This window comes from Microbacterium paraoxydans, assembly GCF_020524545.1.
GTDB classification, from domain to species: Bacteria; Actinomycetota; Actinomycetes; order Actinomycetales; family Microbacteriaceae; genus Microbacterium; species Microbacterium paraoxydans_C.
On sequence record NZ_JAIVLG010000007.1, the window covers coordinates 1 to 112143 of the forward strand.

The window sequence follows — 112143 nt, forward strand, 5'->3', positions numbered from 1 at the left end:
CACACGACCCGACGACCCGAACATCTGGCGCGTCCGCTACGACACCATCGACAACGACGGAAAGATCACCCTCCGCCACCACGGACGACTCCTCCACCTCGGAATCGGCCGAGCCCACACCCGCACCGAGATCATCTGCCTCGTCCACAACGACGACGCCACCATCATCACTCTCGACACCGGCGAACTACTCGCCGAATACACCCTCAACCCCACCAAGAACTACCAACGCAAAAACGACTGAACCCCCGGAAACCGGGGGTTCAGTCGTTCACGATGTCCTGAGACATCACACTGTGCGCGAGGGGGGACTTGAACCCCCACGTCCTTACGGACACTGGCACCTGAAGCCAGCGCGTCTACCATTCCGCCACTCGCGCGAGTGTCTCGTTCCGAAGAACTCAACTTCCCGAGGATATCACGCGATTTCACCCCCTGTTGCACACCCCGCAAGGCGGATCGGCGGCGTTCCCCCAGGACACCTGGCTACGATGTCCCTACCGGTCGGCATGCCAGAGGAGCCCAGTGGGACTACTTGACAGCTTTGAGAAGGGTCTCGAGCGCGCAGTGAACAGCGCGTTCGCGAAGACCTTCCGCAGCGGCATTCAGCCCGTGGAGATCGCTTCAGCGCTGCGGCGCGAGGCCGATACGAAAGCGGCTGTCGTGAGCCGCGACCGCATCATCGCGCCCAACAGCTACGTCGTACGTCTGAGCGCCGACGATGCGGAGCGGATGCGCGGGCTCGGTGGCGCCCTCACCGATGAGCTGCTCGCGCTGCTGAACAAGCACGCCACCTCGCAGGGCTACAGCTTCGCCGGCCCGCTCTCGGTCACCCTCGAAGCCGACGAGAAGGTCGCCACGGGCACCGTGCGCGTGAACTCGGGCACGGTCGAGGGACGCGTCAGCTGGCAGGCCGTGGTCGACGTCGACGGTCGTCGGCATGCGATCACCCGTGCCCGGACGGTGATCGGTCGCGGCTCAGATGCCGACATCACCATCGCGGACGCCGGTTCGAGCCGCAAGCACGTCGAGATCCTGTGGGACGGCGAGCGCGCCATGATGCGCGACCTCGGCTCCACCAACGGCACGAAGGTCAACGGCCAGAAGCTGCGCGAGGCCGCCCTCCCCACCGACACCACCATCACGATCGGACGCACCGACCTGGTGTTCCGCATCGTCCCCGTGGCCGCCCCGTCGCGCCCTGCGCCTCGCGGTGACGACGCCACCCGAGCGTTCGGAGCCCTCGGTTGAGTGAACTGATCCTGCTTCTGCTTCGCATCGGGTTCCTGGTCCTGATGTGGTTCTTCGTGTTCGGGGTCGTGTACTCGCTCCGCGCGGATCTGTTCGGGGTGCGCGTGCGCAAGCTCCCGGCCGAGGCGACCGCCGGAGCATCCGCCCCTGCAGCGGCACCAGCGCCCGCCTCGAAGCCGGCCTCGTCTCGGCCCTCGACCGGACCTGCCACGGTGGCGACAGCCAAGCGCCTCGTAATCACGTCGGGCCCGAAGGCGGGGCTCGAACTGCCGCTGAGCGCCGACTCGCTCACCATCGGTCGTTCCAGCGAGTCCGCCCTCGTGATCCGTGACGACTACACGTCCAGCCACCACGCCCGCCTCATGCTCCGCGGCGACGCCTGGGCCATCCAGGACCTCGACTCCACCAACGGCACCTATGTCGCGGGCCAGCGCGTGTCCGGCTCCCCCGTCGCCCTCTCACTCGGCACCCCCATCAAGGTGGGCGCCACGACCTTCGAGCTGCGAGCCTGACGCCGGCATGGTCTTCGAAGGCTCGAGCGTCGCGATCTCCCACACCGGGAAGGTCCGCTCCAACAACCAGGACTCCGGATACTCCGGGGCGAACCTGTTCGTCGTCGCCGACGGGATGGGTGGCCACGCCGGCGGAGACGTCGCGTCGAGCATCGCGATCCAACGCCTCGAGCCCCTCGACCAGCCGTACGCGACGACGGAGGATGCGCAAGCGTCGCTCCAGGCCGCCGCGACCACCGCGGCGGGCGACCTCATCCGCGCTGCGAAGGACCGCCCGGAGCTGGCCGGGCTCGGCACGACCCTCAGCGCGATCATCATGGTCGACGAGTACGCGGTCATCGGGCACATCGGCGACTCCCGCATCTACCTGTACCGCGACGACGCCCTCACGCAGATCACCGCCGACCACACGTTCGTGCAGCGCCTCGTCGACTCCGGCCGCATCACCCCGGAAGAGGCCCGCTACCACCCGCGTCGCTCCGTCCTCATGCGGGTGCTCAGCGACATGGATTCCGACCCCGAGCTCGACATGTTCGTCATGCACACGCAGCCCGGTGACCGCTGGCTGCTCTGCTCCGACGGACTCTCCGGCGTGGTCGACGAACCTCACATCCTCAAGGCGATGCAGCTCGGCCTCGCGCCCGGTCGCACCGCAGACAACCTCCTCAAGCAGGCACTTGACGGGGGTGCCCCCGACAACGTCACGATCGTGCTGGTCGACGTGGGCGGGCAGCATCCGATCCACTCGGGCACGCCCACGATCGTCGGGTCGGCGTCGAACCCCGACGGCGTGTACGTGCCCCCGGTGCGCCCGCCGCGCAGCAACTGGCTGCACCCGGTGCGGCAGGCCGCGAACGAGCCCAGTCACTTCGAACCGGCACCGGAGTACCTCGAGGAGCTCATCGAGGAGGACCGTCGGCGCGCGAAGCGGCGACGCATCGGATGGATCGCCGCCGCGCTCCTGGTCGTCGCGATGCTGGCCTTCGCCGCGTTCGCGGCCTACAGCTGGACGCAGACGCGCTACTTCATCGGCGCCGACGAAGACAGTGTCGTGATCTTCCAGGGCGTGCAGCAGAACATCGGTCCGATCACCCTGTCGACACCGATCGAGGACACGAACATCCTCCTGGCCGACCTCCCGCCGTACCAACGCGCCTCGGTCGAGCGCACGATCACCGCCCGCTCCCTGTCCGACGCCATGGCGATCGTCGACCGCCTCCGCACGGGTGCCGAAGCGAACGTCATCCAGCAGACCCCTCTGCCCACCCCGATGCCGACACCGAGCGAGACGCCGGCCGGAGGTGACGGATGAGCACCGACGTCCAGGCGGACACCACCGTCATCAAGGCTCTCAAGCGCCTGCGCATGCCCCAGACGCAGCGCAATCGCGAGTTCTGGCTGCTGCTCTTCGCCTGCGCGATCAGCGGTGCCGCCCTGACCCTCGTGCAGCTGGGCGCCCTGGGCGCGATCGACCCGATGATCCTCGCGATCGGCGGTGGTCTCGCCGCCCTCGCCTTCGCCCTGCACATCGTGCTGCGCTTCGTCGCCTCCGACGCCGACCCGTTCGTGGTGCCGATCGCCACGCTGCTCACCGGCCTCGGCATCGCGATGATCTATCGCATCGACATCGCCTTCGGGAACACCGGCTGGAACGCGTACTCGACCAAGCAGCTCGCCTGGACGGCGATCTCGCTCGCCGGCGCGATCGCCGTCGTGATCCTGCTGCGCAACTACCGGATCCTGTTCCGGTACACGTACATCTTCGGCCTCGCCGGAATCGTCCTCCTCCTGCTGCCGTTCATCCCCGGACTGCGCATCGCCGATGCCAACGCGGCCGTCTGGGTCTCGCTCGGCGGCATCTTCGCCTTCCAGCCCGGCGAGCTCGCCAAGATCTGCCTCGCGATCTTCTTCGCCGGGTACCTGGTGCGCACGCGAGAGAGTCTGACCTCGGTCGGCAAGCGGGTCCTCGGCATCACCTGGCCCCGCATGCGGGAGCTCGGGCCGGTCCTGGTGGTCTGGATCATCTCGCTCGGCATCATCGTCTTCCAGCGCGACCTCGGCACCGGAACCCTGATCTTCGGCATGTTCGTCGCGATGCTCTACGTCGCGACCGGCAAGACGAGCTGGGTGCTCATCGGCCTCGGCCTGGTGGTCGCCGGTGTCGCCCTCGCCACGCAGATCCTCAGCTACGTGCAGGGCCGCTTCATCAACTGGCTGTTCCTCTTCGACGCCGGCCGCGTCGACCCGGACGGTGCCGGCTACCAGCCGATGCAGGGGCTGTTCGGCCTTGCGCGCGGCGGGCTCATCGGCACCGGGTGGGGTCAGGGACGCCCCGAGGTCACCCCGCTCGCCCACAGCGACTACATCATCACCAGTCTGGGTGAGGAGCTCGGCCTGATCGGGCTGTTTGCGATCCTCTGCCTGTATATGGTGTTCGTCAGTCGGGGTATGCGCATCGGCCTCGCCGGCCAGGACGACTTCGGCAAGCTGCTGGCCACCGGGTTGTCGTTCACGATCGCGCTGCAGGTGTTCATCATGGTGGGCGGCGTCACCCGGCTCATCCCGCTGACCGGTCTGACCACGCCGTTCCTCGCCGCCGGTGGATCCTCGCTCGTGGCCAACTGGCTCATCGTCGCGCTGTTGCTGCGCATCTCCGACGGCGTCCGCCGCCAGCCGAGGGTGGTGATCGGATGACGAAGGAACTCCGACGACTCAGCATCCTGATGCTGTTCATGTTCATCGCGCTGTTCGCCGCGACGAGTTGGATCCAGGTCGTGGAGGCCGACAGCCTCGCCCAGAACAGCAACAACAAGCGCACCCGGCTCGACAGCTACGAGATCCAGCGCGGCGCGATCATCGTCGACGGCGTCACCATCGCCAACTCGGTGCCCAGCGACGATCAGTACCAGTTCCAGCGGGTCTACACGGACGCGCCGATGTGGGAGCCGGTGACCGGGTACTTCAACGCAGCACTCGATTCGCGCACCGGCATCGAGCAGGCCATGAACGCCGACCTCTCCGGCACCGGCGCCAACGCTTTCCTCGGCGAGGTGGAGCGCATCCTCTCAGGTCAGCCCCAGCGCGGGTACAGCGTTGAGCTGTCGTTGGACTCCGCTGCGCAGAAGGCCGCCTTCGACGCGCTCGGCGATCTCCAGGGCGCCGTCGTCGCGATCGAGCCGAAGACCGGTCGGATCCTGGCGATGGTCTCGACCCCCGGGTTCGACACCAATCTCATGGCGACCCACGATGCGGACGCCGCGAACGCCACGTACGAACAGCTCAAGGCAGACCCCTCGAAGCCGTTGTCGAACCGGGCCATCGCCGGCGACCTCAATCCCCCCGGCTCCACGTTCAAGGTCGTCGTCGCCGCAGCGGCCTACGCCAGCGGCGACTGGACCCCGACGTCGACCCTCCCGAACCCCGCCTCCTACACGCTGCCGGGTTCGTCGAACCGGGTCTCCAACGCGTGGGGCGGAAAGTGCGGACCCGCCGCGACCGTCACGATCGCCGAGGCGATCCGACTCAGCTGCAACATCCCGATGGCCGAGCTCGCGGTCGAGCTCGGCGACGACAGGATCCGCGAGATGGCCGAGAAGCTCGGCTTCAACCGATCCTTCGAGACGCCGCTGGAGTCGACGCCGTCGAGCTACCCTCGCGCGCTCGACGATGCGCAGACCGCTCTGACCGGCTTCGGCCAGGGCAAGGTCACCGCGACGCCGCTCCAGATGGCGATGGTCTCGGCCGGTCTCGCCAACGACGGCGTCGTGATGAACCCTCGGATGGTGGATGCCGTCATCGGGAACGATCTGTCGGTCATCAAGGCGTTCGAGAACAGCGAGTTCGGCCGGGCGATGGAGGCCGATGTGGCGAACGACGTGACCGATGCGATGGTCGCGAGCGTCGCTACGGGCGCAGCCCAGGGTGCAAGAATAGACGGGATCGACGTGGCCGGTAAGACCGGCACCGCAGAGAACGGAAACAGGCCGCACACGTTGTGGTTCACCGGCTTCGCGCCGGCGGACGACCCCGCGGTCGCAGTAGCAGTCGTCGTCGAAGACGGCGGCGGACAGGGACAATCAGGAAGTGGCGACACCATCGCCGCTCCGATTGCGAAGAAGGTCATAGAGGCGGTGCTGGGCAGATGAGGCCGACGCAGGGTGTGTCGTTCGGTGGTCGCTACGAGCTGCAGTCGCGTATCGCGATCGGTGGCATGGGCGAGGTGTGGGAAGCGACGGATCACGTCATCGGACGTACCGTCGCCATCAAGATCCTCAAGGACGAGTACATGGGGGACCCCGGGTTCCTCGAGCGCTTCCGCGCCGAGGCCCGGCACGCCGCCCTCGTCAACCACGAGGGCATCGCCAGCGTCTTCGATTACGGCGAGGAGAACGGCAGCGCCTACCTCGTCATGGAGCTCGTGCCCGGCGAGGCCCTCTCGACCGTGCTCGAGCGCGACGGCGCGTTGAACGCCGACAAGACGCTCGACATCGTCGCCCAGACGGCATCCGCTCTGCAGGCAGCGCATGCGGCCGGCCTCGTCCACCGCGACATCAAGCCGGGAAATCTGCTCATCACGCCGGATGGCCGCGTGAAGATCACCGACTTCGGCATCGCGCGCATCGCCGATCAGGTGCCGCTCACCGCGACCGGTCAGGTCATGGGCACCGTGCAGTACCTGTCGCCCGAGCAGGCGTCGGGGCACCCGGCGTCTCCGGCGACCGACACCTACTCGCTCGGCATCGTCGCCTACGAGTGCCTGGCGGGCAAGCGACCGTTCACGGGCGAGTCGCAGGTGGCCATCGCGATGGCGCAGATCAACGAACAGCCTCCGCCGCTGCCCCCGACCGTGCCGATCCCGGTGCAGAACCTGGTCATGGCGATGATCGCCAAGAAGCCCAGCGACCGTCCGTCCTCGTCGGCGACGGTGGCGCGTGCTGCGCAGGCGCTGCGTCGCGGTGACCTGAACTCCGCGGCGATCGCCGTTCCCGCCATCGCTACCGGTGGCATCGCCGGTGACGATGACGCGACCCGGATGATGACGGCCTCCGGTGACGACGGCACCACCCGCATCCTCCCCACCACCGCTCAGCTCCCCACCGAGGAGGCCGCGGAGGAGGAGAAGAAGAAGCGCAGTCCCTGGACCTGGCCGCTGATCGCGCTGATCGCACTGCTGGTGATCGTCCTCGGCGGGACGGTGTGGGCGATGCTGGCGAATCAGCAGGGCGAGGCCGACCCCACCGGTTCACCGACGCAGAGCTCCACGCCGCCGACCACACCGACGGAGTCTCCGACGCCCGAGGTGACGCGCGTCAACGTGACCGCATTGAACCTCGTCGGCATGGACTGCGCGACGGCGACGTCGACGCTCACCGAGGCAGGATTCGACAGCGAGATCACCTGCCCGGAAGGCGACCCGGCTCCCACCGACGCCGAGGTCGGCAAGGTCTACGACGTCTCCCCCCGGGGGAACGTCGAGACCACGCAGGCGATCACGCTCACGATCTACGCCGGTCGCGCCGCTCTGCCGACCCCGACCGATGCTCCCACCATCACGGGCGACCCGATCGCCGGCAGCACCGTGACGATCGCCTGGGGCACCGGCTTCACCTGCCCCAGCGGCACGACCCTCTCGGGCTACGTCGTCTCCCTGCAGAACGGCACCTTCGTGTCGGGCGGGCCGAACTTCCAGCCCACGCAGCGGAACACCGAGGTGAAGGTCGCGGATGCCGCGGGTCAGCAGCTCATCGTCACGTACCAGGGGATGTGCTCCGGTGGCGACCAGCGCACGTCGGCCGCGTCGCCCCCGCTCTCGGTCCCGATCACCGCGGCACCCGACCCGGGCGACGGTGATGAGGGCGGCGATTCCGCCGAGTAGTCTGTAGTCCAGCTCAGCAACAGTCGTTTCCAGGGGGTAGTACGTGTCCACAGAGCCACAAGTCATCGCGGGACGGTACCGCGTCGACGAGCTCATCGGGCATGGCGGGATGGCCAAGGTCTACCGCGGGTACGACCTCACCCTCGGGCGTGAGGTCGCGATCAAGATCCTCGACCCCGAGCTGGCCCGCGACACCACGTTCCGTACGCGCTTCCGCCTGGAGGCGCAGGCGGCGTCGCGAATGTCCCACCCCTCGATCGTGCGCGTGTACGACGCGGGGGATCCCTCCGCGAACGACTCCTCCACCGACGAGCCCCCGTACATCGTGATGGAACTCGTCAAGGGCACGCTCCTCAAGGACATCATCGCCTCGGGCCCGGTCCCGGTCGAGGACGCGGTCCGCTACGTCGACGGCATCCTCGAGGCACTGGACTATTCGCATCGGGCCGGAGTGGTGCACCGCGACATCAAGCCGGGCAACGTGATGGTGACCGACAAGGGTCAGGTCAAGGTGATGGACTTCGGCATCGCCCGAGCCGTCTCCGACTCCTCGTCGACCGTCGCCGAGACCACCCAGATCATCGGGACCGCCGCCTACTTCTCGCCGGAGCAGGCCAAGGGCGAGCCCGTCGATGCGCGTGCCGACCTCTACTCGACCGGCGTCGTCCTGTACGAACTGCTCACTGGGCGGCAGCCCTTCCGCGGAGAGTCGCCGGTGGCCGTCGCCTACCAGCACGTCAGCGAGACGCCCGTCCCGCCGACGGAGGTGAACGAGGACGCCCCCGGCGCCCTGGACCCGATCGTGCTCCGTGCGCTCGCGAAAGACCCCTACCAGCGCTACCCGGATGCCGCGCACTTCCGCGCCGCCCTGGACGCCGCCGTCGCCGGCGACGCGCCGACCCGCAAGCAGCTCGGCGCGCTCACCAGCGAGCTGTACGGGCCCAGCCCGCGGCAGGCGCAGGAGACGGCCCGCTCCCTGCGCCAGCTCAGCTCCGACACCACGATGACCCGCACCCAGTCCGGCCCTCCGGTGGCGTGGATCTGGGCGGGGGTCGCCCTCCTCGCGGTGCTGCTGGCGTCGGTGCTCTTCTGGGTGGTCACGATCAGCATGCGACCGCCCGAGGTGCCCAGCACCGCGCGGATCATCCCGAACCTCGCGAACGTCTCCGCTGAGCGTGCGCAGGACGAGCTGGCGAAGCTCGACCTGACGTCGAAGATCGTGATCGAGTCGAGTTCCGAGATCAGCGAAGGCAACGTCATCCGCACCGATCCCGAAGCCGGCGTCTCCGTGGAGGAAGGCACCACCGTGACCCTCCACGTGTCGTCCGGTGTCGAGACCGTGACCGTGCCGAAGATCGAGGGCATGGGGTTGGACGACGCCACGAAGGCGCTTACGGCGGCGGGCCTCGAGCTCGGTACCGTGATCCAACGGAACGACAAGGCGCTGGCCGAGGGAACCGTCATCTCCGCCAGCGAGAAGGCCGAGACCGAGGTGGCTCCCGGCACGGTGGTGAACCTGGTCGTGGCGAGCGGCAAGGTCACGCTGACCGATGTCGTCGGGTGGACGGTCGACGCGGCCACCACGAACCTCACCGACCTCGGGCTCAATCCCGTGCCGGTGGAAGACGCGGAGTGTCCCGCCACCGACCCGACGACCGTGAGCTCGATGTCGGCGGCTCCGGGAGATGTCCCGGTCGGCTCCTCCGTGGAACTCCGCTACTGCAGCGGCAGCTGATCGGGCCGAGGCGTCGGCACGATGCCTCCCGTCACCGGGAGAGCGGGTGCAAGCGTTCCGATCGGGCGACGGCGTCCTTCGCACCGCACAGCTCCAACCAGTTCGCCAGAAGCCGGTAGCCGCCTTCCGTCAGCACGCTCTCCGGGTGGAACTGCACGCCGTACAGCGGCAGTTCGCGGTGCGCGAGTCCCATCACGGTGCCGTTCTCGGTCCACGCCGTCACGGTGACATCCGGTGGGAGTGCCGACGCCGCGAGGGTCAATGAGTGATAGCGACCGGCGGCGAACGGCGACGGGATGCCGGCGAACAACGCGGAGCCGTCGTGCGAGACGGCGGAGAGCATCCCGTGCATGAGCTCCGGCGCCTCACTGACCGCCGTGCCGAGCGCTTCACCGATCGTCTGGTGCCCCAGGCACACGCCGAGCGTCGGCACTCCGAGGCGCGCAGCGATGCGCACCGCCGCGATCGAGACCCCGGCGTCGGCCGGCGCTCCGGGGCCCGGTGAGAGGAGCAGGGCGTCGTGTGAGCGGAGCATCGCCTCGAGGGCATCGGGGTCGAGGGAATCGGACTCGACCATCAGGACCTCGGCCCCCAGCTCGTGCAGGTAACCGACGAGGGTGTGCACGAAGCTGTCGTGGTTGTCGACCACGAGCACTCGGGTCATTCGACGTCGACCTCGCCCGGGGCGATGATCGGGCTCACCCAGGGGAACACGTACCAGAACAGGCCGTACAGAACGGCGGCGATGACGACGACCAGGATGAGGACGCGCAGCCACCACGGGCCGGGCAGCAGGCGCCAGAGTGCGGCGTACATCAGTCTTCTCCCTCGTGAAAGTCCACGGTCACACCGACGGTGCGGCCGGAGGAGGAGGCGGGTCGGTCAGAGCCGTCGGAAGCCCCTCGGCGCGCGGCTGGAAGCTCTCGAACACGCCGTAGGCGACGATGCGCTCTGCGAGCGAGTACAGCGGGGAGCACGCGGTGAGAGTGATGTACTGCTCTCCGGTCTGCTGCTCGGGCATCTGCGGGACATCGGCGAGCACATCGGTCTGAGTCGGCTTGACGTACTCCAGCGTCCGGAAGCGGTAGGTGTACCAGCCGTCGGGCGTCTCCACGACGATCGCATCGTTCAGCTGGAGCTTGTCGAGCTGGTTGAAGGGCTTGCCCCACGTCGTCCGGTGCCCGGCCATCGAGAAGTTGCCGACCTCGCCCGGCATCTTGGAGTTGGTGTAGACCCCGATCCCCTTCTGGTCCAGAGTGCGCGCCCGCGACGTTCCGCCGTAGATCCCGAAGTTGTAGTCGGCACCGAATCGCGGGATGTGCATCTGACCGAACCACTCCGCATCGGCAGGAGCGGCCGGTACGGGCGGGACGAAGGTGGTCGTGCCGTCCTCCGCCTCGACCACCGGGGGCAGCTCGGGGGGCTCGGCCTGCGCGAGCTCCTGCGAGATCGCCGCGCCCTCCTCGTTCTTCTGGGCACTGATGATGATGTCGCCGATCCACATCTGCCAGGCGACGAACAGCAGCACGATCACACCGGCGGTCAGCAGCAGCTCGCCGAGAACACTCCCGAACGTCGCGCGAGAGCGTGGTCTCGCACGACGCGGGCGTCGCCCCCCAGGCACGACGGAAGCAGTCATGGCGCGATCATATCCGGGATCGCTGAACGGATGCCGATGACCGACGCGATACGAGCTCGGCAGCTCATGGGTGTCATGGGTACAATGACGGAATGGCACGTGACCGCAAGACCGAAGAACCCGCCGTCGAGCGCGCCGAAGGCGAGGCCGCTCCGAACGCCGTGTGGTTCAAGCCGGTGATGATCGGCTTCATGCTGCTCGGTCTCGCCTGGATCCTGGTCTTCTACATCTCGGGCATGCAGTTCCCGATCCCGGGCCTGGACAACTGGAACCTCGCGATCGGCCTCGGCATCGCGCTGATCGGCTTCCTGATGACCACGCGCTGGCGCTGACCTCCGACGCTTCCAGAAAGGCCCCTCGCTCAGCGAGGGGCCTTTCTCATGTCCGGAGCGAAAGTCGACCTGTGCCGCAAGGGGCGGGGTTGTTCCCGGAGCGAGCATCGGGAGGGACCCGCGAAGCGGGAGGGCACCCGCTCTGCGAGCGAAGGGAACAGCCCCGCCCCGACCCGACCCACAAGAGTCACCGCGAGCGAAAGTTATCCACAACCCCCTCCACAGCCTGGGGAGAATTACACCGGTGTTATTCACAGGGGTTAGCAACCCTGTTAACAACTCCGGATCAGGACAAAAGGATCAGCGGTGGCACGAAGGCCACGACGACGATCAACAGCACGACCAGCGCGGACAGCAGGATGATCTGCAGGGTCCGCTGCTCTCGACGCTTCGTCTTGACGTAGATCAGAGCGACCAGCGCTCCGACGATGGCGCCGCCGAGGTGCGCCTGCCAGGAGATTCCGCCGACGAAGAGACCGAAGGCGAAGTTGATTCCGAGGATGACGAGGATCCCCGTCACGTTGGCGCCGATGTGGCGGCCGATGATCAGCAGGGACGCCAGGAGTCCGAAGATCGCGCCGGACGCTCCGACGGTCCAGGAACCCGGCGCGAGGATGGCGACCATCACCGATCCCCCGAGGCCGCTGATCAGACACAGAGCGAGATAGCGGGTGCGTCCGAGCATCGGCTCGAGGCTCTGCCCCAGCATCCACAGCGCGAGCATGTTGAGCGCCAGATGGATGAAGCTCCCGTGCACGAGCAGCACGGTCAGAAGGCGCCAGGGCTCGAAGGGCACTGCGAAGAGATTCGGGTACAGGAACGGGGCGAAGAAGCCCAGTGCCTGGATGATCGGTTCCTTGAACCCGGGGATCAGCTCCACCAGTCCGATGAAGGAAGTGATGGCGAGCAGCGCGTAGGTGACGACGGGTCGTCCGCCGCGGGTCGCGGCCAGGGCGCCGCCGCGACCGCCGCGCCAGCGACGCGCGGCCTTCTTCTGCGCGGGCGTCCGATTCTTCCGCTCGGCGTTCATGCACTCCGGGCAGATGACCCCGACGGGTGCCTGCGTCTGGCACTCGGGGCAGATGGTGCGCATGCACCGCTGGCAGAGCACGAAGCTCTGCCGATCCGGATGGCGATAGCAGAAGTTGTCGCGATTGCTCGTGAACTCAGGCGTGGTCATCCGGATCGGCCGCAGCTGTCGTCAGGCCGCGACGATGTCGATCGACTGCAGCACGACCGGCTCCACCGGGCGATCGCCGGGGCCCGTCTGCACGGCGCCGATGGCGTCGACGACAGCCTTGGAGGCGTCGTCGGCGACCTCGCCAAAGATCGTGTGCTTGCCCTGCAGCCACGGCGTCGGGTCGGTGGTGATGAAGAACTGCGAGCCGTTCGTGCCCTCGGGCTTGCCGGTGATGGCGTTGCGGCGCAGGCCGGCGTTGGCCATCGCGAGGATGTAGGGCTCGTTGAAGTTGAGCTCCATGTTGATCTCGTCGTCGAAGTTGTAGCCGGGGCCTCCGACGCCCTGCCCGAGCGGGTCGCCGCCCTGGATCATGAAGTTCGGGATGATGCGGTGGAAGATGACGTCTTTGTAGAGGGGACCCTCGCCGGGCTTGCCCGTGGCGGGGTCGGTCCACTCCTGAGAGCCGTCGGCAAGGCCGACGAAGTTCTTGACCGTCTTGGGGGCGTGGTCGCCGAAGAGGTTGATGACGATGTCACCGTGGTTGGTGTGCAGGGTTGCGACGTGGGAAGCGTGAGCCATGTCCTCATTCTCGCAGAGCTTCCGGTGAGTTCGCCCGGTGTACCGCGGATCGGATGATGGCGCAAGGGTCCGGTGATTCCCGCCCGGCATCCAGCCTCTCGTGGCAAGATGGGGAACCCGTACTCCAATGGACAGGAGAGCATCGTGAGCCTCAGCCGCAAGCGGAAGAAGGAACTGCGTCGTCTGCAGAAAGACGCGAACCAGCTCTGGGAGAACCAGCAGGTGCTCGTCGGCCACGCCGCCGAGGTCGCACGCGAAGCCGGCCGTCAGCTCGGCAGCATCAATCGCGAGCAGGTCGTGCCTGTCCTCCAGGACACGTACAACCGCCGCGTCGCCCCGGTGGTCGACCGTGGCGTCAAGATGGGTCGGCACGTCGTCGACGACAAGGTCGTCCCGATCGTGGGTGGAGTCGTCGGATCGGCGCTCACCGCCTGGGACGTGGCAAACGCCAAGCGCTACGGCGTCACCCCTCCGGCGCCGCGCGGTGCCTTCGGCAAGAAGCAGAAGTCGGGACCCGGCCTCGGATCGGTCATCGCGATCGTGCTCGGTGCCGCTGCCGCCCTCGGTGTCCTCTACGCCGCCTGGCAGACGCTGCGTGCCGATGACGAGCTCTGGGTCGCGGACGACCCGCTCGCAGCCCCCGACGCGTGAACACCTCCGCTCCCGCCTCCGTCGCCTCCGGTGGCGGAGGCGGTCAGCATGCGCGGGTGCGTGACGCCGCGCGTGCACGCGGCCTCGACATCGAGATCCTCGAACGTCCGGCCGCCGGCAGCCTGTTCGAGGCGGCCGAGCTGCTCGGCATCCCTGCGTCCAGCATCGTGAAGACGCTCGTCGTGAAGCGTTCGGACGACACCTTCCTGTTCGCCCTCGTACCCGGGGGCCGTTCGATCTCCTGGCCGAAGCTGCGCGCGGTGGTCGGCGTCAACAAGCTGCGGCTCCCCGAGCCTGAACTCGCGCTCGCGGCCACCGGCTACGAGAGAGGCACCATCGTGCCGATCGGCAGCAGCACCGCCTGGCCGATCTACGCCGACGAGTCCATCGTCGGTCAGCGCGTCGCGATGGGCGCGGGTGCCCACGGATACAGCCTGTTCGTCGATGCGGACGACCTCATCGCCGCATACGGCGCGACCGTCGCCGACATCTCGGTCCCCGAGAAGCGCTGACCGTCAGACGAGGCCGGCCATGCGCATCGCGATGTCGACCAGCTTGACGCGCTGCAGCTCGGAGACGGCCTTCAGCGGAAACCACTCCGCCATGTCTGTGGAACCGTCGGTCTCGAAGCGGAGCTTGCCGCCGGTGACGGCGCCCCGATAGACGATGCGCAGGGTGTGCAGCGGCTCCGCAGCCTTCTGCACACGCCGGCCGGCCGGAATCACCCGGGAGTGGATCCCCAGGAGTTCGCCGACTTTGATGCTGTAGCCCGTCTCCTCGCGGAGTTCGCGGCGCACCGCATCCTCCGGTGACTCCCCGGGCTCGAGCCCGCCGCCGGGCATGGTCCACGCCACCCGCCGGCCCTCGGTCCAGCGCGCCAGCAGCAGACGGCCGTCGTCATCGGTGACGACCGCATACGCCGCGACACGCAGGTCCATGGGTCACACACTATCCGCCGGTGAAGGCGGTCGATGACCGCGTGTCAGAAGACGCGGACGCCCGCCAGGTACGTGGATCTCACCTGCGTCGCGGCGAGGTCTTCGGAGGACACTGTGACCGGGTCACGATCCACGACGATGAAGTCGGCGAACAGTCCGGGGGCGAGGACGCCCACCTCCCGCTCGCTGAAGAGCTGCCAGGCGGCGTTCGCGGTGTGCGCGAGGAGCGCCTGATCCCTGGTGATCGGCGAGCCGCCCGGCATCCGGTACCCGCCTCGAGTGGTGCGCGTCTCGGCCACCGCCATGTTGCGGAAGGGCTCGTTCGGGGTGACCCACCCGTCGTTGTGGAACGTCACGCGGTGTCCAGCCGCGGCGGCAGCCCCCGCATCCGCCCAGGCGCCCCCGTGCTCCGGGCCGAAGAGATCGTCGACGAGCGCCTCGCCCCAGTAGGTGATGTGGTCGACGAACAGGCTCACCGTGACTCCCAGCGATGCCGCGCGCTCGAACTGCGCCGGCGTCATGGCGCCGCAGTGCTCGAGCCGGAACCGGTGATCGGTGAGCCCGTGCCGCGCGATGATCTGCGCGTAGACGTCGAGCGTCGCATCGATCGCCCGGTCACCGTGCGCATGGCAGGCGAGCTGCCAGCCGGCGGCGGCATAGGGCTCCGCGATGGCCGACAGTTCCTCAGCGGTGTAGTTGGCTTTCCCGATGTGGTGCGGCTCGAGGCCGAGCGCACGGGTGGCCGGGGTGTCGAGGTACGGGAAGGATGTGGCGATGTTACCGACCCAGGGCGAGCCGTCCGACCACGTCTTCACTCCCGTCTGGCGGAAGAACGGATCGTCATCTCCTCGGGAGGAGGGGCTCCCACCGGGGCGGGACATCTCGTACCACCGCAGGCGCACCGGCATCGCGCCCTTCGCCCGCAGACCCTCGATGAGCGGATCGAGTCCGGGGTCCCACGACAGGTCGGACACGGTGGTGATGCCACGCGAAGCCAGATCGCGCAGGTGCGCCGGAAGGATGCGGGGGAGATGTTCCTGTGCCTTCGCAAGCATCGGAGCGACGACCATCTCGACGGCGCCCGCCTCGAAAGCGACGCCGGTGAGCTCCCCCTCGGCATCACGACCGAACGAGGCGCCGGCCGGATCGGGGGTGTTGCGATCGATGCCTGCGGCGAGCGCGGCAGCGGTGTTGAAGTAGACCGAGTGTCCGGAGTTGTGGATCACGACGAGGGGAACGTCGCCGGCGAGCTCGTCGAGGAAGCGGAGGTCGGGGTCGGGGAGGCCGCGCTGCAGCAGCGAGTCCCAGCCGTTCGCGAAGACGGCTTCCCCGTCGGCGTGCGCGACTGCCGTGCGCAGGGCAGCGAGCACGCCCTCAGCCTCCGGAACGACCACGGGCCGCAGGTCGACGACCAGGTCGGACAGCAGGATCGCGGCGAACCCGGGATGCCCGTGCGGTTCGATCAGGCCCGGCATGACCCATCCCTCGAGCGGGACCACCTCCGCATCGGGATGGGCGCGGCGAACCTCCTCTGCCGAGCCGAGGGCAACGATGGTGGCGTCGTCGACCGCCATGGCTTCGATCTGGATGTCGATGCTCGGCGCGAAGGGGCGGATGCGTCCGGTGAAGACTGTCGTCATGGCGTCAGTCTGGCAGTCGGTCGGGGTGCGGGCGAGGATCGATCAGAAATCGAGAAGCAGGTCCCTTTCCCTCATCCGTAGTGTGAAAGCAACACCGGCAGCACACCGAGAGGACCGAGGATGGCCGACAAAGAGAAGAACTTCAGCGCCGAAGAACGCGAGGCCATGCAGGCCGCTGCGAAAGAGGCCCGCACCCGGCGCTCCCGGGCGAAGAAGTCGCCGGAAGAGCTGCGGGCGGCCGGGGAGGCCGACATCACGGAGGCGATCGAGAAGCTCAACGCCGAGGACCAGGCTCTGGCGAAGAAGCTGCATGCGCTCGTCTCCGAGGTCGCCCCGGAGCTGGTTCCGCGCACGTACTACGGGATGCCCGCGTGGGGTCGCGACGGGAAGGTGCTCTGCTTCTTCCAGCCCGCGAGCAAGTTCAAGGTGCGCTACGGCACCTTCGGCTTCGAACCGATCTCCAACCTCGACGACGGCACGGTCTGGCCCACGGCCTACGCCGTGACCGCACTCACCGACGCCGACCTGGAGTTCCTCGCGGAGCGCATCCGCATCGCGATCAGCTGACCGTCGACCCGGCGGCGGTCGAGCAGTAGCGTGGATGTCGTGAGCACCCTCCCCTTCCCCGCCTCCGTCTATTCCGCCCGCCTCAGCCGCGCGGCCGCCCTCTCTGCCGACGCGGGGCTCGACGCCATCGTGGTCGGCCCCGGGCCGGATCTGCAGTACCTGGTGGGTGTGGAAGGCGACACGATCGAGCGGCTGACGGCGCTCGTGATCGTCCCCGGCGCGACGCCGACCGTCGTGGTGCCGCGGATGGAGCTTGCCAAGGTGCGCAGCACAGCGGTCGGCGAGCTGGGTCTCGCGGTCGCCGACTGGGTCGATGGGGAAGACCCCTACGCGCTGGTGACCGCCGCGGTGGGCGATGCCGCCCGCGTGGGCGTCTCCGATGCGCTGCCCGCACTGCACGTCATCCCCCTCGGCGATCGTCTCGGCGTGCCCCTCGAGCTCGCCACTCCGGTGCTCCGAGAGGGCCGGATGATCAAGGACGCCGAGGAGATCGCCGAGCTGCGTCGGGCCGGGGAAGCCATCGACGCGGTGCACCGCCGCGTGCACGAGTGGCTTCGGGCAGGACGCACCGAGCGCGAGGTGGCGGCCGACATCGCCGAGGCCATCGTCGCCGAGGGACACCGCACCGTCGAGTTCGTGATCGTCGGATCCGGTCCCAACGGCGCGGATCCGCATCACGAGGTCTCGGATCGGGTCATCGAAGAGGGCGACGTCGTCGTGGTCGACATCGGCGGTGCGGTCCCGAGCGGATACAACTCCGACAGCACGAGGACCTATGTCGTGGGGTCCCCCGACCCGACGGCTGCCGAACGGATCGCCGTGCTCGTGCGAGCGCAGCAAGCAGCGGTCGACGCCGTCCGTCCCGGTGCCACCGCGGCCGACGTGGATGCCGCCGCTCGGAGCGTGCTCACCGATGCCGGGGTGGGGGAGGCGTTCCTGCACCGCACCGGCCACGGCATCGGCGTCTCCGTACACGAGGAACCGTACATCGCTCCGGGCAACGACCTGGTGCTGCGCGAGGGTATGGCGTTCAGCATCGAACCCGGCATCTACTTCGCCGACGAGTGGGGTGCCCGTATCGAGGACATCGTCGTCGTCACGGCCGACGGCGGTCAGCGGCTCAACGTCGCGCCCCACGAATTGACTGCGGTCGGCCTCCGCTGACGTCGCGCTGACTGAGCGCGAGCACTCCCCGCGATACGATCGGCGCATGCGTCGCCGCCGCAGGGTCTCCTCCGCCACCGCCTCACCGGCGACCAGGGCGCGCTACGCGAAACGGCGCCAGAAGCGACTCGCCCGCGTCGACAACGACCTGACCGACGAGCAATGGCACGACCTGATGGACGCCTGGGGCGGCTGCGCCTACTGCGGGGGTGAAGGGGCGGCCCTGCAGCGCGACTGCATCCAGCCCGTGTCACGCGGCGGTCGCTACACACTCGAGAACGTCGTGCCGGCCTGCGCGTCCTGCAATGCCAGCAAGCACAACGACGAGGTCACCGGCTGGCTGCGACGCAAGAAGCTCGACGAGCGGACCTTCCTCGTCCGTCACGCGACCATCCTGCACGCGCTGCGACCCTCCCCGGACGGCTCCGCCCTTGCCTAGTCACTAGTCTCGACTCATGACGACGATCGCTCCCCTCACCGCCGCGGACCAGCCCGAATGGCTCGCTCTCTGGCGCGGGTATCTCGCCTTCTACGAGGCCGACCTCGACGAGACGGTCACCGCCTCCACCTTCGAGCGACTGGTCGACCCTGACGGCGGTATTCACGGGGCCATCGCCCGCGACGAGACGGGGGCGGCCGTGGGCATCGTGCACTGGTTGACGCATGCCGCCACGTGGACGACCACCGACTACTGCTACCTCGAAGACCTGTTCGTCGCGCCCGACGTCCGCGGCGGCGGTGTGGGGCGGGCACTGATCGCGCATGTGCGCGCATGGGCCGAGGAGCACGGCTCGGCGAAGGTCTACTGGCTGACCGCCGAGTCGAACGCCACCGCGCGTGGCCTCTACGATCGCGTCGCCTCCCGATCCGGGATGATCCACTACCAGATCGGTCTCTCCTGACACTGCGAAGATGAGGGCATGCGCGTCGAGAGAGTGGTCCCCAACCTCACCGTGAGCGATCTCCGTTCCGCGGTCGCCGAACATTCGGCGGCGCTCGGGCTGAGGATTCTGATGGACCACGGGTGGATCGTGACCCTCGGAGACGATGACGGGCATCAGCTCAGTCTGATGACCCGAGACGCCTCGGCACCTATCAATCCAGACATCTCGGTGTTCGTCGATGACGTCGAGTCCGCCCTCGCCCGCGTCGAAGCGATGGGCTTGGCGATCGTGCATCCGCTGACCGACGAACGCTGGGGAGTCACCCGGTTCTTCTATCGAGCGTCTGACGGCCGCGTCGTCAACGTCGGGACTCACACCGACCGCGAATGACGGAGTGCGGATCGGGCATTCCGATCACGTTCCGTTCAGGACGGCATTCCCCCACGGGGCTCGGCCCACTGCGACGGGATCTTCTCCCGTGATGCACGCCGCTCGTCACGCTCGGTGATCAGCATGGTCCGTCGGAGCTGCGCGAGCACCGCACCGTGCGCTTCCCGCAACGCCTGGCGTTCATCGTCACCCAGCGCGGTGATCACGTCACGCGAGGTGCCCTTCCACCATTCATCGAGCGCGTCGAACAGAGTCGGCTCGTCACGAGGATCCACGAGCCCGGAGACGATGAGGTTCTTCCCGCCCGCGGGACGCGACTTCGCTGACGACACACCGATGCGCCAGAGCACGAGGGCGGCGATGCCGGATGCACCGAACATGATCAGGCCGAGAACCACCGAGTGCGGCTCGTGCCTGTCGACCTCACCGAGGCGGAAGACCACGACCCCGGCCCCGAAGAGCAGCCACAGACTGCCCAGGAACATCGCCGCGCGAGCGGACGCGTGCGAGCCCCAGATCTCGCCGGACCGCCGCTTGCGCTCGAGTGCCCAGAGCATCGCGACGCTGAGGACCGACAGCGTGCCCGCGAGCAGCATCCCGTCGTTCAGCGCCAGGGCTGTCCTGCCCGTGCGGGAGATCGCGACCAGCGCAACCGCAAGCATGCCAAGCACGATCGCCCCGACGAACAGCACCCGGAGCACGAGCCGGCTCCGATGCACCGACTGGGCTGTGGGCGCCTGGGCCGTGCGAAGTGACTCGCTTCGACGAGCACCGTTCACGCGTTCGACGACGTCGCGACGATGCGCCTCATGCGCATCACGCAGTGCCGGATGCACCGCGAACAGTGCGACGCGCCAGGAGTCGGCGACAGCCTGTTCGCGGCTTCGATAGTCAGCGTCACCGACCAACTCATCGATCCGATCGAGTGCTCTGCGTTTCACGGCCACCTCGACAGCCTAAGTCGATGGCCACCGGTGTAGGTGGCGGTGCGTATACAGGTGTCGGAGGTGGCGCATACACGGGAGTAGGCGGCGGGGCCTACACCGGAGTAGGGGGAGGCTTGTACACAGGCCCGGGCGGCGGCTGCTACACGGGACCTGGCGGCGGGGCTTGTTCCGGCGCTTCCAGCCCGGCGCTGCGGAGGAACTGGCCGCCGATCCCGATCCTGTTGGCTTACCTGCGGCAACGTGGATTGTCCTACCAAGCTCAACTAATAGCGAAGGTGTACAGGCTGAACTAACGTCGCCGGAGCGCGACCTGACACCTGCGAAGGTGAGTAGCTCTGAGGTGCCACGCGTCTTGCAGATCGAGGGAAGACGGGCGGGGAAGTGCCTGCCACCGGCATTGACTCAGGCTCCGGCCCGACCCTCACGAAGGCGCTTCGTCACCAGCTCTTCGGGAACGCCGAGTTCGGCGGCGAGCCAGCATCGGACGAGCATGAGCCCTTCCCTTCCCCTCGCCCAGGCGTCGCGCGCGTCCGTGAGCGGATTGTCGGCGTGCTTCACACCCTTGTACGCCTTGTTGAACGCCGCGCACCACGCGCTGCCGGTGCCGGACTCGCCGACCACGGCGGCCGGCTCGTAGCCCAATGCTTCGAAGATGCGCGCGAGGGTGGCTTCGTAGTTGCCTGTGACCTTCTTGTCGGGGTTAGCTCGCTTGGCTATCGCATATCCGAGGGCTTCGAGGGCGACTGCAACCTGGAGCAGTCGTGACTCGACGGGAAGAGCGTGATCGAACAGCGCGCTCATCGCGATCCAGGTCGGGCGCGACCAGTACTCGTACTCGGACAGCCACGTCGCGACCCGACCGGCGTCCGCCTCATCAAGGTAGAACAGCGGCTCGTCGCGCTCCTCCAGTGCGAAGTCGGGATCAGCTTTCCGACCGAAGCTCGGTTGGTACGCGTCGCGCCAGTAGCGGCGCTCGTCTGTCGGTGGACGTTCTTGATCATCCTCACGCATGACGGAAATCAGCCGGGATGCGCATGGTCGCCCGTAGGCCAGGCACATCAGGTCCTGCATCATCCGATGCGCTTGCTGATGGGTGTTCCAGTCCACCAGCTCAGCACTGCGTGTGCGCACCAGGAGCGCGGTTGAGATCGTGAAGACTCCGCCCTTGGCTGTGTGGTTATGCCGGTAAGAGGTCTCAAGCTGTAGGTCGAGGGGACCCCCAAGCGGCACGGCGTCGAGGTTCTTCGCTACCAGAGAGACGCCTTCGAGGCGCTCACGCTTCTCGTCGAACAGGAGCTTGGTGGAGACCGGGACGCGCTTGGCCCACTTCGCCAAGCCGTTGATCTCTGAGGTCATCCCGTTCACGCCCACATAGTCGACGTCATGTGCGCCAGTGTGGATCACCCGCTGGTATCGGATGCGCTCGACTGAGTGCGCCAGGGTTGAGGCGGATGCGCCAAGCAGGTGAGCCTGGGTAAGCGTCAGCCATCCATCACTGTCGCGAAGAACTAGAGGGTCCGGGGCCTTCCGGTCATCGTCGTTCAGGCTGAACGCGTCAGAGAAGTCCAAGGCGCGCGGCCAGCTAACGATCACACCCTGGTCATCGAGTTCAGCGACGATGACCTCGTCCTCACCGGAGTCGCCCGATCGGGTATGAGCGATCCGAACAACCCCGGGTTCCAACTTCGTCGCCATCACTCCACCGCCGATGTCCAGTTGCCGCCGCGTCCCGTCCAAGTCTCTCGGAAGTCCAACGTTGTGCCACCTCACACGCCGATCCACAACGCCCGAACTACAGCGCACACACGGCAAATCCTCGATCTGCAAGAGGCGTGGCAGCTCTTTCGGCAGTTGAGGCCGCCAAGTTCGGGTCAGCCGACGCGCGCTAAGAGCGCGAGCAACGTGGACCGTTCCTCCGCGCTCAGCTTCGCGAACACTTCTTCCTGGATGCTCGCCATGACGCGACTAAGGCGACCAGTGGCCTGCTGGCCCGCGACGGTCAAGGAGACCAGCATTCGACGCCCATGTCCTGGGTCTTTGACGCGGGAGACGAGCCCCGGTTCTTCGAGTGCTCGCACGGTGTGAGTTACGTCGCGCGGGTCGAGCGAGGCTGCTTCGGCCAGCTCAGTCTGACTCATCTGACCGTGTTCAACTAGAGCGGCAAGACACCGATACCCGTAGCCGCTGACTCCGGCTTCGGCGAGGCGCAGATGGAGCGTCTGGTGCGAGCGGGTCGCGGCGGAACTGAGGACCCAGGTGGGAAGCACAGCGAGAGATTCAAGCATGACTATTGCCCTCTCTTGGTGTCACCAATATAGTCTTGGTACTACCAAGATACAGGAGAACCGATGCCCACCACACCTCCCCTCCCCACCGTCACTGGCCGCACCGAGAACGCGCTCCGTGCCCTGCTCACGAAGACACTCTCGACCACCCCCATCAGCTCATACCGGGGATGGGTTGTCCTGAACGCGGTGGAAGCGAACGCTTCCGCATCTGCGACGTCGTGGCGAGCCGCCGTCGCTGACGCGCTCAAAGTCGAACAGGGCACCATCGACGAGGTACTCGACGAGCTTCGATCCACGGACCTCGTCGACGACCACGATGCTGTGACGAGCTTCGGCCGCGTTGAGCTATCCGCGGCACGGGCCGTGGTCTCCGCTACCACCGCGCGCCTCGTGGAAGACCTCAGCGAAGCGGAACAAGAGACCACTCGAAGCGTCCTCGACCGTGTTCGCATCCGCGCAGAAGAACTCCTGCACGCATAGATCTGCCGATCCCCGCAACGCCCGTTCAACCGAAAGAACAGGCCAAAACACCCATGTGTGGGGGTTCGACTACGTCTGAAATTGTGGAGCCTAGGAGATTCGAACTCCTGACATCCTGCTTGCAAAGCAGGCGCTCTACCAACTGAGCTAAGGCCCCGTGAGGGATTTCTTGAGTTGAGGAGTGGGGCTACCAGGACTTGAACCTGGGACCTCTTCATTATCAGTGAAGCGCTCTAACCGCCTGAGCTATAGCCCCGTCAACCTCCAAGACTTTACCGGAGAAAGACGGAATTTCCGAATCGAGGGCGAGGACCCGGGAGTGTCCTCGCCCTCGACCGCGTTCAGCGACCCGGGCGGATCGTCGCCGTGCCAGCGGAGAGGGATACCTCGATGGTCCGGCGCGCACTCGACGCCTCCTGCACCTTCGAGTTGAGGGTACCTGCGCTGATGTCCTGGCTCACGGCGTACTCGACATCGGGCAGCGTCAGATCCAGCGATCCTGCACTGACATCGACCGTGGTCTGCGAGGGCGGTGTGCCGGTCAGCTCGACCGTGAGATCGCCCGCGGACACGCTCAGATCGGCGACGGTCACACCGTCGAGGAGGATGTCGGCGCGGCCCGCGCTCATCTCGACGTCGAGTTCCGTGGCGGAGCCGGTGACATCGAGCGCACCGGCGCTCACCGTGGCATCGAGCTCCCCGAAGTCTCCGTCCACATCGAGGCTGCCTGCGTCCAGTGTCAGGTCGGCGTCGAGCCTCGCGTCGCGCAGGCTCTCCGGGAGGGTGAGCACGGCGATCTGCTCGTCCCCGAACCAGCTGCCGAACCACCACCCGAACACGCTGTCCGGGCTGCGCACGATCAGTTCGTCGCCGTCGCGCTCGAACGTCCACGCGGGCCCGCGGCCATTGGTGACCGCCAGCTCCGCCTCGTCGACGTCACCGAACTCCACGCGCATACGGCTGGCGTCCGCATCCAGGTCGATGCCTTCGATGCCCCGAGCACTCACCGTCTGCACGGAATCCGGTCGATTCGCGGAGATGACGGAACCCGCGGCGGCTGCCACGGCGGTTCCTCCGGTGCCCAGAAGGGCGATCCCGCCCACCACCGCTGTCGCGACCAGGACGGCCGTAGCTCCGGACGAACGCCCCCCGGTGGGGCTGGGCGGAGGAGGGGTCGGTCCGCCCTGCGCGGCCGATGGCTGCGGCGGGGAAACGGGCGGCGGCGTGAGCGGGGTGTGCCCGCCCGGGAAGCCGTTGTTGTCGGTGGTCATCGTGCCACTCCTGTCTGGCCGGTCGGCGGCGTCGGACCGCCCGTGTTCTCGATGTGGGCGAGCGCGGCGAGCACGCGGCGGTTGCCGGACTCGTCGGGGTCGAAGCCCAGTTTCTGGAAGATGGAGGTGATGTGCTTCTCGACGCTGGCCTCGGAGAGGAACAGCAGTCCAGCGATCGCCTGGTTCGACTTCCCCTCGGCGATCAGCGCGAGCACGGTGCGCTCCCGTTCGGTAAGCCGCATCATCTTGTCGTCGCGGTTGCGCCGCGTGAGGAGCTGAGCGACGACCTCGGGATCGAGCACGGTCGCGCCCTCCGAGATGCGCTGGACCGAGGCCAGGAACTCGGCCACGTCGGCGACCCGATCCTTGAGCAGGTAGCCGAGCGGACCGCCCTGGGCTGCGATCAGGTCCGAGGCGTAGCGCTCCTCGACGTACTGCGACAGCACGAGGATCGCGAGCGACGGCCGCGTGGATCGCAGACTCAGCGCTGCGCGGATGCCCTCGTCGGTGAACGTGGGCGGCAGGCGCACGTCCAGGATGCAGAGATCCGGTGCGCTCGCGGCGACGGTCTGCTCCAGCTCCGCGGTGTCGGCGAGGGCGGCGACCACCTCGTGCCCCGCGTCCTCGAGCAGCCGGACGAGACCCTCTCGCAGCAGGACCGAGTCCTCACAGATCAGGATGCGCACGGTACGTTCACCTCCAGGCTGGTCGGTCCACCCTGCGGACTGTCGAGGCGGAAGGTCCCGCCTGCGGCGAGGATGCGGTTGGCGATGCCGTCGAGGCCGCCGCCGGGCTGGACCTGCGCACCACCGATGCCGTTGTCCTCCACGCGGGCCCAGAGGATGCTGCCCTCGCGCACGCGCACGGTCACCCGGGCTTCACTGGCCCGCGAGTGCTTGGCGGCATTGGTCAGGGACTCGGCGATCGAGAAGTACACGGCGGCCTCGGCCTCGCGGCTGCAGCGTCCGTCCATCCGGACATCGAGGTGCACGGGGATGTGCGACCTTCCTGCGAGGGCGGACAGAGCGGCGTCGAGACCGCGGTCGTCGAGCACGGAAGCGTGGATGCCGCGAGCGAGCTGTCGCAGCTCGGTGATAGCGGCCTTGGTCGAGGTGTGGGCCTCGTTGATCAGTTCCTTCGCGGCCTCCGGATCGTTGTCGATCTTCTGCTGCGCGAGTCCGAGCGTCATCCCGACCGAGACCAGTCTCGGCTGGACCCCGTCGTGCAGATCGCGCTCGATGCGCGTGCGCTCCACGTCGGCGGCACGAACGGCACCCTCACGCTGCGCCGTCGACGTGCGGACGCGCTCGGTGAGTTCGGTCTCCTTGCTGCGGATCACGATCGCGAGCGAGAGGGTTCGGTGCAGCAACGCCAGTCCGATGATCCCGGCCGCACAAGCGGCGAGGCCGAGGACGCCGATCAGCGGGGCCCAGGCCACAGGAATCCCGCCGCCGCCGAACGGTCCGATGACCGAGTCCGCAGCCGTGAGCGGGGCGAACGAGATGATGATCGACCACACCAGCCCCCAGAAGAGCCGGAGAACGACGAGGCCGAGAACGGCGGAGATGGCGAAGTTGGCCACCGCTCGCCACATACGGCCGTCGATGGCTTGCCGGCCGAGGGACCGCAACCAGCCGCCGAAGCCCGGACGATCGCGCGGTTGCACACGCAGAGGCGCGATCGGCGTGCGGTAGAGCGCGCCGACACGGGCGACTTCGAACCATCCGAGCCCGTACAGGGCGTAGACGAGTCCGACCAGGAGGATGATACCGATGCCCGCGGCGAAAAGCAGGCCGAGGCCGGTGCCGAGAAGGCCGCCGAGCATGCCGAAGATCACGCCGCCGAGGACGCCGACGCCCGCCAGATGCAGGATCGTGAGGAAGATGCGCAACGGCGGCTTCACCGCCGTCGCGGAAGCCGGGGTTGCAGTCTGAGTGGTCATGCATCCAAGGTACGGGTGGCCCGATGGGCGCGGCACCGAGCCACCCGGACACTCTGCTTCGGGTTTTCCGTAACGCCCCGGCCTGCTGCGCTCCGGCCACCTTCCTGCTTCACTGGGGTCATGACGATGCATGAGGCAGAACCGCACGGCGCCGGCACCGGTCAGCGGCTGAACTGGTTGCGCGCGGGCGTGCTCGGCGCGAACGACGGGATCGTCTCGGTCGCGTCCCTGGTCGTCGGAGTGGCCGGTGCCACGACCGACAACGCCGCGCTCCTCACCGCGGGCATCGCCGGCCTCGTCGGCGGAGCGATCTCCATGGCCCTCGGGGAGTACGTGTCGGTGAGCAGCCAGCGCGACAGTGAGCGCGCGCTGATCGCGAAGGAGCGCGAAGAGCTGCGCACGATGCCTGAGGTGGAGCTCGACGAACTCACCCAGCTCTACCGCGAACGCGGACTCTCCGACGAGACGGCACGGCAGGTGGCGGTCGAGCTCACCGCGCACGACGCCCTCGCCGCGCACCTGGAGGTCGAGCTCGGCATCGACCAGGACGACCTCGTGAATCCGTGGCATGCGGCGTTGTCCTCGGCGATCGCCTTCACTCTCGGCGCACTCCTACCCTTGCTGGCCATCCTCCTCCCACCCCCGGAATGGCGGGTGCCGGTGACCTTCGTCGCAGTCCTCCTGGCACTGGCCGTGACGGGAACGGTGTCGGCCAGGATCGGAGGGTCGGCGCCGCTGCGCGCATCGATCAGACTGGTGCTCGGGGGCGCGCTCGCACTCGCCGCCACCTGGCTCATCGGAACTCTGCTGGGCACCACCGGCGTCGTGTAGCGACCGCACGACGGAACGACGAAGGGCGGATGCCGCAGCATCCGCCCTTCGTCGTGTCCGCTTCGGGGATCAGTTCGACATGAAGCCGACGAGCAGTCCGCCCGTCACCTTCACGGCGAGGTTGTAGATGCCTGCGACCACGGCGCCGAGCACGGTGAAGACGATGAGGTTCAGGATCGCGACGACCGCCGCGAAAGCCATGACCTGCGGCAGTCCGACGACCTCGGAGAGCACGAAAGCGTTGTCGGTGATGCCGACCAGGAAGCTCTCGGCGGTGCGGATGATCCCCGTCGCCTGGAGCACGAGGAAGATGAGGAAGAAGGACACCATCGTGACGACGGCGAGCGCCACGGCTCCGAGGAACGACAGCTTCACCGCGGACCAGAAGTCGACGTAGACGAGACGGAGCCGGACCTGCTTCCCGCCTGTCTTGCGTGTCGACTTCTTCGCCAGCTTGTCGGCCACTGTACTCATGCGTCTGTATCCTCGGGGGTTTCTGTCGTCTCAGGTGCCTGGGTCTCGGCATCCTCCGCTTCCGCCTCTTCTTCGGCGAGGCCACGCTCACCGTTACGGGCGATGGCGAGGATGCGATCGGCCTCCGTCGTCCGGGCGAACACCACTCCCATGGTGTCGCGACCCTTGGCGGGGACCTCGGCCACGGCAGAGCGTACCACCTTGCCGCTGGACAGAACCACCAAGACCTCGTCGTCCTCCGCGACGATCAGACCGCCCGCGAGCGTGCCCCGATCGTCGTTCAGCTTGGCGACCTTGATGCCCGTTCCGCCACGGCCCTGGACCCGGTATTCCTCGATCGCGGTGCGCTTCGCGTAGCCGCCGTCGGTGACCACGAAGACGAACTTGCCCGCGGCGGCGACGGAGGCGGAGAGCAAGCAGTCATCGTCGATCTTGAACTTCATGCCTCGAACGCCCGCGGTCGCACGCCCCATCGGACGCAGCGCCTCATCGGTGGCCTCGAAGCGCACCGACATGCCGCGTCGGCTGATGAGGAGGATGTCGTCCTCCGCATTCACCAGGAGCGCGCTGACCAGCTCGTCCTCGTCGTTCAGACGGATCGCGATGACGCCGCCCTGGCGATTGGTGTCGTACGCGTCGAGTCTGGTCTTCTTGACGAGACCCTCCCGCGTGGCGAGCACGAGGTAATCCGCCACCTCGTAGTCGCGGATGTCGAGCACCTGCGCGATGCTCTCGTCGGGCTGCAGCGCGAGGAGGTTCGCGACGTGCATGCCCTTCGCGTCACGGCCGGCCTCCGGCACCTCGTAGGTCTTCGCGCGATAGACCCGGCCCTTGTCGGTGAAGAACAGCAGCCAGTGGTGCGTCGTGGTCACGAAGAAGTGCTCGACGATGTCGTTCGCCCGCAGCTGCGCACCCTTGACACCCTTGCCGCCGCGGTGCTGCGAACGGTAGTTGTCGCTTCGCGTGCGCTTGATGTAGCCCTCGCGCGTGACGGTGACGACCATCTCCTCTTCGGCGATGAGGTCTTCCATCGACACGTCGCCGTCGAAGCCGTGCAGGATGTGCGTGCGGCGCTCGTCGCCGAAACGGTCGACGATGCCGGTCAGCTCTTCGCGGATGATCCCGCGCTGGCGGCCCTCATCGGCGAGGATCGCCTTGTAGTCGGCGATCTGCGCTTCGAGCTCGTTCGCCTGGTCGATGATCTTCTGACGCTCGAGCGCGGCGAGGCGACGCAGCTGCATCTGCAGGATCGCATCGGCCTGGAGCTCGTCGATGTCGAGAAGCTTCTGGAGTCCCTCGTTCGCATCGGCCGTGGTCTGCGATCGGCGGATGAGCGCGATGACCTCGTCGAGCGCATCGAGCGCCTTCAGGTATCCGCGCAGGATGTGCATCCGCTTCTCGGCCTCGCGTAGCCGGAACTCGGTGCGCCGCACGATCACATCGATCTGGTGCGAGATCCAGTGCGTGATGAAGCCGTCGATCGCGAGCGTACGCGGCACGCCGTCGACGATCGCGAGCATGTTCGCGCCGAAGTTCTCCTGCAGCTGCGTGTGCTTGTACAGGTTGTTCAGCACGACCTTCGCGACGGCGTCGCGCTTGAGCACGACGACCAGACGCTGGCCCGTGCGGTCCGAGGACTCGTCACGGATGTCGGCGATGCCGGTGATCTTGCCGTCACGGGCCAGGTCACCGATCTTGACCGCGACGTTGTCGGGGTTCACCTGGTACGGCAGTTCCGTGATGACCAGGCAGGTGCGCCCCTGGATCTCCTCGACGTTCACAACCGCGCGCATCGTGATCGAGCCACGGCCGGTGCGATACGCCTCGTGGATGCCCTTGGTCCCCAGGATCTGAGCGCCCGTGGGGAAGTCCGGTCCCGGGATGCGCTGGATCAGACCGTCCAGCAGCTCCTCGCGGGAGATGCCCGGGTTGTCCAGCGCCCACAGTGCGGCGTCCGACACCTCGCGCAGATTGTGCGGGGGGATGTTCGTGGCCATGCCGACCGCGATGCCGACGGAGCCGTTCACGAGCAGGTTCGGGAACCGGGCGGGCAGAACCGTCGGCTCCTGGGTCTGACCGTCGTAGTTGTCGGTGAAGTCGACGGTCTCCTCTTCGATGTCGCGCACCATTTCGAGCGCGAGCGGAGCCATCTTCGTCTCGGTGTATCGCGGAGCGGCGGCGCCCATGTTTCCCGGGGAGCCGAAGTTGCCCTGGCCGAGAGCGAGCGGGTAGCGCAGGGACCACGGCTGGACGAGTCTTACGAGAGCGTCGTAGATCGCCGAGTCGCCATGCGGGTGGTACTGACCCATGACCTCGCCGACCACACGAGCGCACTTCGAGAACGACTTGTCCGGGCGGAACCCGCCGTCGTACATGCCGTAGATCACACGGCGGTGCACCGGCTTGAGACCGTCGCGCACGTCGGGGAGGGCGCGCCCCACGATGACGGCCATCGCGTAGTCGAGGTAGCTGCGCTGCATCTCCGACTGCAGGTCGACCTGGTCGATCTTGCCGTGATCGTGGTCGGGTTCGGTGCGTTCTTCGTCAGTCATGAATCAATCTCTCTGTCACACGTCTGGTCTGAGCCCGTGGGCATCAGATGTCGAGGAAGCGGACGTCCTTGGCGTTGCGCTGGATGAAGCTGCGTCGGGACTCGACGTCCTCGCCCATCAGCACGCTGAAGATCTCGTCCGCCGCGGCGGCGTCCTCGATGGTGATCTGCTGCAGGGTGCGCGTGGTGTGATCCATCGTCGTCTCCCACAGCTCCTTCGGGTTCATCTCACCGAGACCCTTGTAGCGCTGGATGCCGGCGTCTTTCGGGATCCGCTTGCCGTTCTCGATACCGTGCGCGAGCAGGGCGTCACGCTCGGCGTCGCTGAACACATACTCGTGGGCGGCGTTCGACCACTTCAGCCGGTACAGCGGCGGCATCGCGAGATAGACGAACCCGGCCTCGATGAGTCCGCGCATGTAGCGGAACAGCAGCGTGAGCAGCAAGGTTGTGATGTGCTGGCCGTCGACATCGGCATCGGCCATCAGCACGATCTTGTGATAGCGGGCCTTCTCGATGTCGAACTCCTCGCCGATGCCCGTCCCGAAGGCCTGGATCATCGCCTGGACTTCCTTGTTGCCCAGCGCCTTGTCGAGACGTGCGCGCTCGACGTTGAGGATCTTCCCTCGGAGCGCGAGGATCGCCTGCGTGTGCGGGTCACGACCCTGCACCGCGGAACCACCGGCCGAGTCACCCTCGACGAGGAAGATCTCACTGATGGAGGGATCCTTGCTGGTGCAGTCCTTGAGCTTGTCCGGCATGGCCGCCGACTCGAACACGCTCTTGCGACGAGCGGTCTCGCGGGCCTTGCGAGCGGCGAGACGAGCGGTTGCCGCGTCGATCGCCTTGCGGACGACGTTCTTCGCCTGGTTCGGGTTGCGCTCGAGCCAGTCGCCGAGCTGATCGCCAACGACCTTCTGCACGAACGCCTTCGCTTCGGTGTTGCCGAGCTTGGTCTTGGTCTGGCCCTCGAACTGCGGTTCACCGAGCTTGATCGAGATGACCGCGGTCAGTCCTTCGCGCACGTCGTCTCCGGAGAGGTTGTCGTCCTTCTCCTTGAGGAGGTTGTTCGCCCTCGCGTACTTGTTGACCAGGGTGGTCAGCGCCGCGCGGAAGCCTTCCTCATGCGTGCCGCCCTCGTGGGTGTTGATCGTGTTCGCGTAGGTGAACACGTTCTCGGTGTAGGACGTCGTCCACTGCATCGCGACCTCGAGTGAGATCTTGCGCTCGGTGTCCTCCGACTCGAACGCGATGATCTCGTCGTTGACGACCTCCGCGTGACGCACCTTGTTGAGGTATTCGACGTAGTCGACGAGTCCTCGCTCATAGAAGAACACGTCGCCGGGCTGCTTGGTGACGGTCGCGCCGTCTTCCTCGACCTCGTAGGCGGACGACTCGCGCTCATCGCGCAGCTCGATGCGCAGCCCCTTGTTGAGGAACGCCATCTGCTGGAACCGTGTGCGCAGCGTGTCGTAATCGAACTCGATGGTCTCGGTGAAGATGGAGCCGTCCGGCCAGAACGTGATGCTCGTTCCGGTCTCCTCGGTCGCCTCGCCCTTCTCGAGCTTCTGCTGCGGGATGCCGCCGTCGGCGAAGCTGTGCCGCCAGACGAAGCCCTTCTGCTTGACCTCGACGTCGAACCGCGTCGAGAGCGCGTTCACGACAGAGGAGCCGACACCGTGCAGACCGCCGGAGACCGCGTAGGCGCCGCCGCCGAACTTTCCGCCGGCGTGCAGGATCGTGAGCACGACCTCGACCGTCGACTTGTTCGGGTCGGAGGAGTGCGGATCCACCGGGATGCCTCGACCGTTGTCGACCACCCGCACGCCACCGTCGGCGAGCATGGTCACGGTGATCGTGTCGGCGTATCCGGCGAGAGCCTCATCGACCGAGTTGTCGACGATCTCATACACCAGGTGGTGCAGACCGCGCGGGCCCGTGGAGCCGATGTACATACCAGGGCGCTTGCGGACGGCTTCGAGGCCTTCGAGGATCTGGATCGAATCCGCACCGTACTCGCCGGGCTGCTTCGGTTTGGGTGCACTGGTGCCCTCGGCCTCGGGGGTCCCCCCGATGTTCGATTCCGTCTCGTCAGCGGGGGATTCAGGCGTCATCAGAGGGCATTCTCCACATCGATATCACGAACTGCCATTCTAGCGGAGTTTCGTGTGGAAATGCCGCTCAACGGCCGTGTGTGGCCCTCTGAGCGTTTCGGACCCCTTGCGTGGTGTCCTACCCGTAGGTATCGCGCGGACCCCGCCCTGGAACGGCTCTGGGACCCCATTTCCAGGAGGGGACGTCCGGTCCGATGAACCGCAGGTTCTCGACTCCGGCATCCGGATAGCGTCGTCCGATCTCGGTGAGAATCGTCGCCCGCATGAACTGCAGGTTCTTCGCCCACGCCGTCGAGTCGCACTTCACGGTGAGAAGTCCGCGCTCGAGTGAGACGGGTTCGGAGTGCTTGGCGGTGTCGGCGCCCGCGAGATCCGCCCACTGCCGGACGAGGTCTTCCCGGGCCAGAGTGATCTGCCACCCCGAGTCTCGGCTCAGCTTGTCCAGCACCGCGCCGAGGGTGCCGGGATCCCTCCCGGGCGTGAACGGCGCGTTGTCATCATCGGTCGTGATGCGACGCTTGCGCTTCCAGCTCTTCGAACTCGGCTGCAGACCGCGCAGACGAAGATAGGTGCCGACCGTCTCCGGCACCTCGGAAGCGGGGGTCGCCGACGCGTCAGTCATCGACCGCCTCCCGTTCGTCGCTGATCGTCCCGGCGCTGATACGCACCACGTGTGCGTGCAGCACCTCGGGGATATCCTCCTCCACCGCGGCGGTCACCACGACCTGTTCGTACCCGGCCGTCAGGGAAGCGAGTCGTCGACGACGGTCGGCATCGAGCTCGGCGAACACATCGTCGAGGATCAGCACCGGGTCGCCCGCCGGCGATTCGCTGCGCAAGAGCTCCGCCGACGCGAGCCGGAGCGCGAGCGCGACCGACCACGATTCCCCGTGTGAGGCGTATCCCTTCACAGGAAGGTCGCGAACCCGGAGCACGAGGTCGTCGCGATGGGGACCGGTGAGCGTGAGACCGCGGTCGAGTTCGTTGGAGCGCTTCGCCGCGAGAGAGTCTCGGAAGAGGTCCGCGATTCGGTTCGCATCGCTGAGCCTGTCGACGGAAGAGACCCCCTCGGCGCCGGCTTCATCCTCTTCGGGATCACCGCCGCCGACCGAAAGCGCCCATTCGAGCTGCGGACGATGATCCGCCCCGGCGATCGCTTCGTACGCCTCGGCGACGGGCTGTTGAAGATCGAGGGCCAGTCGCTGACGAGCCGTGATGATCTCGGACCCCAGGGAGACCAGCTTGTCGTCCCAGACATCGAGGGTGCTCAGCCCCTCGCCCCGGATGCCCCGGGCACGCGCCGACTTCAGCAGAGCATTGCGTTGCTTGAGCACGCGGTCGTAGTCGGCGATCACGCCCGCCATCCGCGGAGTGCGCTGGATCAGGAGTTGGTCGCTGAATCGACGGCGGGCAGACGGGTCGCCCCGTACGATCTGCAAGTCCTCCGGCGCGAAGAGCACGACGTGTGCGTAACGGGGGAGCTGGTTCGGCTTGGAGGGAGAGCCGTTGATGCGGGCCTTGTTCGACCCCTGCCTGTTGACCTGCACTTCAGCGAGCACCCGCCGCTCGCCGTGCGAGAGCCGTGCCCGGATGACCGCGAACTCCTGACCGTCCCGCACCATCGGTGCATCGGACGAGACTCGATGCGAGCCGAGCGTGGCGAGGAACACGACCGCCTCCGCCAGGTTCGTCTTCCCCTGACCGTTGCGCCCGACGAGGACGTTCGGACCGCGGTGGAGGGCCAGTTCTGCGGTCGCGTAATTGCGGAAGTCGACCAGGCTCAAGTGCTCCACAATCACGGAGTCAGCCTACCTTCGGGGTCTGACACGTGTTCTTCTCCCGGCTTCGGGTGGGATCGCAGATGATGACGCTCCCTTCACTCGCAGAGCGGGAACCCTCCCACTTCGTGGGCCCCTCCCGATGCTCGTTCCGGGAACGTCATCATCTGCGACGGTTCCAAGGATCGACTCACCGGCTGATCCGGGATCGTTTCGGGTATGGAGGGAAGCGGAGCGGAATCAGCGGAGGAGGAGGTTCGGCTGCAGCAGGTACTTGAAGGAGTCGAGGCCCGCCTGGTCGACCGAGGTCTGGCTCGTGATCAGCACGGGGCTGAGCTTGTTGGCGTTGTCGCTCGACGTGAACGTCACGCGGACGAACTCGCTCTTGACCGCACCGAGAGCTTCGATCAGGTACTGCGGGTTGAGGCCGAGGGTGACCTCGTCGCCGCCCGACAGGATCGCGTCGACGGACTCGGAGGCTCGAGCGTGGTCACCACCGGAGGCATCCATGGTCACGCTGTCGGTCGAGAACGTGAATCGCAGCGGTGCGGCACGATCGAGAACGAGCGACACACGGCGGACGGCTTCGACGAGGTCGGCGGTGTTGACGACCGCATAGTGGTCGGTCTGCTCGGGGAAAAGGCGCCGGACCGGGGGGAAGTTGCCCTTGATGAGCAGCGAGGTCACGGTCTTGTTGCCGGCGGTGAAGGCGATGATCTCACGATCGCCGGCCCCGGAGAAGGCGACCTGGATGTTGCCGGCGTGACCGAAGGTCTTCCCGACCTCGAGCAGCGTGCGGGCCGGGACCAGTGCTGTCGCGTCGACGGACTCGCCGTCCCACGGAACGTCGCGGAGCGAAACCCGGTAGCGGTCCGTGGCGACCAGGCTCAGATTGTGGCCGGACACTTCGAGCTGCACACCCGTGAGGACGGGAGTGACGTCGTCTCGCGACGCGGCGAAGCCGACCTGCGCGATCGCGGTGCCGAATTCCTCGGCGGGAACCACACCGGAGGATCCGTTCACCTCGGGGATCGACGGGTATTCCTCGACCGGCATGGCAGCGAGCGTGAACCGTGCAGAACCGCAGGTGACGGCGATACCGCCGTCTTCCTCGACGGCGATCTCGATCGGAGCGTTCGGGAGTCGGCTGGCGATGTCCGAGAGGAGACGACCGTGGACGAGGATCGTACCCGGGGTCTCGACCGTCGCCTCGATGGTCGTCCGCGCGGACGCCTCGTAGTCGAAGGCGGAGAGGGTGAGGCTGGAACCGTCCGCCTCGATCAGCACTCCGGCGAGGATCGGCTGCGGATTGCGCTGCGGCAGAAGTTTGACGACGAACGAGACAGCCTCGCTGAAGACATCGCGGTTGACCTGAAACCTCACGGGTGCTCCCTTGTCGTCGAACTGTGACGCGTCGTCGTCGGCCCTGCCGTTGCAGGGCTTCCCATGCTAGCCCCACAGTCCTGCGTATCCCTACGTCGAGGTTTCCTGTCATCCGTTCGCCGGTTTTCCCCACCGTCTGGTGATCGGATCGCGCCTTGAATGACTTAACTCCTTAACGGTGTTAACAGCTGTGGATACTGTGGATAAGTCGGTGGATATCAGCAGCGAGTAGGGAACTACATGCTTGTCAGTTGTGGAAACCCTGAGGAATCCGCGGGATCCCGGTCCTGGGGGGAACCGAGGCGTTCCCGGAGTTATCCACAGGTTTGGGCGTCCGGGCCACATTCGTCCCGATGGATTCCACGATCATCCACAAGTTATCCACATGTGCATAGAGGCATCTAACGAGCGACCAGAATCCCAGTCCGGCACACAAAAAAGTGGAGGACCGCATCCGTTCAGGTGCGGTCCTCCACTTTTTTGAGAGGTGCGGCGTGTCAGCGTCGGCCGAGCTGGGTCGTGATCTCGGTGACCTGGTTGTAGATGGAGCGGCGCTCCTTCATGAGCTCGCTGATCTTCTTGTACGCGTACATGACGGTGGTGTGATCGCGGTTGCCGAACAGCTGACCGATCTTCGGCAGCGACAGACTCGTGCGCTCCCTGCACAGATACATGGCGATCTGTCGTGACGTGGCGATCTGCTGCGACCGGCTCGATCCGTAGAGGTCGTCCACAGTGAGCTTGAAGTACTGCGCCGTCGCGGTGATGATGTCGGTCGGCGAGATGATGTTGTCTTCTGTCGTGTCGATGATGTCGCGGAGGACGGTCTGCGCGAGGGAGATGTCGAGGGCCGAACGGTTCAGGCTCGCGAACGCGGAGACACGGATGAGTGCGCCCTCCAGCTCGCGGATGTTCGAGGAGACGACGGTCGCGATGTACTCGAGCACCTCGTCGGGGATGTGGAGCGCCTCGCTCTGCGCCTTCTTCCGCAGGATCGCGATGCGCGTCTCGAGGTCCGGCGCCTGCACATCGGTGATGAGCCCCCACTCGAAGCGGCTCCGCATCCGGTCCTCGAAGCCCGTCAGATGCTTGGGCGCGACATCACTGGTGATGACGACCTGCTTGTTGTGATCGTGCAGCGTGTTGAACGTGTGGAAGAACGCTTCCTGAGTCTCGGCGCGCCCCTGAAGGAACTGGATGTCGTCGATCAGGAGGATGTCCACGTCGCGGTACCTGGCCTGGAATGCGGCACCGCGGTTGTTCGCGATCGAGTTGATGAAGTCGTTCGTGAACTCTTCGCTCGAGACGTAGCGGACCTTGACCCCGGCATAGAGGGACTGCGCGTAGTCGCCGATCGCGTGGAGGAGGTGCGTCTTGCCTAGTCCGGAGTCGCCGTAGATGAAGAGCGGGTTGTACGCCTTGGCGGGCGCCTCGGCCACGGCGACCGCTGCGGCGTGCGCGAATCGGTTGGACTGGCCGATCACGAAGTTGTCGAAGGTGTACTTCGGGTTCAGCCGCGACTCGTGCCGCAGCTGGGTGGGCTGTTCCATCGGGGATTCGATGCGGATCTGCTCGGTGCGTCCGAAGTCGCCGACGGCGATGGGAGCCGTCTGCTGCTCCGCCAGTTCGTGGTTCACGACGACGCGGTACGAGGTGACCTCGTCTCCGATGTGCGAGAGGGCCTCCATGATCGGGAGTCGGAGACGCTTGTTGATCTGCGCTGCGGTCAGATCGTTGGGGACTTCGAGGTACAGGGTCGCGGACATGACGCCGGCCGGGACGGCGAGGCTGAGGAAGCCCTGCAGCTGGGGGGTGACGCGATCGTCGTCGGCCAGCAGCTCCTGCACCGTGGTCCAGATCGGCACGTCGGGCTGGGCGGGTGATGTCATGACGCTCCGGACGAGGAATCGAGGCGGGGTCGACGTGCCGTGCCCCCTGTGGATAACTTAGGATGCCACGGTAGTCATCCCGGCTGTGAACGGCAACCTGCCCTTGAAAACACGCGCGCGTGTTGCGCTCGCCGGGCGCGCCACGGTTGTGGATAATGGCTGTGCGGTGCGTGCTGTGCCGTCATCCCGGAAGCGCGCAGATTTGCTCTGCGCGCCGGTACGACGTACCCTAAGTCGGTTGACTTATGCCATTTTTGGCAGTTCCCCATGTCTCCGGTCGAAGTGAATCCGGTGGCAGCATTCCCGGAGTGATCCCATGAGCAAGCGCACTTTCCAGCCCAACAACCGTCGTCGCGCCAAGAAGCACGGTTTCCGTGCCCGCATGCGCACGCGTGCCGGCCGCGGCATCCTCGCTGCACGCCGCGCGAAGGGCCGCACCGAGCTCTCTGCGTAGTCCACTGTGCTCGCCCGCCCGTATCGACTGACCCGCGGGAGCGACTACCGTCTGGTCGTTCGACGCGGATCCCGTTGTGGTGGGGCGCGCGTCATCACCTCGGTGCTGGCGACGGGCGAGAACAGAGCCGCAAGGTTCGGATTCATCATCAGTAAGCAGGTAGGCACCGCTGTGGTGCGCAATACCGTGCGTCGGCGACTCAAAGCCGTGTGCGCGGAGGCGTTGCCGCGCGTACCTGAGGGCACGGATGTCGTCATCCGTGCCCTTCCTGCATCCTCCAGCGCGTCTTTCGCGGAGCTGCGCGCCGACGTCGATCGCTGCCTGAGCAGACTCGCTTCGGCAACGGTGTCGGCATGACCGCGCTACCGGCTTCTTCCGTGGGGACGGCGCGATGGCACGCGCGGGACCTGGTGCGGACCATCCCGGTGATCCCCCGGAATCTCGTGCTCGGTTTCCTCACTGCGTACCGCAAGGTCATCTCTCCGATGTACGGAGATGTCTGTGCGTATTACCCCAGCTGTTCGGCTTACGCTGTAGGTGCGGTGCAGCAGCACGGTGCAGTGAAGGGAGCGGCGCTCTCGGCGTGGCGCATCCTCCGCTGCAATCCCTGGACCAGCGGCGGCGTCGACGACGTCCGGCCGCACGACCACTTCCGTTACGACTTGACCGCTCATGGTTTCGTCGTCCCTTCCCGAAAGGACTGATCGGTGGGTCTTGACCTTCTGCTCGCCAGCGCCACTCCCAGCCCCGACTCTGCGGCGGGGGGCTTCGACCTGCTCGGCACCATCCTGTGGCCGCTGAAGTGGGTCGTCGAGCTGATCCTCGTCGCCTGGCACTGGCTTCTGACCACCGTCGGTCTTCCGTCTGCGTCCGGTCTCACCTGGGTGCTGTCCATCGTCGGTCTCGTGGTCGTGGTCCGTGCTGCCCTGATCCCGCTGTTCGTAAAGCAGATCAAGAGCCAGCGCAAAATGATGGAAATCGCTCCTGAACTGCGGAAAGTTCAGGAGAAGTACAAGGGCAAGAAGGATCAGCTCTCTCGCGAGGCCATGAGCCGCGAGACGATGGCGCTCTACAAGAAGCACGGCACGACACCGATGTCGAGCTGCCTGCCTCTCCTCGTTCAGATGCCGATCTTCTTCTCGCTGTACAGCGTGCTGAGCGACGTCAAGAAGCACGCGGAGCAAGGCCTCGGCGGTGTGGGGTTGCTCAACCCCGAGCTCACCAAGGAGTTCTACGACGCCAAGCTCTTCGGCGTCGCGTCGCTGCACGAAACCCTCGGCAACGCGGTCGATGCCAACAACACCACGGCGATCATCATCCTCGTCACGCTCGTCGTGCTCATGATCGCGTCGCAGTTCTTCACTCAGCTGCAGATCATCTCGAAGAACCTGTCGCCGGAGGCCAAGACCGGCCAGGCGTACCAGATGCAGAAGATCATGCTGTACGTCCTGCCGCTGGGGTTCATCTTCTCCGGTGTCTTCTTCCCGCTCGGCGTCGTCGTCTACTGGTTCATCTCCAACCTGTGGACGATGGGACAGCAGTTCCTCGTCATCCGGGAGATGCCGACCCCGGGCTCAGAAGCAGCCAAGGCTCGTGAGGAGAGACTCGCTCGCAAGGGGAAGGCGATCGACTCATCCGGCAAGGTCGTCCCGATGGCCGTGTACGAGGCCGAGCAGCAGCGTCTGCTCGAGGAGGCCGAGAAGGCGAAGGCTGAGGCCCCCAAGCGTCAGCAGCCAGTGGGTAAGAAGCGTGCGAAGAAGAAGGGGAGCGGTTCATGAGTGAGACCATGACCGAGAACACCGAGCCGACCGTGGCTCAGCTCGAGAACGAAGGCGATGTCGCCGCGGACTACCTCGAGGAGCTCCTCGACATCGCCGACATCGACGGTGACCTGAACCTCGACGTGCGCCAGGGGCGTGCGTATGTGTCGGTGGAGGCGGAGGGCGACGCTCTCGCGCTTCTGTCGGCGCCCGATACGGTGCAGGCACTTCAGGAGCTCACCCGCCTGGCTGTGCAGAGCAAGACGGGATCGTTCTCCCGTCTGATCCTTGACATCGCAGGCTCCCGCGACACGCGCCGCCGGCAGCTTGAGACGCTGGTCGACGCTGCGGCCGCGAAGCTCGACGAAGGTTCCTCGCAGGCTTCTCTTCCTTCTATGTCGAGCTACGAGCGCAAGCTGGTGCATGACATCGCTGCCGACCGCGGTCTCGTCTCGGAGTCCTATGGCGAGGGTGCCGACCGTCACACGGTTCTTCGTCGCCGCTGATGTTTCACGTGAAACATCGCTCCGGGACCGCAGATGACTGAGGTCGAGAACGAGCCCGCCGTCGCCGCGGAGCTCTTCGGAGATCGGATCGACGTCGCACGAGCTTTTACCGCTGCCCTTGCGCGTGAGGGGGAGGAGCGTGGGCTGATCGGCCCCCTCGAACTCCCTCGTCTGTGGACTCGGCACATCCTCAATAGTGTGATCGCTGCTCCCCTGTTCCACGGCTCGGTCGCCGACATCGGATCCGGGGCGGGTCTGCCGGGCGTGGTGCTCGCGATCGCACGTCCCGATGTGACGTGGACGCTCATCGAGCCGATGGAGCGTCGCGTCACCTGGCTCACCGAGCAGGTGGAGGCGCTGGGGCTGACGAATGTGGTCGTGCAGCGCGCGCGGGCCGAAGACGTTCGCCCGGCAAACGGGTTCGATGTCGTCACCGCGAGGGCTGTGAGTGCTTTGCGCACGCTCATCCCTCTCACCGCCCCTCTCGTGTGTGACGGCGGCGAGCTCGCGCTGCTCAAGGGCATGAACGCTGCGAACGAGATCGAAGCGGCGCAGAAGCAGATCAAGAAGTTCCGTCTGACGGACGTACGGGTCGAGGTATTGGGCGAGGAGGTTCTCACCGAGACGACGCGGGTGGTTCGCGCACGCGTACGGTAGTTCCCCCTTGTTTCGACGCGGGGTGTTTCACGTGAAACACCCCGCGTTCCTTTTTGGTGGTGGGGTTCTTCAGGGTGTTCGTCGGTCGAGCTCGCCACTGTGTGTCGGGGGAGACGCTCTTGCGGATGATGTCGGTGCAGTGGCGTGCGTGTAGGCAGGGGTGCTCCGTGGTCGCGTCACTAGCGAGGCGTTCGTGGTACGGGATCATGTTTCACGTGAAACGGTATGGGTGTGTGGTGAGTGCGTCTCTCTGGGCGTCCGAAGGCACACGTAGGTGACGGTGGGGCCGAGAGTGTCGCGTCCTACGGCACGTGGTGGCCCGTGAGGTCGTGACCCTGTGCCCGCTGCGCGCATGCGGGTGTGGGGGGAGCCACATCGAACGGGTCAGCATCCAGAAGATCATCCGCTGCGGCTTGACAGCACGTCGCTTCACCTGTTGTTCGGCCCTGGGCCGCGAGGGCGTGCCGTGCGCTGCGTGCGCAGACCGACCTTGCCTCGCGCTCACGACTTCACTCGAACTGGCGGTCCGCCGTGGAGGTTGTTTCACGTGAAACAACCTCCACGGAGCGTGTCCCGGGGCTTCTGGGTACCGCAGTCCAAAAGCGTCGCCGGTCCATGCCATGCCGCGGATCCACTCACGCCGGCGGGCCGCAGGCGGTGCTCGTGACCGTTGTTTCACGTGAAACGACACGTGCAATGCCGCAACGAGTGCAGCTCCCCTTCGTGAGCGAGGCGGTCGAACTCCTCCCCAAGACCTGCACTCGGGTTCTCTGGGATTCAAGACCGCCAGCGCACCTGATCCCCGATTGCTGCCCCGCGTGGATCACGTGTTCGCTGCTCCGAGTATTGCCGTCGCCCGCGTACAGGAATCCTTGCTGGCATGACCGTAAGACCCCTGCTTCGGAAGGTTGTTCACGGAAGCTGCCGAGACAGTGTCGTGAGAAGCCGGTGCTCAGATCGAGCGGATGCGTCCGGGAGAAGTCGTGCGCTTGACGGTCGATGCGCTGTGCGGCCGAATCCAGAGGAAAGGTCGACGCCGCTGGCGTCCCTGCGCGGAAGGGGCCAGTTGTCAGGGCCACCTGGAGGTATCAGCGCGTCCGTGTCAGAGAGGTGTGTTTCACGTGAAACGTGGGCGCGGATGCTGTCCCACGATTCAGGACCGCTGCGGGGAAGGAAGGTTCCTGGAATCGCGGGCATGCGGCTGTTGTCGCCGTCGTCGAACGTCGTCCCTTGCGATTAGAGTGGAACGCGGCCCCGAAAGGAGTGGATGTTTCACGTGAAACAGTCCGAGAAGACATCGGCGAACGAATCGTTCGGGATGGACACACCGCTCGCGCGGGAACTGGCTGACCTCTCCGCCCGGCGGCGCGTGCTCGAGGCGGCGAAGGTGGAGTTCACGGGGGATACCCGCGTGCTGACCGTCTCCAATCAGAAGGGTGGCGTCGGCAAGACCACGTCCGCCGTCAACATCGCCTCGGCGCTCGCTGGTCTGGGGGCGAAGGTGCTGGTCATCGACCTGGATCCGCAGGGGAATGCCTCCACGGCTCTGGGGGTTCCCCATAGCGCAGACACTCCCAGCGTCTACGACGTGCTGATTGACGAGTTCCCTCTCGCCGAGATCGTCCAGCAGAGCCCGGAAGACTCCAATCTCTTCTGCGCGCCGAGCACGATCCACTTGGCGGGTGCGGAGATCGAATTGGTCGCACAGGTCGCGAGGGAGCATCGGCTCCGTCGGGCCCTGGAGGACTACCTCGCCGACAACGCGATGGACTTCGTGATCATCGACTGCCCCCCGTCTCTCGGTCTGCTCACCATCAACGCCTTCACCGCAGCATCCGAGGTCTTCATCCCGATCCAATGCGAGTACTACGCACTGGAGGGACTGAGCCAGCTCCTCGGAAGCATCCAGATGATCCAGAAGCACCTGAACCCGGCTCTTCATCTCTCCACGATCCTGCTGACGATGTTCGACGGACGTACGCGCCTTGCCCAGCAGGTTGCCGAAGAAGTGCGCACGCACTTCCCCGAACAGGTGTTGGAGACGGTGATTCCCCGTTCCGTCCGAGTGTCGGAAGCCCCGAGTTTCGGCCAGACCGTGATCGCCTACGATGGGCAGTCCGCCGGCGCGATCGCCTATCGCGAAGCAGCCGTGGAGATCGCGTCGCGCATCGCGATGCAGAGCAAGGAGAAATGATGGCGAAGCGCACAGGGCTCGGCCGGGGAATCGGGGCACTTATCCCCACAGCAGATCAGGCAGAGCGACCGGTCGACGTCTTCTTCCCCGGAGCCAGTCTGCGGCCGGAGGAGACCGAGGTGACGATCGCCCCGGAACCGGAGAGTCCCTCGCTCGAAGAGGTGCCCGGTATCCACCTGATCCAGGTGGACCCGAACTCCATCGTCGCGAATCCCCGTCAACCGCGGACGCACTTCGACGCCGATGACCTGGCAGAACTCGTACACAGCGTCCGCGAGTTCGGCGTATTGCAGCCTGTCGTCGTCCGCAAGAATGCGACAGGTGACTACGAGCTCATCATGGGGGAGCGGCGCACCCGTGCCGCGCGCGAAGCCGGCCTCGATCTCATCCCCGCGATCGTCCGTGACACCGCGGATGAAGACCTTCTGCGCGACGCCCTCCTCGAGAACCTGCACCGGTCCGAGCTGAACCCGCTGGAAGAGGCCTCGGCCTACCAGCAGCTTCTGGATGACTTCGGCATCACTCAAGAAGAGCTCGCCACGAGGATCGGCCGTTCGCGTCCGCAGATCAGCAACACCATTCGACTGCTCAAGCTGCCGGTCCCCGTGCAGCAGAGGGTCGCAGCCGGAGTGCTCACCGCAGGGCACGCGCGTGCGATCCTCAGCCTCGAGACCCCCGAATCGATGCAGCGCCTCGCTGACAAGGTCGTGAACGAGGATCTCTCGGTCCGCGCGACGGAAGAGGCGGCGAAAGCACAGCCGTCCGCGGGGAAGTCGGCGAAGGCGACTCCCGGGGCGCGACGTGCGTATCTCGACGAGGTGGCCGGAAAGCTCGGTGACCGGTTGAACACGCGCGTCAAGATTGCCCTCGGGGCGCGTAAAGGCCAGGTGACGATTGATTTCGCGTCCATTCAGGATCTCAATCGCATCCTCGAGGAGCTCGGAGAAAGCAGCTACGGCGCTGCTCGATGACATCCTCGGGGCCGATCCGGTCCCTTAGACTCGCGTCATCTCGACGACGAGGGGGAATGTGATGTCTGCAGCAGAGGGTTCAGCAAGCGTCCAACGCCGTGTGATCGCGGTCAGTATCGCGGCGGCGTTGGGTGGATTCCTGTTCGGCTTCGATACCGCGGTGATCAACGGTGCCGTCGATGCGCTCGCGGGGGACGTCTCGGGGTTCGATCTCGGAACGGCACTCAAGGGCTTCGCGGTGTCGTCAGCGTTGATCGGCTGTGCGGTGGGTGCATGGTTCGCCGGACCGGTGTCCAACAAGTACGGACGTATCCCGGTGATGGTGGGCGCCGCGGCGCTGTTCTTCCTCTCTGCGATCGGTTCCGGACTCGCGTTCAGCGTCGTCGACCTGATCGTCTGGCGTGTGATCGGCGGACTCGGGGTGGGCGCCGCGTCCGTCATCGCCCCTGCCTACATCGCCGAGGTCTCGCCGGCCGCGATACGGGGTCGGCTGGGATCGCTGCAGCAGCTCGCGATCGTGACCGGTATCTTCGCTGCGCTGCTCTCCGATGCTCTGCTCGCCGGCCTCGCCGGTGCCGCGGATCAACCGCTGTGGGGACTCACTGCGTGGCGCTGGATGTTCATCGTCGAGGCCATCCCCGCGCTGGTCTACGGGATCATGTCGTTGCGCCTGCCGGAATCACCGCGCTACCTGGTGCGCAAGGGCGAGTTGAAGCGTGCTGCCGAGGTGCTGGAGACCGTCACGGGAACGATCGACGTCGATGCGAAGATCACGGAGATCACCGGCACGATCGACACCGAACGCTCGGAGTCTCTGCGTGACCTGCGCGGGAGCCGCCTTGGCCTCAAGCCGATCGTCTGGGTAGGGATCCTGCTGTCGGTGTTCCAGCAGTTCGTGGGCATCAACGTGATCTTCTACTACTCGACCACCCTGTGGCAATCGGTCGGGTTCGACGAATCCAGCGCCTTGCTCACCTCGGTGATCACGTCGGTGACGAACATCGCGGTGACCATCGTCGCCATCCTCCTCGTCGACAGGGTCGGCCGGCGCATCATGCTGCTCGTCGGCTCGGTCGGCATGACGGTGACGCTGGGGCTCATGGCGGTCGCCTTCTCGTTCGGCACACTCGACGCGCAGGGGACCGCGACCCTTCCCGACCCCTGGGCCACCATCGCCTTGATCTGCGCGAACGGCTTCGTGGTCTTCTTCGGTGCGAGCTGGGGACCGCTGGTGTGGGTGCTCCTCGGCGAGATCTTCCCCAACTCGATCCGGGCTGGAGCGCTCGCCGTTGCCGCCGCGGCACAGTGGGTGGCCAACTTCTTCATCTCGACGACCTTCCCGGCTTTCGCGGAGATCGGACTCACCTTCGCGTACGGGTTCTATGCATTCTTCGCCCTCCTCTCGTTCTTCTTCGTGTTCTTCAAGGTGCCGGAGACGAAGGGGAGGGAGCTCGAGGAGATGAGCGATGAACTGGCCGTGCGGCGCCGGAAGGCCGTACAGGAGACGTAGGCTTGAGGTATGTCCGAGTCCGTTCAGCGTCGCGCCAGCCTCGAAGTGCTGCGCGCCGAGGCGGCTGACGAACTCGCGGTGCTCATCCAGGAGCGGCTTCTCAGTGGAGAGGACCCCTGGGAGTTCATGGAGGATCTGCCGAGCATCGACGAGCTCGTCGTGTATCTCCTCCGGGCAGACAACATCAACGCGAACGATGGGGTGCGCCCCAATGCCGCCCGGCACTATCGGGTCCTGAGACAGATCGCGCTCGAGTACCCGGAACTCACCTCAGCCGTGTGGGGTCTGCTGGACGAGACGCAGCGCCACCGTCGCTGGGACCCCACCGTCGCAGACGCGTCCTGACCGCGAAGCGCGCGACGGAGTGTGTTGCATACTCCGTGACCGAACAAAATCTTTACCACCTGTGCCAGACTTGAAAATCAATGACATGCGGTCGGCACGAGGGAGTTCTTCATGGCACAGCGCACGCGTATCGGAGCGGAGCGCGCGAGCGCAGACCCCGGGCTCCTCGTCGGTTCGCGGATCGGGCTCTTCACGAACTTCACGGGAACGATGCCCGACCTCTCCCGGAGCATCGACGCGCTCCAGCATGCAGGTGCTCCCCTTCACCACCTCTTCGGACCCGAACACGGCCTGGACGGCGCGGTGCAGGCGGGCGAGAGCGCATCGATCGAGCGCGATCAGCGCTCCGGGCTCCCGTTCAGTGACACCTACCTGACAGAGGGGGAGCGCCTCGACGCCATGATCGAGGCCACCGGTGTCGACGCGCTCGTGTTCGACATGCAAGACATCGGGGTGCGCTTCTACACCTACATCTGGACCATGTACGACGCGATGCGCAGCGCGGCGCGCCTGGACCTGCCGTTCACGGTGCTCGACCGTCCGAACCCCCTCGGGGGAGCGGTGCTGAGCGGTCCCGGAGTGAGCGGGTCGACGTACACGAGTTTCGTCGGACGCAGTGACATCCACCAGCGTCACGGCCTGACCGCCGGCGAACTCGCACGACTCTTCGCGTTTCGAGACCTCGCGGGCGAGGGGCTCAGCCTCGACCTCCGGGTCGTCGCACTGGAGAATTGGAATCCCGCGGCCGACTGGACGCAGACAGGGCTCGCCTGGGTGCCGCCGTCGCCCAACATCCCGACGCTCGACTCCGTGTACGCCTTCGCCGGGACCGGACTGGTCGAGGGGACGACGCTGAGCGAAGGCCGCGGAACGACGAGGCCTTTCGAGACGATCGGCGCGCCGTTCCTGTCCGCCGAGTTCGCGGAGGAGCTCCGCGGGCGGGACCTCCCCGGTGTGCTGGTCCGCGAGATCGCCTTCCAGCCCACCTTCCACAAGTACGCAGGCGAGACCGCGCGCGGCATCCAGCTGCACATCACCGATCACCGTGCCTACGATCCGGTGGGTACAGCCCTCACCCTCCTCGAGTGCGCTCGCGCGAGCGCTCCGCAACACGTACGCAGCCTCAACGCCGGGGAACGACTGGACCCCGGTGACGTCGGCTTCGCGCTCGATCGTCTGTGGGGCTCGTCCTCGCTCCGGGAGGCGCTCAACGGCGAGGGCGCATTCGCTCCGTTGCACAGCGCGCCGCAGAGTGTCGAGGACGTCTACGGTGAGGACGTGCTGCTCTACCCGCGCTGAGCGCCGCGGCCCGTCACCTCGGGGAGAGGGAATCGAAGAATCTCCGTCGCACGGCGGTGACGTCCGTGTTCTCCCTCGTGGGGTGCACGCGGTTGAGGAGCAGCACTCCGAAGTCCCCCGTCTGCGGGACCACGGTGAACGCCGTCCCCGTGAAGCCGGTATGCCCGACTGCATCGGCAGCACCCATCCACGACCGTTGACGCACGCGCAAGCCCAGGGCCTGCTCGAATCCCTCAGCACGCACTGACGGGGCTGTGAGAAGGCGCACCGATGCGGGCGAGAGCACACGCCGTCGTGGACCGCAGCCGTCCTCGCGGATCATGCATGCCAGCGCTGCGACGTCGTGGACGGTACCGAACAGCCCGGCATGACCTGCGGGCCGACCGAGTGCCGCAGCGAGCTCATCGTGCACCTCGGCGCGGACGAGGCCACGGTGGGGCTGGATCTCCGTGGCGACGCTGCGAAGCGGGTCGGGCTCCCACGTGAGGGATTCGGCGCCGAGCAGCGTCGCGACCTCGGCGACGAGCTGTGCGAGCGGACGGCCGGACACCCTCTCGAGCAGGGTGCTCACGGCGATGAACCCCACATCGGAGTAGCGGTGCTCGGCGCCCGGCGCGGAGACGAGCGCGGTGGACAGCACTGCATCGCGCAACGCGTCGCCGCGTAGTCCTGAGCGCCAGAGCCGACCTTCAGCGGGGAGGCCGGAGGTGTGCAGGAGCAACTGCCGCAGCGTGATCGTCTCGGATCCCGGACCGAAACCGATCGACAGCGTCCGAGAGCACGGTTCGTCGAGGTCCAGGACCCCGGAATCGACCAGGCGCAGTGCGGTCACCGTCGTGAACACCTTGGTGACCGAGGCGAGGTCGAACAGACTCGCCTCGGTCACGGGCGCCGGGTCGTCGCCGGACAGCGTGCCGAGCAGCTCGAGCGCATCGACACCCGAGCTGCTCCGCAGCGCGGCCCAGGCCGAACCCGGGGCGCCGTTCACCATCGAGGGATCACTTGCTCATGCCGGACGTGAGGCCGCTGATGATCTGCTTCGTCGCGAGCAGGAAGAGCACGACCAAGGGGATCGTCGCGATCGTCAGTCCGGCGAAGAGCTGTGGCCAGTCGGTCGAGTACTCGCCGAAGAACCGGGTGAGCCCCACGGGAAGAGTGTACGAATCACGATCGCGCAACAGGATCAGCGGGTAGAAGAAGTCGTTCCACACCGGCACGAAACGGAAGACGATGACCGTGGCCAGCGCGGGGCGGACCAGCGGAAGCAGGATCTGCACGAAGGTGCGGAACGGACCAGCCCCGTCGATGCGTGCCGCTTCCTCGAGCTCGATCGGCAGCGCGCGGAAGAACACCGTGAGGACGAACGTCGTGAACGGGATGCCGAGAGCCCCGTAGACCAGGATCAGGCTGAAGACGTTGCTGGTCATCCTCAACGAGTCGAGGAGATAGAACAGCGGCAGGATCGCGAGGTGCACCGGGAGCATGAGCCCCGAGAGGAAAACGGCCTCGATGCCCCGGAAGAACTTCGCGCGCGCACGGGCGAACGCATAGGCTGCGAGCACCGAGACGACAGTGGTCACGATGACCGAGCCCACCGTGACGGTGATCGAGTTGACGAAGTACGTGTCGAAGGACGCCGTGATCCACGCGCTCTGGAAGCTCGTGAACGTGGGCGGCACCGGGAGTCCCAGCGGCTCGGTAGCGATCTGCTGCTGCGTGCGCAGCGAGTTGTTCACCATGAGCAGCAGCGGCCCGATGGCGATCAGCGCGTAGCCCCACAGGAAGATGTTCGCGAAGAGCCGTCCGATGAAAGGCGTGTCGGAGGTGCGCTGCGACCGCCGACGCGGGGCTGAGGGACGCCCTGCGACGATCGCCTCGGTGGTGGGTTCAGGACGGGTGTCGATGACGGTGCTCATCAGAACAGCTTTCGTTCGGCGCGACGCATGGTCGAGGTGATGACGACCGAGATGACCATGATGAAGATGAACAGGACGGTCGCGAGCGCGGAGGAGACGCCGATCGAGTTCGGATTGCCCGACTCGAAGGCGGTGCGGTAGAAGAGCAGCATCATCACGTCGGTGGACCCCGCGGGGGCGCCGTTCGAGCCGGCCAACGCGAACGGGATCGCCATCGCCTCCATGCTCCCGATGAAGGTGAGCACGGTGATAATGCCGATCGTCGGGGTGAGCATCGGCAGGGTGATGTAGCGGAAGCGTTTCCCGGCCGTGGCACCGTCGAGAGAGGCCGCCTCTTCGATCTCCTCCGGGATGCCGCCCAAGGCCGCGCCGTAGAGCAGGATCGGGAAGCCGATCCACTGCCAGGCACTCACGAGAACGATGACCCAGATCGCCAACTGGGGATCACCGAGCCACGGCAGGGCGAGACTCTCAAGTCCCACGCCTCGGAGGATGGCGTTGACCGGCCCGAACAGCGGCGACAGCATGAGCGACCACAGGTAGCCGATGACCATGGGGCTGACCAGGTAGGGCAGGGCGAAGATCGTCTGGAAGAACCGCTTGGTGCGCTTGCGCCGGTGCAGCAGCGTCGCGATGCCGAGGCCGAGAGAGTTCTGGAAGACGAGGGCGCCGACGAACAGCAGCAGGTTGTGGCCGAAGGCGTTCCACAGCTCTGACGCATAGGGCTCCGTCGTGAGGAGCGTGATGTAGTTGCCGACACCAGCGAAGCCGCCCTGTCGGGTTCCCTGCCAGTCGAAGAAGGAGTAGCTGAGGGCCGCGAGCATCGGATAGAGGATCAGCACCGCGAACAACACCGCGGCCGGGAGCACGAAGAGCGCTGCGGTGGGTGTTGTCAGGGCGATACCCGTGCGGGTGCGGCGAGTCGACTTCTGGCGTCGGAGGGGGAGGGTCAGAGCCATGGGGGGAGTGTCCTTCGCTCTGTGGTGGGGGCGCCGGGTGACGCCCCCACCACGGGGGGATCAGGAAGCGGGCGTGAACCAGGTCGAGACGCCGGACTGCAGATCGCTACCGAGCTGCTCGGGCGTCTTGTCACCGAGGAACATCGCCTGGATGTCCGGTCCGAGCACGGCCGTACCGGTGGGGTCGCCGTAGCGGAAGTTCACGAGCAGCAGGTAAGGCGCCGGGTTGGCGGTGTACTGCTCGTTCATCTCCTGCATCAGCGGGTCGGAGTACGTCACGCCGGGGAGCGCCGAGAACTGGTCGACCTCGTCGGCGACGAGCTGACCGAACTCCTCGGTGGTCATCCAGTTGAGCAGCTCCGTGGCGGCCTCCTGGTTGTCGCTGGAGGCGTTGATGCCGAAGCTGCCGTCGGCGTAGCCGGGCGTCACGGCGTGATCGAGCGCGCTGTCCGGTGCCGGCGGGACCTCATAGACACCCCACTCGGTGTCGGGTGCCGAGTTCTGGAAGGTCGGAAGGTCGAACGAGCCACCGGGCCACTGCGCCGCCTGGCCCGAGGTGAACTGCAGCACCGCGTCGGCGACGGCGATCGCGTTGACGTTCTTGTCGAGGTACTTCTGCATGTCCTTGACGATCTGCAGGGAGGACACGTACGCCGGGTCCGTGAAGTCGACCTCGCCGCTGAGCACCTTCTCCTCGAAGTCCGCACCCCCGTAGTGGGCCGAGCCGACGATGTCGTGGAACATCGGGAGCACCCAATCCTCGCGGGCGCCGAGGGCCATGGGGGTGATCCCCTCGTCGAGGAGCGTCTCCTGCAGGTCGATGAACTCGTCCCAGTCGGTCGGCTCCTCGAGACCCTTCTCGTCGAAGAGGGTCTTGTTGTAGAACATCTGCATGGTCTGGTACGCGAAGGGGACGCCGTAGGTCTTTCCATCGTCCTTGCCCTGCGCGGCACGAAGAACCGTCGGATCGAACTGGTCCAGGCCGTCGACGATGTCGTCGATCGGCACGATCTGCTCGGACTGGATCGCCGGCTGCACCCCGCCGTAGGCGCGGAGCATGGCGATGTCGGGACCGTCGCTGCCTTCGAGCCCGGTGGCGAGGATCTGGTTGTACTCGGTGGGCTGGAAACCCTCGAACTCCACCGTCACCCCGGGGTGCGATTCCTCGTACACGTCGAACACGGCCTCCCACTTGGGAGAGGACGACGCCTGCCAGGACCAGATCTTGAGCGTGACGTCGTCGCCCCCGCCGTCCGCGCCGGAGGATGCCGGAGCACAGCCGGCCACGGCGAGTCCCGAGGCGAGAACGGCCGCGGTGAGCGCATAGCGCGTCGATTTGTGTCGCATGAGGTTCCTCTCGAATGGTGTGAGAGCCGCTCGTGAGGGCGGCTCCCCTGCTGGGAACAGAGGAGCATCGGGCCGTGTCGGTATCGAGCGGGCACGGTGGACACCTCTGTCGTTCGGCGGATCGTGCACAAGCCCGACGCGCATTAGCCACTCTGGACAATAATTTTCACAAGCGCAAGCCTCGTCGAAAAAATGTTTTCAACACGAAACACCCCTGACATCACCCTCGATGCCGTGGCCGAGCACCCCAACCGCTGACGCCTGTCGAGAGGGCCGAACACGAGAAAGGGCCGCACCTCCCCGGGAGGTGCGGCCCTTTCGACTCAGAACGTCAGCCGATGAACGCGGCGAGATCCTTCTCGAGCGCGGGCTTCGGCTTGGCGCCGATGATGGTCGTCTTGACCTCGCCGCCCTGGAAGACCTTCATCGCCGGGATCGACGTGATCTGGTACTTCATAGCCAGCTGGGGGTTCTCATCGACGTTGAGCTTGAGGATGGTGATCTTGTCGGGGTTGTCCGCCTGGATCGCGTCCAGGACCGGCGCGACCATACGACACGGTCCGCACCACTCGGCCCAGAAGTCCACCAGCACGGGACCGTCGGCCTGCAGAACGTCCTGCTCCCAGGTCGCCTGGCTCGTAGCCTTTGCACTCATCAGAGTTCTCCTTGATTCGAGGTTCGCCTGCTACAACAGCCGACGAGGGGAAAGTGTTCCCGGACTACGCCGAGGCGGTGAGGACCTCGGCGGCTTCCGCAGCCGGGACCTCGACGGATGCGTCCTCGAGGTCTGCGAGGAAGTGCTCCGCGTCAAGGGCCGCGACCGTTCCCGTACCGGCAGCGGTGATGGCCTGACGGTACGTGGGGTCGATGACGTCGCCCGCGGCGAACACCCCGGGCACCGAGGTCTTCGACGAGCGGCCGTCGACCCAGATCGTGCCCTCGGGCGTCAACTCGAGCTTGTCGTGCACGAGGTGCGTGCGCGGGTCGTTGCCGATCGCGATGAACAGGCCGTCGATGGGCAGGTCGCGCAGCGTGCCGTCGACCGTGGAGCGCAGCTGCACACCACTGACCGAGTCTCCGCCGAGGACCTCGACGACTTCGCTGTTCCACACGAACTCGATCTTCTCGTTCGCGAACGCGCGCTCCTGCATGATCTTCGAGGCGCGCAGCGTGTCCTTGCGGTGGATGACGTAGACCTTCTCCGCGAAACGCGTGAGGAAGGTCGCCTCCTCCATCGCCGAGTCGCCGCCGCCGACGACCGCGATCGTCTTCTCGCGGAAGAAGAAGCCGTCGCACGTGGCGCACCAGGAGACGCCGTAACCGGACAGGCGCTCTTCGCCCTCGATGTGGAGCTTGCGATACGCCGAACCCGTCGCATAGATCACGGACTGGGCCTCGTGCTCGACACCGCTTCCGAGGATGACCTTCTTGACCGGCCCGTCGAGCTGCAGCTCGGTGACGTCGTCGTAGACGACCTCGGTGCCGAACTTCTCCGCCTGCTCCTGGAACTTCGCCATCAGTTCCGGACCCTGGATGCCCTCGGGGAACCCGGGATAGTTCTCGACCTCGGTGGTGTTCATCAGCTCGCCGCCGACCTCCACCGAGCTCGCGATGAGCAGAGGCTTGAGGTTCGCTCGGGCCGCGTAGATGGCAGCCGTGAATCCGGCGGGGCCGGAGCCGATGATGATGACCTGACGCATGTGCTCTCCGTCTTAGAAACTGCAGTCGAATGACCTTCGAGTGCTTCAACCCATGGTAACCGCGAGGCATTCCCCCGCCAGTGTGGTGCGGGTCGATCAGCGTCCGGGGAGGAACCTGCGGACCAGACCGCCGGCAGCCTTGAGCTCCGGGGCGCGCATCGCGGCGAGGATGGCGACGTAGACCACGATCACCGTGAGGCCGATGAGAGCGGTAGCGAAGACGCCCGCGATCACGCTCGACGTGGCCCAGCCGTCCGTGCCGCCCAGCAGCACGAACGTGCCCCACCCGGCGAGGCCGGCGGGGATGCCCGCGATCCCGAAACGGAAGATCGCCGTCACCCACGAGCGGACGTGCAGCCCGCCGATCTTTCGATGCAGCAACCACGTGGCGATGATCATCTGGAGGGTGCTCGCGAGCGACTGCCCGAGTGCGACAGCGGCGGCGAGAGACGTCAGCGGGATGACGCCCGCCTCCCGCAGCCCCAGGGCGATGAGGGCGGTGCCCACGATGAGGGCGCACTGGATGATCGTGAACCAGAACGGCGTGCGCGTGTCGTCGTAGGCGTAGAAGGTGCGCTGCACGATGAACAGGATCGTCAACGGGATGAGGCCGAACAGGTATGCGATCAGCACCAGAGCGGCTGCCTGTGCGTCAGCGGCCGACTCGGTGAAGACGCGGGATGCAGGTATCGACGCGGCAGCGACCGCCGCCGTGGCCGCCACGATGAAGAAGAGCAGCGTGCGGATGCTTTTCGCGATGTCCGCGCGGACGTCTTCGTGGCGCCCGGCCGCGGCGTGGCCACTGATCTGGGTGAAGTAGGGGGTACCGATCGACAGCACGATCACCGAGTACGGGAGCATGAAGATCAACCAGGCATTGGCGGTCACCGTCGCGGATGCACCGAGTCCCGCGACCTCGCTGACGATGTATCCCTGCAGCACCCCCGCGGAAAGGCTCGCGAAGGCCATCAGGAAGGTCCACCCGGCGAGGCGCCCGACATTGCCCAGACCCACGCCGCGCCAGCGGAAGTCGGGCTTCAGGGCGAGTCCCGTTCGTCGCCAGAACACCAGCAGCACGACGGCCTGAAGCGCGATACCGAGGGTGGCTGTGCCACCGAGCAGGGTGATCATCGACGGCGTCCAGTCGGCCGCCTTCGTGGACACCGGACCGAACAACGCGCCGAGGGCGATGAAGCCGGCGATCGAGACGATGTTGTTGATGACGGGGGCCCACGTGAACGGACCGAAGATCTTGCGTGCGTTGAGAGCTTCGCCCAGCATGGCGTACAGGCCGTAGAGGAGGATCTGCGGGAGGCACCAGTAGGCGAGCGCCGTGGCGAGGGCGAGTGTGGCCGCGTTGGCCTTGCCCGCGACGAGATGCACGAGCCACGGCGCGGCTGCGGTCGCGATTGCGGTCACCACCACCAGGACGACGGTGCCCAGAGTGAAGAGCTTCGAGATGAACGCATTGCCACCGTCGGCATCGGCGGTTGCCTTGACGATCTGCGGCACGATGACCGCGGTGAGCACCCCGACCGAGATCAGGGAGAAAACGCTGTTGGGCAGCTGGTTCGCGTAGGTGAACGCGTCCGCAGCCTCGGACGCCACCGACCCGATCACGCCGACGAGCACGATGCTGCGCAGCAGTCCCGTGACGCGGGAGACCATGGTGCCTGCTCCGATGATGGCGCTCGCGCGTCCGAGACTAGTCACGCTTCTCCTCGGCCACCGTTGCCACGGCATCGTCTTCTTCCACCGCTGTCTCACGGCGCTTGCGGCGGATCGTGCGGATCACGCCGAGAGCGATCAGAAGGACTGCGAGTCCTCCGAAGATCACGAGGCCGATCGTCTCCCACTCGGCACGGACCGCGACACGGATCGTCTGATCCCCTTGGATCTGCACACCCGTTGGGCTGTAGAGGCTGAGGCGCAGATCGACCTCGCCGCTGCCCACCCGTGCCGACACCGGAACCTTCACGCGCGTCGTCGAGTTCGGCTGCACGACCGTCTCGGTCATGGGTTTGACGTCGAGACGCGGGTCGGTGGGCGAGACGAACAACTGCACCGTGACCGGCCACGGCAGGTCGTTGCGGACCGCGATCGGGAGGTCGGCGTTGGCCGCGAGCAGCTGGATCGTGCTGGAGGGCGGGATGTTCACGGCGTCCAGCGTCGCCCGCGTCTGCGCCTGATGATCGGCGACGCTCTCGGTGAACGCGCTCGCCGAGGCCCCCACGGCCAGCGTGCGGAGGATCCTGATGCGCTCCGGACTCAGCAGCACCTGGGGGTCTTCGAGGATGGAAGAGAAGGCAGTGAGCCTCCCCTCGTCGGCAAGGAGCGTCCCCACGGCGGCGGAGCGGGTGGCGTCGGGTTCGGCGGTCACGGTCGCGGCGACCGGTGGTGTCGCGCGGAGTGAGGAAAGCGTGAATCCGAGGGAGTCCGCCGCCGAGATCGCATCGCGGAGGGCGTCCGCGCTGCGAGTCTCGTCCCGGTCCAGACCGATGAGCAGAGGAGCGCCGGCCGAGCGGGCCTGAGCGAACTGGAGACGCGCAGTCGCCTCCGCGAGGAGACGCTGGCGGTCGACGGTGCTTTCCTCCGCGGCGACGTCCGACAGCACCTCGGAGGTGGCCGTGTCGGTGACGAGGAGGTCGTACCCCGCCGCCGTCGCGTGGGCGGCGTTCCGTCCGCCGACGGCCGCTGACGACACGATCGTGGTCGTCCCCTCTCCGAGGTACCCCGTGAACGCGGTGAGGTCGGCCGCCGTGACGTCATCCTGCGGCCAGAGCAGCCGCGGCAGAGCGCCCTCGACCGCGGTGAGCTCCTCATCCCTCGGGAGGGCGGTGGACTCCGCGGCATCAGGAGTCGGGCCGGGCGTCGCAGCCGGGCCGTCCGTGGGGGTGGGCGTCTCCGGGGCCTGGGGGAAGTTCGCGTCGTCCAGGAAGGGGGCGAAGGTCATCGGCTGCAGCAGCTCGGGCAGGCCTGCCTGCGCCTGCGCGGCGGCATCCGCATCCCCGAACTGCAACGCGAACCGCGCGTTCGGAAGCCCGTCGAGCCGCGTGAGCCAGTCCTGTGCGCTCTCGGGTGCGGCCGTGCCGAGCGCCCGGATCGCGGCGATGACGGACGGGTCGATCGCGATCACGGCCGTCGTGCCCGCGAGGCCGTCGAGCTGCGCGGTCAGAGCGCCGTCGGTATCGGTGAGGGCCGCGAGCTCCTCGGCGGTCAGCAGCGATCCTCCCTCGGGCGTCGCGGTGAGCGGAACGATGACGCCGATCTGCGTCGTCTGCGAGTCCGCCACGACCAGCACGGTCGTCGCCGTCGTGTCGACTTCGGCCCCCGCGTCTTCGCCACCGGCCGTTGCGCCGGTGAGTTCCGCGCGTAGCGGGTACACGCCGGGGGCGAGGTCGCCGAGCGTGTCTTCGGGGACGAAGATCGTGGTCGTCCCCGAGTCGCCGGCATCGATCGGATCGGTCTCGTCGACTCCGATCGGGGTGAACTCTCCCGCAGCCTCGCCTTCGTCGAGCCAGCTCGTCACCGCCGCATCATCGGCCAGTGGCGTGCGGTTGAGCTCGACCTCGACCTGTCCGGAGCCGAGCCTCTCGTCGGTGCCGTTGTCGAGGGTGAGCAGTGCAGAGGTCGATGACCCCGGTGCGACGAGTCCGCGCATGCCTGCGGAGACGTGCAGTTCGACGGCCTGATCGTCGTCCTTGGGTGTCTGGTCCGCAGCGAACGCCGCGCCCGGTACGCCCAGGACGCACGTGCCCATTGCGATCGCGAAAACCGCGGTCCTGCCTGCGAGCCGATGCAGGCGCGCACGGAGGCCGGTTCCAGGGGTGATCGCGGTCATGGAGGTCTTCCTCGAGCGCCGGAGAGAGGCTGCTCGTGAGTACTGACCTCCTGATTCTAGGAGGCTCTACGAAGGAGAACCCTGAACACGCGTAGAGTGACGGCCGTGTCCGACACCCTCGCACCCGTCCCCGACCCACTCCGCAGCGCCGCTCTCGCGGCGGACCTCGATGCTGCAGACCTCCGTTCCGAGCCGCTTCGGCGACTCTGGGGAGAGGAAGCGGACGATGCCCTGGCGCGCGGGATGCGGGAGCCGATCCTGCGCGCGATCGATGGTGACACCGGCGCGCTCGCCACCCTCGGACGCCTCTTCGTGCTCGGGTTGCCCCAGCCGCTGGTGCCAGTGGCCGCGGCGCTACCGCGCCTCGGGGTGGATGGACTCGTCGCCCTCCGACTCGCGACGGCAGACGCCGACACCGTGACGCCGAGGGCGCTGCTGCGACCGCAGTCGTTCGTCGATGCGGACGGGGTCGGTGAGTGGTGGATCGCGAGCGACCTCGATGAGGTGGCTCTGGAGGGGGCGCTCCCGGATGATCACGTTCTCGGCGTCGGGGGCGCGTCCCGCACCCTCGCCGAGACCATCGTGCCGATCGAGGTCGATCGTGCCCTCGACCTCGGCACAGGCTGCGGCATTCAGGCGCTCCTGGTCGCCCGCCGGGCGGGCACTGTCGTGGCGACCGACATCTCGGCGCGCGCACTCGCGTACGCCGAACTCAACGCCCGCCTCAACGGGGTCGCCAACATCGAGTTCCGCCAGGGCAGCATGTTCGAGCCGGTCGCGGGGGAGGCGTTCGACCTGATCGTCTCCAATCCGCCGTTCGTCATCACGCCACGCGTCGACGGCGTCCCCGCGTACGAGTACCGCGACGGCGGCCTGATCGGTGATGCACTGGTCGAGCAGTTCGTTCGCACGGCCCCTGCCTTCCTGACGGAGAACGGAATCGTCCAGCTGCTGGGCAACTGGGAGTCCCGTTCGGGTGTCGGGGGCCTCGCCCGCCTCGCGGCCTGGGTGCCGGCCGACCTCGACCTCTGGGTGATCGAGCGCGAGGAGCTCTCACCGCTCGGGTATGCCGAGCTGTGGATCCGTGACGGCGGCACCACTCCGCGTGATCCCGACTTCACCCCGCTGCTCACGGCGTGGCTCGACGACTTCGCCGCCCGCGGCGTGACCTCGATCGGCTTCGGGTACGTCCTGATGCGGCGGGGCTCATCCGGGGTCCCACTGCGGCGCACCGAGAAGATCGGACAGCACGTCTCGAACGTCGGCGCCGCACTGGCGACGGGGCTCGCCGCCCATGACGTGCTCACCCGGGGCATGCCGGCGACCCTGGTGGTGGCCGCCGATGTCACCGAGGCGCGGCACCTCCTCCCGGGAAACGACGACCCGAGCGTGATCGAGTTGCGTCAGGGCGGGGGATTCAGCCGCACGATCGCGGTGGATCCCGCGCTCGCCGGTTTCGTGGGAGCCTGCGACGGCGAGCTGGCCGTGGGGCAGATCGTCGCTGCGCTGGCGGACCTGTTCGAGGTGCCGTTGGCGGACCTGTGGGCAGAGCTCGAGCCCCGCATCCGTGACCTCGTGCTGGACGGCATCCTGATGCCGGGGGAATAGTCCCCCGATACATGCGTTGGAATAGATCATGAAGGCTTTCGGATTCCTCTCTTTCGGTCACTACGCCGACGTCCCCGGATCGGCGACCCGCACGGCGGGTGACATGCTCAAGCAGACGATCGAGATCGCCGAAGGCGCCGACGAGATCGGGGTGAACGGCGCCTCGGTGCGTGTGCATCACTGGGCACGCCAGGCTGCGTCCCCGATGCCGCTGCTCTCCGCGATGGCAGCGCGGACGAAGCGCATCGAGGTCGGCACCGGGGTGATCGACATGCGGTACGAGAACCCGTTCCAGTTCGCCGAGGAGGCGGCCGCGCTCGATCTGATCGCCGACGGACGCATCGCACTCGGAGTGAGTCGAGGCTCACCCGAGACGGCGCTGCGCGGTTACGAGACCTTCGGCTACGTCGACGAGGAGGACACGGAGCGCGGCAGCGTGCTGGCGCGCGAGAAGTTCGACCTCTTCCTGCGGGCGATCGACGGCGAGGGCCTCGCCCCCGGCGACCCCAGGATGGTGGGAGCCGGTCGGTATCTGCAGATCGAACCGCAGTCGCCGACCCTCCGGGATCACATCTGGTGGGGTTCGGGCTCCCGTTCGACTGCGGTGGAGACCGGGCGCAAGGGACTCAACATGATGAGCTCGACTCTCGTGACCGAGGCGACGGGCCAGCCGTTCCACGAGTTGCAGCGGGAGCAGATCGAGTTGTTCCGATCGGCCTACAAGGAAGCCGGTCACACCGGTCGACCGCGGGTCTCCGTCAGCCGCAGCGTGTTCCCGCTCGTGTCCGACATGGATCGGGCCTACTTCGGGCTGCGCAGCGAGGAGAACGCGGACCAGATCGGCGTGATCGACGGATTCCGCTCGACCTTCGGGAAGACGTATGCCGCCGAGCCGGACGTGCTCATCGCACAGCTGAAGCAGGACGAGGCGGTGATGGCCGCCGACACCCTGCTGCTCACGATCCCCAACCAGCTCGGGCCGGAGTACAACCTGCACGTGCTGGAAGCGTTCGCGACGCACGTGGCGCCTGCGCTCGGGTGGCGGCCGAACACCGACGGACCGGTACAGGGCGACCCGGTCTGACCGCTGGCTCCTGTTGGCCTGGCTCGGCGAGAAACGGGTCCGTTCTGCAGCAAAGCCTTCTGCTGCGCAAGCTTGCGCTCTTCCTTCGCTGCAGCGACCTTCTGTCAGAAGTCGCCACGGGGCGACTGTCCGTCGGGGAGGTGGAAGCAGGGCGAGTACGAGTGGATCTCAATCGTGGATTGTTCGGCGTCGCCACCAGCCAGGTATCCGTCTTGATTGGGACCGTCAAGGATCACCAGCGGAGCCCCTTGCGCCGATTCTTCTCTTCGAGCTGTCCACCCGTCTCGACCGGCGTAGTCGCTGTGGATGTCGTTGATGATTTCGGTTACGTCGGCATCCTGAGTCAGAGTGACGATGGTGCCGCCCGCCCACATGTAGTTGCGGTCGCCGTCGCAGCTGAGGAGCGTGCCTGTCGCATTCTGATCTACCGATACGACCAGCTCTTCGGGCGCGTGGGTGGTGATCTCCAACTCGCCCGCTTGTGCGATGGCCTTTGCTTCCTCAACAGTCAAGGTGTCCTCGGGCGGCGTCGGGGCGCATCCAGCGAGTCCGATCAGCGTCGCTGCTGCAAAGATCAGGACAGGAACGCGGGGCATTCTCATTGCAGGACCTTCAAGACGTCCCAGAGCACGCGGCGATTGTCGGGTTTGTCGGTGGCGATGAGGTTGTGGTTGTCCATGGCTGTGGTCGATGCGGGGATGGTGGGGGCGGGGTCCATGGGAGGCATCCCCGTGTATGGGCCTGTCCCGGAGTAGAGGGGGAGGTCGAAGTCGCCCTCGCGTGTGTAGATCGTGGAGTCGAATGCAGGGTCGGCATCGGGGTTGCGTCCGTCCCAGACGAGGCCGAGGTCTTGACCCATGCTGAGGATGTCGGTGTACGAGTAGTGCGCGTACTCGGTCCCAGGGTTCGGATGCCACGTTTCTGGCATCCCAGCGCCGGCCAGCGAAACGACGTTGTCGAAGTTTGCTCCGGCGATTTCGGATGAGGTGATCGCGGCCAGGCCCCAGGAGTGACCGATGCCGTTGTAGTCGGCGTCAGTCGGGCCAGTTGCGGCGCGCAGCTCTGCTTGGAAGCTCGCGACTTGTTCGCCCTTGCCGAGCGTGTAGTCCTCGTCATCGGCTTCGCCGATGCGTGTCAGGTCGGCACCGCCGGTCGTGGGGTTCTCGCCCGGGAACGAGCCGACTTTCCACACGAATGTGACGATGCTCGGGTCTCGATCGTGCAGCCATTCGCCGACCTGTTGTACGCCGCCGTCGTAGAAGCTCAACGCGCTGGTGTACGTGCCGGGAACGTACGTGTTGATCTCGGTTGTCTCGGGAGTGATCTCGCCGATCATCTCGATGATGCTGTCCGTCTGGTGGTCGTAGTAGTATAGACCGAACTTCCCATCGACGGCATCGCTGAGATAGCTGCGCTCCGCTCTCAGCTTGGCGATTTCGTCGTCGGTGAGCGGACGGTACGGATCGGGTTGGGCCCCGAGTACTCGGTCGATCCGCCGGATGCGTGCTTTCGCGTTGAGCTTGTTCGCCGCGACCCGCGCCCACGGCGGAAGACCGGCGAGTCCGCCCAGCAGAAGCGGGCCTGCGACGATCAACGCGTGCTGTTGGTCGCCGGTGAGTGCCGCCCAGATCCGAGCGACCAGGTTCGGGTCGTCCATGGCAGCGAGGGCGTCCGCGGTGATCGATGAGGTGTCGTCCGCCCACACATCGACCATCGCGGATATTCCGCGTGGGCTGACATCCCAGTCAGCTGAAAGCGTCGAGAACAGCGGTACTCGGCGCAGCCGGGCCTCGGTCGCGGCATCCAACTCCTGGCGCTCCCGCCCGAGTCGGCGATAGGCGTCACGGGCTACCGTGAACTCGTCAATCGCACTCTGCCATGCAGTGGTGTCGATCCACACCGGATCCGTCCCCGCACCGGACGGGACCGTGAGTCCGACCGCGCGCACCTCGTCCCAATCCAACGACCAGCCCAGCAGAGACTCTTGCACCGGCCCGAGCGCTTCCGAACGGCGTGTCCAGATCGCCGCCCACGCGCTCACGCAGTCGTCATGTACGAGCTTGGCCCGGCGGGTCAGGTCCTCCACCCCGTCCGCGTACTCCACCATGATCTGCGTGACTTCTTCGTCTGCGTCACCCAGCTCGGTGTACTTGCCGTAAAGGGAAACGATCCCTGGGCGGATAGCATCCACACTGACCGCGATCGTGCCCGTCAACGCATTGGACGCGGCATACATGTCGGCCGCATCGTCACGCGCCGTCTGCGCTCTCACACGAAAGAGTCCCGTGAAATCGTGAATCGCGTCCACGCTTCCTGCCCCGGGGTTCTCGCCCAGATCAGGCATCGCCGTGGTCAAGGGGCATCCCCGAGGTCAGCGTCCAACTGGTCGAAACCTGCACTGATCGAGGCCAGCCGCGTCGCGACAGCAGCTGACGCGTGCCCCAAGGACGACGAGATGTCCGATGCCATCCCATCCACCAGTCCCAGTGCCGAATCGACCGCTCGTGAGCCCGTCACCGCGACGCTCACACAGCTGCCCACCACAAGGCGATCATTCGGGGCTCGCAGGTGGGCTAGAGCCGACTGCACCGAAGCAGCGCTCAGAAGCACCTGATCAGACATCCACTCACCCTACAATCGCAGGACGCACGGCACCCTGAGTTGCCGTCGCTATATATCGCCTGGGGCCGACGGCCCGGTGCGACCCCGTCTGACCGCTGGCCCCCGTTGGCCAGGGTCGGCGATAAACGGGACCGACGCGTGCACCTATGGCATGTCACCTCGGGACACGCCGCAGCATCAGCGTCCGCTCTCCGTTTCGGCCTCTGGGCTGGACGGACTGTCCGAGCTCGCCGAAGACTGACTTCTCAGACCCGCACGAGACACGCAGGGGTTGGCCCTTTGTCGTTGTCGCTTCGGCTACTGTCTGGGGAGTGTTCGGAGAGACTCCCACAGACCGGTTGATGCTCACCCCTATCTCCTCCGCGGAGTCGGCGTTCGTCGACGCGATGTACGCCGTGCAGTCCGACCCTGCGACCTGGACGCATCTGCCTGAAGCGGTCGAGACCGACATCGGCCAGAGCAGGGCGATCGCGGAGGATCACGCCCGTTCGTGGCGGGATCTCGGCCTGGGCTGGTGGCTGATTCGGCTCCGCGAACCGCTCGGAGCACTGGCGGCGGGTTCGGTCGTGGGACTCGGCGGGGCCGCCGTGCGTCGCCCGGAGGTTCCGGCATGGAATCTCGGATATCGCCTCACTCCGAGAGCCTGGGGCCAGGGCTTCGCCGGCGAAGTGAGTCGGGCAGCGATCCGTGCGGCCCACATCGCGCGGCCCGACCTCCCGGTGACCGCCCGAGCACTCACCCGCAATCCGGCGTCGTGGCGGACGCTGGAACGTGCCGGCCTCGCGCTCGTCTGGGAGGGCGCCGCTCCTGCGGACGACGCACTCACCTCGGGCGTGGAGCGCCGGATCTACGCCGATCGGACTGTGCCAGGGTCACTGCTGGAGACGCTCATCGCTCTCGGCTGAGCGGCACGGAGCGGGGCGTGACGCGCCCAAGCGCCTCGCGGGCGACGGCATCGGGGTCGGGGCGCCCGGCGACGAGTTTGACGATCGGGCCCAGCACGGCTCGCACGCTCAGCCGACGGAGCGTGGTCTCGCGCAGCCAGGCGAGCACACGCCCCCGGCGGAACATGATCCTGGCGAGCATCCGCGAGTTGGACTGCGCCGCCTCGACACGAGGGCGCTCCACCTGCTCCCAGGCCTCGAGCACCACCGGCAGCGATTCCCGGTCGGCGTGTGCGAGCATGCGGCCCAGCATCCAGGCCGACTCGATCGCCATGCCCGCTCCGATCCCCGCCGTCGGCAGGAAGCCTGCGGCGGCGTCTCCGAGGAGCACTCCGTCGGGAAGCACCCAACGCGGGGCACGGGCGTCGTCGAGTCGCCACAGGTACGGATCCGCTGCCGTCTCGATCGCGCGCAGTGACGCCTCCAGGCGGGGTCCGAGGGAATCGACCCGGCCACGGATGGAGGCCGCGAACGCCACGGGGCCGGCAGCGAGGTCGGCATCAGGGCCGCCGAGGAACACGCCGAGACGGTTCTTCACGGGGTAGGCCCCGAGGAAGAACCCGTTGCCCCAGATCTCCTCGCCGAGCGTCGGATCACTGAGGTCGTCTGCCCAGCCCACCCAGCCCGACCAGCCCGTCTGGACCACCTGCGGTGCCGACGACCCCAGCACCGAGCGCATGCGCGAGTTGATGCCGTCGGCACCCACGACCAGATCGAAGTCACCCCGGCCGACGGGCGATCCGTCAAGGTCGACGAACACGGCCGTGCGACCGGTGACCTCCTGCACAGTGGTGCCGAAGGTGACCGGGCATCCGCCTTCGGTGAGCACCTCGATGAGTGCGCCGCGGGAGATGCCGTTGTAGTCGCCGTAGACGCGCAGCAGATCGCTCATCGACTCTGAGCGCAGCATCTTGCCGCGATGGGAACGGAACGCGTAGCGCTGCATGGGGGTACCGGCGGCGAGATAGTCCTCGTGCACGCCGAGGTCGACGAAGGCCTGGTCGACGGTCGGCATGAGCGCGAGCATGTAGCCCGGATGATTCATCTCGGGCATCCGGTCGACGAGCACCGGGTGCAGTCCGTCTCGACGCAGCAGCTGGGTGAGCGTGATCCCCGCGATGCCGGCGCCGACGATGAGCACTCTCAAGCGATCATCCCGTTGGTCAGCGATCTGGGTGTCGAGCGGTGTGTCGGTGAGCATGTTCCTCCTCTGGACCACCTGGTCCAGTACTCACTCTACGCCTACTGGACCAGTCGGTCCAGTAGGCTGGATGCATGGCAGCGCTCACGGGTAACCACCGCGACCGACTCATCGAGGCGACGGTGGCGGAGTTCGCCTCGGTCGGGTATGAGCGCGCGTCGCTGAACCGCATCATCCAGGCAGCCGGCATCAGCAAGAGCTCCTTCTACCATGCGGTCGGCTCCAAATCGGAGCTGCTCGACGCCGTCGTCGAGACTCTGATCGCCGACGTGCGTGCTCGCTGGGTTCCCCCGGCCCCTGCGCAGTTCGCGGGCGATGACTTCTGGCCCCGCCTCGAAGGAGTGCTCACAGATCTCGGCCGACTGGCCGCGGTCGACCCCGCCCTCGGGTTGCTCGGGCGCATCTTCTACCTGCCCGCAGCGGGGGGTGTCGATGCGAGGACCGCGCTGCTCGATGGCGTGCAGGCGTGGGTCGCCGAGGTGCTGCAGGTGGGTGTCCGCACCGGAGCCGTGCGCGATGACGTGCCCGTGGAAGCCCTCTCCGCGGCGACGTTCGGCATGCTGCGCGGCTTGGACGAGTGGGCCCTCGACGCGACTGCCGCGGAGGTGTCACGACGTGCGCGGGATCAGGTCGCGGTCCCGGGGGTGCTCCTGCGCGGAATGCTGGAGCGTCCCTCCTCCGCTGCGTGACGCCCCGGAGAGCCGGGCGCAGCGCCCGTCAGCCGCCGTGCGGCGGTCCGAACAGCTCCTCGCCGTGCTCGTGGAGCAGTCTGTACGCATCCGCGAAGGTCTCCGGCTCGGGCTCCCCCGGCTTGCCGTAGCGCGCGATCAGCAGACCGAGGAGCCCCCGAGCAGGTGGGGTCAACGGCCTCAGCTGATCCTTCTCGCCCGGCCGCGGCGCCGATTCCTCGGGGTTCGGAGGCGTGTACGCGGGCGTCGTCACCGGCCAGTCGGCGGGGTGGCGCGGCTTGTCGAGATTGACGACATTCATCAGGGTGTTGGCGGACTGGTCGCGATCGTTGAGCGGCCTCAAACCGTGCAGGCGGGAGAGTGTCGCCGTGACCGAGCCGTGGTGCATCTCATCGTGGATGATCGAGCCGCGTCTCGTGTACGCCGACACGGCGATCGCCGGGACGCGGCATCCGAGTCGGTCGAACGTGAAGCCCATCTCGCCCGGCTCGGTGTCCGGGGTCGGCTTTGTCGCTGCGGGCGGCGGCACGTGGTCGTAGCAGCCGCCGTGCTCGTCGAAGGTGATGAGCAACAGGGTGTTGACCGCGTTCGACCCTGTCGAAGAGGCGCTCGTGCGCACGGCCTCGTAGATGTCGTGGATGAGCCGGTCACCGGCACGCACGTCCGAGATCGCGCTGTCGTACACGGCCTCGCCGTCGGCCTCGCTCTCCCGGGGGCGGCCGAACGGGGGGTGGAAGTCGTTGTGGTCGTAGACCATCCGGGGCTCGATGAACGCGTAGGCGGGGAGCTTCCCGGCCTTCGCCTCGGCGTAGAAGTCCTCCATGGTGCCGAAGTGCTCGGTGCGCCAGTACTTCTCGAGCACCGCCGCATGCAGCATCCCGGTGAACGACACGAGCTGGAGCTTGTCGATGTAGATCTTCCAGCTCACCTTCTCGTCTTCGAGCCGGTTGAACACCGTCGGGGCCGCAGGGGCATCGAGCCACTTCCTGTATCCGCCGCCCGCTTGGTTCGTCACGAAGCCGTGCGAGGTCGAGGCGTGGAAGAACGAGCGGTTGCAGAAAGTCTGTGAGGGAACACCGGCGTACCAGTGATCGAACACCGCGAACTCGGAAGCGAGGGTCGACAGCACCGGGAGCATCTCGGGGGAGAAGGAGCCCATGATGTGTCTGGCCTCGTCGGGCTTCGGGTCGACTCCTTTGCGGAGGCGCCGGAAGTTGATGATGTAGTCCTGGAGGAACCCGGACATCGTGGCCTTCTCGCCGTGTGACGGGGCGTTGAAGGGTGCGGTCATCTCGTCGACGAAGAGGTCCGCGTTGGTCGCGGGCTCCACGGTTCCGAAGATCTGCGTGTTGACGTGCGGATACTCCTCACCGGGGTCCGGGTCGGGAAGGCTCATGATCCGGTCGGTGTCGCCCTCGTACACGTGTGCGTCGACGACCGTTCCGTCGGAGGCCGTGTTGCTGTACTCCCCGAATGCGAGCCCTTCGAAGGTCTCGCCCGTCGGAACGTTCTCCTTCGAGTACAGGTATCCGAGCAGGTTGTCGAAGGAGCGGTTCTCACCCATCACGACGACGAGGTGGTCGAAGCCGGGCTCGCGGCGGGGAGTGAGGGCGGCGAACGGATCGGGATCCTCCGCGAAGCCGTTGCGTGCTCCGGCCGTGATCGACGCCCCGATGGCGGCACCGCCCGCGCCGCCGACGACGGCACCCGCGAAAGCCGCGCCGCCGATCTTCAGGAAACCGCGGCGGGAGGTGTCAGGAGTGGGGGAGTCGTCCGTCACGCCCCGATCCTACGACCGCGCTCGTGTGGAGTGCGCGGGGCGAAAACGGAGACGGTTCGCGTGCGGCCCGGCATGTCGCGGTGGGACACGCCGGGCGCGCGAGGTCTCGTCTGGGTTTCGGCCGCGGACGGGATGCGGGCGGGCCGGGATGGGGATGGGAGTGGGGAGGAGTCAGGCTGCGGGGATCCAGAGCACCGCGCCCTCACGCCAGCCGAGGCCGGCCGCACCTTCGGGGATCGGTGCCTCGTGCCGCGGGCGCACGACGCGCAGTCGCTTGCCCGCGAGCTCCACGATGTAGACGATGTCAGCGCCGCGGTAGACGTGGGCGATGACGTCGACGTTCACCGGAGCGTCCGCGCCGACGGTCGGCGCGAGCCGCAGGTCCTCCTGGCGGAGCACGACCTCACCGGTGCCATCGGGACCCGCCCCGGTCAGCGGCACCTGGGTGGCGGTGCCGTCGAGGGTCGCGACCGCCCCGGAGCGGGTGGCGGGGAGCAGGTTCGCCGCGCCGATGAAGTCTGCGGCGAACGGGGTGCGCGGTGCGCCGTAAAGCTCGGCGGGTGCGCCCTCCTGCTCGATCACGCCCGCGTTCATCAGCACGATGCGGTCGGAGAGGCTCATCGCCTCCTCCTGGTCGTGCGTGACGAACACGGTGGTGAGCCCGAGCGTACGGTGCAGTTCCTTCAACTCGACCTGCATGTCTTCCCGCAGGCGTGCATCGAGGTTCGACAGCGGTTCGTCCAGCAGGAGCACACGGGGCTCGAACGCGATGGCACGGGCCAGGGCGACACGCTGCTGCTGTCCACCCGACAGCTGTGACGGCATCCGATCCGCGAGGTGACCCATCTGCACGCGGTCCAGCGCTCGCACGGCGAGTTCCTTCTGCTCGGCCTTGGACTTGTCGCCCGACATCCGAAGTCCGAAGCGCACGTTCTCGACCACGCTCATGTGGGGGAAGAGCGCGTAGCTCTGGAACATCATGCCGAGGTGCCGCTTCTCGGGCGGGAGCTTGGTCACATCGCTGCCGGCGATCTCGATCGTGCCGCCGCTGGGCGACTCGAGGCCCGCGATGCAGCGGAGCAGCGTCGTCTTGCCGCACCCCGAGGGGCCGAGGAGAGACACGAACTCCCCCGACTGCATCGAGAGGTCGATGCCCTTGAGCACCTTGGTCCCCTTGAAGTCCTTGGTGAGCGAGTTGATGGTGAGTGTTGTCATCAGACGAACAACCTTCCCAGGCCGATGATGCGTTCGAGCACGATCATGAGGACGACGGTGAGCAGGACCATCAGGGTCGAGACGGCCGCCACGGTGGGCGACGTGCTGAACTCCAGCTGGCCGTAGATGGCGATGGGGAGCGTCTCGAGCTGCGGGGTGCGCAGGAAGAGGGCGATGACCGCATCGTCGAACGAGATGTTGAAGGCGAAGAACGCGCCGGCCGCGATACCGGGGCGCGCGATGGGCAGAACGACCAGGCGATAGCGGCTCCAGGCGCTGGCGCCCAGAGTGCGGGCCGCCTCCTCCGTGAAGTGGTCGGCTCTGGCCATCACGCCGGTGACGGTGCGCATCACGTACGGGATCGCGATCACGGCGTGGACGGCGATCAGCACGCCGACGTTCGGGGCGCCGATCGTGAGCGACGAGATCGACAGGGCGCCGATGGCCAGGATGATCGTGGGGATCGTCAGCGGCGACATCAGCAGCCCCTGGATGGCCGCGCCGCCCGGGATTTTGAAGCGCGTGAGCGCGAGTGCCGCCGCAGTGCCGACGGCCGCCGCGATGACCGCGACCGTGACGCCGACGAGGAGGCTCAGGCGGAACGGTTCCAGGTAGGTGTCGGAGGTGAGGGCTTCGACGTACCAGTCGAGGGTGAAGCCCTGGCCGGGGAAGGTCAGGAAGCGGTTCTCTCCGACCGACGCACCGGCGACGACCACGAGCGGTACGAGCATGTAGAGCGTCACGACGACGCCGAGGACGATGGCGAGGACCCTGCCGAGGATCGGAACGGAACGGACCATGGTCACACCTTCTGCTTCCCGAGTCGGGACGTCGCTGCGAGCACGAGCATGACTCCGGCGAAGAGCAGCACAGCCTGCGCGGCCGCGAACGACCAGTCGAGGTTGGTGGTCGCGTCGACGTAGATGGTCTGCGCGAATACGGGGATCTGCGCGCCGCCGATGAACCGCGGGGTGATGAAAGAACTCACCGAGAGGACGAACACGAGCGAGGCGCCGGCGACGATGCCGGGGATCGAGAGGGGGAGGACGACGTGCCACAACGTGCGCCAGAAGCCGGCGCCGAGCGTGCGGGATGCTTCCTCGAGCTGCGGCTTGATGCCGGAGATCACGCCGAGGATGCTGAGCACCGCGAAGGGGAGCAGCACCTGCACCATCGCGATGACGACACCGGTCTCGGTGCCGAGGAGGCCCTGTGTGCCACCGATGAGGAACTCCATGCCGGGGAGCTGCATCAGGAGGCCGGAGGGTCCCATCAGGACGACCCAGCCGAACGTGCGGACCACGACGCTCGTCATGAGCGGGAGGATCACCACGATGAGCAGGAACGAGCGCACCTTGGAGCCGGCGCGGGCCATCACGTAGGACAGCGGGATGGCGATGACGAGGGTGATGACGGTCTGGATCACCCCCAGGCGGAGCGAACGCAGCGCCGCCTGGAGGTGATACTCACTCGTGAACAACCGGGTGAAGTTGTCGAGGGTGAACCCGCCTGCCGACGACTGCACGCTCATGAGAAGCATGCCGGCCACCGGAGTGATGAAGGCGAGCGTGAGCAGCACGATCGCCGGCAGGAGCAGGAGCCAGGGCTCCCTACGGGTTCGGACACTCATTTGGTGATCAGCGCATTCCACTCATCGGTCCAGGACTGCCGCGAAGCCGCGACATCGCCCGGAGCGTAGACGACGACCGTCTCCAGCTCGTCTCCGGTGAGCACGGCATCCGCTGCGTCGCCGGAGAGCTCGGCCTTGGTGTTGACCGGCGAGTACCGCATGTTCTCCGCGAAGACGGCCTGCGCTTCGGGGCGCAGTTCGAAATCGATGAAGAGCTTCGCGAGGTCGGGGTTGTCCCGGCCCTCGACGACGTTCGCCGTGATGAGGGAGGCGGTGGCGCCCTCCTCCGGGACGATGAACTCTACCGGAAGACCCGCGTCCTGAAGCGTGCCGGCGTAGTCCATCGCGTACGGTGCGAGCCACGTGTCGCGCTGTGCGAACGCGGTCTGCAGGTCGGGCGAGGTCGGGACGACGATCGCGTCGCCCGACGAAGCGAGCTCTCCCAGATCGGTGATCGCCTGCGACGGGTCGTCGATTCCGCCGCCGAGCGCATCGGCGACACGGAGCATCGAGAGCACGCCATACGTGTTCGAGAAGTCCGTGAGGGCGATGTGGCCGGCGTAGGCCTCGTCGAACAGGTCGAGCCACGAGGTGGGTGCCGGAGCATCGGCCTCGGTGTTGTAGACGAGTCCGATCGGGGCGAGCTGGATGACGGGGCCCTCCCCGCGCTCGAGGCCAGCGGTCGCCAGATCGATCAGGTCGCCGGACTCGGAGAGCTCGTCGGCCGCGATCGGCGCGATGAGACCGTCCTGCGCCGCGGTGAACTCCTGTCCACCGGAGAAGTGCACGACGTCGATCTGCGGGCTCGCCTTCTGGGCGGTGACCTGCGCGAGAGCGTCGGCGCTGTATAGCGTGATCAGCTCGACCTCGGCACCGGTCTCCTCCTCGAAGGGATCGACGACGGCTTCGATGAAGGCCTTCTCCCAGTCGCCGCCGAACGACGTGACGACGAGGGTCTCGCCGGCGAACTCCTTGTCGCCGGACGATGCTCCCTCGTCACCGGCCGCACAGCCGGCGAGGACGAGGGCTCCGGTGGCGACGAGCGCTCCGGTGGTGAGGATTCTTCGGGTGTTCATGCACTGCTCCTTCGGGATGGGTCCAGCACGGGGGTATGGCGACGCCTAGGCCAGGCGTCCGATGGTGAGCTGCTTCGCTCCGTCGATGCGGATCGCGGCGCTCTCCTGAGCGAATTCCGCGAGTCCTTCGGTGATGCCGGCCCAGATGTTGACGGGTGTCCACCCGAGCGGGCCGAGAATACGGGCACCACGATCGTAGAAGACGCCGATCTCGTACCACTCGAACGGCAGGCCTCCCATCTGCATCGGGCGCTGCCAGTACCACTGCAGGTCACCGGGGGCGGGCACCACCTGCTGGTTCTCGGCCGGCACGGCCTCGGGGTCGAAGTTCTGCGCCTCCTCGGGCAGCCCGACCATGACCTCGGGTCCGGCATACATGGCGTGCATCGCCTGCATGGTGACCGGCTTCTCCAGTGCACCCCACATGGCCTCGCAGGTGCGAGGGGCGAGGTCCTCGAACAGGGTGGCGACGGCGCGGACGCCGTTCTCGTACTCGAGGAAGACCTGCTTGGTCATCGTGTTCCTTTCTCTGCAGCGGGTTGTTCCGCTGCTCGTTCGCGAGCGGCCGAGACGAACGCCGCGAACAGCGGCATCTCCTCCGCGGCCTCATCGGGGTCGATCATCTTCTCGGGGTGCCACTGCACCGCCCAGAAGGGCCAGTCGCCGTCTGCTTCGACGGCCTCGACGATCCCGTCCGGAGCCCACGCGACCGGATGCAGGCCGGGGGCGGGAGTGCCGATGGACTGGTGGTGGATGGTGTTCACGATCCGGTGCCTCGTGCCGTACAGGTCGGTGAGGCGGCTGCCGTCGGCGAGTCTGATCGGATGCCGGGCGGCGAGCTGGTGGTCGGCTCCGCGCACGGGCTGATGGTCCTCGGTGTGCGGGATGTCGACGAGGAGAGTGCCGCCGAAGGCGACGTTGCTCACCTGCAGCCCGCGACAGATGGCGAGGACCGGGATGCCGCGCCGGCGGGCGCCCAGGGCGAGGGCGATCTCGAATCCGTCGCGGGACGGATCGTAGGTCTTGCCCTCCTGCGGCTCAGCGCCGTAGCGGGACGGGTGCACGTCTTCTCCGCCGGAGAGGACCAGCCCGTCGAGGCGGTCGAGAACCTCGTCCACGCCCGCCGTCGGGGGCAGCAGGACGACCGCGCCGCCGGCGGCTTCGACGGGGGCGGCATACTCGGCGCCCAGCGTGTGCGCCGGGCGGCCGGTGCCGAGGTCGGTGTCGATGAAGCGGCGCCAGGTCGTGATGCCGATGAGCGGACGGGTCATGACAGCTCGATCCAGGTGGTCTTGAGATCGGTGAACTTGTCGATCGCGTGCAGACTCTTGTCGCGGCCGAAGCCCGACCCCTTGACCCCGCCGAACGGGATCGTCATGTCGCCCTCTTCGAAGCAGTTCACCCAGACCACGCCGGCGCGCAGACGCCGCGACAGTGTGTGCACCGCGTTGAGGTCGGTGCTCCACAGCGCCGCCGCGAGTCCGAACTCGGTGCCGTTGGCGATCTCGAGCGCATCCTCCACATCGTCGTATGCGATGACCGAGAGGACGGGACCGAAGACCTCGCGCTGGGCGACCTCGTGCCTGGGGGTGACTCCGAGCACCACGGGCGCGAAGTAGCTGCCGCCGTCGACGGCACGGAAGCGCTCCGGAGTTCCGGCCGCGAGCTCTCCGCCTTCCGCCTGGGCGCGCTCCACGAAACCGGCGATGCCCGCGAGCTGCTTCTCGCTGACGATCGCTCCCATCGAGGTGGAGACGTCGAACGGATCGGCCGGAAGGCTCGCGCGAGCGACGTCCGCCGCGATCTCCAGCGCGCGATCGTGCTGCGCCCGCGGAACCAGCAGGCGGGACGAGGCCGTGCACATCTGCCCCTGGTTGTAGAAGCAGCCATCGGCGGTCGCGCGAACAGCGCGCTCCAGGTCGGCATCCGGCAGCACGAGGCTCGCGGTCTTCCCACCGAGCTCGGGCCAGACCCGCTTGCCGTTGGACGCCGCGGAGTAGCCGAGGAAGCGTCGTCCGACCTCGGGCGATCCGGTGAAGGTGACGACATCGACATCGGGGTGCTCGCCGAGGGCGCGTCCGGCGACGTGTCCGGCGCCCGGGGTGACGTTGAGCACGCCCGCGGGGATGCCGGCCTCGTGTGCGAGCTCGGCCAGGCGCAGCGCCGAGAAGGCGGTGTGCTCGGCGGGCTTGAGCACCACGCTGTTGCCGACCGCGAGGGCAGGGGCGAGCTTCCAGGCGGTCATGGTCAGCGGGAAGTTCCACGGCACGACGGCAGCGACGACGCCTGCGGGCTCCCGGGTGACGAGCGCCAGGCTGTTCGGTGCCGTGACGGGGGCTTCGTCGAGGATCTTGTCGGCGGCTTCGCCGTACCAGCGGAAGCAGTTGACGACGGCGCGGAGCTCGGTCTGCAGGGCCTCACGGACGGGCTTGCCCATCTCGAGGGAGATCGTGAGGGCGAGCTCTTCGGCGTTGTCGTGGATCCTCTGCGCGAAGGCGATCAGCAGCTGGCCGCGCTCGCGAGGGGCGATGCGCGACCAGACACCCGAGTCGAAGGCGGCGCGGCCCGAGCGAACCGCCCGGTCGACGTCGGCGGCGGAGGCCGCGCTGATCTGCGGAAGGACGCGGCCGTCGCGCGGGCTCACGGGGGTCAGCGGCTCGGCGGAGCCCTCCTCCCACGCGCCGTCGATGAACATGCGCGTGTGCAGGGACAGCGTCGCCGCGCGGTCCGCCCAGTCGTCTCCAGTAGCCGTGAACACGGTCGTCCTCTCCAGGGGTGATGGCCCTGGAGAGGATACTCGCTCTATTTCGCCACTAGGTCAAGCTATGAAGACCGATCTCGCCATTTCGTTACATGCCAGTAACAGAATCGGCCTAGATGCGGATCGCGCCGGTGGGCATGTCGTTGGCCAGCGCTTCGGGTGCCTCGTCGACGATCAGCGAGCCGCGCAGCACGGGCGTGATCACCACCAGGGACTCGACGACCTCGAGCCCGTCGTGCCCCGCCACCGCCGGGCCCGTCAGGAACTCGTAGAAGGCGTCCGCATCCTTGACGAGCACATTGGCGAGCAGCTGCGAGGTCCCCGTGGTGGCGGCGATGAACTTCACCTCGGGCGCGGCGGCGAGTGCCGCTCCCACCTTCTCGAGGCGGGCCATCGGGACGCGGAGCCAGACCAGAGCTTCCAGCCCGAGACCGAACAGGCTCGGCACGACCTCGGTGCGCGGATGCATGAGGCCGCGCCGGCTCAAGGACTCCATCCGCCTCCGGGTGGTCGTGACGTTCAGCCCCAGCGACCGGGCGAGCTGCGCGACCGGCATCCGTCCGTCTTTCAGCAGCAGGCGGATCAGCGCCTCCTCGTCCGCGCTGAGGGAATCGGCGGGGTCGACCTCGGAGCCGGAGGACTCGTCGAGCACGCGGGCCTGCTCGTCGGTGAGCACTCCCGCGCGCCAATCGTGCCCCGAGCGGAAGAACTTCAGCACCGTCGTCACGTTGATCGAGTCGATGCCCTCGAGCTCGGGGAAGTCGGTGAAGAGCAGTTCGCGGATCGAGGCGTCGTCGTGGGGGAGCAGCATCCCGGCGATGTCGCTGCTTCCCTCGAGCACCGAGACCGAGGAGGCGTCGGACCGTCGTGCCAGCGTGCGTGCCACGTGCCAGAGGGCGTGCGGCTCGGTGGTGATGCGGAACAGCACTGCGCGGGCGTGGAGCACTCTGGCGGGGTCGACATAGGTGGAGACCCGCACCAGTCCGCGGTCGAGAAGCCGCTGTCCGCGCCGGGCGACGGTGCGCTCGGGCAGATCCACCACACGGGCGATCTCGCCCCACGACGCACGGCCGTTCACCTGCAGGGCCTCTGCGACGATCCGATCGGTTTCGTCGGCCATCACATCGTTCGTGGGCACGGGCTCTCCTTCACCGGGGACGGACTCGGGTGAAGGTTATCCCAGTCCGCCCAGCCCCCGCGGCCGAAACGGAGAGCGGAGGGCGGCCTCACGGCGTGTCTCGAGCCGACATGCCGTGACGGCACGAGGTGGTCCCGGTTTCGGCATCCCCGGATCGAAGGTCAGATGTCGGAGAAGTCGTTGCCGCCGCTGCTGATGAGCGTCACGACGTCGTCAGAGATCGTCAGGAGGATGTACTCCACGCCGACCTCTCCGGGATTGACGAGAGACGAGGTGCCGGGAACTTCTCGCATGCCGATCTTGAGATAGTCGGCGACGCCGTCTCCGTCCTCATCCCACTCATCCTCTGCGCCGGCGGCGATGGCATCGGCGCGCGTGGAGCCGATTCCGATCCCCTCCGGGGTGCGGAAGATGACACCGGGACCATCCGCCGACACGATCAGGTTCACGCGGGTCTCGTCGGCCGTCGCCTTCGTCCCGTCCCACTCGAACCCGTCGTACACCGAGTCGTAGGGACCCTCGACCGGTTCCTCCGTCGGTGCGGATCCGAAGGCGTCCGTGAGGGCGGCGACGACGCCATCCGGGTCGTCGTATGCGATCACGGGCCCTTCGTCGATCGAGAGGCCTTCGACGGAGATCTCCACGACACGGTCTGCGGGTGTCGCGGGGGCCGAGGCGCTCGGCGAGGATGACGGCGTCGAGGTCGCGGAGCCGTCCGGCGTCTGATCGGGAGCGCAGGCCGCGAGCGAGAGGGCCAGAAGCGAGGCGGTGGCGGAGGCGAGGACGAGGTGACGACGGCGTGGCATGAGCCGAGCCTAGGGCGTTCAGGTGGATGGTCTTCGGCTTCTGGCACTGGCGGAGCCGAATCGTTATCGGCGGCAACCGGTGCCACGAACGAGGACGCCGCCCAGGCCGAAGCCCGGACGGCGCCCTGCGAGGACGATCGCGGATCAGTCCGCGTCGGTCGTCTCCACGGCGACGTGCTGCCGACGACGGCGCAGCGCGAACAGGCCGACACCTGCGGCCAGAAGCACGACCGCTGCGACGACGTACGGCGTGCTGTCGGCACCGGTCGTGGCCAGGTCGCCGCCCGCCGCGCCACCGTCACCCGGGGTCACCGCTCCGCCGCCGGAGGCTGCAGCCACGGTGAGTGCCGCAGTGACCTCCGTGCCGTCGGGCAGGATCACGGCGAGGGTGTGCGCACCGGCCGGAGTGTTCGCGGGGATCGTGACCGTCCGCTGGAACGAGCCGTCGGCGCCGGCGGTCGCCGTGCCCAGCTGCACCGGGTCGGAGCGCAGTTCGAGGCGGAGCTCGGCGCCTTCCGCGAAGCCGCTCCCCGACACGGAGACGGTGCCGCCGGCCTTCACTGTCGCCGAGCCGAGTTCGACCGCGGCCGGAACCTCGGGCTCCGGTGTGACCGGGGGCGTGACGCCCTCCTCGGTGACCCACTTCTCTCCTGCATCGGACTTCGTCACCGTGAACGTGTCGTACACGGCGCCGACGGGGAGCTCGGTCGTGGCGTCCGGCTGCTTCTCCGCGAGGTATGAGCGGTACACGAGCTGGTTCTTCGAGACGTCGATCACCTGGTACGTCGTCACGCCCTGCCCGCGCAGCACCTGGGTGGCGCCGTTGTTGGTCCAGACGTTCTTCTCGGGCGTCTCGAGGTCGTAGTGCTTCGCGCCCGAGTTCGACACGACGTAGACGGGTCCGGTGGTGAGCCCGGGCGTCTCGGTCGCATCCGTGTTCACGTAGCCGCGCGCGTAGGTGTGGTCATGGCCCATGAGCACCAGGTCGATGTCGTTGCGCTGGAAGACCGGCAGCCACTCGGCGCGCAGCACCGGCTCGTCGCGGCCCGCGGAGGCGGAGAACACCGGCTGGTGGAACGTGACGACGTTCCACTTCGACGGGCTGTTCTGCAGCAGCAGGTCGAGCCACGCACCCTGGAAGCGCGTCCACAGCGTGCCGATCTGCGTGGACGGGCAGTCCGCGCCCGAGCAGGACGGGAGCCCGGCCGGGGTGAGGAAGGTCGTGTCGCGGGTGGCGTTCAGCGTGATGAAGCGCACGCCCTGGTAGTCCGTGTAGTACGCGGTCTCTGCGGCGAAGGAGCTCCAGTGGTCGAAGAACGCGCGGTACTGCTGCGCGACCTCCGAGTCGCCCTTCGCGAGATCCGCCAGCTCACCGATCGAGCTCGTCGACGGGTTGTTGTGCGGGTATTCGAACGCGGCCTTCCACGCGGTGAGCAGCTTGTCGCCGGAGTACTCGTGGTTCCCGGGCGCGGCCATCACGTTGGTGCGCACGGCCGAGTCCTTCATGCCCTTGAACCAGTTGACCCACTCGTTCTCGTTGCTCGACGTGTTGATCAGGTCGCCCGCGTGCACCGAGCCGATGGATCGGGGAGCCTTCGCCTCCGCCTGCTTCACGACGCTCGGCCAGGTGGTGTCGAGGCCGATCTGGGCGTCGCCGTAGTAGATGAACTGGAAGTCGGTCGCCGAGGGGTCTGCGGTGCGGAAGGTGAACCAGTCGCTCCAGCTGCCGGGGAGACCGACACGGTAGCGGTACTCGGTCGCAGCGGTGAGGCCGGTCACGGTCGCCGAGAAGTGCTTGTTCGGGTTGCCGTTCACGACGCCGGCGTCGTACGCGTCGATCGTGCGGGTTTCGCCACCGGCGGCCGGGGCGATCTCGACCTGCCCGACCGTGTGCGAGGCATCGCCCGCCAGCCACGAGAAGGCCTGCGAGACCTCGGGCTGCTCGGTCGGAGTGAGGATGACGCGGGTCGGCGGGGCGATCACCGGGGTGCCGGGGTCGGACGCCTCGACGAGGGTCAGCGACGACATGTCGAAGTAGATGTCGGAGCTGGTCTCGCGATCCTGGAAGAGGGAGACGGCGATCGTGTTCGTGCCGTCGTGGAGCAGTTCTCCCTCGGCGCTGAAGGTGCTGGTGAGCGGGTCGCCGTTGGAGTCGCCGGCGTACTCGACGTTCTTCGTGTCGGTGATGCGGCCGTCGACGTAGCGGGCGACCTCTTCGCCGTTGATCCACACGATGACGGCGTCGTCGTAGGTGATCGTGCTCTGCAGGGCCGCGACCTGCTCGGCCACGCCCGCCTCGAGCTCGAAAGTGGTGCGGAAGAAGTAGGTCGGCACCGTCGGGGCCTGACTGCCGTCGAGGTAGTGGTTCAGGAGCGTTCGGGGAGTCTGCGGGCCGACCGGGGCGAGTTCTCCGCGCTTCGCGCCGAAGGATCCGGGCGCCGTCTTCCACGCGCTGTCATCGTAGGCGGGAAGTGTCCAGTCGCGGAGCGCTGCGGGCGCGGGAGACGGGTCGGAGCCGTCGTCGAGGTAATGCCAGGCGGTGTCTCCGGTGATCAGCGAGCCGGTCGGCACCTCGGGATCGGGGGCGGCGAGGGCCGTGGGGGCGACGACGGCGCCGCCGAGCAGGGCGAGGAGCGCGACGGAGGTGAGTCCGTGACGCCGCCACCGCACCGCAGGGGTGGGGGAGGTCATGTCAGTCCTTCGTGGATGGGGTTCCGTGCTCAGCCGCACGGGGCTCGTCCACTCCACCGAAGCCGGATGACCGGGGGTTGGCCTCGCGGGGACCGGGAGGTGAACGATGAGGCTGTCGGCTACATCGCCAGGCCGAAACGGAGACCGATCGCGCGCGGACCGGCGTGTCGGCGGGCGGCGCGCCGTGTGGCGGGCGGGTGGTCTGGGTTTCGGCACGCGAGAGGGGGCGAGTCGCGATCCCGGACAGGTCGCCCCGGTACGCTGGAACCCATGCTCAACATGGCTGACGGCCTCGCTCGTCTCGGTGCGCTCGCCGAGAATCCGGTCGTCGGCACCCTCGCGAGGGCGTTCGAGAGCGCCGGGTACGACCTGGCCGTCGTCGGGGGCCCGGTGCGTGATGCGCTGCTCGGTCGTGAGACGCACGATCTGGACTTCACAACGAACGCGTCGCCCGACGACATCCTGGCGATCGTCACGCCCGTCTCGACCGCCCAGTGGGACATCGGCCGCGACTTCGGGACGATCGGTGCGCGCGTGCAGGGCGAGCAGGTCGAGATCACGACGTATCGCGCCGACAGCTACGACGGTGTGACCCGCAAGCCCACGGTCGAGTTCGGCGACACGATCGACGGCGACCTCGTGCGCCGCGACTTCACCGTCAACTCCATGGCGCTGCAGGTGCCGGCCGTGAAGCTCGTCGACCCGACCGGCGGTGTGGAGGACCTGGTCGCCGGCATCCTGCGCACCCCCGCGGATCCGCGGACATCGTTCGGCGATGACCCGTTGCGGATGCTGCGGGCAGCCCGCTTCAGCGCCCAGCTCGGCTTCCGCGTAGACGAGGCGACGATCGCGGCGATCGCCGAGCTCCGCGAGACCCTGAAGATCGTGAGCCCCGAGCGCATCCAGTCCGAGCTCGTGCGCCTCATGCAGACGGACGACCCGGTGCGGGGCATCCGCGTGCTGGTCGACACCGGCCTGATCGACGAGTTCCTCCCCGAGATCACCGCGCTGCGACTCGAGGTGGATGAACACCATCACCATAAGGATGTCTACGAGCACTCGCTCACCGTGCTCCGCCAGGCGATCGAGCTCGAACACTCTCGGCACCCCGGCGCCGCCCCCGACGTGCCGCTGCGCATCGCCGCCCTGTTGCACGACATCGGCAAGCCGCGCACCCGCAAGCTCGAGCCGGGAGGCGTGGTGACGTTCCATCACCACGATGTGGTCGGGGCGCGCATGGCCCGCAAGCGACTCCAGGCTCTGCGCTTCGACACCGCCACGACCGACGCCGTCGCCACCCTCATCGAGCTGCACCTGCGCTTCTTCGGCTATGCCGAGGGGTCCTGGACGGATGCCGCGGTGCGACGCTACGTGCGCGACGCGGGCGACCTGTTGGAACGGCTGCACATCCTGACCCGCGCCGATGTGACCACGCGCAACAAGCGCAAGGCCGGTCGACTCGCGAGCGCCTACGACGACATCGAGTCGCGCATCGTCGCACTCCGTGAGCAGGAGGAGCTCGACTCGATCCGCCCGGAACTCGACGGAAACCGCATCCAGGAGGTGCTCGGCATCCCGCCGGGGCGCGAGGTGGGCGAGGCGTACCGGTTCCTGCTCGAGCTGCGCCTCGACGAAGGTGTGCTCGGTCCCGACGTCGCGGAGCAGCGCCTCCGCGAATGGTGGGCCGCCCGCGGCTGATCCCCCGCGTCGCTCGGCCGCCTATTCCGCGCGCGGCCCTGCACTCGTACACTGAGTCCACGAAGCCTCTTCGATGATCGGAGATCGCTGTGTCTGCGCCGTGGCAGGTATCCCGCGAGTCCCTTCCGGCGACATCGCGCCTTCTCGTCGAGCGCGCGCACGAGGAACTGCTCGCCGGGAACCTCGATGACCGGCGGCTGCAGGGGGTCAGACCGCTCGTCCGCGAGTCATGGGAGCGGTCCTGGCGCCGCCGTGTCGGGCCCGAAGACGCACCGCCGCTCGAACTGCTCAGCGACGAGCTGGAGGAGTACCGGCTCGCCCACCCTCTCGCCTCCGCGATGGAGATGATCCGTGCGCTGCTGCTGCCGGGCTCGAGCGAAGACACGGGCGTCGTCATCGCCGTCGGCGACCAGGCCGGTCGACTGCTGTGGATCGAAGGCGACGACCAGCTCCGCTCGCTCACCGACGACATGGGCTTCGTGGCCGGCGCGAACTGGTCGGAGGACGCGGTGGGAACGAGTGCGCCGGGCACCGCCCTGGCGCTCGAGCAGTCGGTGCAGATCCGCGGTGCCGAGCACTACAACCGGCTCGTGCACCCGTGGTCGTGCACGGCCGCCCCCGTCCGCGACCCCGAGACGAAGCGTGTGCTCGGGGTGATCGACATCACCGGCGGAGCCGAGGTCGTGTCCCCGCAGGCACGGCTGCTGATCGATGCCACGGCACGGGCCGTGGAGTCCGAGCTGATGGTCGCACGCCTCCGCGCGAGGAGTGAGGCGCCGCGTTCGCGGTCGAACCCGTCTAAGGCGCGCATCCCGGCGACAGCCCGGGCGACGCTGCACGTCCTCGGACGCGACCGTGCGCGGTTGGAGACCGAGTCGGCGCACGGTGAGGCCATGATCGACCTCAGCGCGCGACATGCCGCCATCCTCCTGATGCTCGCGGTCCACCGTCAGGGGCTCTCGGCCGAGCGCCTGTGCGAGCTCGTCTACGGCGAGGGGGTCTCGCCCGACACGCTGCGCCCGGAGATGGTGCGTCTGCGCAAGGTGCTCGAGCGCACGGCTCCCGACCTCGTGCCGGAGTCCCGTCCCTACCGCCTGCCCGTCGCCCTCGACACCGACGCGCATGATGTGCTCTCGCTGCTCGACCGCGGGGCTCACCGCGTCGCACTGACGGCGTATCGCGGTCCTGTCCTGCCCGAGTCGACCTCGCCGGGGGTGGAGGAGTTCCGCGACACGGTGCGCGGGGCGTTGCGTGAGGTGATGCTGTCGGAGGCCAGCCTCGACGTCCTGCTCTCCTACGCCGAGATCCCCGAGGGGCAGGGCGACGCCGAGGCGCTCCGCCTGGCCCTGGAGATGCTGCCCGCGCGGTCGCCGAAGAGGGCGGCACTGGTCACCCGGATCGAGCGCCTCGCCACCTGATCGCCTCGGTGCGGGATCGAAAACGTCCCTCCTGGGCCGGTTTCCGGTGCGTTTCTGATCCTGCACGGGGCTGAGGCCGCGGTTGCAACCCGCTGCAACGTTGCGCATCGGGGTGCAACCTCCCACGACCTACCTTCGGAGGACAGCCGCGCACCGAAGCGCGGCCCGTCGAAGGAGACTCCATGAGCATCGTCGAAGAAGACGTGTCCCTCGCCTACGCGGCCCCGGGCCGGCCGGGCGCCCTCGCGAACTACCGTCCCCGGTACGGCCACTACATCGGGGGAGAATTCGTCGAGCCCGCGAAGGGGCAGTACTTCGAGAACATCAGCCCCGTCAACGGCAAGCCCTTCACGGAGGTCGGTCGCGGCACGAGCGAAGACATCGACCGTGCAGTCGACGTGGCCTGGAAGGCGTTCACCGGATGGGGGAAGACGAGTCCGGCCGAGCGGGCGGTCATCCTCAATCGCATCGCGGATCGCATCGAGCAGCACCTCGAGGAGATCGCGGTCGCCGAGACGTGGGAGAACGGCAAGCCCGTGCGCGAGACCCTCGCCGCCGACATCCCTCTCGCCGTCGACCACTTCCGCTACTTCGCCGGAGTGCTGCGGGCGCAGGAGGGCGGCATCAGCCAGCTCGACGAGAACACGGTGGCGTACCACTTCCACGAGCCGCTCGGCGTGGTCGGGCAGATCATCCCCTGGAACTTCCCGATCCTGATGGCGGTCTGGAAGCTCGCGCCCGCGCTCGCCGCAGGCAACTGCGTGGTCATCAAGCCGGCCGAGCAGACCCCCGCCTCTCTCCTGTTCCTGTTCGACATCATCGGCGACCTGCTCCCGGCCGGGGTCGTGAACATCGTCAACGGATTCGGCATCGAGGCGGGTGCGCCCCTGGCTCAGCACAAGCGCATCCGCAAGGTCGCCTTCACGGGAGAGACCACGACCGGCCGACTGATCATGCAGTACGCCTCGCAGAACCTCATCCCGGTGACTCTGGAACTCGGGGGCAAGAGCCCGAACGTGTTCTTCGAGGACGTCGCCCGCTCGACGAGCGACCCGTTCTACGACAAGGCGCTCGAGGGTTTCACGATGTTCGCGCTGAACCAGGGTGAGGTGTGCACGTGCCCCTCGCGCGCGCTCATCCAGCGATCGATCTACGACGGGTTCCTCGCCGACGGGCTTGACCGGGTGGGCAAGGTCGTGCAGGGCAATCCGCTCGACCCCGCGACCATGATCGGAGCCCAGGCGTCGAACGACCAGCTGGAGAAGATCCTCAGCTACATCGATATCGGCAAGCAGGGCGGTGCGCGACTGCTGACCGGCGGGGAACGGGTCGACCTCGGCGGTGATCTCACCGAGGGCTTCTACGTCGCGCCGACCGTGTTCGAGGGCACGAACGACATGCGCATCTTCCAGGAGGAGATCTTCGGGCCCGTGCTGTCGGTCACCTCGTTCGACGGCTTCGAGGATGCGATCTCGATCGCGAACGACACCCTGTACGGACTGGGTGCGGGGGTGTGGAGCCGCAGCGGAGACACGGCCTATCGCGCGGGCAGGGCGATCGAGGCGGGGCGCGTGTGGACCAACACGTACCACCAGTACCCGGCGCACGCCGCGTTCGGCGGGTACAAGCAGTCGGGCGTCGGGCGCGAGAACCACAAGATGATGCTCGACCACTACCAGCAGACCAAGAACCTCCTGGTCTCGTATGCGGAAGGTCCGATGGGCTTCTTCTGAGTTCGACCCCGGGCGGGCGCTGCTCCCTCAGCGTCCGCCCGGACCATTCCCTGGAAGGGGGAACCATGGCCAGCAGCGGCGCACAGCAACGGGTGGACGTGACGGAGGCCGCGGCGGCGCTCGTGCGCGAACTCACCGCGCAGCACGGACCGCTCATGTTCCACCAGTCGGGCGGATGCTGCGACGGGTCAGCGCCGATGTGCTTCCCCGTCGGCATGTTCCTCACCAGCGAGGGCGACGTGCTGCTGGGCGCGATCGACGTCGGGCTCGCAGACCGTGTCGAGGTGTACATGTCCGAGTCGCAGTTCGAGTACTGGAAGTACACGCACCTCACCATCGACGTCGTGCCGGGGCGCGGTGCGGGGTTCAGCGTCGAAGGCCCCACCGGCATGAGGTTCCTGATCCGGTCCCGGATGCTGGATGACGCGGAGCTGGCGTACTTCGGGTTGGTCACGCCCTCGGGTTGAGGGCCGACTCAGCGCGGTAGTCGCGGCACCGCGTCGACGAGCGACCGCGTGTAGGGGTCCTGCGGGGCATGCAGCACGTCCGTCGTCGTGCCCTGCTCCACCACGCGGCCGTCCTTCAGCACCACGGTCCGGTCGCAAGCGGAGGCGATCGCGGTGAGGTCGTGCGACACCATCACGAGAGACAGGCCGTTCTCGCGGCGCAGTCGGTCGAGCAGCCGGAGCACCTGCACGCGGGTGGTGACGTCGAGGGCGCTGACCGGTTCGTCGGCGAGCAGCACGCGGGGGCGGGAGACCACGGCGCGGGCGATCGCGATGCGCTGACGCTGTCCGCCGGAGAACTCGTGCGGGTAGCGGCGCGCGGTGTCGGCGGGGAGCCCGACCGCGTCGAGGGCCTCGGTGATGCGGTGTCGCGCCTCGGCGCCGGATGCGAGGCCCAGCGAGCGCAGCGGTTCGCCGACGATACGGTCGATGCGCTGGCGGGGGTCGAGAGACGAGTACGGGTCCTGGAACACCGGCTGCACGCTCGCGCGGAAGCGGCGCATCTGGGCCCGGTCGCGCAGCACGAGCGGAGCGCCCTCGAACAGCACCTGTCCGCCGCGCGGAGCGTCGAGTCCGAGCATCAGTCGCAGGATCGTGGACTTGCCCGCCCCGGACTCCCCGACGAGGCCCAGCGAGTCGCCCTCGTCGAGGCGCAGTGACACGTCGTCGAGGACGGGACGGGGGCCGTAGGCGAAGCCCGCGCGCCGCAATTCGAGCAGCGTCATCGTCCGGCCTCCCCGGCGTCGAGGAACGCATCGAGCGCACGGGCGCTGTCGACCAGCATCCGTGTGTACGGCTCGGCCGGCTCCTCCAGCACCTGCGCCACCGAGCCCGCTTCGACGACGAGCCCGTCGCGCAGCACGACGATGCGATCCACCATGCGCGAGACGACGGCCAGGTCATGGCTGATGAACAGCAGCGCCATGCCGCGCTCGTCGACCAGGCGTTCGAGCAGTGCGAGCACGCCGTCCTGAACGGTCACGTCGAGCGCGGTCGTCGGCTCGTCGGCGATGAGCAGCTGCGGCCGGGCTGCGAGGGCGATGGCGATGGCCACGCGCTGGCGCTGGCCACCCGAGAGCTCATGCGGGTAGGCGCGCGCGATGCGGGCGTCCGACAGGGAGACCTCGTCGAGGGACGCGGAGACCGCGCTCTTCAGCTCCGTCCCGCGCAGACCGAGGTGGCGTCGCAGCGGCTCTGCTATCTGGCGCCCGACCCGCATCAGCGGATCGAGCGCGGTGAGCGGCTCCTGGAACACGATCTGCGCGACGGGTCCGCGCAGCGGTCGGAGGTCGGCGTCGCGTGCGCCGATCATCTGGTGGCCGTCGAGCAGCACCGAGCCCGACGCGTTGAGGGCATCCGGCAGCAGCCCGGTCACGGCCAGCGAGGTCAGCGACTTGCCCGAGCCGGACTCGCCGATCAGCCCCAGTCGTTCACCCGCCGCGAGCGAGAACGAGACGTCGCGCACGAGTGCGCCCGTGCCGGAGCGGACAGTGAGGCCGGAGACGTCGAGGATGCTCATCGGCTCCTCCTGCGGGTCGGGTCGGCGAGGTCGCGAAGGCCGTCGGCGAGGAAGTTCACCCCGAGCACGAGGGCGATGATGGCGACGCCGGGAGCGATGGCGCCGACGGGAGCCGTGAGCACGGTGCCCTGCGCCTCCTGCAGCATCCGTCCCCACGAGGCGTTGGGCGGCGGTGCTCCCAGCCCGAGGTACGACAGACTCGCCTCGGCCAATACCGCGGCGCCGAACTGCAGCGCCAGGCTCACGGCCAGGGTGGGCGCGATGTTGGGCAGCACGTGTTGGAACACGACACCGAGCACACCCGTGCCGCTCGTGCGCGCGGCGGTGATGTACTGCTCCTGCAGCACGCGGCGCGCGAGGATACGTGTGAGTCGCGCCACGACGGCCGACATCGCCAGACCGATCGCGAGCACCGCGGACCACAGCGACGCTCCCTGGACAGCGACCACCAGCATCGCCAGCAGCAGCACGGGGAACGCGATCACCACGTCGAGTCCTGCCGAGAGGGTGTCGTCGACCCAGGGGCGGGCGAACGCGGCGAGAAGGCCGATGAGCGTCCCGAGGAGAGCGGCGATGGCGACCGCGCACGTGCCGACGATGAGCGCGATCCGCGCGCCCCACATCAACTGCGAGAAGAGGTCGCGCCCGAGCCGATCGGTGCCGAGGAGATGCTGGGCGCTCGGACCCTCGAGTCGGCCACCGCTCGTGTCGGCGAGTGGATAGGGGAGCCAGAACAGGGAGACCAGGGCGATCAGGGCGATGATGCCGGTGAGGACGATGCCGATCACCAGGGTCGCCTTCGGCCGCCGGCGAACGCGCACGGGCGCGGTGATCAGCTGTTCGGCGACGCGGCTCATCGGTTCCCCGAGACGCTCGTGCGCAGCCGCGGGTCGATCAGGCGCTGCACGATGTCGGCGGCGAACCCGACCAGCAGCACGAAGAGGGTGCTGACGACGAGGACGCCCTGGATGACCTGGAAGTCGTGCTGCTCGATGGCCGACAGCAGCAGGCTGCCGAGCCCGGGGAGGGTGAAGACGCTCTCGACGACCACCGCGCCGAGGAGTGTCGTCGACAGCTCGATGCCGAGGATGGCGACGACGGGCACCGCGCCGTTGCGCACCCCGTGCCGGAGCAGCGCTTCACCCATGCCGGAGCCGCCGGCGCGGGCGGTGCGCAGATAGTCGCTGCCGAGTACGTCGAGCGTGGCCGAACGCACGTACCGGCTGAGAGAGGCGCTCATGACGATCACGATCGTGAAGATGGGCAGCGCGAGCGAGCGCAGCGCATCCGCCGGATCCTCCCAGTCCTTGCGGGGGAACCCGCCGGAAGGAAGCACACCGAGACCGAGCGCGAACACCCAGACGAGAACGACGCCCACCCAGAACACGGGGACGGCGACGCCGAGCTGCGCGAAGCCCGACAGCGCGATGCCGTACCAGCGGTCGGATTTCACCGCGGCGGTGATGCCGATGACGAGCGAGACGAGCAGTGCGACCGTGAAGGCGATGAGCGTGAGGGGAAGCGTCACGGCGAGGCGATCGGCGATGTCAGGTCCGACCGGACGGGAGCTCAGGAACGATTCGCCGAGATCGAAGCGGAGCAGCTGACCCGCCCAGGTGGTGAACTGCTGCAGCAGGGGCTGGTCCGAGCCGACCTGGGCGCGCGCGGCGGCGATCTGCTCGGGGGTGGCGTTCACCGAGAGCAGCGCGTTCGCCGGGTCGCCGGGGAGCAGGCGCAGCAGCACGAAGATCGCGACCATCGCGACGACGAGCGAGACCGCGAGGAACGCGAGGCGGCGCAGGAGATAGGCGAGCATGGCTTCTCGGGATGACGTGGGGGATGCCGACGCGCGGCATCCCCCACGTACGTCAGGACTTGACGATGTCGTAGGCGAAGAACTGCGAGTTCAGGCCGTTGACCGGATATCCGCTGAGGTCGCTGGAGGCGACCACGATCTGCGGGTACAGGTACAACCATACGCTCGCGGCATCCGCGGCGATCTTCTCATTGACCTGCTTCAAGAGCGCGGTCTGCTCGTCCGTCGTCGCGGCCTGCTCTGCGTCGGCGACCCACTGCTGCACATCGGCGTCGTCGTAGCCCCAGTAGAAGTCGGGGTTGCCGTACCAGACCACGTCGCGGTCGTTCACGTGCTCCTGCAGCGTGGCCTCGAAGTCCTGCTCCTTGAAGACCTTCGTGTACCACTCATCGGCGCTGATCGTGTTGATCTCGACCGTGATGCCGACCTCGGCGAGCTGTGACTGCAGGAACTCCGCGACGGCGGGGTGCGGGTCGTAGCTCGGGGTGTCGAGCGTGAACGTGAAGCCGTCGGCATAGCCCGCCTGCGCGAGCAGGTCCTTGGAGAGCTCGACGTCGTAGGGGTTCACGGAGGTGAGGTCTTCGTACCAGGGGTCGGTCGGCGGGACCATCGACCCGATCAGCGTGCCGTAGTCGCCCCAGATCGACTCGAGGAGCTTCTTCGTGTCGATCGCGGAGTAGACCGCCTTGCGCACGCGGGTGTCGTCGAAGGGGGCGATGCGGTCGTTGAAGGCGAGCAGCTCCTTCGTGGTCGAGGTGCCCTCGCTCACGACGTAGTCGTCCGAGTCGAACTGCGTCAGCGAGTCGGGGTTCTGCACGCTCGTGATGACGTCGATCTCCCCGGTGAGGAGGGCATTGTTCTCGGCCGTCGCGTCGGTGAAGTAGGTGTAGACGACCTCGCCGTTCTTGGCGGGCTCGCCCCAGTAGTCGTCCCAGCGCTGGAGGGTGAGCGTCGACCCCTTCTTCCACTCGTCGAGTGTGTAGGGGCCGGTGCCGTCCTCCGTGCTGGTGATGTCGCCGGCCTCGTCGTTCACGATCCACACGTAGCTGAGGTTGTACAGGAACGAGATCGACCGCTGCGACAGCGTGAACACGACCGTCTGGTCGTCGGGGGTGGCGATGTCGGCGATCGTCGTGAAGCTCGACTTGCGGGCCGAGACAGAGTCCTCGGCGGTGACGGCTTCGATGCTCGACTTCACGTCGGCGGAGGTGAGCGGGTCACCCGAGTGGAAGGTCACGTCGTCGCGCAGCGTGATCGTGTAGGTCAGGCCGTCGTCGGACACCTGGGCGTCCTCGGCGAGAAGGGGCTCGACCTCGCCGTCGTCCGTGAGCCGGTACAGGCCCTCGTAGACGTTGCCGGTGAGGGCTTCCGTCACCCCCTGGCCGCCGCCCTGGGTGTTGCTGAGGTTGGTCGGCTCGTACAGCGATCCGATGAAGATCGTGGCGTCTTCGCTCGCCGTGGCGTCGTCGCTCGTGCCGGACGCGCAGCCGGCCACGAGGGCGAGCGTGGCGAGCGCGCCGAGCGCGCCGAGGATGCGGGTTCTTCTCATGAGTGCTCCAGGGTGAGAGTGTGCGACGTCACGCCGCGTAGATGTCGAAGCCGTCGTGGAACACGACGTTCTTCTCGCCCGCTCGGATGGGCAGGGGGAAGCGGTTGGATGCCGGGGGCAGCGGGCAGTTGTACTGGGCGCTGAAACCGCACGGGGGCACGAACGCCCGGTTGAAGTCGAGGACCACGGAGCCCTCGTCGTCACGCAGCTGCACGAACAGGAAGCGCCCGGAGCCGTAGGTCTCCGCGCCGTTCGTCTCGTCCCCGAACACGAGCAGCAGTGTGCCGCCGTCGTCGAAGGCGGCGAGCGTGTACTCCTGGCCGCCGAGTTCGAGGCGGATGTCGCCGGGGACGACCAGGTCGCGGGTGCCGCCGTTGTCGCGGATGTGCTCGAACGACACACGACGGTCGCCGGAGACCGGGGTGAAGTGCCCTTCGAGAACCCAGGCCGGGTCGTAGTCGTAGGTGTCGATGCGGTCGAAGGAGCGGATGGCGGGGGCGTCGGCATCCCAGACGCGCAGTCCGTGCTCCGCCTCGCCGGTCTCGATGTCCGTGCGCTCGATCGGTGTCACCGTGACCGTGTCGGCTGCGGCGCGCTGTTCGGCGTCGAGGTCGGGGCGCTCGCCGGTCCAGCGGGTCTCGACCAGGGCGAGGTTTCCGGTCGCCGACGAGACGGCGGCGCGGCGCTCGGCCTGCCAGTGGGTGTGCTCTTCGCGTTCAGACATCACTTTCAATTCTCTTGCATGGAGAAGGCGGTCGGGTCGGAGTCGTCACTCGGGGTAACGCTGGGAGACACGCCCTCCATTCCGAGGACCTTCGTACGGGTATCTGCCGTACACTACTGCTATGAGTACTTCTGTTACGCCGCTGAAGAGCGCCCGCCTGGAATTCCGCGTCACGGCCGACCAGAAGGAGAGGATCGAAGAAGCGGCCGCAATCGAGGGCCGCACCGTCACGGATTTCTCGGCGTCGGTGCTGGTGGAGCGGGCGCAGGAGGTCATCGAACGCGAACGTCGATTGCGCGTCGATGCTGTCCGATTCGACGCCTTCATCGAGGTCATGGAACGCCCGCCTCGCACTGTCGAGGGCCTGCGAGAGCTGCTCAGCCGGGAGTCCGTCTTCGTTGACTGATTTCCTCATGCCCCGGCCTCTCACGGCAGGCGACAAGCTGTCCGATTTCCGTTGCGGGGAGCAGAGTCTCGACGGCTGGTTGCGAGGACGGGCCCGCTCGAACGAGAAGAGCGGTGCTTCCCGCACGATGGTCTCGGTCACGCGAGAGGGGAGGGTCGCGGGGTACTACTGCCTCTCCTCGAGTGCGCTCGACCGCGGCGACGGACCTCCGCCCCTCGCGGTCGGTATGCCCGTCTCCGTTCCGATCGTGCTGCTCGGGCGCCTCGCCGTCGACCGCGAGTACGCAGGACGCGGCCTCGGCGTCTCCCTCCTGCGGCACGCGACCGTGCGCGCACTCGAAGCCGCAGACGCCATCGGAGTGCGTGCCATCCTGGTGCACGCGATCAACGATGAGGTCGTGCCGTTCTACGAGCGCTTCGGTTTCGAACGGTTCCCCGGAGCGCAGCGCACGCTGTACCTCCTCGCCCAGGACGCCAGGGCTACCCTGTCATCGTGACCGGCTTCCGCTCGCCGAGGCGATCTCGGCATGCACCGCGCGGCGCAGCCACTCGGCGTAGCCGTCACTCGTCCACCCCGACTGCGTGACCAGCTGCTGGTAGCTCTCGGGGGAGAGCAGGAACGACAGGGCATCGGCGACCGCGGAGTCATCGATGTCCGGTGAGGCGAGGTCCCGGCGCCGCAGTTCCGAAACCAGCCCTCGGTAGTCCGCCCTGCGATGCTCGAGGATCCGGCAGAGCGCGTCGTCGACGACGGGATCCGACAGCGCAGCGCCCAGCAGCACCGTCCACAGGCCGTGTCCGCGCGCGTTGGCGGTCGTGATGTGCGTCAGCACCGTGTCGAGGAAGACGTCGTCCGGCAGGTCCACGAGCCCGATCGCGACTTCGGTGTCGGCGAGCGTCTCCGCTCCTTCCGAGCCGGAGAAGGTGACCTCGAAAGCGGCGATGAGCAGCTCGGCTTTCGATGCCGTCGTCTTCACGGTCTCGGCCGAGACCCCTGCCTCGCGTGCGATCGCGGCGATCGTGGTCGCCTGGTAGCCCTGCGTGGCGAAGAGGCGGGCGGACGCGGAGACGATGCGCTCGCGGGTCTCCAACGCCTGGCGTGCGCGCAACGCGGATCGATAGGTGCGGGGAGGGGTCTCAACCATTGACTTTCCTGATGGTGTGATCAATACTACGACGGTACATTCAATCGTAGCGAAAGGGCCCGGCATGTCCAGCTACCTCCTCACCTGCACGCCTGCACACGGCCACGTCCTGTCGCTGCTGCAGGTCGCGCGCCACCTCCTCTCCCAGGGCCACGACGTGAGCTTCCTCACGAGCAGCCGCTACTCCGATCGGGTCCAAGCGGTCGGGGCGCGCTTCGTCCCCCTCCCCGCCGAAGCGGATGTCGACCTCGACGACGCCGACGGTTCGTTCCCGGAGCGGAGAGGACTCACCGGCCCCGCCGCGCTTCGGTTCGACATGAGCACTCTCTTCGTGCGTCCGGGCGAAGCGCAGCTCGCCGCCGTCCAGGCAGAGCTCGCCGCCCACCCGGTCGATGCCGTCCTCACGGAACCGCTCTTCGTCGGGGGTGCTCTTCTGCAGCTCATGCCGGTCAACGAGCGGCCGCCCGTCGTCGTGCTCGGCATCTTCCCGCTCGGTGTGCGCAGCAGGGACACGGCGCCGTTCGGCCTGGGCGCCACGCCCGTCTCGGGGCCGATCGGCCGGCTGCGCAACGCCGCTTTGCGTGTGATCGCCGAGAGAGCGATCTTCGGCGGGGTGCAGAAGGAGGCCGACGAGATGGCCCGTCGCACGGTCGGTCGTGAGCTCGGCGGATTCGTTCTCGATTGGGCCGGTCGCTCTGACGCCTACGTGCAGTTCACCGTGCCCGAGTTCGAGTACCCGCGCTCCGACCTGCCGGCGAGCGTGCACTTCGCGGGACCGCTGCCGTCCGCGCCGTCGACGACCGGTGTGCCGGAGTGGTGGTCCGATCTCGACGGATCCCGTCCCGTGGTGCACGTCACTCAGGGCACGATCGCCAACTCCGACTTCGGACAGCTCGTCGTCCCGACGATCACGGCTCTCGCGGACTCCGATGTCCTCGTGGTGGTCACCACGGGCGGACGACCGCTCGACGCCCTGGGGGTCACGCTGCCGGACAACGTGCGCGTGGCGGAGTACCTGCCCTACGACTGTCTGCTCCCGCTGGTCGACGTGCTGGTCACCAACGGTGGCTACGGAGGCGTCCAGCAGGCGCTCGCCCACGGGATCCCGCTCGTGGTCGCGGGCCAGACCGAAGACAAGGTCGAGGTGTCGGCGCGTGTCGGGTGGTCGGGCGCCGGGGTGAACCTGCGCACGACGAACGCGACGCCGGTCCAGGTCGCCCGCGCCGTGCAGCGCGTCCTGTCGGAGCCGGCATTCCGCGCGAACGCGGAGCGCATCGGCACGGCCATGCGCGACGCCGACGCGGAACGCGCGCTCGATCGCGTCCTGGACGGGGTCTCGGCGCAGTGGAGTCGTACGCGCCCTCGCGCCGGCCGACCGGATGGCCTGTGAAAGCGCATTCCGACGCATGGATGCAACGCGTTGCAACCTCGTCCGGTATACCATTCCGGTATACGCCCAGCAGCGTCAGTCCCCAGCTGACCGTGGGCGGGGCGGCACAGCCGCCATGCGGAGGGAGAGTCGATCTTCTTTCGATCCCGAGGGGGGATGGGGTGGGAGTTCGGTCCCCAGCCGGCACCCACCCCCACACTCGGTCCTGCGTCACATGATCCGGCTCACGACCCAGAACGCGACGAACCCGATCACGATGATGATCGGCACCCAGGTGCCGCCGCGTTTCAGACGGCGCCCCTGCGGCGCCACGCCCGGCGGCGGTGTGAGCAGGCCCGCGGGCGGTGCGAAGGGGAGCTCCTGGTTCGGCGGAGCGACGGATGCGGCGGCTCCCGGGTGCTCCGCGATCAGCCGGTCGTCACGCCACCGCGCCCACTGATCGAACTTGGTCAGCAGTGCGCCCACCACGCCGAACAGCCAGGCCCAGGTTGCGGGGTCGAGCGTCGATACCTTGCGCTGCGTGTAGAGGAAGAGCCAGTCGTCGACGATCTCGACGTCGAGCTGGGCGGCGTTGTCGATGAACCGCGCCATGATGTCGGGCGTGAACAGATAGAGCGCGTCCCGCTCGTAGCCGGAGGGGCAGTAGAGGGTGAAGTGCCGGTCGAAATCGCCTTCGAGCGAGAGGCGTTGCGCCTTCTGGAACGACGCCGGCAGGTTCGACCCGAAGCCGTTGTTCCCCTTCGCGTCGAGGACGATGTTCGGCAGCGGCACGTCGAGCTTCACCGCGACGTAGCCCCAGCGGTACGTCGTCGAGTTCTTCCCCGACCGCACCGTGTACTGGTAGTTGCCGAACTCGACGAAACGCGGCCGGGTTCCTCGGATCAGATCGGTCGCCTGGCGCGCGCGTCCGAGGCTGAAGATCATGCCGGGAAGCGGCGGGTCGATGATCTTCGGCTCGTACGACATGCCGTTGGCCCGGGCGAAGCGATCGAGCCTGTACCGCGTCGCCTGCGCGTTGCGCACGCTCAGCCAGATCATCACCCCCGCCGCCGCGATGAGGAGCAGGATGAGCACCAGCGGGATGGCGGCGGTGGCGGGAGAGCCGCCGAAGGACGCGAACGCCAGCACCACGCTCACGAAGACCGGGATCATCACGACCGCGGCGATCACCGCCACCACGATGCCGATGACGGTGGACGCCGACATGCCTGCGGTCCGGCGAGAACGGAGCTCCGCGGCGAAGGCGCGCACCGATGCCGCGTCGACCGGTTCGGTGAGCGGCCGCGGGTCGAAGGTCAGCTGCGGCGGCGTCACCGGTTCACCGTGTCGGCATCCCACGTGAGCGCGGCACCCTCGGGAATCGGGAATGCCTCCAGGCGCTCGTCCGCGCAGAGCGCGTCGATCAGGGCGGACGAGCCGGCCACGACCGTCGAATCGAAGTCGACCTCGCTCACGAGGACCCACGAACGGTCTTCCGGCCACAGGATGCTCGGACTCTGAGCCGAGGGCGCGAACCCGTGCGCCTCGGCCACGTGATCGCGCCAGGGAACGTGCAGGATCCAGTCCGGGTCGGCGAAAACGCGCGGCGCGGCGGAGAACAGCACGTGGCCGCGGTCGGTCAGCTGAAGGCGCGGCCCCTCCGAGATCTCGCGAGACAGGATGCCCTCCTGCCAGGTGGACTTGCGGAAGACGTTGTTGAACGGATCTCTCGTGCTGCGGTCGAGCATCGCCTGGTGGTTCGGGTCGTCCGAGAAGGAGAGGAATGACCGCGAAGGCGAGATGCCGACGAAGCCGAGAAGACCGCCTCGTCCTTCCCAGAGCGCTGCGACCCCGGCATCGGGGGACTGCGTGTGGTCGGCGAGGTGTGCGGCGACGGCCGCCAGGAGATGCGGGTCGAGCTCCCCCTCGATCGGGGCCGAGAACTCGCGGCCGTCGGGGGCGGTCCGGACGCCCCAGTCACCGTCCGCGGGTGTGCGCACGAGACGCTGCCACTGCGCGAGCGGATGCAGGACCGTGCCGAACGCCGCCGCGGTCTGCGCCCAGGTGACCGTCTCATCGACGAACCGGGCGACGAGGGCCTGGTGCTCCGCCTCCGGCATCCGGACCATTTCCTCGGCCGTCGGCACCGCACGATCCGGGAGGGATCGGGCGACGGCCGGATGCAGCACACGGGCATAGGCCGGGAAGCCGCGGGGGACCACCCCGTGCATCGTCTCGTGACCTGCGTCGAGCCGCTCGTGCAGCCATGCCCCCGCCGAGGGATCGGATATCCACTCCATGCCACCACGCTACCCGGGGCTGTGTCGCCGGAGCCGGGGCGCGCGAACGGCTCGTGACGCGATCCCCCATAATCGAGGGTGTGACTGCGACTGCAACCCTCCCTTCTCTCGACGGCCGCCGCTTCCGGATGATCTCGTCCACCACCTCGGCGGTCGACCCGGAATCCCCGAGCATCTTCGAGTACTTCGAGCGCGACGGCGCGATCTGGGGCGGGTACGAGGGCGACACGGTCACGTTCGGCAAGTTCGTCGGCACGCGTACCGGGGACACGATCTGGGTGTCGTTCGTGCACGTGCTCAAGGCCGACGGCACGGTCGTGACCGGAGACGGCGAGAGCGAGCTCGAGCTCACCGACGACGGCGGCATCCGTCTGGTCGAGCACTACGAGATGCACGGACTCCCGCAGCTGAGCGTGTGCGAGGAGATCGCAGCCTGACGTCGAGTCGGCCTCAGCGCGGCGGCAGAGTGTCGCGTCCGGGTGAGGCTGGTGTCCAGCGCGTCATCCCGAGCGGGATCTCTGTGTCGCGCTCCGGCAGGTCACCTGGCAGCAGATAGGAGCGGCGGATCACCTCGTCGAGCACCACGACGCTGACGACCGTGCGAACCTCGGGAAGCTGCGCGATCACCCCGGTCGAGAACTCGTGCACGCCGCTGACGTCGACCGCGCGGATGAGCAGCATCGCATCGTGTTCGCCGGTCGTGATGGCGCACCATTCGACATCGGGCATCTCGAGCACTCGCTCGCGGAACGACGCCCACGCCTGAGGCATCACGGTGACGAACACCAGTGCTCCGATCGACAGCCCCGCCTTCGCCTGGTCGACTCGCGCGGTGAAGCCCGTGATCACACCGTCGTGCACCAGCGATTCGACCCGCGTGTAGGCGTTCGCGCGGGAGATGCCGATCTTCTCGGCGAGTGCCGCGATCGAGACGCGACCGTTATCCCGCAGGACTTCGAGGATTCTGTATGCCGTCTCGTCCAAAGGGGCAGCACTTCGTCCAGAATGCTTCGAGTGTTCCGCATCCTTGCTGGACATATTGTTCCTCACATTCGAGGTTCTGGACAGAGCGTGTCGAGGTGACCCGCTCTTGCTGGACACATCGTCGCATATGATGCGAATCTGATCCACGGTCGTCCACATCGGTGGCGACTCACCCGAATGTACTCCTCGCCTCTGGAGGCCCTCATGTCGTCACGCCGTATCACGCCGGTCATCGCGTTCGGAGCGGTTGCGCTCCTCGCGCTCGCAGGATGCTCGGGAGGGAACTCCGCCAACAACGGCGACAACTCCTCCGGCTCCGACTCCCTCGTCATCGACACCGCGTTCTCGATCGAGACCACCGACCCGGGTCACACCTACGACCCGACCGGCAACATGATCGCGAAGGCGCTGTACGAGACCCTCGTCGACTTCGAGGGCTCCGACGTCTCGACCCCCGTGCCCGGGCTCGCCTCGTGGGAGCAGAACGATGAGGCCACCGAGTTCACGTTCACGCTCGAGGGCGACCGCGTCTTCTCCGACGGCTCGCCGATCGAGGCGAAGGACGTCGTCTTCTCGCTGCAGCGCATCCAGGGCATGGAAGACGCCAAGCCGAACTTCCTCCTCGGTGGTCTGACCATCACCGAGGTCGACGAGAAGACGATCCGCTTCACGTCCGAGACCCCGCTGCTGCAGCTGCCCGCGATCCTCGCGAACCCCGCACTGGGCATCGTCAACTCCGACGTCGTGCTCGAGAACGGCGGCGCGACCGACGGCACCGACTCGGCGCAGGGGTTCCTGGACGGCGCTTCCGCAGGCTCCGGCCCGTTCGTGCTCGACACCCTCGACCTCAGCTCGCAGGTCGTGCTGACCAAGAACGACGAGTACAACGGCGACGAGGCATCGGACTTCGCCCGCGTGGTCGTGCGCAACGTGTCGGAGAGCGCCACGCAGCTCGCCAACCTCAAGGGCGGCGACTCGATGGTCGCGATGGACCTGAACGGCGACCAGGTCGCCGGTCTCGGCGACGGCATCACGGTCGACTCCGTTCCCTCCGGTCAGACGATCTTCCTTCTTCTGAACCAGTCCGAAGCGGTCGCCGGTGAGCTGGCGAACGTCAAGATCGCCGAGGCGATCCGCTACGCACTCGACTACGACTCACTCCTGGAGCTGGCCGGTGCCGGATCCGTGCAGGCGACCGGAGTCATCCCGCCCGGATTCGAGGGGGCGCTCGACGAGGGCGTGACGCAGGACCTCGCCAAGTCGAAGGCCGCGCTCGACGAAGCCGGCTACACGGGGCAGACCCTGACCCTGCAGTTCCCGAACGACTACCCGGTCGGCGGCGTGGAGTTCACCCCGCTCGCCGAGCGCGTCCAGGCACAGCTCAAGGACGCCGGCATCACGGTCGACCTGGCACCCGCGCCGTTCGCGACCGAGCTCGACGCCTACGTCAACGGCACGGAGGGCTTCGGCCTCTGGTTCTGGGGCCCGGACTACGCGGACTCCGCGAACTTCCTGCCCTTCGGTCCCGGGCTGAAGGTCGGCCTGCGCGCCGGCTGGGAGGCAGACGCGAACCCGGAGATCGCCGGGATCGCGGCCGGTGCCGCCGCCGCGACCGACGCCGACCAGCGCACCGCCGCCTTCACGGAGTTCGCCGAGGCCATGCAGGCCGAGGGCCCGTTCGTTCCGATGATCGTCCCCGGTCGCAACATCTCCTCCGCTGACAGCGTGAAGGGCGCCGTGTACAACTCCGTGTGGGAGATGGACATCGCCGAGATCACGCCGGCCGGCTGAGCGGACATCTCATGACGACAGTGGCGGTGCAGAGGCAGGCGCAGCGGCGTCGATCGCCTCTGGTCGGATACCTGCTGCGGCGGGCCGGCACCTCCCTGCTCCTGTTGGTGGGCGTGACGATCGTCACGTTCGCGCTCACCAACCTGGTGCCGGGGGATCCGGTCTCGGCCGCACTCGGTGAGGGGGCGTCGCAGAACCCCGCGACGCGCGAAGCGTTCATCAAGGAGCAGGGTCTCGACCAGCCGCTGTTCGTGCAGTACTTCATCTACATGGGGAATCTGCTCCGCGGAGACCTCGGCACGTCGCTGGTGACCGGACGCCCGGTCACCAGCGACCTCGCCACCGCGGTGCCGGCGACCATCGAGATCGCGATCGGCGCGATCATCGTCAGTCTCGCGGTCAGCATCGTTCTCGGCACCCTCGCCGCCTACCGTCGTGGACTCGTCACCGACCAGGTCATCCGCGTGGTCACACTGGTGGGCCTGAGCGTGCCGACCTTCTGGCTGGCGCTCGTCAGCTTCTACGTCTTCTTCCTCGAGCTGGGCATCGCGCCGGGGTCCGGGCGCATCTCCCCGTCGATCACCCCGCCGCCCCGCGTGACCGGGCTCTACACGGTCGACTACCTCCTGAACGGAGACGCGGTCGGGTTCTTCGACGCCCTCGCGCACCTCGCCCTCCCCGTCATGGTGCTCTCGCTCGTGACGATCGGCCTGCTCACCCGCTTCATCCGGACCTCGGTGCTCGAGGTCCTCGGCAGCGACTACGTGCGTGCCGCCCGCGCCAAGGGACTCCCGGCCATGCGCGTGATCGTCGGGTACGTGCTGCGGGGCGCGTCGCTGCCGATCCTCACAGTCGTGGGTGTCGCGTTCGGAGCCCTGCTCTCGGGCACGGTGCTCGTCGAATCCGTGTTCGCCTGGCCCGGGCTGGGCACCTACGCCTACAACTCTGCGGCGAATCTCGATCTGCCCGGCATCATGGGGGTCGGTCTCGTCGTCGGCATCATCTACCTCCTCATCAACTTCATCGTCGACATCCTCTACGGCGTGCTCGACCCGAGAGTGAGGATCGCATGAGCCGCATCGCCGCCGCCACCCCGGCCGGTCGCTTCCGCTTCCGCTGGCCCCGAGCCTGGCGCACCCCGCTCGGGGTCATCGGCACGGTCATCGCCGGAGCCTGGATCATCGTGGCCTTCACCGCCCAGTGGTGGGTGCCCTATCCGCCGAACGCGCAGGTGCTGCCGCGTCTGCAGGCGCCGGGGATCGACACGCTCCTGGGCACCGACGGCAACGGCCGCGACATCTTCTCCCGGCTCATGACGGGCGCGACGGTGAGTCTTCCGCTCGCACTCATGCTCGTGATCGCCGCCATGATCATCGGCACGGTCATCGGCGCCGTCGCCGGTTACTTCGGCGGCTGGGTCGATGAGACCCTGATGCGCATCACCGACCTGTTCATGGCGTTCCCGACCGTGATCCTCGCCATGGTGGTTGCGGCCTCGCTCGGACCCTCCCTCTTCAACGCGGTGATCGCAGCGATCGTCGTGTCCTGGCCGCAGTATTCGCGTGTCACCCGCAGCATCGTGCTGGGGCTTCGCGGGCAGAACTACGTGATCGCGGGGCGGCTGCTCGGGCACTCGCCGGTGCGCACGCTGTTCGTCGACATCCTGCCGAACATCGCCGGCCCGATCCTGGTCCTCGCCACGCTCGACATCGGTGCGGCCATCCTCCTCCTCTCCGGACTCTCCTTCCTCGGCCTCGGTGCACAGCCGCCGACAGCGGAGTGGGGGTCGATGATCTCCGCGGCGATGCAGAACTTCGACGCCTGGTGGCTCGGAGTCTTCCCCGGCCTCGCGATCCTCACGGTCGTGCTCGCGTTCAACTTCCTCGGTGACGCGATGCGCGATGTGCTCGATCCGACCGCGGAGATCACGCACGAGAAGACCGACGAGCACGCGGCCTCGGCGACGGGAGCGGCGGCATGAGCGCGCAGGGAACCGCGGTCCTCCGCATCCGCGACCTCACGATCGACATCGGCCGCCCGCTGGTGAAGGGTGTGTCCCTCGAACTCGAGGCGGGTCGCGTGCAGGGCCTCGCGGGTGAATCCGGATCCGGCAAGACCCTCACCTCGCTGGCCGTGCTGGGGTTGCTGCCGCGGCAGGCCCGCACCGGGGGATCGATCCTGCTCGGGGATGAGGAGCTCGTCGGCCTGCGTCGTCGCGCGCTCAACCGCGTCCGGGGCAAGCGGATCGCCATGGTGTTCCAGGACCCGTCGGCGTCGCTGCATCCGCAGCTCCCGGTCGGGCGTCAGCTCACTGATCACATGCGCGTGCACCTCGGGCTCAAGGGCGCCGCCGCACGGGCGCGGGCGGTCGAACTGCTCGAGACCGTGCAGGTGCCGAACCCCGCCGAGGCGCTGAAACGCTATCCGCATCAGTTCTCCGGCGGTCAGCGCCAGCGCATCGCGATCGCGTGCGCCCTCGCCTGCGACCCCGAGGTACTGCTGGCAGATGAGCCCACGACGGCCCTCGACGTCACGGTGCAGGCAGGCATCCTGAAGCTGCTGCGCGATCTCGCGGTCGAGCGGAACCTCGCGGTGCTGCTCGTGACGCATGATCTGGGCGTGATGAGCGCGATCGCCGACAGGGTGGCCGTCATGAAGGACGGTCGGATCGTGGAGCTCGCCGACCGCGAGACGCTTTTCCTCGACCCGCAGCACGACTACACGCGCATGCTGCTCGCGGCCCTCCCGGGGTCGCGGATCGACGAGACACCGGAACAGGAGTCCGCAGATGAGTGAGGTCGCCGTCCTCGACGCGCAGGACGTGGTCGTGCGCTACCCGGGAAGTCCGCCCGTCGTCGCCGTGAACGGGGTGTCGATCAGCGTCGCCGCGGGCGAGACCGTGGCCCTCGTCGGCGAGTCCGGCAGCGGGAAGTCGAGCCTCGCTCGCGCCGTCGTCGGCATCGAGAAGATCGCGGGCGGGACGGTCCGCTTCCGCGATGCGCCCGTCGCGCCGCTCGGCATCCGGCGCCGAGCCATCGCGATGACCGGCATCCAGATGGTGTTCCAGGACCCCTCCACGTCGTTGAACCCCCGGCGGCGTGTGGGCGACCAGATCGCGGACGGCATCGCGACGGCCCGGGCCCGCGGCGCAGCCGGATCGACGGTCGACGAATGGCTCGACCGCGTCGGGCTGCCGGTCGAGGTCAGCACACGCTTCCCGCACCAGTTCTCGGGCGGGCAGAAGCAGCGGCTCGCGATCGCGAGGGCGCTGGCTGCGCGGCCTTCCCTCCTCGTCGCCGATGAGCCGATCTCGGCCCTCGACGCCTCGACGCAGACGAGCGTCGCCCGGCTGATGCGCGACCTGGTCGCGGAGTCGGGAGCCGGGATGCTGTTCATCTCGCACGACCTCGCCGTGGTGCGACGCATCGCCGACCGGACCCTGGTCATGTTCGGCGGTCGCGTGCTGGAGTCGGGCCCGACGGCTCCGCTCTGGGCCGCGCCGCAGCATCCCTATACGCAGGCGCTGCTGGCGGCGATCCCGGAACCGGACGGCGCCGGTCGCATCCCCGCGGCTCCTTCGGTCGACGACCGCACGGTGTGGGCCGAGGTGCCGCCCGTCACGTACTGAGCCCTGACCCGCGCGCTGGGGCCGAAACGGAGACGATCCGTGGGTGGGGCGGCGCGTCGCGCCCGGACACGCCGCCCTGCACCGGGATGGTCTCCGTTTTCGCACGGCCGTCCGCGTGTCGGCGGCCCAGGACAAACTCCGCTAGACTATGCAGGTTGTCTGCCGGACTCCACTCGGGAAGCCAGGGGCAGGCACGTGCACACACCCTCCTGCTCCCGGGAAAGCCCCGAGAGCCGTTCTAGTCCGAAGGAGGTGGGTAAGTGACGCACCAGTACGAACTCATGGTCATTCTGACCCCCGAGATCGACGAGCGCCAGGTCGCACCTACGCTCGACAAGTTCCTGAAGGTCATCACCAACGATGGTGGCTCTATCGAGAACGTCGACATCTGGGGCAAGCGCCGTCTCGCCTACGAGATCCAGAAGAAGAACGAGGGCATCTACGCCGTCGTCAACTTCACCGCGACCAGCGCCGCCACGCAGGAGCTCGACCGTCAGCTGAAGCTGAACGAGCAGATCATGCGCACCAAGGTCCTCCGCGCAGAAGAGGCTCAGGCGATGATCGCTTCCGAGGCCAAGCGCTCCGAAGAGAAGGCTGCTCGCAAGGCCGCCAAGGCTGCGAAGGCCTAAGTCTCATGGCCGGCGAAACCGTCATCACCGTGGTGGGAAACCTCACGGCCGACCCCGAGCTGCGGTACACGCAGAACGGGCTGCCGGTGGCGAACTTCACCATCGCTTCGACGCCTCGGAACTTCGACCGCGCCGCGAATGAGTGGAAGGACGGCGATGCCCTGTTCCTCCGTGCATCCGTGTGGCGCGAGTTCGCCGAGCACGTGGCGGGCTCGCTGACGAAGGGCATGCGCGTCATCGCGCAGGGCCGTCTGCGTCAGCGCTCCTACCAGGACCGCGAGGGCAACCAGCGCACCGCGATCGAGCTGGAGGTCGACGAGATCGGCCCCTCGCTCCGGTACGCGACCGCTCAGGTCACGCGCGCGGCTTCGACCGGAGGCGCCGGTGGCGGTGGACAGTCTCGCCCGCCGCAGCAGCAGGTGTCGGAGGAGCCGTGGTCGACGCCCGGCTCGTCGACCAGCGCGGACGCCTGGAGCACTCCGGGCAGCTTCGGCGACGACACCCCGTTCTGAAAAATTTCTGGATCCGGTCCGCAGGGCCGGCATCCGCTCATCACTAAGGAAAAACAATGGCTGGAAAGTCGAGCGGCGACCGCCGCAAGCCGCGGAAGGGTGGCAAGCCCACCGCTCCCGCGAAGTCCATCCGGGTCGGTGTCATCGATTACAAGGATGTCGCCACCCTTCGCAAGTTCGTCTCGGAGCGCGGCAAGATCCGTGCCCGTCGTATCACCGGTGTCTCGGTGCAGGAGCAGCGTCTGATCGCCACGGCGATCAAGAACGCGCGCGAAATGGCGCTCCTGCCCTACGCTGGCGCCGGCCGGTAAGGGGTATCGAGATGGCAAAGCTGATTCTCACGAACGAGGTCGCCGGGCTCGGTAGCGCCGGTGACGTGGTCGAGGTCAAGAACGGGTACGCCCGGAACTTCCTCATCCCGCAGGGCTTCGCTACGGCGTGGACCCGCGGTGGCGAAAAGCAGGTCGCATCGATCCAGGCTGCGCGTCAGGCACGCGCGATCCACGATCGTGACGACGCTGTCGCGCTGAAGAACGCTCTCGAGGGCACCAAGGTGCGTCTCACGGTCAAGGCCGGCAAGGAGGGTCGTCTCTTCGGCTCGGTCAAGACCGACCACGTCGCGGACGCTGTTGCGGCCGCCGGCCTGGGCTCGATCGACAAGCGCAAGGTGCACATCACCTCGCCGATCAAGTCGACGGGCGACCACGAGGCGACCGTGCGTCTGCACGAAGACGTCACTGCAGTCATCACGCTGCAGGTCATCGCCGCGAAGTAACGCTGCTCTCGAATGCCCCCTCTCCTTCGGGAGAGGGGGCATTCGGCGTTTCGGGTACGACCGCGAGGACACGGACGTGATTTTGGATCCAGAATGCAGAGTTCGGTGCGATCATCCGATACTGTCGCTCCATGGTGCAATCAGGAAACGCCGCGTCGGCGAAGGATCGGTCCGACGCGTTGCAGAGGCTCGCGCAGCGGCACGGGGCCGGGTACCGCTCGGTGGGCGCGATGGCGTACGACATCATCCGCGATGCGATCCTCGACGGCACGCTGCCGCCCGGGATGAAGCTGCGGCAGGAGACCCTGGCCGAGTCGATCGGCATCTCACGCCTGCCGATCCGGTCCGCGCTGATCCAGTTGGAGGCGGACGGCCTCGTGATCTTCCACGCCCGCCGCGGGGCGATGGTGCGCGCGCTCTCGGTCGAGGAGGCCACGGAGGTGTATCACCTTCGTACCCTGCTCGAGAAGGAGGCGCTGCGACTGGCGATGGTCGAGATGACGCCGGAGCGCATCGCACGCCTGCGTGAGCTCGCCCAGACCGCCGACGACATCTCCGAGGGCGGGGAGTTCGTGGAGGCCCGCACCGAGTTCTACGCGACGCTCTACGACGCGCAGTCGCGTCCGCTCCTCTGGGAGATGATCGAGCAGCTCCGTCTCAAGCTCGGCCGCTACGTGCTGGGCTGGCGTCTGGTCGCACCCGGAAGCCACGACCACTCGCACGGCGAGTTGATCGACGTGGTCGCGACCGCCGATGCGGACGAGGCGCTGCGCGTGCTCGAGTCGCACCTGAACCACGTACGCGACGGCGTGATCGCGTTGCTGGATTCGGCTGCCGTGGAGGCCGCAGGCGACGACCCGGGTCTCAGGTGACCGTGCCGCGACGCGCGAACCGAGGCTCGCGCCAGATCTCACTGTGCAGCACGTCCTCCAGGGCCTCGATGGCATCCCACACGTCGGTGTAGGAGGTGTAGAGGGGAGTGAAGCCGAAGCGGATGAGGTCGGGAGCGCGGAAGTCGCCGATCACGCCACGCTCGATCAACGCCTGCATCACCGCGTAGCCGTCCTCGTGGCGCAGCGAGACCTGGCTGCCACGGCGGACGGATTCCCGAGGGGTGACGGACTCGATCGCCCAGCGCGGGGTGAGGCGTGTGTCGACGAGGGACAGGAACAGCTCCGTGAGCCGCAGGCTCTTCTCCCGCACGAGGCCGAGGTCCACCTCGTCCCAGATGTCGAGGCTCGCCTCGAGCGCGGCCACGGACAGCAGCTGCGGAGTGCCGACACGGAAGCGCTCGACCCCCGTGGCGGGGGTGTAGTCGACCGCGAAGTCGAACGGGCGTGCGTGGCCGTGCCAGCCGGTGAGGGCGGGTCGAGCGGTGTCGTGGTGTCGGGCGGCGGCCCAGATGAACGAGGGGGAGCCCGGTCCGCCGTTGAGGTATTTGTAGGTGCAGCCCACCGCGAAGTCGGCCTCCGCCGCGTTCAGGTCGATCGGCACGGCGCCGACGCTGTGGCAGAGGTCCCAGATGACGAGAGCGCCTGCGGCGTGCACCTTGCGCGTGACCTCGGCGATGTCGTGCATCCGACCGGTGCGGTAGTCGACCTGGGTGAGCACGACGACGGCGACGTGGTCGTCGAGCACGTCGTCGAGAGTGGGTCCGTCGTCGGCGATGAGCCGACGTTGCAGGGGTGTCCCGCTGCCGAGCAGCTCCTGCACGGCCTCGAGCATGTAGAGGTCGGTGGGGAAGTTCCCCCGTTCCGCGACGATCACACGCCGACCGGGGCGGAGCCGGACCGCCGCGACCGCCGCCTGGAACAGGCTCGCTGACGTGGAGTCACCGAGCACGACCTCACCGGCGGCGGCGCCGATCAGCGGCGCGATGCGGTCGCCGACCGTGCGTGGTTTGGCGAACCATCCGGCCTCGTTCCAACTGCGGATGAGCCCGGTGCCCCACTCCTCGGTGATGACTCGCCGCAGATGCTCCTCGGTGTGACGGGGGAGCGCACCGAGGGAGTTCCCGTCGAGGTAGATCACCTCCTCCGGTAGCGCGAACCGTTCGCGTATCGGTGCGAGCGGATCGGCGTCGTCGAGGGCGACGCACGTGGCGCGGTCGATCGCCGTGCGGGTCGGGGTGGTGCTCATGAGATGGTCCGTTTCGGAGTCGATGCGGGGTCAGCGCCCCAGGAACCGCAGCGCGTTGTCGCGGCGGATGGCGCGCTTCTGCGCCTCGTCGAGGAAGCCGGCCCGGTCGACGACGCTGCCGACCGGGCGTTCGCCCAGGGGATAGGGGTAGTCGCTGCCCACCATCACCTGACTCGCGCCGAGCGTCTCCACGAGCGCCCGCAACGCGACCGGCTCGAAGACGACGCTGTCGACGCTGAAGCGATCGAGGTAGGCCGACGGCGGACGTTCGCTGACCCCGATGACGTCGGGGCGCTGCAGCCAGGCGTTCTCGAAGCGCCCGAGCCAGAACGCGAAGGAGCCCCCGCCGTGCGCGAACGCGAGGCGGAGGGTCGGCGGCACGCGATCGAAGACGCCGCCGAGGATCATGGCGATGATCGACAGGTGCGTCTCGGCAGGCATGCCGGTGAGCCAGCGTGCCATCCACCGATCGAGCCGCGGCGAACCCGGCATGTCCCAGGGATGCACGAAGACCGGGATGTCGCTGTCGGCGCAGTGCTGGAGGAACGTCACCATGCCCTCGTCGTCGAGGTCGCGGTCGCCCACGTGGTTGCCGATCTCGACGCCCGCGTGACCGGACGCGATCGCGCGGTCGGCCTCGGCGCATGCGGCATCCGGATCCTGCAGCGGCACCTGCGCGAACGGGATCAGCCGTTCCGGGGCGGGGGCGCAGATCTCGAGGGCGAGGTCGTTGAAGATCCGCGCGACCTTGACGGCCTGGGCGCCCGACTTGTCGTAGGAGAAGAACAGCGGTGTGGGGGAGACGACCTGCATCTCGACGCCGTCGGCGTCCATGTCCGCCAGGCGTACCGCGGCGTCCCAGCAGTCATCGCCGACGCGACGGAACTCGGTCTCGCCGAGCATGATCATCGCGTCGCGTTCGGAGTCCACGCGAAGGGTCGGCCAGAGACCCGGCCCGACCTGTGTCGACAGGTCGGGCCAGGCGCTCGGCACGAAGTGAGTGTGGACGTCGATCGTGCCCAAGGGGCTTCAGCCCTTGCCGGGGTGGACGGCGCCGCACTCGGGGCAGGTGCGTCCCTCTTCACTCTCGTAGAAGGCGCGGAACACCGGCGGGAGGTCCTCGACGATGTCACGGACCTGCAACTCGACCTCATGCACCTTGGCATTGCAGTTCGGGCAGAACCAGGCGAACTTCTCGAGCGTGCCCTCCTCGCGGATGCGCTCGATCACGATGCCGATGGAGCCCTCTTCCGGACGCTGTGGAGAGTGGAAGACGTTGCCCGGCAGCAGCCACATCTCGCCTTCGCGGATGTCGATGCGCTGCAGACCGTCCGGCGTCTGGATGTTGACGTGCATGTTGCCGCGGTACTGGTAGAACCACTCCTCATAAGGGTCGAAGTGGAAGTCCGTGCGCTGGTTCGGGCCTCCGACGACCTGCACGATGAAGTCCCCCATCGGGGTCCAGGCGGCCTTGTTGTTGACCGGTGGCTTGAGGAGATGCTCGTTCTCCTTGATCCATGCGGGGAAATCGATGACGGGTGGGATGGTGCTCATTTCTCCTCCTCGAGAGTGGCAGCGGTGGTGGGGTCGGTGCGGCGCGCGATCGCCTGGATCTCGATGCGCAGGTGCGGATGCGGGAGGGCGTGCACGGCGACCGTGGTGCGGGCCGGGCCCTGCTCGTCGAAGTACTCCGCCCAGACGGCGTTGTACGCGGCGAAGTCGTTCATGTCGACGAGGAAGCTGGTCATCTGGACCAGGTCGCCGAGGTCGCACCCGGCGGCGGCGAGCACCGCACGGATGTTCTCGATGACGGCGCGGGTCTGCACTGCGATGTCGAGACGCGTGGCGCCGAGCTCGTCGACTTCCGCGCCGGCGATCGTGTTGTCGGGGCGCCGGCTCGACGTCCCGGAGACGAACACGAGGTCACCGGAGACCTTCGCGTGTGGGAAGCGCCCTCGGGGTGTCGCCTTGCCTGCGACGAGGATTCCGCCGGAATCGGTCATCGTTCTCCCTCCTCGGGATCGGTGGATCCCTCGTGCGTGCGCACACCGACGCGTCCGATCCCGGTGATCGTCGCCTCGACGAGGCCCTGGGCGGGGAGCGGGACGGCGGCCGTCGCGGCGCCGGCGAGCAGCACCATGCCGGCGCGCAGCGTGAACCCATGGCGCGCGGCGAGTCGTGCCGCGGCGGCGACGGCGCGGGCCGGATCGCCGAGGATGGCAGCTGTCGAACCCGTCGCCGTGACCCTGCCGTCGACCTCGAGCAGCACGGCCCTGTTGTCGAGGGCGTCGGCGCGCTCGAACGGCGTCCAGAGTCCTGTCACGTACGCGGCGGCGGAGGTGTTGTCGGCCACGACATCGGAGAGACTGAAGCGGAAGTCCCGATAGCGCGAGTCGATGATCTCCAGCGCCGGGGCGACCGCGGCGACCGTCTCGGACAGCGGGCGTCCGGGCTCGGAGCCGTCGATGTCGGCTGCCAGGAGATACGCGACCTCGGGCTCGATGCGCGGGTGGATCGCGGAGCGACGGTCGAACACGGCGTCGTCGTCCAGACGCATGGCATCGGTCAGAGTGCCGAGGATCACGTCGTGCACGCCCATCTGCTGGGCCTTCGCCCGACTCGTGAAGCCCAGTTTGACACCGGTGATGCGCTCGCCGCGCGCGAGACGGCGGGCGATCACCGCATGCTGTGTGGCGTAGGCGGTGTCGAGTCCGACCTCTCCTTCGGAGGAGAGCTGAGTGATCGAGGTCGCGGTGCGCTGCGCGGTGTCGAGCGCGGCGGCGAACACGGCATCGGCGGTCATCCGGTCACCCCCGAGCGTTCGGCGACGAGGTCGAGGGCGACGTCGACGATCATGTCCTCCTGGCCGCCCACCATGCGACGGCGGCCCAGCTCCACGAGGATGTCGCGGGCGTCGAGGTCGTGCTTCTCGGCCGCGCGCTCGGCGTGCAGCAGGAAGCTCGAGTACACGCCTGCGTAGCCGAGCGTGAGGGTCTCGCGGTCGACGCGGACGGGACGGCGCTGCAGCGGACGCACGAGCTCCTCTGCCGCATCCTGCAGCGCGAACAGGTCGCAGCCGTGCTCCCACCCGAGCAGATCGGCGACCGCGATGAACGCCTCGATCGGGCAGTTCCCTGCGCCGGCGCCCTGCCCTGCGAGCGAAGCGTCGACCCGGTACGCGCCGTGTTCGACCGCCGTGACGCTGTTTGCCACGCTCAGCGAGAGGTTCTCGTGCGCATGGATTCCGATCTGTGTGCCGGGGTCGAGCACCTCGCGGTAGGCGTCGACACGGTCGGCGACATCGCGCATGGTGAGGCGTCCGCCCGAGTCCGTCACGTACACGCAGTGCGCGCCGGCGGACTCCATGAGCTTCGCCTGATCCGCAAGGCCCCGCGGATCGTTCAGATGGCTCATCATCAGGAAGCCCGAGACGTCCATGCCGTGCTCGCGCGCCCAGGTGATGTGCTGGATCGCGACGTCGGCCTCCGTGCAGTGCGTCGCGACGCGCACGCTGGCGACCCCGAGGTCGCGTGCGCGGGCGAGGTCGTCGATCGTGCCGATGCCGGGCAGGATCAGGGTGGTCAGTACGGCCCGGTCGAGCACCGTGGCCGCCGCCTCGATCCACTGCCAGTCGGTGTGCGCGCCCTGTCCGTAGGCGACGCTCGACCCGCCGAGGCCATCGCCATGCGCGACCTCGATCGCATCGACGCCCGCGGTCTCCAGAGCACGTGCGATGGCCTGCACCTGGTCGGTCGTGTAGCCGTGGCCGATCGCGTGCATGCCGTCACGGAGGGTGACGTCCTGCACGTACACGCGGGGAGTGGTGGTCATGCGGGAACCCCTGTCCGTTCGGCGACGAGTCGCTCGGCCGTGCGCAGGGCGGCTGAGGTCATGATGTCGAGATTGCCCGCGTACTCCGGAAGATAGTGCCCGGCGCCGGCGACCTCCAGCAGCACGGTCACGCGCGTGCCGCGGAAGGGCCGGTCGAGCGTGGGCACGTACTCCTCGTCGACAGCGTCGAACTGCACCTGCTGCTTGAGGCGGTAGCCCCCGACATAGGCCTGTACGTCGGCGACCATGGCCTCGACCGAGGCGCCGACGGCATCACGATCGAGCGTGGTGGGGTCGCCCTCGACCAGGCAGAACACGGTGTCGCGCATGATGAGGGGTGGATCGGCGGGGTTGAGGACGATGATTGCCTTGCCGTGGTCGGCGCCGCCGATCACCTCCAGCGCGCGGGCGGTGGTCTCGGTGAACTCGTCGATGTTCGCTCGTGTTCCGGGGCCGGCCGACTTCGACGCGATCGACGCCACGATCTCGGCATAGGCGACAGGGGCGACGCGCGACACCGCGGCCACCATCGGCACCGTCGCCTGACCGCCGCACGTGACCATGTTCACGTTGGTCGCACCGAGGTGCGCGTCGAGGTTCACGACGGGGACGACGTACGGGCCGATCGCCGCGGGGGTCAGGTCGACCATGAGGCGTCCCGCGTTGCGCACGAGGGCATCGTTGCGGGCGTGCGCTCCGGCCGAGGTCGCATCGAACACGAGCTCGACGTCGGCGAACTCGGCCATCGCGATGAGCCCGTCGACTCCGTCATGGGTGGTGGCGACGCCGAGTCGACGGGCGCGCGCGAGTCCGTCCGAGTTCTCGTCGATGCCGGCCATCGCGACCACGTGGAGGGTGGTCGAGAGCCTCTTCACCTTGATGAGCAGGTCAGTGCCGATGTTGCCGGAGCCGATGATGGCGATGCCCACGGTCATGCTGCAGCCCCTTCCGGTGCGGTGCTGAGGAAGTCGGCTCGGACGTCGCCGAGCCCTTCGAGTCGGGCGCGGAACACCCCGGCGACCGCGTCGACCATCGGGCCGAGCGCGCCGGAGAGGATCACCTCGCCCGCGCGCAGCGGCTGTCCGCGCCGGGCGACCTCGCGCGCCAGCCAGGCGACCGCGATCACCGGGCTGCCCAGGCAGGCGGCGCCGGATCCCGTCGAGACCGGGCGCCCCCCGCGTTCGAGGGTCATGCCGAGTGCGGTCAGGTCGATCCCGTCGAGGCGGCGCGGCGTGGTGCCGAGCACGACCGCCCCGCTGGACGCGTTGTCGGCGATGGTGTCGGTGATGCGGATGTCCCAGCCGGCGACGCGGGAGTCGACGACCTCGATCGCGGGCAGCACGAACTCCGTGGCCCGGATGACGTCGCCGACGTGCGCGGTGGGGGAGTCCAGGTCGCTGCCGAGCACGAACGCGACCTCGGCCTCAGCGCGCGGCTGCAGGAAGCGCGCGAGGTCGATCGGCTCGCGGTCCGCGAAGATCATGTCGTCGAGCAGCACGCCGTAGTCGGGGCGGTCGACGCCGAGCTGCGTCTGCACGGCGGGCGAGGTCAGCCCGATCTTGCGGCCCACGAGTCTTCGCCCCTCCTCCAGCCGTCGCGCGATGCCGAGCGACTGGACCGCGTACGCGGCATCCTGATCCGTCTCGCCGATCAGGTCACGCACCGGCGCGCACGGCCGTCCGGACTCGGTGGCCCGTCGCAGACGCTCGGCGGCGGCGCGGACCGTGTCGGTGTCGAGGACGGCGGTCACAGCTGCACGCACACGTTCGTCGGCTCGGTGTAGAACTCGAGCGAGTGGTGGCCGCCCTCCCGGCCGATGCCGGACAGCCCGACCCCGCCGAAGGGGCTGCGCAGATCGCGCAGATACCAGGTGTTGACCCACGACATGCCGGTGCGCATCTGCTGGGCGACGCGGTGTCCGCGGGTGAGGTCGGTCGTCCACGTGACGGCGGCGAGGCCGTAGTCGGTGTCGTTCGCCAGCGCGATCGCCTCCTCCTCGGTGTCGAACGGGATGAGGGCGGCGACGGGGCCGAACACCTCTTCGCGCACCGTGCGGTGGCTGTTGTCGAGTCCGGTCCACAGGGTGGGCTCGATCCAGGATCCGCCGTCGAGCCCGTCGCCGAGCGTGGGGATGCCCCCGCCCGCGAGCACGGTCGCCCCCTCGGCGACGGCGAGGTCGAAGTACGACAGCACCTTCTCGCGGTGTGCCTGCGAGATGAGCGGACCTGTGGTCGTGGCGGGCTCTTCCGGTCGCCCCAGACGCAGGCGGTTCGCGTGCTCGGCGAGTCCGGCCGCCACGTCGTCGAAGACCGCGCGCTGTACGTAGATGCGCTCGGTGCACAGGCAGACCTGACCGGTGTTGAGGTAGGTGGAGCGGGCGAGTCCGGCGACGGCCGCGTCGAGGTCGGCGTCGGCGAACACGAGTGCGGCGTTCTTGCCTCCGAGCTCGAACGACACGGGACGCACGCGCGGCGCGACCGCTCGCATGATGGCGGAACCGGTGGAGGACTCGCCCGTGAAGGTGACGCCGTCGATGCCCGGGTGCGTGGTGAGCGCCTCGCCTGCGGAGCCGGGGCCGAAACCGTGCACCACGTTCACGACCCCGGCGGGGACGCCCGCCTCGGCCAGGATCTCGGCGAGCAAGGTGGCCGACGACGGCGTCTCCTCCGAGGGTTTGATGACGACCGTGTTGCCGGTGGCGAGAGCAGGGGCGAGCTTCCAGGTGAGCAGGAGCAGCGGCAGGTTCCACGGCACGATCACCGCGACGACCCCCAGCGGCTTGCGGACCGCGTAGTTGAGGGCGCGGCGACCGTCGGGCAGCTCCGTGAGGAACGAGTCGAGTCCTGCGGTCGAGACCGTGTCGGCGAAGGATCGGAAGTTCGCGGCAGCCCGTGCCACGTCGAGGTCGCGGGCGAGGGTCTCGGGCTTGCCGGTGTCGCCCACCTCGGCGGAGACGAGCTCGTCGGCGCGGCGGTCGATGGCGTCGGCCACGCCCCGGAGCAGGCGGGCGCGTTCGGCGACGGTCATCCGTCCCCACGGCCCGTCGAACGCGGCCCGGGCCGCTGCGACCGCTCGATCGACCTGCTCGGTGCCGGCCTCGTGCACCTCGGCGATGACCGACCCGTCGACCGGGCTGATCTTGGCGAAGGTGGCGATTCCCTCGACGCGCTCGCCGGCGATCATGTTGTGGATCGCGCGGGGTGCCCGGTCCGGCTCGGCGGCACGGAGGGGAGGCGTCATCGTCTCGAAAGGCATGGGCTCAGGCTAGGAAGGTTCGAGGGATGCCGACAAATACTCTCTTGATGCACTGCCATGCCCGTACGGCTATAGTCCCGAGCATGGTCACCGATCGACTGCTCGATGGACGGGTCAAGATCCGCCACCTCGTCCTCGTCACCGCCATCGCCGACGAAGGCACCCTGGTGCGCGCCGCAGAGTCGCTGCACATCACGCAGCCCGTGGTCACCCGGGGGCTCCGCGAGGTCGAGGAGGTGCTGGGCGTGCCGCTGTTCGAGCGGATGCCGCGCGGCGTCAAGCCGACGCCGTACGGCGACTCGTTCATCGAGCGCGCCCGCTCGGTGCTCGCTGAACTGCGCGCGGCCGGCGAGGAGGTGCGGCTGCTGCAGTCCGGCCAGCTCGGCACCGTCACGGTCGGCACGCATCTCGCCGGCTCGAACCTACTA

General features: G+C 67.7%; 112 protein-coding genes, 3 tRNA genes and 1 pseudogene (1 of these 116 only partly in view). 52 read left to right on the plus strand and 64 right to left on the minus strand.

The genetic code is table 11. The features are described 5' to 3' along the window. Positions 1–244 (plus strand): annotated as a pseudogene (locus tag LC041_RS14660) (IS481 family transposase); the annotation flags it as partial. A 53-nt stretch (positions 245–297) separates the two neighbouring features. On the opposite strand, the gene LC041_RS14665 reads toward LC041_RS14660, so the two are convergent. Next, positions 298–380, minus strand: a tRNA-Leu gene (locus LC041_RS14665). 145 nt (positions 381–525) lie between these two features. Here LC041_RS14665 and LC041_RS14670 point away from each other — a divergent pair. The 7 genes from LC041_RS14670 to pknB are packed head-to-tail and all read left to right on the plus strand — an operon-like array spanning position 526 to position 9373. Beyond that, a complete protein-coding gene (locus LC041_RS14670) occupies positions 526–1251 on the plus strand; it encodes an FhaA domain-containing protein (protein WP_226533840.1) in 726 nt (241 codons plus the stop codon). Further along, positions 1248–1763, plus strand: coding sequence for an FHA domain-containing protein FhaB/FipA (locus tag LC041_RS14675; protein ID WP_226533841.1), 516 nt, complete (start codon positions 1248–1250; stop codon positions 1761–1763). Before LC041_RS14670 ends, LC041_RS14675 begins: the two co-directional genes overlap by 4 nt. 7 nt (positions 1764–1770) lie before the next feature. Next, entirely contained in the window at positions 1771–3075 is a 1305-nt protein-coding gene (locus LC041_RS14680; protein ID WP_226533842.1) for a PP2C family protein-serine/threonine phosphatase, read from the plus strand. Beyond that, positions 3072–4457 (plus strand): FtsW/RodA/SpoVE family cell cycle protein, encoded by a 1386-nt coding sequence (locus LC041_RS14685; RefSeq protein WP_226533843.1) that lies wholly within the window; start codon positions 3072–3074, stop codon positions 4455–4457. Before LC041_RS14680 ends, LC041_RS14685 begins: the two co-directional genes overlap by 4 nt. After that, positions 4454–5908 carry a penicillin-binding transpeptidase domain-containing protein gene (locus tag LC041_RS14690; RefSeq protein WP_226533844.1) on the plus strand — a complete coding sequence of 485 codons (1455 nt, stop codon included), beginning with the start codon at positions 4454–4456 and terminating at the stop codon, positions 5906–5908. The genes LC041_RS14685 and LC041_RS14690 overlap by 4 nt, the downstream gene beginning before the upstream one ends. Next, positions 5905–7638 (plus strand): protein kinase domain-containing protein, encoded by a 1734-nt coding sequence (locus tag LC041_RS14695; protein WP_226533845.1) that lies wholly within the window; start codon positions 5905–5907, stop codon positions 7636–7638. The genes LC041_RS14690 and LC041_RS14695 overlap by 4 nt, the downstream gene beginning before the upstream one ends. Before the next feature lie 43 nt (positions 7639–7681). Then, positions 7682–9373 carry a Stk1 family PASTA domain-containing Ser/Thr kinase gene (gene pknB, locus LC041_RS14700; protein ID WP_226533846.1) on the plus strand — a complete coding sequence of 564 codons (1692 nt, stop codon included), beginning with the start codon at positions 7682–7684 and terminating at the stop codon, positions 9371–9373. A gap of 31 nt (positions 9374–9404) precedes the next feature. On the opposite strand, the gene LC041_RS14705 is transcribed toward pknB, so the two are convergent. The 3 genes from LC041_RS14705 to LC041_RS14715 are packed head-to-tail and all read right to left on the minus strand — an operon-like array spanning position 9405 to position 11012. After that, entirely contained in the window at positions 9405–10037 is a 633-nt protein-coding gene (locus LC041_RS14705; protein WP_226533847.1) for an anthranilate synthase component II, read from the minus strand. Then, positions 10034–10189, minus strand: coding sequence for a hypothetical protein (locus LC041_RS14710; protein WP_021201363.1), 156 nt, complete (start codon positions 10187–10189; stop codon positions 10034–10036). Before LC041_RS14710 ends, LC041_RS14705 begins: the two co-directional genes overlap by 4 nt. A gap of 28 nt (positions 10190–10217) precedes the next feature. Then, positions 10218–11012, minus strand: a complete 795-nt coding sequence (locus LC041_RS14715) for a class E sortase (protein ID WP_226533848.1) — start codon at positions 11010–11012, stop codon at positions 10218–10220. A 92-nt stretch (positions 11013–11104) separates the two neighbouring features. Here LC041_RS14715 and LC041_RS14720 point away from each other — a divergent pair, with 92 nt between their 5' ends. Next, positions 11105–11344, plus strand: coding sequence for a cell division protein CrgA (locus LC041_RS14720; RefSeq protein ID WP_047522075.1), 240 nt, complete (start codon positions 11105–11107; stop codon positions 11342–11344). Between the two features lie 286 nt (positions 11345–11630). Here the strand turns inward: LC041_RS14720 and LC041_RS14725 are convergent, their stop codons facing one another. Both LC041_RS14725 and LC041_RS14730 read right to left on the minus strand, forming a co-directional pair. Further along, complete coding sequence (locus tag LC041_RS14725; RefSeq protein WP_226533849.1) at positions 11631–12524, minus strand: rhomboid family intramembrane serine protease; 894 nt, start codon at positions 12522–12524, stop codon at positions 11631–11633. A 21-nt stretch (positions 12525–12545) separates the two neighbouring features. Then, complete coding sequence (locus tag LC041_RS14730; RefSeq protein ID WP_226533850.1) at positions 12546–13103, minus strand: peptidylprolyl isomerase; 558 nt, start codon at positions 13101–13103, stop codon at positions 12546–12548. Between the two features lie 144 nt (positions 13104–13247). On the opposite strand from LC041_RS14730, the gene LC041_RS14735 reads away from it, so the two are divergent. Together LC041_RS14735 and LC041_RS14740 are read left to right on the plus strand one after the other, a co-directional pair. Further along, entirely contained in the window at positions 13248–13754 is a 507-nt protein-coding gene (locus LC041_RS14735) for a DNA helicase (RefSeq protein WP_226533851.1), read from the plus strand. A 56-nt stretch (positions 13755–13810) separates the two neighbouring features. Continuing rightward, complete coding sequence (locus LC041_RS14740) at positions 13811–14266, plus strand: aminoacyl-tRNA deacylase (RefSeq protein ID WP_226533970.1); 456 nt, start codon at positions 13811–13813, stop codon at positions 14264–14266. 3 nt (positions 14267–14269) lie between these two features. On the opposite strand, the gene LC041_RS14745 is transcribed toward LC041_RS14740, so the two are convergent. Both LC041_RS14745 and LC041_RS14750 read right to left on the minus strand, forming a co-directional pair. After that, positions 14270–14692: an NUDIX hydrolase gene (locus LC041_RS14745; RefSeq protein ID WP_226533852.1), complete on the minus strand. Its 423-nt coding sequence runs from the start codon at positions 14690–14692 to the stop codon at positions 14270–14272. Between the two features lie 44 nt (positions 14693–14736). Continuing rightward, positions 14737–16332, minus strand: coding sequence for an amidohydrolase (locus tag LC041_RS14750; protein WP_226533853.1), 1596 nt, complete (start codon positions 16330–16332; stop codon positions 14737–14739). Positions 16333–16452: 120 nt separating this feature from the next. On the opposite strand from LC041_RS14750, the gene LC041_RS14755 reads away from it, so the two are divergent. From LC041_RS14755 to LC041_RS14775, 5 genes are read left to right on the plus strand one after another with little or no spacing between them, the layout of a single operon-like run. After that, the gene (locus LC041_RS14755) at positions 16453–16899 is read left to right on the plus strand and encodes an iron chaperone (RefSeq protein WP_226533854.1); all 447 of its coding nucleotides are present in this window, start codon (positions 16453–16455) and stop codon (positions 16897–16899) included. A 39-nt stretch (positions 16900–16938) separates the two neighbouring features. Continuing rightward, positions 16939–18063, plus strand: coding sequence for a M24 family metallopeptidase (locus LC041_RS17400; protein WP_226533855.1), 1125 nt, complete (start codon positions 16939–16941; stop codon positions 18061–18063). Between the two features lie 46 nt (positions 18064–18109). Beyond that, entirely contained in the window at positions 18110–18502 is a 393-nt protein-coding gene (locus LC041_RS14765) for an HNH endonuclease (protein ID WP_226533856.1), read from the plus strand. A 16-nt stretch (positions 18503–18518) separates the two neighbouring features. After that, complete coding sequence (locus tag LC041_RS14770) at positions 18519–18965, plus strand: GNAT family N-acetyltransferase (protein ID WP_226533857.1); 447 nt, start codon at positions 18519–18521, stop codon at positions 18963–18965. Between the two features lie 18 nt (positions 18966–18983). After that, positions 18984–19337, plus strand: coding sequence for a VOC family protein (locus LC041_RS14775; protein WP_226533858.1), 354 nt, complete (start codon positions 18984–18986; stop codon positions 19335–19337). A 35-nt stretch (positions 19338–19372) separates the two neighbouring features. Here the strand turns inward: LC041_RS14775 and LC041_RS14780 are convergent, their stop codons facing one another. The 3 genes from LC041_RS14780 to LC041_RS14790 all read right to left on the minus strand — a co-directional run bounded on the left by LC041_RS14780 (position 19373) and on the right by LC041_RS14790 (position 22569). Next, positions 19373–20284 (minus strand): hypothetical protein, encoded by a 912-nt coding sequence (locus tag LC041_RS14780; protein ID WP_226533859.1) that lies wholly within the window; start codon positions 20282–20284, stop codon positions 19373–19375. 402 nt (positions 20285–20686) lie between these two features. Beyond that, positions 20687–21979, minus strand: a complete 1293-nt coding sequence (locus LC041_RS14785; protein ID WP_374197679.1) for an ApeA N-terminal domain 1-containing protein — start codon at positions 21977–21979, stop codon at positions 20687–20689. A 176-nt stretch (positions 21980–22155) separates the two neighbouring features. Beyond that, positions 22156–22569, minus strand: coding sequence for a MarR family winged helix-turn-helix transcriptional regulator (locus tag LC041_RS14790; protein WP_226533861.1), 414 nt, complete (start codon positions 22567–22569; stop codon positions 22156–22158). Between the two features lie 63 nt (positions 22570–22632). On the opposite strand from LC041_RS14790, the gene LC041_RS14795 reads away from it, so the two are divergent. Continuing rightward, a complete protein-coding gene (locus LC041_RS14795) occupies positions 22633–23052 on the plus strand; it encodes a hypothetical protein (protein ID WP_226533862.1) in 420 nt (139 codons plus the stop codon). A gap of 84 nt (positions 23053–23136) precedes the next feature. Here the strand turns inward: LC041_RS14795 and LC041_RS14800 are convergent. From LC041_RS14800 to LC041_RS14820, 5 genes are all read right to left on the minus strand, one after another. Continuing rightward, positions 23137–23209, minus strand: a tRNA-Ala gene (locus LC041_RS14800). A 25-nt stretch (positions 23210–23234) separates the two neighbouring features. After that, positions 23235–23308: transfer RNA gene (locus LC041_RS14805), tRNA-Ile, on the minus strand. Positions 23309–23393: 85 nt separating this feature from the next. Beyond that, positions 23394–24323 (minus strand): DUF4097 family beta strand repeat-containing protein, encoded by a 930-nt coding sequence (locus LC041_RS14810; RefSeq protein ID WP_226533863.1) that lies wholly within the window; start codon positions 24321–24323, stop codon positions 23394–23396. Then, the gene (locus LC041_RS14815) at positions 24320–25009 is read right to left on the minus strand and encodes a LuxR C-terminal-related transcriptional regulator (RefSeq protein ID WP_226533864.1); all 690 of its coding nucleotides are present in this window, start codon (positions 25007–25009) and stop codon (positions 24320–24322) included. The genes LC041_RS14810 and LC041_RS14815 overlap by 4 nt, the downstream gene beginning before the upstream one ends. Beyond that, complete coding sequence (locus tag LC041_RS14820) at positions 24997–26265, minus strand: sensor histidine kinase (protein WP_226533865.1); 1269 nt, start codon at positions 26263–26265, stop codon at positions 24997–24999. The genes LC041_RS14815 and LC041_RS14820 overlap by 13 nt, the downstream gene beginning before the upstream one ends. 120 nt (positions 26266–26385) lie before the next feature. Here LC041_RS14820 and LC041_RS14825 point away from each other — a divergent pair, with 120 nt between their 5' ends. Beyond that, positions 26386–27096 (plus strand): VIT1/CCC1 transporter family protein, encoded by a 711-nt coding sequence (locus LC041_RS14825; protein WP_226533866.1) that lies wholly within the window; start codon positions 26386–26388, stop codon positions 27094–27096. A 69-nt stretch (positions 27097–27165) separates the two neighbouring features. Here LC041_RS14825 and LC041_RS14830 read toward each other — a convergent pair whose 3' ends face one another. The 7 genes from LC041_RS14830 to dnaA all read right to left on the minus strand — a co-directional run bounded on the left by LC041_RS14830 (position 27166) and on the right by dnaA (position 37285). Next, positions 27166–27570, minus strand: a complete 405-nt coding sequence (locus LC041_RS14830) for a DUF3566 domain-containing protein (protein WP_226533867.1) — start codon at positions 27568–27570, stop codon at positions 27166–27168. Then, positions 27567–30122: a DNA gyrase subunit A gene (gene gyrA / locus LC041_RS14835; protein ID WP_226533868.1), complete on the minus strand. Its 2556-nt coding sequence runs from the start codon at positions 30120–30122 to the stop codon at positions 27567–27569. The genes LC041_RS14830 and gyrA overlap by 4 nt, the downstream gene beginning before the upstream one ends. A 43-nt stretch (positions 30123–30165) precedes the next feature. Then, a complete protein-coding gene (gyrB, locus tag LC041_RS14840; protein WP_226533869.1) occupies positions 30166–32235 on the minus strand; it encodes a DNA topoisomerase (ATP-hydrolyzing) subunit B in 2070 nt (689 codons plus the stop codon). Positions 32236–32353: 118 nt separating this feature from the next. Then, positions 32354–32857 (minus strand): DUF721 domain-containing protein, encoded by a 504-nt coding sequence (locus LC041_RS14845; protein ID WP_226533870.1) that lies wholly within the window; start codon positions 32855–32857, stop codon positions 32354–32356. Next, positions 32850–34034, minus strand: coding sequence for a DNA replication/repair protein RecF (recF, locus tag LC041_RS14850; protein ID WP_226533871.1), 1185 nt, complete (start codon positions 34032–34034; stop codon positions 32850–32852). The genes LC041_RS14845 and recF overlap by 8 nt, the downstream gene beginning before the upstream one ends. 219 nt (positions 34035–34253) lie before the next feature. Continuing rightward, positions 34254–35396, minus strand: a complete 1143-nt coding sequence (gene dnaN, locus LC041_RS14855) for a DNA polymerase III subunit beta (protein WP_226533872.1) — start codon at positions 35394–35396, stop codon at positions 34254–34256. 497 nt (positions 35397–35893) lie between these two features. Further along, the gene (gene dnaA / locus LC041_RS14860; protein ID WP_226533873.1) at positions 35894–37285 is read right to left on the minus strand and encodes a chromosomal replication initiator protein DnaA; all 1392 of its coding nucleotides are present in this window, start codon (positions 37283–37285) and stop codon (positions 35894–35896) included. A 316-nt stretch (positions 37286–37601) separates the two neighbouring features. Here dnaA and rpmH point away from each other — a divergent pair, with 316 nt between their 5' ends. From rpmH to LC041_RS14915, 11 genes are all read left to right on the plus strand, one after another. After that, a complete protein-coding gene (gene rpmH / locus LC041_RS14865) occupies positions 37602–37739 on the plus strand; it encodes a 50S ribosomal protein L34 (protein ID WP_013584598.1) in 138 nt (45 codons plus the stop codon). A 6-nt stretch (positions 37740–37745) separates the two neighbouring features. Next, positions 37746–38096 carry a ribonuclease P protein component gene (rnpA, locus tag LC041_RS14870; RefSeq protein ID WP_226533874.1) on the plus strand — a complete coding sequence of 117 codons (351 nt, stop codon included), beginning with the start codon at positions 37746–37748 and terminating at the stop codon, positions 38094–38096. Continuing rightward, positions 38093–38443: a membrane protein insertion efficiency factor YidD gene (gene yidD, locus LC041_RS14875; RefSeq protein ID WP_226533875.1), complete on the plus strand. Its 351-nt coding sequence runs from the start codon at positions 38093–38095 to the stop codon at positions 38441–38443. The genes rnpA and yidD overlap by 4 nt, the downstream gene beginning before the upstream one ends. Positions 38444–38446: 3 nt before the next feature. Continuing rightward, the gene (gene yidC, locus LC041_RS14880; protein WP_226533876.1) at positions 38447–39517 is read left to right on the plus strand and encodes a membrane protein insertase YidC; all 1071 of its coding nucleotides are present in this window, start codon (positions 38447–38449) and stop codon (positions 39515–39517) included. Then, a complete protein-coding gene (locus LC041_RS14885; protein ID WP_226533877.1) occupies positions 39514–40005 on the plus strand; it encodes a Jag family protein in 492 nt (163 codons plus the stop codon). The genes yidC and LC041_RS14885 overlap by 4 nt, the downstream gene beginning before the upstream one ends. Positions 40006–40038: 33 nt before the next feature. Next, on the plus strand, positions 40039–40662 hold the full coding sequence (gene rsmG / locus LC041_RS14890) for a 16S rRNA (guanine(527)-N(7))-methyltransferase RsmG (RefSeq protein ID WP_226533878.1): 624 nt from the start codon (positions 40039–40041) through the stop codon (positions 40660–40662). A gap of 1267 nt (positions 40663–41929) precedes the next feature. After that, positions 41930–42856: a ParA family protein gene (locus LC041_RS14895; RefSeq protein WP_226533879.1), complete on the plus strand. Its 927-nt coding sequence runs from the start codon at positions 41930–41932 to the stop codon at positions 42854–42856. After that, complete coding sequence (locus LC041_RS14900; RefSeq protein ID WP_226533880.1) at positions 42856–43827, plus strand: ParB/RepB/Spo0J family partition protein; 972 nt, start codon at positions 42856–42858, stop codon at positions 43825–43827. The genes LC041_RS14895 and LC041_RS14900 overlap by 1 nt, the downstream gene beginning before the upstream one ends. A 61-nt stretch (positions 43828–43888) precedes the next feature. After that, positions 43889–45337 (plus strand): sugar porter family MFS transporter, encoded by a 1449-nt coding sequence (locus tag LC041_RS14905; protein ID WP_226533881.1) that lies wholly within the window; start codon positions 43889–43891, stop codon positions 45335–45337. Positions 45338–45346: 9 nt separating this feature from the next. Further along, complete coding sequence (locus tag LC041_RS14910; RefSeq protein ID WP_226533882.1) at positions 45347–45682, plus strand: tryptophan synthase subunit alpha; 336 nt, start codon at positions 45347–45349, stop codon at positions 45680–45682. A 111-nt stretch (positions 45683–45793) separates the two neighbouring features. Then, entirely contained in the window at positions 45794–46981 is a 1188-nt protein-coding gene (locus tag LC041_RS14915; protein ID WP_226533883.1) for an exo-beta-N-acetylmuramidase NamZ family protein, read from the plus strand. 13 nt (positions 46982–46994) lie between these two features. On the opposite strand, the gene LC041_RS14920 is transcribed toward LC041_RS14915, so the two are convergent. From LC041_RS14920 to LC041_RS14955, 8 genes are all read right to left on the minus strand, one after another. Further along, entirely contained in the window at positions 46995–47972 is a 978-nt protein-coding gene (locus tag LC041_RS14920) for a serine hydrolase domain-containing protein (protein ID WP_226533884.1), read from the minus strand. A gap of 7 nt (positions 47973–47979) precedes the next feature. Next, a complete protein-coding gene (locus LC041_RS14925; RefSeq protein ID WP_226533885.1) occupies positions 47980–48897 on the minus strand; it encodes a carbohydrate ABC transporter permease in 918 nt (305 codons plus the stop codon). Further along, positions 48897–49856 carry a carbohydrate ABC transporter permease gene (locus LC041_RS14930; RefSeq protein WP_226533886.1) on the minus strand — a complete coding sequence of 320 codons (960 nt, stop codon included), beginning with the start codon at positions 49854–49856 and terminating at the stop codon, positions 48897–48899. Before LC041_RS14930 ends, LC041_RS14925 begins: the two co-directional genes overlap by 1 nt. A 60-nt stretch (positions 49857–49916) precedes the next feature. Next, entirely contained in the window at positions 49917–51203 is a 1287-nt protein-coding gene (locus tag LC041_RS14935; protein WP_226533887.1) for an ABC transporter substrate-binding protein, read from the minus strand. Between the two features lie 331 nt (positions 51204–51534). Next, entirely contained in the window at positions 51535–51858 is a 324-nt protein-coding gene (trxA, locus tag LC041_RS14940; RefSeq protein WP_047522319.1) for a thioredoxin, read from the minus strand. A 64-nt stretch (positions 51859–51922) separates the two neighbouring features. Further along, complete coding sequence (trxB, locus tag LC041_RS14945) at positions 51923–52903, minus strand: thioredoxin-disulfide reductase (RefSeq protein WP_226533888.1); 981 nt, start codon at positions 52901–52903, stop codon at positions 51923–51925. A 96-nt stretch (positions 52904–52999) separates the two neighbouring features. After that, the gene (gene murJ, locus LC041_RS14950; RefSeq protein WP_226533889.1) at positions 53000–54616 is read right to left on the minus strand and encodes a murein biosynthesis integral membrane protein MurJ; all 1617 of its coding nucleotides are present in this window, start codon (positions 54614–54616) and stop codon (positions 53000–53002) included. Next, a complete protein-coding gene (locus LC041_RS14955) occupies positions 54609–56744 on the minus strand; it encodes a DUF6049 family protein (protein WP_226533890.1) in 2136 nt (711 codons plus the stop codon). Before LC041_RS14955 ends, murJ begins: the two co-directional genes overlap by 8 nt. 96 nt (positions 56745–56840) lie before the next feature. Between LC041_RS14955 and LC041_RS14960 the strand changes: the two genes are divergently transcribed. Both LC041_RS14960 and LC041_RS14965 read left to right on the plus strand, forming a co-directional pair. Then, complete coding sequence (locus LC041_RS14960; protein ID WP_226533891.1) at positions 56841–58352, plus strand: DUF7059 domain-containing protein; 1512 nt, start codon at positions 56841–56843, stop codon at positions 58350–58352. Positions 58353–58380: 28 nt separating this feature from the next. Next, positions 58381–59436 carry an LLM class flavin-dependent oxidoreductase gene (locus LC041_RS14965; protein WP_131491663.1) on the plus strand — a complete coding sequence of 352 codons (1056 nt, stop codon included), beginning with the start codon at positions 58381–58383 and terminating at the stop codon, positions 59434–59436. Positions 59437–59540: 104 nt separating this feature from the next. On the opposite strand, the gene LC041_RS14970 is transcribed toward LC041_RS14965, so the two are convergent. After that, positions 59541–60038, minus strand: coding sequence for a hypothetical protein (locus tag LC041_RS14970; protein WP_226533892.1), 498 nt, complete (start codon positions 60036–60038; stop codon positions 59541–59543). Further along, complete coding sequence (locus LC041_RS14975) at positions 60035–61708, minus strand: hypothetical protein (RefSeq protein ID WP_226533893.1); 1674 nt, start codon at positions 61706–61708, stop codon at positions 60035–60037. Before LC041_RS14975 ends, LC041_RS14970 begins: the two co-directional genes overlap by 4 nt. A 691-nt stretch (positions 61709–62399) precedes the next feature. On the opposite strand from LC041_RS14975, the gene LC041_RS14980 reads away from it, so the two are divergent. Further along, positions 62400–62963 carry a GNAT family N-acetyltransferase gene (locus tag LC041_RS14980; RefSeq protein WP_226533894.1) on the plus strand — a complete coding sequence of 188 codons (564 nt, stop codon included), beginning with the start codon at positions 62400–62402 and terminating at the stop codon, positions 62961–62963. Here LC041_RS14980 and LC041_RS14985 read toward each other — a convergent pair. After that, positions 62947–64203, minus strand: coding sequence for an FAD-dependent oxidoreductase (locus tag LC041_RS14985; RefSeq protein WP_226533895.1), 1257 nt, complete (start codon positions 64201–64203; stop codon positions 62947–62949). The two genes, LC041_RS14980 and LC041_RS14985, sit on opposite strands and share 17 nt — an antisense overlap. A gap of 74 nt (positions 64204–64277) precedes the next feature. Between LC041_RS14985 and LC041_RS14990 the strand changes: the two genes are divergently transcribed. Then, entirely contained in the window at positions 64278–64892 is a 615-nt protein-coding gene (locus LC041_RS14990) for a TetR/AcrR family transcriptional regulator (protein ID WP_226533896.1), read from the plus strand. Between the two features lie 28 nt (positions 64893–64920). Here the strand turns inward: LC041_RS14990 and LC041_RS14995 are convergent, their stop codons facing one another. The 11 genes from LC041_RS14995 to LC041_RS15045 all read right to left on the minus strand — a co-directional run bounded on the left by LC041_RS14995 (position 64921) and on the right by LC041_RS15045 (position 77989). After that, positions 64921–66672 (minus strand): alkaline phosphatase family protein, encoded by a 1752-nt coding sequence (locus tag LC041_RS14995; RefSeq protein ID WP_226533897.1) that lies wholly within the window; start codon positions 66670–66672, stop codon positions 64921–64923. A 171-nt stretch (positions 66673–66843) separates the two neighbouring features. Next, complete coding sequence (locus LC041_RS15000; protein WP_226533898.1) at positions 66844–67887, minus strand: ABC transporter ATP-binding protein; 1044 nt, start codon at positions 67885–67887, stop codon at positions 66844–66846. Then, on the minus strand, positions 67887–68687 hold the full coding sequence (locus LC041_RS15005) for an ABC transporter permease (RefSeq protein WP_226533899.1): 801 nt from the start codon (positions 68685–68687) through the stop codon (positions 67887–67889). Before LC041_RS15005 ends, LC041_RS15000 begins: the two co-directional genes overlap by 1 nt. A gap of 2 nt (positions 68688–68689) precedes the next feature. Then, entirely contained in the window at positions 68690–69517 is an 828-nt protein-coding gene (locus LC041_RS15010; RefSeq protein ID WP_226533900.1) for an ABC transporter permease, read from the minus strand. Next, the gene (locus LC041_RS15015; protein ID WP_226533901.1) at positions 69514–70593 is read right to left on the minus strand and encodes a polyamine ABC transporter substrate-binding protein; all 1080 of its coding nucleotides are present in this window, start codon (positions 70591–70593) and stop codon (positions 69514–69516) included. Before LC041_RS15015 ends, LC041_RS15010 begins: the two co-directional genes overlap by 4 nt. Before the next feature lie 45 nt (positions 70594–70638). After that, entirely contained in the window at positions 70639–71109 is a 471-nt protein-coding gene (locus LC041_RS15020) for a DUF3830 family protein (protein ID WP_226533902.1), read from the minus strand. Beyond that, complete coding sequence (locus LC041_RS15025; protein WP_226533903.1) at positions 71106–71864, minus strand: gamma-glutamyl-gamma-aminobutyrate hydrolase family protein; 759 nt, start codon at positions 71862–71864, stop codon at positions 71106–71108. The genes LC041_RS15020 and LC041_RS15025 overlap by 4 nt, the downstream gene beginning before the upstream one ends. After that, positions 71861–73351: an aldehyde dehydrogenase family protein gene (locus LC041_RS15030; protein ID WP_226533904.1), complete on the minus strand. Its 1491-nt coding sequence runs from the start codon at positions 73349–73351 to the stop codon at positions 71861–71863. Before LC041_RS15030 ends, LC041_RS15025 begins: the two co-directional genes overlap by 4 nt. A 115-nt stretch (positions 73352–73466) precedes the next feature. Beyond that, positions 73467–74492, minus strand: coding sequence for an Lrp/AsnC family transcriptional regulator (locus LC041_RS15035; RefSeq protein WP_226533905.1), 1026 nt, complete (start codon positions 74490–74492; stop codon positions 73467–73469). 161 nt (positions 74493–74653) lie between these two features. Then, on the minus strand, positions 74654–75298 hold the full coding sequence (locus tag LC041_RS15040; protein WP_226533906.1) for a hypothetical protein: 645 nt from the start codon (positions 75296–75298) through the stop codon (positions 74654–74656). Positions 75299–75442: 144 nt separating this feature from the next. Continuing rightward, a complete protein-coding gene (locus LC041_RS15045) occupies positions 75443–77989 on the minus strand; it encodes a purple acid phosphatase family protein (RefSeq protein WP_226533907.1) in 2547 nt (848 codons plus the stop codon). A 270-nt stretch (positions 77990–78259) separates the two neighbouring features. Between LC041_RS15045 and LC041_RS15050 the strand changes: the two genes are divergently transcribed. The 4 genes from LC041_RS15050 (at position 78260) to LC041_RS15065 (ending at position 83305) form a co-directional block, all read left to right on the plus strand. Then, a complete protein-coding gene (locus tag LC041_RS15050) occupies positions 78260–79687 on the plus strand; it encodes a CCA tRNA nucleotidyltransferase (RefSeq protein WP_226533908.1) in 1428 nt (475 codons plus the stop codon). A gap of 89 nt (positions 79688–79776) precedes the next feature. After that, positions 79777–81105, plus strand: a complete 1329-nt coding sequence (locus LC041_RS15055) for a transcriptional regulator (RefSeq protein ID WP_226533909.1) — start codon at positions 79777–79779, stop codon at positions 81103–81105. A 182-nt stretch (positions 81106–81287) separates the two neighbouring features. Beyond that, positions 81288–82838, plus strand: a complete 1551-nt coding sequence (exaC, locus tag LC041_RS15060; protein WP_226533910.1) for an acetaldehyde dehydrogenase ExaC — start codon at positions 81288–81290, stop codon at positions 82836–82838. A 65-nt stretch (positions 82839–82903) separates the two neighbouring features. Continuing rightward, entirely contained in the window at positions 82904–83305 is a 402-nt protein-coding gene (locus tag LC041_RS15065) for a DUF779 domain-containing protein (RefSeq protein WP_226533911.1), read from the plus strand. Between the two features lie 8 nt (positions 83306–83313). On the opposite strand, the gene LC041_RS15070 is transcribed toward LC041_RS15065, so the two are convergent. The 6 genes from LC041_RS15070 to LC041_RS15095 are packed head-to-tail and all read right to left on the minus strand — an operon-like array spanning position 83314 to position 88952. Next, positions 83314–84069, minus strand: coding sequence for an ABC transporter ATP-binding protein (locus LC041_RS15070; protein ID WP_226533912.1), 756 nt, complete (start codon positions 84067–84069; stop codon positions 83314–83316). After that, the gene (locus tag LC041_RS15075; RefSeq protein ID WP_226533913.1) at positions 84066–84863 is read right to left on the minus strand and encodes an ATP-binding cassette domain-containing protein; all 798 of its coding nucleotides are present in this window, start codon (positions 84861–84863) and stop codon (positions 84066–84068) included. Before LC041_RS15075 ends, LC041_RS15070 begins: the two co-directional genes overlap by 4 nt. Then, positions 84860–85720 (minus strand): ABC transporter permease, encoded by an 861-nt coding sequence (locus tag LC041_RS15080; RefSeq protein ID WP_226533914.1) that lies wholly within the window; start codon positions 85718–85720, stop codon positions 84860–84862. The genes LC041_RS15075 and LC041_RS15080 overlap by 4 nt, the downstream gene beginning before the upstream one ends. Then, positions 85717–86679, minus strand: coding sequence for an ABC transporter permease (locus LC041_RS15085; protein ID WP_226533915.1), 963 nt, complete (start codon positions 86677–86679; stop codon positions 85717–85719). Before LC041_RS15085 ends, LC041_RS15080 begins: the two co-directional genes overlap by 4 nt. A 52-nt stretch (positions 86680–86731) precedes the next feature. Beyond that, on the minus strand, positions 86732–88228 hold the full coding sequence (locus LC041_RS15090) for an ABC transporter substrate-binding protein (protein WP_226533916.1): 1497 nt from the start codon (positions 88226–88228) through the stop codon (positions 86732–86734). A gap of 28 nt (positions 88229–88256) precedes the next feature. Further along, complete coding sequence (locus LC041_RS15095) at positions 88257–88952, minus strand: DUF1684 domain-containing protein (RefSeq protein WP_226533917.1); 696 nt, start codon at positions 88950–88952, stop codon at positions 88257–88259. 121 nt (positions 88953–89073) lie between these two features. On the opposite strand from LC041_RS15095, the gene LC041_RS15100 reads away from it, so the two are divergent. Both LC041_RS15100 and LC041_RS15105 read left to right on the plus strand, forming a co-directional pair. Then, positions 89074–89358: a type II toxin-antitoxin system TacA family antitoxin gene (locus tag LC041_RS15100; protein WP_226533918.1), complete on the plus strand. Its 285-nt coding sequence runs from the start codon at positions 89074–89076 to the stop codon at positions 89356–89358. A 7-nt stretch (positions 89359–89365) separates the two neighbouring features. After that, on the plus strand, positions 89366–89854 hold the full coding sequence (locus tag LC041_RS15105) for a GNAT family N-acetyltransferase (protein ID WP_226533919.1): 489 nt from the start codon (positions 89366–89368) through the stop codon (positions 89852–89854). Here the strand turns inward: LC041_RS15105 and LC041_RS15110 are convergent. Then, positions 89846–90502 carry a TetR/AcrR family transcriptional regulator gene (locus LC041_RS15110; RefSeq protein WP_226533920.1) on the minus strand — a complete coding sequence of 219 codons (657 nt, stop codon included), beginning with the start codon at positions 90500–90502 and terminating at the stop codon, positions 89846–89848. The two genes, LC041_RS15105 and LC041_RS15110, sit on opposite strands and share 9 nt — an antisense overlap. Before the next feature lie 64 nt (positions 90503–90566). Between LC041_RS15110 and LC041_RS15115 the strand changes: the two genes are divergently transcribed. Further along, positions 90567–91892 (plus strand): glycosyltransferase, encoded by a 1326-nt coding sequence (locus LC041_RS15115; protein WP_226533921.1) that lies wholly within the window; start codon positions 90567–90569, stop codon positions 91890–91892. Positions 91893–92102: 210 nt separating this feature from the next. Here LC041_RS15115 and LC041_RS15120 read toward each other — a convergent pair whose 3' ends face one another. Next, positions 92103–93206 carry a DUF3137 domain-containing protein gene (locus LC041_RS15120; protein ID WP_226533922.1) on the minus strand — a complete coding sequence of 368 codons (1104 nt, stop codon included), beginning with the start codon at positions 93204–93206 and terminating at the stop codon, positions 92103–92105. Further along, positions 93203–94171 carry a hypothetical protein gene (locus LC041_RS15125; RefSeq protein ID WP_226533923.1) on the minus strand — a complete coding sequence of 323 codons (969 nt, stop codon included), beginning with the start codon at positions 94169–94171 and terminating at the stop codon, positions 93203–93205. The genes LC041_RS15120 and LC041_RS15125 overlap by 4 nt, the downstream gene beginning before the upstream one ends. An 80-nt stretch (positions 94172–94251) precedes the next feature. Here LC041_RS15125 and LC041_RS15130 point away from each other — a divergent pair, with 80 nt between their 5' ends. Next, positions 94252–94608, plus strand: coding sequence for a hypothetical protein (locus tag LC041_RS15130; protein WP_226533924.1), 357 nt, complete (start codon positions 94252–94254; stop codon positions 94606–94608). 13 nt (positions 94609–94621) lie between these two features. Here LC041_RS15130 and LC041_RS15135 read toward each other — a convergent pair whose 3' ends face one another. Beyond that, the gene (locus LC041_RS15135) at positions 94622–95155 is read right to left on the minus strand and encodes an Lrp/AsnC family transcriptional regulator (RefSeq protein WP_226533925.1); all 534 of its coding nucleotides are present in this window, start codon (positions 95153–95155) and stop codon (positions 94622–94624) included. Between the two features lie 204 nt (positions 95156–95359). On the opposite strand from LC041_RS15135, the gene LC041_RS15140 reads away from it, so the two are divergent. From LC041_RS15140 to LC041_RS15185, 10 genes are all read left to right on the plus strand, one after another. Next, complete coding sequence (locus LC041_RS15140) at positions 95360–96946, plus strand: ABC transporter substrate-binding protein (RefSeq protein ID WP_226533926.1); 1587 nt, start codon at positions 95360–95362, stop codon at positions 96944–96946. An 11-nt stretch (positions 96947–96957) separates the two neighbouring features. Beyond that, complete coding sequence (locus LC041_RS15145; protein ID WP_226533927.1) at positions 96958–98019, plus strand: ABC transporter permease; 1062 nt, start codon at positions 96958–96960, stop codon at positions 98017–98019. Beyond that, positions 98016–98927: an ABC transporter permease gene (locus LC041_RS15150; RefSeq protein ID WP_226533928.1), complete on the plus strand. Its 912-nt coding sequence runs from the start codon at positions 98016–98018 to the stop codon at positions 98925–98927. The genes LC041_RS15145 and LC041_RS15150 overlap by 4 nt, the downstream gene beginning before the upstream one ends. Next, on the plus strand, positions 98924–99742 hold the full coding sequence (locus LC041_RS15155) for an ABC transporter ATP-binding protein (protein WP_226533929.1): 819 nt from the start codon (positions 98924–98926) through the stop codon (positions 99740–99742). The genes LC041_RS15150 and LC041_RS15155 overlap by 4 nt, the downstream gene beginning before the upstream one ends. Next, on the plus strand, positions 99735–100574 hold the full coding sequence (locus LC041_RS15160; protein WP_226533930.1) for an ABC transporter ATP-binding protein: 840 nt from the start codon (positions 99735–99737) through the stop codon (positions 100572–100574). The genes LC041_RS15155 and LC041_RS15160 overlap by 8 nt, the downstream gene beginning before the upstream one ends. Positions 100575–100834: 260 nt before the next feature. Continuing rightward, on the plus strand, positions 100835–101203 hold the full coding sequence (gene rpsF, locus LC041_RS15165; protein ID WP_047523969.1) for a 30S ribosomal protein S6: 369 nt from the start codon (positions 100835–100837) through the stop codon (positions 101201–101203). A 5-nt stretch (positions 101204–101208) separates the two neighbouring features. Then, entirely contained in the window at positions 101209–101715 is a 507-nt protein-coding gene (locus tag LC041_RS15170; RefSeq protein ID WP_226533931.1) for a single-stranded DNA-binding protein, read from the plus strand. Between the two features lie 56 nt (positions 101716–101771). Next, entirely contained in the window at positions 101772–102026 is a 255-nt protein-coding gene (gene rpsR, locus LC041_RS15175; RefSeq protein WP_017829850.1) for a 30S ribosomal protein S18, read from the plus strand. Between the two features lie 11 nt (positions 102027–102037). Then, positions 102038–102490 carry a 50S ribosomal protein L9 gene (gene rplI / locus LC041_RS15180; protein ID WP_047523968.1) on the plus strand — a complete coding sequence of 151 codons (453 nt, stop codon included), beginning with the start codon at positions 102038–102040 and terminating at the stop codon, positions 102488–102490. A gap of 131 nt (positions 102491–102621) precedes the next feature. Then, on the plus strand, positions 102622–103362 hold the full coding sequence (locus tag LC041_RS15185; protein ID WP_226533932.1) for a GntR family transcriptional regulator: 741 nt from the start codon (positions 102622–102624) through the stop codon (positions 103360–103362). Here LC041_RS15185 and kynU read toward each other — a convergent pair. Genes kynU through LC041_RS15230 form a run of 9 tightly spaced genes read right to left on the minus strand, consistent with a single transcriptional unit; the run spans position 103355 to position 111715 of the window. Continuing rightward, complete coding sequence (gene kynU / locus LC041_RS15190; protein ID WP_226533933.1) at positions 103355–104629, minus strand: kynureninase; 1275 nt, start codon at positions 104627–104629, stop codon at positions 103355–103357. The genes LC041_RS15185 and kynU overlap by 8 nt on opposite strands. Before the next feature lie 30 nt (positions 104630–104659). Continuing rightward, entirely contained in the window at positions 104660–105652 is a 993-nt protein-coding gene (locus LC041_RS15195) for an amidohydrolase family protein (protein ID WP_226533934.1), read from the minus strand. A 6-nt stretch (positions 105653–105658) separates the two neighbouring features. After that, positions 105659–106183: a 3-hydroxyanthranilate 3,4-dioxygenase gene (locus tag LC041_RS15200; RefSeq protein WP_226533935.1), complete on the minus strand. Its 525-nt coding sequence runs from the start codon at positions 106181–106183 to the stop codon at positions 105659–105661. Further along, positions 106180–106632: a RidA family protein gene (locus tag LC041_RS15205; RefSeq protein ID WP_226533936.1), complete on the minus strand. Its 453-nt coding sequence runs from the start codon at positions 106630–106632 to the stop codon at positions 106180–106182. Before LC041_RS15205 ends, LC041_RS15200 begins: the two co-directional genes overlap by 4 nt. Further along, on the minus strand, positions 106629–107432 hold the full coding sequence (locus LC041_RS15210) for a 2-keto-4-pentenoate hydratase (protein WP_226533937.1): 804 nt from the start codon (positions 107430–107432) through the stop codon (positions 106629–106631). Before LC041_RS15210 ends, LC041_RS15205 begins: the two co-directional genes overlap by 4 nt. Beyond that, on the minus strand, positions 107429–108460 hold the full coding sequence (dmpG, locus tag LC041_RS15215; protein WP_226533938.1) for a 4-hydroxy-2-oxovalerate aldolase: 1032 nt from the start codon (positions 108458–108460) through the stop codon (positions 107429–107431). The genes LC041_RS15210 and dmpG overlap by 4 nt, the downstream gene beginning before the upstream one ends. Further along, the gene (locus LC041_RS15220) at positions 108457–109395 is read right to left on the minus strand and encodes an acetaldehyde dehydrogenase (acetylating) (RefSeq protein ID WP_226533939.1); all 939 of its coding nucleotides are present in this window, start codon (positions 109393–109395) and stop codon (positions 108457–108459) included. The genes dmpG and LC041_RS15220 overlap by 4 nt, the downstream gene beginning before the upstream one ends. Next, positions 109392–110210 carry a 2-keto-4-pentenoate hydratase gene (locus LC041_RS15225; protein WP_226533940.1) on the minus strand — a complete coding sequence of 273 codons (819 nt, stop codon included), beginning with the start codon at positions 110208–110210 and terminating at the stop codon, positions 109392–109394. The genes LC041_RS15220 and LC041_RS15225 overlap by 4 nt, the downstream gene beginning before the upstream one ends. Then, positions 110207–111715: a 2-hydroxymuconic semialdehyde dehydrogenase gene (locus tag LC041_RS15230; RefSeq protein WP_226533941.1), complete on the minus strand. Its 1509-nt coding sequence runs from the start codon at positions 111713–111715 to the stop codon at positions 110207–110209. Before LC041_RS15230 ends, LC041_RS15225 begins: the two co-directional genes overlap by 4 nt. 83 nt (positions 111716–111798) lie before the next feature. On the opposite strand from LC041_RS15230, the gene LC041_RS15235 reads away from it, so the two are divergent. After that, positions 111799–112143, plus strand: the beginning of a protein-coding gene (locus LC041_RS15235; protein WP_226533942.1) for a LysR substrate-binding domain-containing protein. It continues 624 nt past the right edge of the window; 345 of the gene's 969 nt are visible here — the first part of the coding sequence; the start codon lies at positions 111799–111801; its stop codon lies off the right edge, out of view.

Bases quoted from the DNA above. Each gene is read 5' to 3' on its own strand.
- LC041_RS14680 (WP_226533842.1), top strand. From the start codon at position 1,771: ATGGTCTTCGAAGGCTCGAGCGTCGCGATCTCCCACACCGGGAAGGTC.
- LC041_RS14685 (WP_226533843.1), top strand. From the start codon at position 3,072: ATGAGCACCGACGTCCAGGCGGACACCACCGTCATCAAGGCTCTCAAG.
- LC041_RS14690 (WP_226533844.1), top strand. From the start codon at position 4,454: ATGACGAAGGAACTCCGACGACTCAGCATCCTGATGCTGTTCATGTTC.
- LC041_RS14695 (WP_226533845.1), top strand. From the start codon at position 5,905: ATGAGGCCGACGCAGGGTGTGTCGTTCGGTGGTCGCTACGAGCTGCAG.
- LC041_RS14705 (WP_226533847.1), bottom strand. From the start codon at position 10,037: ATGACCCGAGTGCTCGTGGTCGACAACCACGACAGCTTCGTGCACACC.
- LC041_RS14710 (WP_021201363.1), bottom strand. From the start codon at position 10,189: ATGTACGCCGCACTCTGGCGCCTGCTGCCCGGCCCGTGGTGGCTGCGC.
- LC041_RS14715 (WP_226533848.1), bottom strand. From the start codon at position 11,012: ATGACTGCTTCCGTCGTGCCTGGGGGGCGACGCCCGCGTCGTGCGAGA.
- LC041_RS14720 (WP_047522075.1), top strand. From the start codon at position 11,105: ATGGCACGTGACCGCAAGACCGAAGAACCCGCCGTCGAGCGCGCCGAA.
- LC041_RS14725 (WP_226533849.1), bottom strand. From the start codon at position 12,524: ATGACCACGCCTGAGTTCACGAGCAATCGCGACAACTTCTGCTATCGC.
- LC041_RS14730 (WP_226533850.1), bottom strand. From the start codon at position 13,103: ATGGCTCACGCTTCCCACGTCGCAACCCTGCACACCAACCACGGTGAC.
- LC041_RS14745 (WP_226533852.1), bottom strand. From the start codon at position 14,692: ATGGACCTGCGTGTCGCGGCGTATGCGGTCGTCACCGATGACGACGGC.
- LC041_RS14750 (WP_226533853.1), bottom strand. From the start codon at position 16,332: ATGACGACAGTCTTCACCGGACGCATCCGCCCCTTCGCGCCGAGCATC.
- LC041_RS14755 (WP_226533854.1), top strand. From the start codon at position 16,453: ATGGCCGACAAAGAGAAGAACTTCAGCGCCGAAGAACGCGAGGCCATG.
- LC041_RS14765 (WP_226533856.1), top strand. From the start codon at position 18,110: ATGCGTCGCCGCCGCAGGGTCTCCTCCGCCACCGCCTCACCGGCGACC.
- LC041_RS14770 (WP_226533857.1), top strand. From the start codon at position 18,519: ATGACGACGATCGCTCCCCTCACCGCCGCGGACCAGCCCGAATGGCTC.
- LC041_RS14775 (WP_226533858.1), top strand. From the start codon at position 18,984: ATGCGCGTCGAGAGAGTGGTCCCCAACCTCACCGTGAGCGATCTCCGT.
- LC041_RS14785 (WP_374197679.1), bottom strand. From the start codon at position 21,979: ATGGCGACGAAGTTGGAACCCGGGGTTGTTCGGATCGCTCATACCCGA.
- LC041_RS14790 (WP_226533861.1), bottom strand. From the start codon at position 22,569: ATGCTTGAATCTCTCGCTGTGCTTCCCACCTGGGTCCTCAGTTCCGCC.
- LC041_RS14795 (WP_226533862.1), top strand. From the start codon at position 22,633: ATGCCCACCACACCTCCCCTCCCCACCGTCACTGGCCGCACCGAGAAC.
- LC041_RS14810 (WP_226533863.1), bottom strand. From the start codon at position 24,323: ATGACCACCGACAACAACGGCTTCCCGGGCGGGCACACCCCGCTCACG.
- LC041_RS14820 (WP_226533865.1), bottom strand. From the start codon at position 26,265: ATGACCACTCAGACTGCAACCCCGGCTTCCGCGACGGCGGTGAAGCCG.
- LC041_RS14825 (WP_226533866.1), top strand. From the start codon at position 26,386: ATGACGATGCATGAGGCAGAACCGCACGGCGCCGGCACCGGTCAGCGG.
- LC041_RS14830 (WP_226533867.1), bottom strand. From the start codon at position 27,570: ATGAGTACAGTGGCCGACAAGCTGGCGAAGAAGTCGACACGCAAGACA.
- gyrA (WP_226533868.1), bottom strand. From the start codon at position 30,122: ATGACTGACGAAGAACGCACCGAACCCGACCACGATCACGGCAAGATC.
- gyrB (WP_226533869.1), bottom strand. From the start codon at position 32,235: ATGACGCCTGAATCCCCCGCTGACGAGACGGAATCGAACATCGGGGGG.
- LC041_RS14845 (WP_226533870.1), bottom strand. From the start codon at position 32,857: ATGACTGACGCGTCGGCGACCCCCGCTTCCGAGGTGCCGGAGACGGTC.
- dnaA (WP_226533873.1), bottom strand. From the start codon at position 37,285: ATGACATCACCCGCCCAGCCCGACGTGCCGATCTGGACCACGGTGCAG.
- rpmH (WP_013584598.1), top strand. From the start codon at position 37,602: ATGAGCAAGCGCACTTTCCAGCCCAACAACCGTCGTCGCGCCAAGAAG.
- yidD (WP_226533875.1), top strand. From the start codon at position 38,093: ATGACCGCGCTACCGGCTTCTTCCGTGGGGACGGCGCGATGGCACGCG.
- LC041_RS14885 (WP_226533877.1), top strand. From the start codon at position 39,514: ATGAGTGAGACCATGACCGAGAACACCGAGCCGACCGTGGCTCAGCTC.
- rsmG (WP_226533878.1), top strand. From the start codon at position 40,039: ATGACTGAGGTCGAGAACGAGCCCGCCGTCGCCGCGGAGCTCTTCGGA.
- LC041_RS14895 (WP_226533879.1), top strand. From the start codon at position 41,930: ATGTTTCACGTGAAACAGTCCGAGAAGACATCGGCGAACGAATCGTTC.
- LC041_RS14900 (WP_226533880.1), top strand. From the start codon at position 42,856: ATGGCGAAGCGCACAGGGCTCGGCCGGGGAATCGGGGCACTTATCCCC.
- LC041_RS14905 (WP_226533881.1), top strand. From the start codon at position 43,889: ATGTCTGCAGCAGAGGGTTCAGCAAGCGTCCAACGCCGTGTGATCGCG.
- LC041_RS14910 (WP_226533882.1), top strand. From the start codon at position 45,347: ATGTCCGAGTCCGTTCAGCGTCGCGCCAGCCTCGAAGTGCTGCGCGCC.
- LC041_RS14915 (WP_226533883.1), top strand. From the start codon at position 45,794: ATGGCACAGCGCACGCGTATCGGAGCGGAGCGCGCGAGCGCAGACCCC.
- LC041_RS14920 (WP_226533884.1), bottom strand. From the start codon at position 47,972: ATGGTGAACGGCGCCCCGGGTTCGGCCTGGGCCGCGCTGCGGAGCAGC.
- LC041_RS14925 (WP_226533885.1), bottom strand. From the start codon at position 48,897: ATGAGCACCGTCATCGACACCCGTCCTGAACCCACCACCGAGGCGATC.
- LC041_RS14930 (WP_226533886.1), bottom strand. From the start codon at position 49,856: ATGGCTCTGACCCTCCCCCTCCGACGCCAGAAGTCGACTCGCCGCACC.
- LC041_RS14935 (WP_226533887.1), bottom strand. From the start codon at position 51,203: ATGCGACACAAATCGACGCGCTATGCGCTCACCGCGGCCGTTCTCGCC.
- trxA (WP_047522319.1), bottom strand. From the start codon at position 51,858: ATGAGTGCAAAGGCTACGAGCCAGGCGACCTGGGAGCAGGACGTTCTG.
- trxB (WP_226533888.1), bottom strand. From the start codon at position 52,903: ATGCGTCAGGTCATCATCATCGGCTCCGGCCCCGCCGGATTCACGGCT.
- LC041_RS14955 (WP_226533890.1), bottom strand. From the start codon at position 56,744: ATGACCGCGATCACCCCTGGAACCGGCCTCCGTGCGCGCCTGCATCGG.
- LC041_RS14965 (WP_131491663.1), top strand. From the start codon at position 58,381: ATGAAGGCTTTCGGATTCCTCTCTTTCGGTCACTACGCCGACGTCCCC.
- LC041_RS14970 (WP_226533892.1), bottom strand. From the start codon at position 60,038: ATGAGAATGCCCCGCGTTCCTGTCCTGATCTTTGCAGCAGCGACGCTG.
- LC041_RS14980 (WP_226533894.1), top strand. From the start codon at position 62,400: ATGCTCACCCCTATCTCCTCCGCGGAGTCGGCGTTCGTCGACGCGATG.
- LC041_RS14985 (WP_226533895.1), bottom strand. From the start codon at position 64,203: ATGCTCACCGACACACCGCTCGACACCCAGATCGCTGACCAACGGGAT.
- LC041_RS14990 (WP_226533896.1), top strand. From the start codon at position 64,278: ATGGCAGCGCTCACGGGTAACCACCGCGACCGACTCATCGAGGCGACG.
- LC041_RS15000 (WP_226533898.1), bottom strand. From the start codon at position 67,887: ATGACAACACTCACCATCAACTCGCTCACCAAGGACTTCAAGGGGACC.
- LC041_RS15005 (WP_226533899.1), bottom strand. From the start codon at position 68,687: ATGGTCCGTTCCGTTCCGATCCTCGGCAGGGTCCTCGCCATCGTCCTC.
- LC041_RS15010 (WP_226533900.1), bottom strand. From the start codon at position 69,517: ATGAGTGTCCGAACCCGTAGGGAGCCCTGGCTCCTGCTCCTGCCGGCG.
- LC041_RS15015 (WP_226533901.1), bottom strand. From the start codon at position 70,593: ATGAACACCCGAAGAATCCTCACCACCGGAGCGCTCGTCGCCACCGGA.
- LC041_RS15020 (WP_226533902.1), bottom strand. From the start codon at position 71,109: ATGACCAAGCAGGTCTTCCTCGAGTACGAGAACGGCGTCCGCGCCGTC.
- LC041_RS15025 (WP_226533903.1), bottom strand. From the start codon at position 71,864: ATGACCCGTCCGCTCATCGGCATCACGACCTGGCGCCGCTTCATCGAC.
- LC041_RS15040 (WP_226533906.1), bottom strand. From the start codon at position 75,298: ATGCCACGCCGTCGTCACCTCGTCCTCGCCTCCGCCACCGCCTCGCTT.
- LC041_RS15045 (WP_226533907.1), bottom strand. From the start codon at position 77,989: ATGACCTCCCCCACCCCTGCGGTGCGGTGGCGGCGTCACGGACTCACC.
- LC041_RS15050 (WP_226533908.1), top strand. From the start codon at position 78,260: ATGCTCAACATGGCTGACGGCCTCGCTCGTCTCGGTGCGCTCGCCGAG.
- exaC (WP_226533910.1), top strand. From the start codon at position 81,288: ATGAGCATCGTCGAAGAAGACGTGTCCCTCGCCTACGCGGCCCCGGGC.
- LC041_RS15065 (WP_226533911.1), top strand. From the start codon at position 82,904: ATGGCCAGCAGCGGCGCACAGCAACGGGTGGACGTGACGGAGGCCGCG.
- LC041_RS15070 (WP_226533912.1), bottom strand. From the start codon at position 84,069: ATGACGCTGCTCGAATTGCGGCGCGCGGGCTTCGCCTACGGCCCCCGT.
- LC041_RS15075 (WP_226533913.1), bottom strand. From the start codon at position 84,863: ATGAGCATCCTCGACGTCTCCGGCCTCACTGTCCGCTCCGGCACGGGC.
- LC041_RS15080 (WP_226533914.1), bottom strand. From the start codon at position 85,720: ATGAGCCGCGTCGCCGAACAGCTGATCACCGCGCCCGTGCGCGTTCGC.
- LC041_RS15085 (WP_226533915.1), bottom strand. From the start codon at position 86,679: ATGCTCGCCTATCTCCTGCGCCGCCTCGCGTTCCTCGCGGTCTCGCTC.
- LC041_RS15090 (WP_226533916.1), bottom strand. From the start codon at position 88,228: ATGAGAAGAACCCGCATCCTCGGCGCGCTCGGCGCGCTCGCCACGCTC.
- LC041_RS15095 (WP_226533917.1), bottom strand. From the start codon at position 88,952: ATGTCTGAACGCGAAGAGCACACCCACTGGCAGGCCGAGCGCCGCGCC.
- LC041_RS15100 (WP_226533918.1), top strand. From the start codon at position 89,074: ATGAGTACTTCTGTTACGCCGCTGAAGAGCGCCCGCCTGGAATTCCGC.
- LC041_RS15105 (WP_226533919.1), top strand. From the start codon at position 89,366: ATGCCCCGGCCTCTCACGGCAGGCGACAAGCTGTCCGATTTCCGTTGC.
- LC041_RS15110 (WP_226533920.1), bottom strand. From the start codon at position 90,502: ATGGTTGAGACCCCTCCCCGCACCTATCGATCCGCGTTGCGCGCACGC.
- LC041_RS15115 (WP_226533921.1), top strand. From the start codon at position 90,567: ATGTCCAGCTACCTCCTCACCTGCACGCCTGCACACGGCCACGTCCTG.
- LC041_RS15125 (WP_226533923.1), bottom strand. From the start codon at position 94,171: ATGGAGTGGATATCCGATCCCTCGGCGGGGGCATGGCTGCACGAGCGG.
- LC041_RS15140 (WP_226533926.1), top strand. From the start codon at position 95,360: ATGTCGTCACGCCGTATCACGCCGGTCATCGCGTTCGGAGCGGTTGCG.
- LC041_RS15145 (WP_226533927.1), top strand. From the start codon at position 96,958: ATGACGACAGTGGCGGTGCAGAGGCAGGCGCAGCGGCGTCGATCGCCT.
- LC041_RS15150 (WP_226533928.1), top strand. From the start codon at position 98,016: ATGAGCCGCATCGCCGCCGCCACCCCGGCCGGTCGCTTCCGCTTCCGC.
- LC041_RS15155 (WP_226533929.1), top strand. From the start codon at position 98,924: ATGAGCGCGCAGGGAACCGCGGTCCTCCGCATCCGCGACCTCACGATC.
- LC041_RS15160 (WP_226533930.1), top strand. From the start codon at position 99,735: ATGAGTGAGGTCGCCGTCCTCGACGCGCAGGACGTGGTCGTGCGCTAC.
- LC041_RS15170 (WP_226533931.1), top strand. From the start codon at position 101,209: ATGGCCGGCGAAACCGTCATCACCGTGGTGGGAAACCTCACGGCCGAC.
- rpsR (WP_017829850.1), top strand. From the start codon at position 101,772: ATGGCTGGAAAGTCGAGCGGCGACCGCCGCAAGCCGCGGAAGGGTGGC.
- rplI (WP_047523968.1), top strand. From the start codon at position 102,038: ATGGCAAAGCTGATTCTCACGAACGAGGTCGCCGGGCTCGGTAGCGCC.
- LC041_RS15185 (WP_226533932.1), top strand. From the start codon at position 102,622: ATGGTGCAATCAGGAAACGCCGCGTCGGCGAAGGATCGGTCCGACGCG.
- kynU (WP_226533933.1), bottom strand. From the start codon at position 104,629: ATGAGCACCACCCCGACCCGCACGGCGATCGACCGCGCCACGTGCGTC.
- LC041_RS15200 (WP_226533935.1), bottom strand. From the start codon at position 106,183: ATGAGCACCATCCCACCCGTCATCGATTTCCCCGCATGGATCAAGGAG.
- LC041_RS15205 (WP_226533936.1), bottom strand. From the start codon at position 106,632: ATGACCGATTCCGGCGGAATCCTCGTCGCAGGCAAGGCGACACCCCGA.
- LC041_RS15210 (WP_226533937.1), bottom strand. From the start codon at position 107,432: ATGACCGCCGATGCCGTGTTCGCCGCCGCGCTCGACACCGCGCAGCGC.
- dmpG (WP_226533938.1), bottom strand. From the start codon at position 108,460: ATGACCACCACTCCCCGCGTGTACGTGCAGGACGTCACCCTCCGTGAC.
- LC041_RS15220 (WP_226533939.1), bottom strand. From the start codon at position 109,395: ATGACCGTGGGCATCGCCATCATCGGCTCCGGCAACATCGGCACTGAC.
- LC041_RS15230 (WP_226533941.1), bottom strand. From the start codon at position 111,715: ATGCCTTTCGAGACGATGACGCCTCCCCTCCGTGCCGCCGAGCCGGAC.